Source organism: Aphanothece sacrum FPU1 (assembly GCF_003864295.1).
Lineage (GTDB): Bacteria > Cyanobacteriota > Cyanobacteriia > Cyanobacteriales > Microcystaceae > Aphanothece_B > Aphanothece_B sacrum.
On the sequence record NZ_BDQK01000005.1, the window covers coordinates 226,879 to 314,946 of the forward strand.

General features: G+C 36.1%; 90 protein-coding genes, 1 other RNA gene and 4 pseudogenes (1 of these 95 only partly in view). 43 read left to right on the forward strand and 52 right to left on the reverse strand.

From position 1 onward, the window contains the following. Together AsFPU1_RS07135 and AsFPU1_RS07140 are read left to right on the forward strand one after the other, a co-directional pair. Positions 1-1,810, forward strand: the 3' portion of a protein-coding gene (locus AsFPU1_RS07135; RefSeq protein ID WP_124971925.1) for an ABC transporter ATP-binding protein. The gene continues 41 nt to the left of window position 1, outside the view; 1,810 of the gene's 1,851 nt are visible here — the last part of the coding sequence; its start codon lies beyond the left edge, outside the window; it ends in the stop codon at positions 1,808-1,810. Positions 1,811-2,040: 230 nt separating this feature from the next. Then, positions 2,041-2,913: an aspartoacylase gene (locus tag AsFPU1_RS07140; protein ID WP_124971923.1), complete on the forward strand. Its 873-nt coding sequence runs from the start codon at positions 2,041-2,043 to the stop codon at positions 2,911-2,913. Positions 2,914-2,922: 9 nt separating this feature from the next. Here the strand turns inward: AsFPU1_RS07140 and AsFPU1_RS07145 are convergent, their stop codons facing one another. Next, positions 2,923-4,302, reverse strand: a complete 1,380-nt coding sequence (locus AsFPU1_RS07145; protein ID WP_124971921.1) for an AAA-like domain-containing protein — start codon at positions 4,300-4,302, stop codon at positions 2,923-2,925. A 238-nt stretch (positions 4,303-4,540) separates the two neighbouring features. Here AsFPU1_RS07145 and AsFPU1_RS23000 point away from each other — a divergent pair, with 238 nt between their 5' ends. Further along, the gene (locus AsFPU1_RS23000; RefSeq protein WP_172957442.1) at positions 4,541-4,708 is read left to right on the forward strand and encodes a hypothetical protein; all 168 of its coding nucleotides are present in this window, start codon (positions 4,541-4,543) and stop codon (positions 4,706-4,708) included. A gap of 134 nt (positions 4,709-4,842) precedes the next feature. On the opposite strand, the gene AsFPU1_RS07150 is transcribed toward AsFPU1_RS23000, so the two are convergent. The 5 genes from AsFPU1_RS07150 to AsFPU1_RS07170 all read right to left on the reverse strand — a co-directional run bounded on the left by AsFPU1_RS07150 (position 4,843) and on the right by AsFPU1_RS07170 (position 8,023). After that, positions 4,843-5,460, reverse strand: a complete 618-nt coding sequence (locus AsFPU1_RS07150; protein WP_124971918.1) for a histidine phosphatase family protein — start codon at positions 5,458-5,460, stop codon at positions 4,843-4,845. Between the two features lie 297 nt (positions 5,461-5,757). Further along, complete coding sequence (locus AsFPU1_RS07155) at positions 5,758-6,552, reverse strand: YdcF family protein (protein ID WP_124971916.1); 795 nt, start codon at positions 6,550-6,552, stop codon at positions 5,758-5,760. A gap of 217 nt (positions 6,553-6,769) precedes the next feature. Next, positions 6,770-7,546: a class II glutamine amidotransferase gene (locus AsFPU1_RS07160; RefSeq protein WP_124971914.1), complete on the reverse strand. Its 777-nt coding sequence runs from the start codon at positions 7,544-7,546 to the stop codon at positions 6,770-6,772. A gap of 47 nt (positions 7,547-7,593) precedes the next feature. Further along, on the reverse strand, positions 7,594-7,815 hold the full coding sequence (locus AsFPU1_RS07165; RefSeq protein WP_124971912.1) for a hypothetical protein: 222 nt from the start codon (positions 7,813-7,815) through the stop codon (positions 7,594-7,596). Continuing rightward, complete coding sequence (locus AsFPU1_RS07170) at positions 7,802-8,023, reverse strand: RloB domain-containing protein (protein WP_124971910.1); 222 nt, start codon at positions 8,021-8,023, stop codon at positions 7,802-7,804. The genes AsFPU1_RS07165 and AsFPU1_RS07170 overlap by 14 nt, the downstream gene beginning before the upstream one ends. Before the next feature lie 309 nt (positions 8,024-8,332). Here AsFPU1_RS07170 and AsFPU1_RS07175 point away from each other — a divergent pair, with 309 nt between their 5' ends. Further along, on the forward strand, positions 8,333-8,932 hold the full coding sequence (locus AsFPU1_RS07175) for a PEP-CTERM sorting domain-containing protein (RefSeq protein WP_124971908.1): 600 nt from the start codon (positions 8,333-8,335) through the stop codon (positions 8,930-8,932). 111 nt (positions 8,933-9,043) lie between these two features. Here AsFPU1_RS07175 and fba read toward each other — a convergent pair whose 3' ends face one another. After that, the gene (gene fba / locus AsFPU1_RS07180; RefSeq protein WP_124971906.1) at positions 9,044-10,123 is read right to left on the reverse strand and encodes a class II fructose-bisphosphate aldolase; all 1,080 of its coding nucleotides are present in this window, start codon (positions 10,121-10,123) and stop codon (positions 9,044-9,046) included. Between the two features lie 361 nt (positions 10,124-10,484). Here fba and leuB point away from each other — a divergent pair, with 361 nt between their 5' ends. Next, positions 10,485-11,585 (forward strand): 3-isopropylmalate dehydrogenase, encoded by a 1,101-nt coding sequence (gene leuB, locus AsFPU1_RS07185; protein ID WP_124971904.1) that lies wholly within the window; start codon positions 10,485-10,487, stop codon positions 11,583-11,585. An 82-nt stretch (positions 11,586-11,667) separates the two neighbouring features. After that, positions 11,668-11,925 carry a hypothetical protein gene (locus AsFPU1_RS07190; RefSeq protein WP_124971902.1) on the forward strand — a complete coding sequence of 86 codons (258 nt, stop codon included), beginning with the start codon at positions 11,668-11,670 and terminating at the stop codon, positions 11,923-11,925. Positions 11,926-12,103: 178 nt separating this feature from the next. Here the strand turns inward: AsFPU1_RS07190 and AsFPU1_RS07195 are convergent. The 3 genes and pseudogenes from AsFPU1_RS07195 to petN all read right to left on the reverse strand — a co-directional run. Then, positions 12,104-12,409 (reverse strand): annotated as a pseudogene (locus AsFPU1_RS07195) (helix-turn-helix domain-containing protein); the annotation flags it as partial. 668 nt (positions 12,410-13,077) lie between these two features. Further along, complete coding sequence (locus tag AsFPU1_RS22530) at positions 13,078-13,221, reverse strand: hypothetical protein (protein WP_172957441.1); 144 nt, start codon at positions 13,219-13,221, stop codon at positions 13,078-13,080. Positions 13,222-13,224: 3 nt separating this feature from the next. After that, the gene (gene petN, locus AsFPU1_RS07200; RefSeq protein WP_008277373.1) at positions 13,225-13,314 is read right to left on the reverse strand and encodes a cytochrome b6-f complex subunit PetN; all 90 of its coding nucleotides are present in this window, start codon (positions 13,312-13,314) and stop codon (positions 13,225-13,227) included. 503 nt (positions 13,315-13,817) lie between these two features. Here petN and AsFPU1_RS07210 point away from each other — a divergent pair. After that, the gene (locus tag AsFPU1_RS07210) at positions 13,818-14,078 is read left to right on the forward strand and encodes a MoaD/ThiS family protein (RefSeq protein WP_124973614.1); all 261 of its coding nucleotides are present in this window, start codon (positions 13,818-13,820) and stop codon (positions 14,076-14,078) included. A gap of 94 nt (positions 14,079-14,172) precedes the next feature. Here the strand turns inward: AsFPU1_RS07210 and AsFPU1_RS07215 are convergent, their stop codons facing one another. From AsFPU1_RS07215 to AsFPU1_RS07235, 5 genes are all read right to left on the reverse strand, one after another. Then, entirely contained in the window at positions 14,173-15,699 is a 1,527-nt protein-coding gene (locus tag AsFPU1_RS07215; protein ID WP_124973433.1) for a SagB/ThcOx family dehydrogenase, read from the reverse strand. A 231-nt stretch (positions 15,700-15,930) separates the two neighbouring features. Continuing rightward, positions 15,931-16,755: a mechanosensitive ion channel family protein gene (locus tag AsFPU1_RS07220; protein WP_124973435.1), complete on the reverse strand. Its 825-nt coding sequence runs from the start codon at positions 16,753-16,755 to the stop codon at positions 15,931-15,933. A gap of 133 nt (positions 16,756-16,888) precedes the next feature. After that, positions 16,889-17,821 carry a PhzF family phenazine biosynthesis protein gene (locus AsFPU1_RS07225; RefSeq protein ID WP_124973437.1) on the reverse strand — a complete coding sequence of 311 codons (933 nt, stop codon included), beginning with the start codon at positions 17,819-17,821 and terminating at the stop codon, positions 16,889-16,891. Positions 17,822-17,827: 6 nt separating this feature from the next. Next, positions 17,828-18,385: a Uma2 family endonuclease gene (locus AsFPU1_RS07230; protein WP_124973439.1), complete on the reverse strand. Its 558-nt coding sequence runs from the start codon at positions 18,383-18,385 to the stop codon at positions 17,828-17,830. 23 nt (positions 18,386-18,408) lie between these two features. Then, a complete protein-coding gene (locus tag AsFPU1_RS07235) occupies positions 18,409-20,982 on the reverse strand; it encodes a M1 family metallopeptidase (RefSeq protein ID WP_124973441.1) in 2,574 nt (857 codons plus the stop codon). Positions 20,983-21,139: 157 nt separating this feature from the next. Between AsFPU1_RS07235 and AsFPU1_RS07240 the strand changes: the two genes are divergently transcribed. Further along, on the forward strand, positions 21,140-21,388 hold the full coding sequence (locus AsFPU1_RS07240) for a hypothetical protein (RefSeq protein WP_124973443.1): 249 nt from the start codon (positions 21,140-21,142) through the stop codon (positions 21,386-21,388). Here AsFPU1_RS07240 and AsFPU1_RS07245 read toward each other — a convergent pair. Then, positions 21,340-22,485 carry an IS4 family transposase gene (locus tag AsFPU1_RS07245; protein ID WP_124969650.1) on the reverse strand — a complete coding sequence of 382 codons (1,146 nt, stop codon included), beginning with the start codon at positions 22,483-22,485 and terminating at the stop codon, positions 21,340-21,342. The genes AsFPU1_RS07240 and AsFPU1_RS07245 overlap by 49 nt on opposite strands. Positions 22,486-22,613: 128 nt before the next feature. After that, a pseudogene (locus AsFPU1_RS07250) lies at positions 22,614-22,721 on the reverse strand (SHOCT domain-containing protein); the annotation flags it as partial. Positions 22,722-22,859: 138 nt separating this feature from the next. Between AsFPU1_RS07250 and AsFPU1_RS07255 the strand changes: the two are divergent. Both AsFPU1_RS07255 and AsFPU1_RS07260 read left to right on the forward strand, forming a co-directional pair. Continuing rightward, the gene (locus AsFPU1_RS07255; protein ID WP_124973445.1) at positions 22,860-23,321 is read left to right on the forward strand and encodes a CBS domain-containing protein; all 462 of its coding nucleotides are present in this window, start codon (positions 22,860-22,862) and stop codon (positions 23,319-23,321) included. 66 nt (positions 23,322-23,387) lie between these two features. After that, on the forward strand, positions 23,388-24,179 hold the full coding sequence (locus tag AsFPU1_RS07260; RefSeq protein ID WP_124973616.1) for a tetratricopeptide repeat protein: 792 nt from the start codon (positions 23,388-23,390) through the stop codon (positions 24,177-24,179). Positions 24,180-24,293: 114 nt separating this feature from the next. On the opposite strand, the gene AsFPU1_RS07265 is transcribed toward AsFPU1_RS07260, so the two are convergent. Then, complete coding sequence (locus tag AsFPU1_RS07265; RefSeq protein ID WP_124973618.1) at positions 24,294-25,235, reverse strand: FTR1 family iron permease; 942 nt, start codon at positions 25,233-25,235, stop codon at positions 24,294-24,296. A gap of 31 nt (positions 25,236-25,266) precedes the next feature. Beyond that, on the reverse strand, positions 25,267-25,701 hold the full coding sequence (locus tag AsFPU1_RS07270; RefSeq protein ID WP_124973447.1) for a ferritin-like domain-containing protein: 435 nt from the start codon (positions 25,699-25,701) through the stop codon (positions 25,267-25,269). A gap of 634 nt (positions 25,702-26,335) precedes the next feature. Between AsFPU1_RS07270 and AsFPU1_RS07275 the strand changes: the two genes are divergently transcribed. Further along, a complete protein-coding gene (locus AsFPU1_RS07275; RefSeq protein ID WP_124973449.1) occupies positions 26,336-27,154 on the forward strand; it encodes a carbon-nitrogen hydrolase family protein in 819 nt (272 codons plus the stop codon). An 18-nt stretch (positions 27,155-27,172) separates the two neighbouring features. On the opposite strand, the gene AsFPU1_RS07280 is transcribed toward AsFPU1_RS07275, so the two are convergent. Continuing rightward, positions 27,173-27,661: a crossover junction endodeoxyribonuclease RuvC gene (locus AsFPU1_RS07280; protein ID WP_124973451.1), complete on the reverse strand. Its 489-nt coding sequence runs from the start codon at positions 27,659-27,661 to the stop codon at positions 27,173-27,175. Between the two features lie 32 nt (positions 27,662-27,693). Here AsFPU1_RS07280 and AsFPU1_RS07285 point away from each other — a divergent pair, with 32 nt between their 5' ends. After that, complete coding sequence (locus AsFPU1_RS07285) at positions 27,694-28,242, forward strand: hypothetical protein (RefSeq protein WP_227873458.1); 549 nt, start codon at positions 27,694-27,696, stop codon at positions 28,240-28,242. A gap of 146 nt (positions 28,243-28,388) precedes the next feature. Then, a complete protein-coding gene (locus AsFPU1_RS07290; RefSeq protein WP_125061070.1) occupies positions 28,389-29,204 on the forward strand; it encodes a PEP-CTERM sorting domain-containing protein in 816 nt (271 codons plus the stop codon). Positions 29,205-29,266: 62 nt separating this feature from the next. Here the strand turns inward: AsFPU1_RS07290 and AsFPU1_RS07295 are convergent, their stop codons facing one another. Then, entirely contained in the window at positions 29,267-30,151 is an 885-nt protein-coding gene (locus tag AsFPU1_RS07295; protein ID WP_124973460.1) for a DUF4351 domain-containing protein, read from the reverse strand. An 80-nt stretch (positions 30,152-30,231) separates the two neighbouring features. On the opposite strand from AsFPU1_RS07295, the gene AsFPU1_RS07300 reads away from it, so the two are divergent. Then, complete coding sequence (locus AsFPU1_RS07300) at positions 30,232-31,119, forward strand: shikimate dehydrogenase (RefSeq protein ID WP_124973462.1); 888 nt, start codon at positions 30,232-30,234, stop codon at positions 31,117-31,119. Continuing rightward, entirely contained in the window at positions 31,109-31,594 is a 486-nt protein-coding gene (locus AsFPU1_RS07305; protein WP_227873448.1) for a molybdenum cofactor biosynthesis protein MoaE, read from the forward strand. The genes AsFPU1_RS07300 and AsFPU1_RS07305 overlap by 11 nt, the downstream gene beginning before the upstream one ends. A gap of 141 nt (positions 31,595-31,735) precedes the next feature. Here the strand turns inward: AsFPU1_RS07305 and AsFPU1_RS07310 are convergent. The 4 genes and pseudogenes from AsFPU1_RS07310 to AsFPU1_RS07325 form a co-directional block, all read right to left on the reverse strand. Continuing rightward, a pseudogene (locus tag AsFPU1_RS07310) lies at positions 31,736-32,006 on the reverse strand (HigA family addiction module antitoxin); the annotation flags it as partial. 48 nt (positions 32,007-32,054) lie between these two features. Continuing rightward, the gene (locus AsFPU1_RS07315; RefSeq protein ID WP_124973465.1) at positions 32,055-32,339 is read right to left on the reverse strand and encodes a DUF2470 domain-containing protein; all 285 of its coding nucleotides are present in this window, start codon (positions 32,337-32,339) and stop codon (positions 32,055-32,057) included. An 8-nt stretch (positions 32,340-32,347) separates the two neighbouring features. Then, complete coding sequence (locus AsFPU1_RS07320; RefSeq protein WP_124973467.1) at positions 32,348-33,118, reverse strand: cobalt-precorrin-6A reductase; 771 nt, start codon at positions 33,116-33,118, stop codon at positions 32,348-32,350. Positions 33,119-33,137: 19 nt separating this feature from the next. Further along, positions 33,138-33,335: a hypothetical protein gene (locus AsFPU1_RS07325; protein ID WP_124973469.1), complete on the reverse strand. Its 198-nt coding sequence runs from the start codon at positions 33,333-33,335 to the stop codon at positions 33,138-33,140. Positions 33,336-33,514: 179 nt separating this feature from the next. Between AsFPU1_RS07325 and AsFPU1_RS07330 the strand changes: the two genes are divergently transcribed. Beyond that, positions 33,515-34,654 (forward strand): AZOBR_p60025 family cell surface glycopolymer formation protein, encoded by a 1,140-nt coding sequence (locus tag AsFPU1_RS07330; RefSeq protein ID WP_124973471.1) that lies wholly within the window; start codon positions 33,515-33,517, stop codon positions 34,652-34,654. 30 nt (positions 34,655-34,684) lie between these two features. Next, a complete protein-coding gene (locus AsFPU1_RS07335) occupies positions 34,685-35,089 on the forward strand; it encodes a Uma2 family endonuclease (protein WP_368665963.1) in 405 nt (134 codons plus the stop codon). 390 nt (positions 35,090-35,479) lie between these two features. On the opposite strand, the gene AsFPU1_RS07340 is transcribed toward AsFPU1_RS07335, so the two are convergent. Genes AsFPU1_RS07340 through AsFPU1_RS07350 form a run of 3 tightly spaced genes read right to left on the reverse strand, consistent with a single transcriptional unit; the run spans position 35,480 to position 38,658 of the window. Then, positions 35,480-36,697, reverse strand: coding sequence for a glycosyltransferase family 4 protein (locus AsFPU1_RS07340; protein ID WP_172957476.1), 1,218 nt, complete (start codon positions 36,695-36,697; stop codon positions 35,480-35,482). Between the two features lie 24 nt (positions 36,698-36,721). Beyond that, entirely contained in the window at positions 36,722-37,684 is a 963-nt protein-coding gene (locus AsFPU1_RS07345) for a GDP-mannose 4,6-dehydratase (protein WP_124973473.1), read from the reverse strand. Between the two features lie 35 nt (positions 37,685-37,719). After that, positions 37,720-38,658: a glycosyltransferase family 2 protein gene (locus AsFPU1_RS07350; RefSeq protein ID WP_124973475.1), complete on the reverse strand. Its 939-nt coding sequence runs from the start codon at positions 38,656-38,658 to the stop codon at positions 37,720-37,722. A gap of 235 nt (positions 38,659-38,893) precedes the next feature. Between AsFPU1_RS07350 and ssrS the strand changes: the two genes are divergently transcribed. The 3 genes from ssrS (at position 38,894) to AsFPU1_RS07365 (ending at position 41,761) form a co-directional block, all read left to right on the forward strand. Beyond that, positions 38,894-39,077: non-coding RNA, 6S RNA (ssrS, locus tag AsFPU1_RS07355), on the forward strand. Between the two features lie 102 nt (positions 39,078-39,179). Next, the gene (locus tag AsFPU1_RS07360) at positions 39,180-40,463 is read left to right on the forward strand and encodes a M16 family metallopeptidase (protein ID WP_438357508.1); all 1,284 of its coding nucleotides are present in this window, start codon (positions 39,180-39,182) and stop codon (positions 40,461-40,463) included. Between the two features lie 20 nt (positions 40,464-40,483). Further along, complete coding sequence (locus AsFPU1_RS07365) at positions 40,484-41,761, forward strand: M16 family metallopeptidase (protein WP_124973477.1); 1,278 nt, start codon at positions 40,484-40,486, stop codon at positions 41,759-41,761. Between the two features lie 502 nt (positions 41,762-42,263). On the opposite strand, the gene AsFPU1_RS07375 is transcribed toward AsFPU1_RS07365, so the two are convergent. From AsFPU1_RS07375 to AsFPU1_RS07395, 5 genes are all read right to left on the reverse strand, one after another. Beyond that, complete coding sequence (locus AsFPU1_RS07375) at positions 42,264-42,890, reverse strand: Uma2 family endonuclease (RefSeq protein ID WP_124973479.1); 627 nt, start codon at positions 42,888-42,890, stop codon at positions 42,264-42,266. Between the two features lie 55 nt (positions 42,891-42,945). Then, positions 42,946-43,416 (reverse strand): DUF29 domain-containing protein, encoded by a 471-nt coding sequence (locus tag AsFPU1_RS07380; protein ID WP_124973481.1) that lies wholly within the window; start codon positions 43,414-43,416, stop codon positions 42,946-42,948. Positions 43,417-43,477: 61 nt separating this feature from the next. Next, the gene (locus AsFPU1_RS07385; protein ID WP_124973483.1) at positions 43,478-44,140 is read right to left on the reverse strand and encodes a class I SAM-dependent methyltransferase; all 663 of its coding nucleotides are present in this window, start codon (positions 44,138-44,140) and stop codon (positions 43,478-43,480) included. 24 nt (positions 44,141-44,164) lie between these two features. After that, positions 44,165-44,383 (reverse strand): sulfur carrier protein ThiS, encoded by a 219-nt coding sequence (thiS, locus tag AsFPU1_RS07390; protein ID WP_124973485.1) that lies wholly within the window; start codon positions 44,381-44,383, stop codon positions 44,165-44,167. 3 nt (positions 44,384-44,386) lie between these two features. Next, on the reverse strand, positions 44,387-45,415 hold the full coding sequence (locus tag AsFPU1_RS07395; RefSeq protein ID WP_124973487.1) for a thiamine phosphate synthase: 1,029 nt from the start codon (positions 45,413-45,415) through the stop codon (positions 44,387-44,389). A gap of 271 nt (positions 45,416-45,686) precedes the next feature. On the opposite strand from AsFPU1_RS07395, the gene AsFPU1_RS07400 reads away from it, so the two are divergent. Then, on the forward strand, positions 45,687-48,212 hold the full coding sequence (locus tag AsFPU1_RS07400; RefSeq protein WP_124973489.1) for an O-antigen ligase family protein: 2,526 nt from the start codon (positions 45,687-45,689) through the stop codon (positions 48,210-48,212). Positions 48,213-48,441: 229 nt separating this feature from the next. On the opposite strand, the gene AsFPU1_RS07405 is transcribed toward AsFPU1_RS07400, so the two are convergent. Further along, positions 48,442-50,997, reverse strand: coding sequence for a DNA gyrase/topoisomerase IV subunit A (locus tag AsFPU1_RS07405; protein ID WP_124973491.1), 2,556 nt, complete (start codon positions 50,995-50,997; stop codon positions 48,442-48,444). Positions 50,998-51,108: 111 nt separating this feature from the next. On the opposite strand from AsFPU1_RS07405, the gene AsFPU1_RS07410 reads away from it, so the two are divergent. Further along, positions 51,109-51,516, forward strand: a complete 408-nt coding sequence (locus AsFPU1_RS07410; protein WP_124973493.1) for a response regulator — start codon at positions 51,109-51,111, stop codon at positions 51,514-51,516. A gap of 104 nt (positions 51,517-51,620) precedes the next feature. Here the strand turns inward: AsFPU1_RS07410 and AsFPU1_RS07415 are convergent, their stop codons facing one another. Beyond that, a complete protein-coding gene (locus AsFPU1_RS07415; protein ID WP_124973495.1) occupies positions 51,621-52,565 on the reverse strand; it encodes a tetratricopeptide repeat protein in 945 nt (314 codons plus the stop codon). Between the two features lie 232 nt (positions 52,566-52,797). Here AsFPU1_RS07415 and AsFPU1_RS07420 point away from each other — a divergent pair, with 232 nt between their 5' ends. Next, complete coding sequence (locus AsFPU1_RS07420) at positions 52,798-53,397, forward strand: Crp/Fnr family transcriptional regulator (RefSeq protein WP_124973497.1); 600 nt, start codon at positions 52,798-52,800, stop codon at positions 53,395-53,397. Here the strand turns inward: AsFPU1_RS07420 and AsFPU1_RS07425 are convergent. Beyond that, positions 53,332-53,802, reverse strand: a complete 471-nt coding sequence (locus AsFPU1_RS07425) for an AI-2E family transporter (protein WP_124973499.1) — start codon at positions 53,800-53,802, stop codon at positions 53,332-53,334. The two genes, AsFPU1_RS07420 and AsFPU1_RS07425, sit on opposite strands and share 66 nt — an antisense overlap. A gap of 26 nt (positions 53,803-53,828) precedes the next feature. Here AsFPU1_RS07425 and AsFPU1_RS07430 point away from each other — a divergent pair, with 26 nt between their 5' ends. Together AsFPU1_RS07430 and AsFPU1_RS07435 are read left to right on the forward strand one after the other, a co-directional pair. Next, a complete protein-coding gene (locus tag AsFPU1_RS07430) occupies positions 53,829-55,025 on the forward strand; it encodes a DNA double-strand break repair nuclease NurA (protein WP_124973501.1) in 1,197 nt (398 codons plus the stop codon). Between the two features lie 333 nt (positions 55,026-55,358). After that, on the forward strand, positions 55,359-55,538 hold the full coding sequence (locus AsFPU1_RS07435; RefSeq protein WP_124973503.1) for a type II toxin-antitoxin system HicB family antitoxin: 180 nt from the start codon (positions 55,359-55,361) through the stop codon (positions 55,536-55,538). A gap of 19 nt (positions 55,539-55,557) precedes the next feature. On the opposite strand, the gene AsFPU1_RS07440 is transcribed toward AsFPU1_RS07435, so the two are convergent. Beyond that, positions 55,558-56,553 carry a glycosyltransferase family 2 protein gene (locus tag AsFPU1_RS07440; RefSeq protein ID WP_124973624.1) on the reverse strand — a complete coding sequence of 332 codons (996 nt, stop codon included), beginning with the start codon at positions 56,551-56,553 and terminating at the stop codon, positions 55,558-55,560. 205 nt (positions 56,554-56,758) lie between these two features. Between AsFPU1_RS07440 and AsFPU1_RS07445 the strand changes: the two genes are divergently transcribed. Next, the gene (locus AsFPU1_RS07445; RefSeq protein WP_124973505.1) at positions 56,759-59,476 is read left to right on the forward strand and encodes a CBS domain-containing protein; all 2,718 of its coding nucleotides are present in this window, start codon (positions 56,759-56,761) and stop codon (positions 59,474-59,476) included. A gap of 176 nt (positions 59,477-59,652) precedes the next feature. Further along, a complete protein-coding gene (locus AsFPU1_RS07450) occupies positions 59,653-60,798 on the forward strand; it encodes an IS4 family transposase (protein WP_124969650.1) in 1,146 nt (381 codons plus the stop codon). Here AsFPU1_RS07450 and AsFPU1_RS07455 read toward each other — a convergent pair. Then, positions 60,793-61,170, reverse strand: coding sequence for a helix-turn-helix domain-containing protein (locus AsFPU1_RS07455; RefSeq protein WP_124973507.1), 378 nt, complete (start codon positions 61,168-61,170; stop codon positions 60,793-60,795). The genes AsFPU1_RS07450 and AsFPU1_RS07455 overlap by 6 nt on opposite strands. Before the next feature lie 52 nt (positions 61,171-61,222). Between AsFPU1_RS07455 and AsFPU1_RS07460 the strand changes: the two genes are divergently transcribed. The 4 genes from AsFPU1_RS07460 to AsFPU1_RS07475 all read left to right on the forward strand — a co-directional run bounded on the left by AsFPU1_RS07460 (position 61,223) and on the right by AsFPU1_RS07475 (position 63,797). Next, positions 61,223-62,506: a TldD/PmbA family protein gene (locus tag AsFPU1_RS07460; RefSeq protein ID WP_124973509.1), complete on the forward strand. Its 1,284-nt coding sequence runs from the start codon at positions 61,223-61,225 to the stop codon at positions 62,504-62,506. Positions 62,507-62,628: 122 nt separating this feature from the next. Further along, positions 62,629-62,922, forward strand: a complete 294-nt coding sequence (locus AsFPU1_RS07465) for a 4a-hydroxytetrahydrobiopterin dehydratase (protein ID WP_124973511.1) — start codon at positions 62,629-62,631, stop codon at positions 62,920-62,922. 403 nt (positions 62,923-63,325) lie between these two features. Beyond that, positions 63,326-63,556, forward strand: coding sequence for a hypothetical protein (locus tag AsFPU1_RS07470; RefSeq protein ID WP_124973513.1), 231 nt, complete (start codon positions 63,326-63,328; stop codon positions 63,554-63,556). Continuing rightward, positions 63,540-63,797 (forward strand): type II toxin-antitoxin system RelE family toxin, encoded by a 258-nt coding sequence (locus tag AsFPU1_RS07475; RefSeq protein WP_124973515.1) that lies wholly within the window; start codon positions 63,540-63,542, stop codon positions 63,795-63,797. The genes AsFPU1_RS07470 and AsFPU1_RS07475 overlap by 17 nt, the downstream gene beginning before the upstream one ends. A 36-nt stretch (positions 63,798-63,833) precedes the next feature. On the opposite strand, the gene AsFPU1_RS07480 is transcribed toward AsFPU1_RS07475, so the two are convergent. Further along, the gene (locus AsFPU1_RS07480) at positions 63,834-65,468 is read right to left on the reverse strand and encodes an alpha-D-glucose phosphate-specific phosphoglucomutase (RefSeq protein ID WP_124973517.1); all 1,635 of its coding nucleotides are present in this window, start codon (positions 65,466-65,468) and stop codon (positions 63,834-63,836) included. A gap of 118 nt (positions 65,469-65,586) precedes the next feature. Continuing rightward, positions 65,587-66,381 carry a Uma2 family endonuclease gene (locus AsFPU1_RS07485; RefSeq protein WP_124973519.1) on the reverse strand — a complete coding sequence of 265 codons (795 nt, stop codon included), beginning with the start codon at positions 66,379-66,381 and terminating at the stop codon, positions 65,587-65,589. A 107-nt stretch (positions 66,382-66,488) separates the two neighbouring features. On the opposite strand from AsFPU1_RS07485, the gene ald reads away from it, so the two are divergent. Beyond that, positions 66,489-67,571 (forward strand): alanine dehydrogenase, encoded by a 1,083-nt coding sequence (gene ald, locus AsFPU1_RS07490; protein WP_124973521.1) that lies wholly within the window; start codon positions 66,489-66,491, stop codon positions 67,569-67,571. 265 nt (positions 67,572-67,836) lie between these two features. On the opposite strand, the gene AsFPU1_RS07495 is transcribed toward ald, so the two are convergent. The 3 genes from AsFPU1_RS07495 to AsFPU1_RS07505 form a co-directional block, all read right to left on the reverse strand. Continuing rightward, positions 67,837-68,373, reverse strand: coding sequence for a LabA-like NYN domain-containing protein (locus AsFPU1_RS07495; protein WP_124973524.1), 537 nt, complete (start codon positions 68,371-68,373; stop codon positions 67,837-67,839). A 124-nt stretch (positions 68,374-68,497) separates the two neighbouring features. Then, the gene (locus AsFPU1_RS07500; RefSeq protein ID WP_124973525.1) at positions 68,498-69,322 is read right to left on the reverse strand and encodes a sulfurtransferase; all 825 of its coding nucleotides are present in this window, start codon (positions 69,320-69,322) and stop codon (positions 68,498-68,500) included. Positions 69,323-69,377: 55 nt separating this feature from the next. Beyond that, positions 69,378-69,812, reverse strand: coding sequence for an ATP-binding protein (locus AsFPU1_RS07505; RefSeq protein ID WP_124973526.1), 435 nt, complete (start codon positions 69,810-69,812; stop codon positions 69,378-69,380). 146 nt (positions 69,813-69,958) lie between these two features. Between AsFPU1_RS07505 and AsFPU1_RS07510 the strand changes: the two genes are divergently transcribed. Further along, a complete protein-coding gene (locus AsFPU1_RS07510; protein ID WP_124973528.1) occupies positions 69,959-71,104 on the forward strand; it encodes a PP2C family protein-serine/threonine phosphatase in 1,146 nt (381 codons plus the stop codon). On the opposite strand, the gene AsFPU1_RS07515 is transcribed toward AsFPU1_RS07510, so the two are convergent. Further along, positions 71,101-71,421, reverse strand: a complete 321-nt coding sequence (locus tag AsFPU1_RS07515; RefSeq protein WP_124973530.1) for an STAS domain-containing protein — start codon at positions 71,419-71,421, stop codon at positions 71,101-71,103. The genes AsFPU1_RS07510 and AsFPU1_RS07515 overlap by 4 nt on opposite strands. Before the next feature lie 38 nt (positions 71,422-71,459). Continuing rightward, on the reverse strand, positions 71,460-73,358 hold the full coding sequence (gene ftsH, locus AsFPU1_RS07520; protein WP_227873449.1) for an ATP-dependent zinc metalloprotease FtsH: 1,899 nt from the start codon (positions 73,356-73,358) through the stop codon (positions 71,460-71,462). Positions 73,359-73,625: 267 nt separating this feature from the next. Between ftsH and AsFPU1_RS23310 the strand changes: the two genes are divergently transcribed. Further along, on the forward strand, positions 73,626-73,754 hold the full coding sequence (locus tag AsFPU1_RS23310) for a hypothetical protein (protein WP_265415799.1): 129 nt from the start codon (positions 73,626-73,628) through the stop codon (positions 73,752-73,754). A gap of 94 nt (positions 73,755-73,848) precedes the next feature. After that, positions 73,849-74,034 (forward strand): annotated as a pseudogene (locus AsFPU1_RS07525) (sodium-dependent bicarbonate transport family permease); the annotation flags it as partial. Positions 74,035-74,061: 27 nt separating this feature from the next. On the opposite strand, the gene moaC reads toward AsFPU1_RS07525, so the two are convergent. Both moaC and AsFPU1_RS07535 read right to left on the reverse strand, forming a co-directional pair. Then, positions 74,062-74,553, reverse strand: coding sequence for a cyclic pyranopterin monophosphate synthase MoaC (gene moaC / locus AsFPU1_RS07530; RefSeq protein WP_124973534.1), 492 nt, complete (start codon positions 74,551-74,553; stop codon positions 74,062-74,064). A gap of 85 nt (positions 74,554-74,638) precedes the next feature. Next, entirely contained in the window at positions 74,639-75,388 is a 750-nt protein-coding gene (locus AsFPU1_RS07535) for a lipoyl protein ligase domain-containing protein (RefSeq protein ID WP_227873450.1), read from the reverse strand. A 580-nt stretch (positions 75,389-75,968) separates the two neighbouring features. Here AsFPU1_RS07535 and AsFPU1_RS07540 point away from each other — a divergent pair. Continuing rightward, positions 75,969-76,937: a DUF262 domain-containing protein gene (locus tag AsFPU1_RS07540; RefSeq protein ID WP_124973536.1), complete on the forward strand. Its 969-nt coding sequence runs from the start codon at positions 75,969-75,971 to the stop codon at positions 76,935-76,937. 3 nt (positions 76,938-76,940) lie between these two features. Here the strand turns inward: AsFPU1_RS07540 and AsFPU1_RS07545 are convergent, their stop codons facing one another. Beyond that, the gene (locus tag AsFPU1_RS07545; protein ID WP_124973538.1) at positions 76,941-77,255 is read right to left on the reverse strand and encodes a hypothetical protein; all 315 of its coding nucleotides are present in this window, start codon (positions 77,253-77,255) and stop codon (positions 76,941-76,943) included. Between the two features lie 139 nt (positions 77,256-77,394). Between AsFPU1_RS07545 and bioB the strand changes: the two genes are divergently transcribed. The 5 genes from bioB to AsFPU1_RS07570 all read left to right on the forward strand — a co-directional run bounded on the left by bioB (position 77,395) and on the right by AsFPU1_RS07570 (position 81,556). Next, the gene (gene bioB / locus AsFPU1_RS07550) at positions 77,395-78,468 is read left to right on the forward strand and encodes a biotin synthase BioB (protein WP_124973540.1); all 1,074 of its coding nucleotides are present in this window, start codon (positions 77,395-77,397) and stop codon (positions 78,466-78,468) included. After that, positions 78,452-79,102: a biotin transporter BioY gene (locus tag AsFPU1_RS07555; RefSeq protein ID WP_124973542.1), complete on the forward strand. Its 651-nt coding sequence runs from the start codon at positions 78,452-78,454 to the stop codon at positions 79,100-79,102. The genes bioB and AsFPU1_RS07555 overlap by 17 nt, the downstream gene beginning before the upstream one ends. 61 nt (positions 79,103-79,163) lie before the next feature. Next, positions 79,164-79,631 carry a signal peptidase II gene (gene lspA, locus AsFPU1_RS07560; protein WP_124973544.1) on the forward strand — a complete coding sequence of 156 codons (468 nt, stop codon included), beginning with the start codon at positions 79,164-79,166 and terminating at the stop codon, positions 79,629-79,631. A gap of 85 nt (positions 79,632-79,716) precedes the next feature. Beyond that, positions 79,717-80,895 (forward strand): NAD(P)/FAD-dependent oxidoreductase, encoded by a 1,179-nt coding sequence (locus AsFPU1_RS07565; RefSeq protein WP_124973546.1) that lies wholly within the window; start codon positions 79,717-79,719, stop codon positions 80,893-80,895. Positions 80,896-81,031: 136 nt separating this feature from the next. Next, complete coding sequence (locus AsFPU1_RS07570; protein WP_125061071.1) at positions 81,032-81,556, forward strand: hypothetical protein; 525 nt, start codon at positions 81,032-81,034, stop codon at positions 81,554-81,556. Here the strand turns inward: AsFPU1_RS07570 and AsFPU1_RS07575 are convergent. Next, on the reverse strand, positions 81,530-81,907 hold the full coding sequence (locus AsFPU1_RS07575) for a ribosomal maturation YjgA family protein (protein ID WP_227873451.1): 378 nt from the start codon (positions 81,905-81,907) through the stop codon (positions 81,530-81,532). The genes AsFPU1_RS07570 and AsFPU1_RS07575 overlap by 27 nt on opposite strands. A gap of 149 nt (positions 81,908-82,056) precedes the next feature. Continuing rightward, positions 82,057-83,112 (reverse strand): photosystem II D2 protein (photosystem q(a) protein), encoded by a 1,056-nt coding sequence (gene psbD, locus AsFPU1_RS07580; RefSeq protein WP_124973550.1) that lies wholly within the window; start codon positions 83,110-83,112, stop codon positions 82,057-82,059. A 269-nt stretch (positions 83,113-83,381) separates the two neighbouring features. On the opposite strand from psbD, the gene AsFPU1_RS07585 reads away from it, so the two are divergent. Further along, positions 83,382-83,657 carry a UPF0367 protein family gene (locus AsFPU1_RS07585; RefSeq protein ID WP_124973552.1) on the forward strand — a complete coding sequence of 92 codons (276 nt, stop codon included), beginning with the start codon at positions 83,382-83,384 and terminating at the stop codon, positions 83,655-83,657. 359 nt (positions 83,658-84,016) lie between these two features. On the opposite strand, the gene AsFPU1_RS07590 is transcribed toward AsFPU1_RS07585, so the two are convergent. Together AsFPU1_RS07590 and AsFPU1_RS07595 are read right to left on the reverse strand one after the other, a co-directional pair. Continuing rightward, positions 84,017-85,210, reverse strand: a complete 1,194-nt coding sequence (locus AsFPU1_RS07590; RefSeq protein ID WP_124973554.1) for an FtsW/RodA/SpoVE family cell cycle protein — start codon at positions 85,208-85,210, stop codon at positions 84,017-84,019. Positions 85,211-85,607: 397 nt separating this feature from the next. After that, on the reverse strand, positions 85,608-86,966 hold the full coding sequence (locus tag AsFPU1_RS07595) for a 1-acyl-sn-glycerol-3-phosphate acyltransferase (protein WP_124973556.1): 1,359 nt from the start codon (positions 86,964-86,966) through the stop codon (positions 85,608-85,610). Between the two features lie 118 nt (positions 86,967-87,084). On the opposite strand from AsFPU1_RS07595, the gene AsFPU1_RS07600 reads away from it, so the two are divergent. Further along, positions 87,085-88,068: CobW family GTP-binding protein (locus AsFPU1_RS07600; protein ID WP_148096903.1), on the forward strand; the 984-nt coding region annotated here is incomplete at its 3' end.

Consider the following 88,068-nt stretch of genomic DNA (forward strand, 5'->3'; position numbering starts at 1 on the left):
GTTTCCCGTAGAAGGAAAATCTGATTCTATTGTAGCAGTTGATGGCATTAGTTTTCAACTAGAAAGAGGGCAAATATTGGGGATTGTGGGAGAGTCTGGCTCAGGAAAATCAGTCACTTCTTTAGCTATTATGGGGTTAATTCAAGCTCCTGGCAAGATTACCAATGGAGCGATTAATTTTCAAACTCTTAAGGAACAAAAAGATTTAACTAAATTAGAGATAAAACACTGGAAAAATTACCGAGGCAAAGAAATTGCCATGATTTTTCAAGAGCCAATGAGTTCTTTTAATCCCGTTTATACCATTGGTTATCAACTGATGGAAGCTATTCAACTTCATGAACCTAATATTACACCAATCCTGGCCAAAGATCGAGCAGTTTATCGGCTTCAGCAAGTGAAAGTTTTAGCAAGTGATCAACAATTAGAAGATAAATATTTAACGGAATGTATCGAGCAGCCAAAAAAATCTAAAAATTCTATTACAGAACAGATAAAAGAGTATATTCAAGAACAAAAAGAGGCTTTTTTAAAGCGATATCCTCATGAACTTTCCGGAGGACAATTACAACGGGTAATGATTGCCATGGCCATTTCTTGTAACCCCAAAATTTTACTAGCTGATGAACCGACAACTGCTCTGGATGTAACTGTTCAAAAAGGTATTTTAAGCTTATTACGGAATCTTTGTAAAGAAGAAAATGTGTCAATGATTTTTATCTCTCATGATTTAGGGGTAATTAATGAAATTGCTGATTCTGTGACAGTTATGTATAAAGGAAAGATTGTAGAACAAGGGAATAAAGAACAGATTTTACACGCTCCTCAACACCCTTATACTAAAGGTTTATTAGCTTGTCGTCCCCGGTTACATCCTCAACTCGAAAAATTGCCAACAGTGGGAGATTTTCTGGAGCAAAGTACACCGATTCAATATAGAATTATTTCTCTCGAAGAAGAACAAATACGTACTCAGACAATATTACAACAACCAGATTCTTTACTATCTGTTAAAAACCTAACAGTTGAATTTTATAAATCAGGAGTTTTTGGAGTTAAGACTAATAATTTTAAGGCAGTTAATGATATTAGTTTTGATGTCTATCCGGGAGAAACATTAGGATTAGTTGGAGAATCAGGATGTGGTAAATCAACTTTAGCGAGAACGATTTTACGTTTAATTACTGCGACCAAAGGAGAAATTAATTTTAATGGAGATAATATTGCGAAACTTTCGAGCGGTAATCAAAAGTTAAGAGGTTTACGTCGAGAAATGCAAATAGTTTTCCAAAATCCTTATAATTCTCTTAATCCTCGGTTAAGTATTGGTCAAGCTATTATGGAACCTATGATAATTCATAAAACAGGAGGAAATGATAGTAAAAGAAAAGAAAGAGTCTCCTATCTTTTAGAAAGAGTGGGATTAAATCCCGATAATTTTAATCGTTATCCTCACGAATTTTCTGGAGGACAAAGACAAAGAGTTTGTATTGCTAGAGCATTATCTCTTAATCCTCGTTTTATAATTTGTGATGAGTCTGTTTCAGCTTTAGATGTATCTGTGCAAGCTCAAGTTTTGAATTTGTTAAAAGATTTACAACAAGAATTTAAGTTAACTTATATCTTTATTTCTCATGATTTAAGTGTAGTAAGATTTATGAGCGATCGCATTATGGTAATGAATAAAGGACAAATAGAAGAAATAAATTCTGCTGATAAAATTATTAATAATCCTCAGAAAGAATACACCAAAAAATTAATTGATTCTATTCCTCACTTCCCAGAAAATTTATCTTGGTTAAATAGGTAAGTTGTCTAAGTTCAAAATCGATCATTGGAAAATACCTAAAATCTAATATATTATTTTTATCTATTGTTAGATAAAATTGCTCATTGAATTTATTAGAGAATATCTTTATAATGATAGCATCTTTATTTTACTATTAGCTCAATCTCTCCCGTTTAATTAATTGACCCAACAGTGGATAATTATCCATTGTCAATTATCCATTATCCATTGTTAATTATCCATTATCTATTATGTCTAAGCAACAAATTAAAAAAGTCGCTATTGTTGGGGGAACTCATGGAAATGAATTAACCGGAATTTATCTGATTAAAAAGTTTACAAAAATTCCGAATTTTATTCAACGTTCTAACTTCGATACCTTAACTTTATTAGGTAATTTAAAAGCCATCAAATTAGTAACAAGATATGTAGATATCGACTTAAATCGTTGTTTTAGATCTCAAGATTTACAAAATCCAAACCTAAATAATTATGAACAAATAAGAGCCAAAGAAATTGCTCAAAAAATTCATCAAGAACAGGTTGATTTTATCATTGACTTACATAGTACGACTTCTGATATGGGCTTAACCATAATTTTAAACAGTAATCATCCTTTTCTATTAAAATTAGCCACTCATTTAACCTTAATAAATCCCTTAGTTAAAGTCTTACAATATGCTGCTATTCCTCAAAATCCTCCTTATTTAAGAAATCTTTGTCCTCTAGGATTAGCTATTGAAGTAGGAGCAATTCCTCAAGGGGTACTTAAAGCAGAATTATTTCATCAAACTGAAATTTTAATTAGCAATATTTTAGATTATATAGAACTTTATAATCGTCAAAAAATACCTAATACACCTAATAATTGTACAGTTTATAGACAAATTGGTATTATGGACTATCCTAGAGATAATTATGAAGAAATACAAGCTATGATTGCTCCTGAAGTGATAGACTATGAACCCCTCCATCCAGGTTCTCCAATGTTCCTACATTTTGATGGAAAAATCAGTGTTTATGAAGGAGATTCTATTATCTATCCTGTTTTTATTGGAGAAGCTGCCTATATTGAGAAAAAAATTGCTATGTCTTTAACCCTCAAACATCAAGTTAACTATTAAAGTAAATTGTTAATTACTAAGATTATCCTGAAAATAACGATGATATAATTCACAACTAGGTTGAGCTTCATCTCCTACTAAAATGATTAATCCCATACTCTCCAATTTATAAGCAATAGAAGGTTCTAATTGTATTCCTATCTCAGTTTTAACCACTTGTTTCATGCCTTCTGCTAACTCAGGAGAAGATTGTAAATTATTCCAATGACGACGTAAATGATCCCCATAAATTCCTCCTTGAGTTGGGGCTTTTTCTAATAATTCATTGTGGTAAATATTATTGGCACAAAAAGCATCTAATGCTAGACGAACCAAATAAGGATGTCCCCCCACCATCTCAATTAAATCTTGAGCAAATTGTTGTTTTTCTTGATCTTCTGACCAATCTAATCCATAATATTTAGCTAAAGTTAATACTTGTTCTAAATTAAATCCAGGTAACTTAACTTGTCGCCCTACATTAAAAGGAGATTGATTAGCATCTAACTTAATATAAACTTCTGTAGAATTAGCAATTACTAATCGTAAATTTTGCCAAATCTCTAAATTATTAGCTTCTTCATGCCAATAACGCAACATGGGTAAAAAATCTTTAGCAATATCAGGATGTTCAAACACTCGATCTAGATTATCTAATCCTAAAGCCAAAGGACAATTAATTTTTTCTAATAAATAACCTTGAAAATAAGTTTTACAACTGACTAAACTCCCAAATAATTCCTCATCCCAATAATCGTCAAGTTCAGGTTTAAACCCTAATTCTCGACTCACATTAGCAGAAAACCATCGTAAAAATTTATCTAAACTTGAGAACATCGCCCCTTCGACTGCCCGCAGATTTAGGTAAACTTTGCGATATTCAGCCGTCTCAGCTTGTGCTAAAATTGTATTTAATAAAGAAGTTTTGCCCATTTTTTCCGGGGCTTTAATGCGAATTAGGGCTCCAGATTTGAGAATTTCTTGACAACAATCAGACTCAATGGGAGGACGAGGAATATAAACAGGTGTATCCCATTTAATATTAGTATTTTGAGGATTAATCGGGGCAATATTGGGAAAAGTGGGAACATTTGTCTCTTGTTTCCATTGAGAATATTTGATATCCTTAAGCCATTCTCGTAGAATTTGGAATTTACCCGGCCCTTTGCTGTGGGGATCTAATTCAGGACAACCATTACATTGATTGCTAGAAAAGCAACTGTAAAGTTCTGTCATTTGCTTTTTATAAGTTTCATGACTTGCTGCTTCTGCGATTTCCCAAACTTCTGTATCCGGTTTACGCCAATTTTCATACGCAAAACGTACTAAAAAGATCTCTCTTAGTCGTCCCCGTAAATTTTGTTCGTTTGCCACTTCTTTTAAGAATTGATCCCAGCCTTTTGGTTTCATAGCGATCGCGTTATTAGATGATTCAGATCAAGGTGTTTCAGGATTAGCCTTGATAGCGGTTATTCAATCATTCTACTATTTTCTACTTTTTTCCATGTAGGAATCATCTTCGACCTTCTCGAAATCTGGAAATTTTGGGACTGACATCCCTAAATAATAGGTCTATTCTAAAGGTAGAGGGCAATAGCCCTAACCCTATAGTTAAAACCCTTGTGGTGTGAGTTAAGGAGATAACCTCATGATGAAACCTATGAAACGTCAACTAGCTTTAACAATAGTCCTTGCACTCTTCGTAATTTTCAGCGCGGAAGTTGCAGCAGTCGCCTCTAATAATAGTAACTCCGTTTCAGTGATCGCCAAAAATAACGAGTGTCCTAAAGGAGATCGTGACGATTGTAAAAAATAGACACTCTCTAGCTCTTTTCTTCCAGAAAAATTACTCATTTGTAAGCTGGGAAATTTCCTGGCTTTTCCTATAGTCACTTCCTCAGATTATATCAGTAAATCAACGTAATTAACCTAAAATAGTTTTTGATTTATCTACTTAAGATGGGAAGTATCCCCGTTTAATTCCATTTGCCAATTATTTTCATATCTGACTAATTTAACTAAACTGCATAAGGAAGTATTAACGGTCGGGTTTCCCTTAATTAATTCTTGAGTTATGGCTAATACTGATACTGAATGACCCACTAATAAGATATCCTCAGAATAATTAGTAATTAATTGTTTAATTGTTGTCCCTATGCGAGACATCATCCTTGTTTCTGTTTCGGGATAATTGGGGATAAGATATGAGGAATAATTCCAGTTAATACGAGGATAGTCTAATTCTAAAAGTTCTCTGGGATGGATTTGCGGATGTTCACTCATCCACTCTCGATTATGCCATTCTCCTAATCCTGATTCTAATTTAATATCAAGATTAAGGGTTTCTGCAATTTGATGTGCGGTTTGAATTGTTCGTAAAAAAGGTGAGGCAAAAATATGATTTATCTTTTCAAATTGTAACCGTTTTGCTAATTGTTTTGCTTGTATTATTCCATCCTCTGATAAAGGGGGATCATAACGACGTTTTGCTGTATTAAACCATTCAGGATTAACAAAATCTAAACGGTTTCCATGACGGGCAATCCAGACATTTTGATTATAACACATAAGTAATTTTAATAAAATAGCGACTCATCTTTGTATTTGATGTGCTTTGTTAAAGAGATCTAAAATTTTGTTAATAAAAGTTTCACCATCAAGTAGTTCTGTTTTTTCCTATGCTAAATTAATAATTAATGACAGACCTTATGTCTAATCCTATAAAGACTAAGTCCGCCTGTGCGGACAGCCATTCTAGGTTGCGTAGGCAACCTTTATTTGTATAGCTTAACTCTGAGCGAGTTAAGGTCTATCATTTGTAATAATTTAGCATAACTTGTCTGGTATAACCTTTTATTACTTTAATTATAACCAACCTTGTAACCGATAGATAATAATTCCTAAATATTCTTTTAAAGCTTGAGTTGTTTTAGCTAGACGACTTGCTTCGGGTAATAAATTAAAAATAACTGCACCAAAACTAATATTAGTTCCTCTTAAATCTGCTTCGCTAATTAAAAAGTCTGTAGGGGCAGGAATAACGTTAATTCCTTGTTTTTTAAAGATAGCTAAAGAACGAGGCATATGTAAAGCTGATGTCACTAATAATACCTCATTTATGTGTTTTTCTTCTAAAATCTTATTGACATTAATTGCATTTTCATAAGTATTTAATGATTCTGATTCTTGAATAACTGCTGTTTGAGGAACTCCCATTAATTGTAATAATTGAGTCATGTCTTTTGCTTCTGGTTCTTGTCCCCCTAACCAATCAATTCTTCCCCCTGATGCAATAATTAAAGGTGCTTTTTTATCTTGATATAATTTAGCTGCATAAATCACGCGATCGCCTTGTTCATTAACATCTACCATAGGACGAGGAAAAGTGGCTGATTTAGTCGCACCTCCTAAGATAATAATTGCTTCAGCTTGGGGAATTTCTTCTTTGTTTAAATATTGCCATTCTAGAGATTTAACTAATTCATTACTCACCCAACCATTACTAGATATTAGGATAATAATTAAAGCTAAAGCGAGGGGTATTTGTAGTTTAGATGACTTTCGCCATGCTAAAAATAAAGTAACGATAAGTAACACAGTTACTAAACCTAATGGATAGAAAAATAGAGGAATTAGTTTAGATAAAAATAAGAAACTCATTTTATACAATTAATCTAAAATTAGTGGTTCTACCAGACAAGTTATGCTAAATCATTACCAATAATAAACCTTAACTCGCTCAGAGTTAAGCTATACAAACAAAGGTTGCCTACGCAACCTATAATTCAGTCCGCTTTCGTGGACTTCGTTTTTATAGGATAAGGCTTTAGCCTTTTATTAATTGTTAGTTTAGCATAGTTTGTCCGGTAGAACCAAATTAATGCTCAATAGTAATAGGTAAACCATCTTGAAAAGCAATTAATTGATTAGGTTGTAAAGCTGTCCAGATTTCATTATCAGTTAAAGGAGTTGTCGCTATTATTGCTACGCGATCGCTTTCACGAGTTAACGCTTTAAAATCCACTGTAACATCTTGATCAATTAAATGAGCCGCCCCAAAAGGAGCTTGTCTTATAATATAATGTAAGTTAGTGGAACAATGGGCAAAAAATGACTCACCATCAGAGAGTAAATAGTTAAAAATTCCATGATTAGCTAAAGATAAAGTAATTTTATTGAGAGTATAATAAAGTTTTTTTAATGGGGGTTTATCATGAGGGAATTCTTGACGTAATTGATCTAAAATAAAACAAAATGCTTGTTCACTATCAGTAGTGCCTACAGCTTGATAAAATTGATAATTATTAGGTTCAAAAGTCAGTAAATCTCCATTATGAGCAAATACCCAATATCTGCCCCAAAGTTCCCGTCGAAAAGGATGACAATTTTCTAACTTAATTTCTCCTTTGGTTGCTTTACGAATATGAGCAATAACATGGGTAGAATGGATAGGATAACGTTTTACTAATTCAGCAATAGGGGAAACAGTAGAAGGTTTTGCATCTAAAAATAATCGACAACCTTTACCTTCAAAAAAAGCAATTCCCCAACCATCTTGATGTTCATCTGTTTTTCCTCCTCGTTCACAAAATCCTTCAAAAGAGAAACAAATATCAGTCGGGATATTACAATTCATTCCTAATAGTTGACACATATTAATATTAGATAGTTTAGGTTTATTTTGTCTTAAGATTTAGACTGTTAATTAAAATTCTTCTCGTTGATCAATGTTTCAATCAATAGATAAAATTGGGTTGACGGATTTTTGAGATTATCTTCTATATTACCATTATCAATATGAAATTGCTCTAAACGTTTAGCATTATTAATAGCAGTATTCATTTTATCTGATATCTTATTAAAGATTTCATCTGCTTTATCATAATTAAATATAGGTTTATTGAGATTTTTAATGATGAGCATACTTAACAACACCTAATAGATCACTATTTTTACTAGGTTGAACTTTAATATCAAGGGTTGAAAGTTTTAATTCTTTTTTAAAGGCTTCAAAATAATTATACTCAGTTTCTTCTCCTTCCACAACAATCAAAATAGATTTTCTAGGATTACGAAACCTTGAATCTTTTCTTTTTAATGATTCAGTAGATCTTGGATTTCTCTTAGGCATAATTAAAACTGAAATTCACCGATAAAAGGAATTGCACCATATCTTCCTTGTAAATAAACCTTTTGTAAGGATTCATTTTTTAAATCAAATTCTATTAATTTATCTGAGTTTTTGAGATGACGTAAAGTTGTGATAGAAAAAATTTCCAAACCCTATATATAGTCACGCGGTTTAAATGCACAACAGCTTATAAGGCTTTTACCCTTTTTGTCAAAGCCCTAGTAAATAACATAACATGGCACTAATAAGAGAAAGTGTGCTTAAATTTTAATTAGTATTATTTTCTAATCTATTTCACTAGGAGTAATCATGAAACGTTTTTTGACTCAACTTGCAGCTACATCTGCGGCTACCATTACGTTGTCAATGGCGATCGCACAACAAGCTCAAGCCATCACCTTTAATTTTAACTGGCAAGGGAGCGGTGGTTATTCAGCAACTGGTATGTTCGGCTATGATGAAACTACAGCCCCAACTATTATTTCTGAAAATGGTCCTGGAACGACTAACGACCTAGATTTCTTGATGGTTTCTTTCTTCGGTCCCGGCAACACCCCTATCGTCTCACCCTTTGCTACATATAATACCGTTGTTAATGGGGTGTCTCAATCTCGTTTTTTCAACTTCAACTTTAATACTGTTACTAAAACATTCTTTGGTCCTTTTGATGTAGGAGGAGGTACGGGTGTAATTGGAGAACAATTCCTACAAGGAACAGTTGGTACTCTCTTAGAATTAAAGCAAGATGTCAATCAAAATCCTGCAAACCCTCCAACTATCTTATCTCGAAATTCTGGGTCTATTACAGTTACTCAAAAAACCCCTGAACCTACTTCTATTTTAGGCTTATTAGCCTTGGGAGGATTGGTTGCTGGTTCTACTATCAATAAGAAACAGAAAGCCAAATAAACAAAGGCCGACTTAAGATATCAATAATCGATAAAAAATGGGTAACTTAATATAAGTTACCCAAATCATTCAATCATAAACCATGATTGAATTTCTAATCCTAGTGCAGAACTATACAGCAACAGTGGTTTTAGTTCCAGCAGTCAATTCACCTTTAGCATACTTATTAGCATAATCTTCAAGAGACATTTGCTTGATTTTGCTGGCATTTCCGGCAGTCCAGAACTGTGTATAACGCTCAAAACAAACTTGCTTCATGTAAGTAATAGAAGGTTTCATGAAGTGACGGGGGTCAAAGTTAGAAGGATCTTTAGCAGCAGCTTCACGAATAGCAGCAGTGATCGCCAAACGGTTATCGGTGTCAATATTGACCTTACGAACCCCACTCTTAATACCTTTTTGAATTTCTTCAACAGGTACACCGTAGGTTTCAGGAATCTTACCACCGTATTCATTGATCATATCAATCCATTCCTGAGGAACAGAAGAAGAACCGTGCATTACCAGGTGAGTATTAGGCAAAAGAGCGTGAATTTCTTGGATACGACTAATGGCTAAAACATCGCCAGTAGGTTTTTTGGTGAATTTATAAGCACCATGACTGGTACCGATGGCAACTGCAAGGGCATCAACTTGAGTCTTAGTTACAAATTCTACCGCTTCTTGAGGATCAGTTAATAATTGATCATGGGAAAGCGCGCCTTCAAAACCATGGCCATCCTCAGCTTCACCTTTACCAGTTTCGAGGGAACCTAAACAACCGAGTTCACCTTCAACACTAGCACCCACAGAGTGAGCAACTTTTACCACTTCAGCAGTAACGTTAACGTTGTATTCAAAGCTGGCAGGGGTTTTAGCATCTGCTTCTAAGGAACCATCCATCATCACACTGGTAAAACCGTTGCGGATAGCACTGTAGCAGGTTGCAGGACTGTTACCATGATCTTGGTGCATGGCAATGGGAATATGAGGATAGCTTTCTGCTGCGGCTAAAATTAAATGACGGAGGAAGTTTTCCCCTGCATATTTACGGGCACCGCGAGAAGCTTGTAAGATAACGGGGCTGTCGGTTTCGTCAGCAGCCTGCATAATCGACAGGATTTGCTCTAAATTATTGACATTGAATGCAGGAATACCATAACCGTTTTCTGCCGCGTGATCTAAAAGCAGCCGCATAGGTACGAGCGCCATATATGTCCTCCTAATCTATATCTTTTATTTTGTCAGTGAGTCGTCAAGAAAATTAATTCTCTTATTTGTTAATCTTAAGATAGTTTTCAGTATTTGACTCACTTGATTTAAAACTTTTTTAGATACATATTTTGGTTGATTTGTCAAGTCGATTTTAAAGACATTTCGGTGCAATTTAGTGCTTGTGTGCTTTGATTGTTTGAGCTTTCTCGTTGAACCTCCACTACCGTGCATACGAGTTGATTCCCATATAGACTCAATATAAAGCCGCCCTAAAACGGCGGGGTTTTAAACCCAAATTTTCGATAAAATATACATACTCTAAAAACGCCCCCAGGAATAACCCCCTGGGATTTATCATATGATCAAAAAGAACGTTAAGGGAAAATACTGCGTAACCCTTCTTCCTGGTGATGGCATTGGCCCTGAAATCTTGGCAGTAACAGTAGATGTACTCAAAGTCATTGGTAAACAATTTGACATCCCATTCGACTTTCAAGAAGCCCTTATCGGTGGGGCCGCTATTGATGCTACAGGAGAACCTCTACCCGCAGAAACTCTCCAACTTTGTCGTAATAGTGATGCTGTTTTGTTAGCAGCTATTGGGGGTTATAAATGGGATGAATTACCCCGTCATCAACGCCCTGAAACCGGACTGTTAGCCATTCGCGCTGGCTTAAATCTGTTTGCTAATTTACGTCCAGCGACGATTTTACCTCAATTAATTGATGCTTCTAGTTTAAAACGAGAAGTGGTTGAGGGTGTTGATATTATGGTCGTCCGAGAATTGACTGGGGGCATTTATTTTGGCCAACCTAAAGGCATTTTTACCACTGAAACCGGAGAAAAACGGGGAGTCAATACTATGGCTTATACAGAGTCGGAAATTGACCGTATTGCTAAGGTTGCTTTTGAAACTGCCCAAAAACGCCAAGGAAAACTCTGTTCAGTTGATAAGGCTAATGTCTTAGATGTTTCTCAATTATGGCGCGATCGCGTGACTTTAATGGGGCAAAAATACCCAGATGTAGAACTATCTCATATGTATGTGGATAATGCGGCCATGCAGTTAGTGCGGGCCCCTAAACAATTTGATACTATCGTCACGGGCAATTTATTCGGGGATATTCTCTCGGATGCGGCCGCCATGTTAACCGGAAGTATTGGTATGTTACCTTCTGCTAGTTTAGGCTTAGAAAAACCGGGTCTATTTGAACCTGTTCATGGTTCGGCCCCAGATATTGCAGGCCTTGATAAAGCTAACCCTTTGGCGCAAATTCTCAGTGCGGCTATGATGTTACGCTATGGTTTAGAACAACCCCAAGCCGCAGATAAAATTGAACAAGGGGTTTTAGAGGTGTTAGCCCAAGGTTATCGCACGGGGGATATTATGTCTTCTGGGATGAAAGCATTAGGTTGTCGCGCTATGGGAGATGTGTTATTGAAGGTTTTGGAATCTTAACTAGGGATTTATTCGTCTTTTGATAGAGACCGATTTGATTGGGATAAACTACAATCAAGTGAAAGTGTGGGGAGACACAGCAGTGGCATTTGCATCTCAAGGAAGACAAACCAGAAACCCAGCAATTGAACCGATTATCCTCGATCCATTGCTATTACGGGCGGCGCAAAAAATTTATCGTACTTATTGCGCCTTCCATCCTCATCGGGGTCATCGTCCCTATGGTATCGCTATTCATACTAAAAGTCATCGAGGACAACTTATTTTTCGGGAAAATCCTGTATTATTGCCAGGGGAATGTTTTGTTTCTATTAAACAATTAGAAACTCAGCTTTATTGATGAGAATGACCAAAGAGTAATACATAACATATTACATCCGTAACACGAAAAGCGATCGCACAAAAGCAGTAAATAAATATTAGTAAAGAGGAGACGGGGGGCAATAATTGGACTCTACTACGGCCAAGACTCAGGTAAACAAAACTAAATAGTCGTCCCAATTATTACCCCCACGTGCATAAAAACGTTTTCCTCTTTCATTATAACCATAGCCATAATCTTCTCTATTATCCATGCCCGCCTCATCTATATAAACTCTTTGCTCAGGTTTATATCTAGCTATTTCTTCAGAGAATTTCTGTCTAGCGAAGTCTCCTGTTTCTTTAAGACGCTTCAGCCATAAATCTATGGTATTACGACTAATGTTGAATAGTTCGCTTGCTTCACTCTTTTTGAGTCCATCAAGCTCGGTGCTTTCGCACTCGCGCAGCGAGACCGCATTAATGACTTTCTGGCGCAGGTCATAACTGTAGGGTTTAGCCATAGAGAAGAAAAGTTTAAGGGTCTTTCTCTATTCTATGTCCTAATCGCCCTGGCGATTGCTATACATGGAGAGGAGAAGAAGTCAAGCCAGAAATGTTATTTAAACCGGAAACAAAAACCCAGAATTAAAGTAAAAAATAAATACTGGAAATAAGCACCCCTGGAAGAACCCCCAGGGGTTTAAAACTGAAGAGGTAATGTATTTAAAGGAAAAAACCACCCTATTTTTAGGGTGGTGGAGGTCAACTGATACATCTGAGGAGGAAATCAAGATGTAATGAAAACTGTAAAGATTTTTCTGACTAAATAACTGACAAAACAATTATTTTGGCTATTAAATGTTATAATTAAAAAGACTTGGAATTAAACGTTATTTTCGATTGTTGTAGTTCTAACGAGAAAAGGATTAGAAAAGTTTCTAGCCGATAAATAATTAAAAAATAGTCCACTTACTATTAGGAAAGCAAGAATTACGACGCTTTGGAAAATAAATTGATTAACTTTCATGATTGTTTTCTGCGTGACTCGTATCCCTCTACACCTATTAGAATAACCCCAAACACCAGAGGAAAACTTCATCCATGTTGGTGTTTAAGTATCACCTAAGCGGGTGAATTATCCTCAGGAGAGATCAGGGAGAAAGACGCTTTGTCTCCTCCCTAACGGCTATTATCGTCTCATTTTTTTATCTCGGTCTTGACGACGGCGATCGCGCCATTCTACAGTTGTTAGGTAAAGGATACCCCCACTGACCAAGACTAGGAGGACGACAGCAGATACAAACAGAACATCGAGGATAGATATTGTTTCCACTGTTTAGAAACCGTTACGACCCCAAACGACCATGGCAATAGACCAAGTAAATAAGGCTAATACGCTAACCCAACCGAGAGCCAAAATATCCATAGCTATGTGTGTCTCTTAAAAATCTGAGTCTTCAAAACTACAGCAACTATGATACTTCTATTTGTGATGTTGTGGATCAATTGGGAGCAGATGTGTCAAATTTAGAACGGTTAGAATCAGTTAAAGCTGGGGTTTTAGGGGCAATTACCTTTATTATTCCCTATTTTCTTACCCTCAGACTCCATGATGTCCTTTGGGAATATACCCCCATCCCCCCACTCACTCTGGGATTAAAATTAGCGATCGCCCTCATCAGTGGGTTTTTATTTGGGGTCACTTACCGCTATATTATTCGCAATGAGACCAATTCTCATCTTAAAGATGGAGCAGTTTTTGCCTTTGGATTAATTCGGGGATTAGTACCTTTAGAAATGTCACCCCAGGTTCTAGACAGTTTAGGAGAAATCAGTATCTTAGGTATAGAAAGTATTCTCTGTTTTGCCATAGTTCGGTTTAGTATTGATTTTGCTTTACATCGCCATTGGATTAAACCATTTCTTCTTATGTCTCAACCTGACCTAACCATTACTCTTAAATTATTTGCTGCTTATCAAGAAGCTTACGGAATATCCCAAATTAGTCGTAATTTTCCCTCACAAACAACTGTTAAAGCTGTTTTAGAGACTTTAATTGAGGAACATCCTGAATTAGAAAAATGGCGTGAGGTTACTCGGTTTGGGGTGAATTTTCAATTTGTTGAGGCTGATATATTACTTCAGGATGGGGATGAGGTGGTATTTATTCCTCCTGTCAGTGGAGGTTAAATAATTGATAATTGATAATTGATAATTGATAATTACCTCTCCCTAGAAATATTGAACAGTTAGTTAATCATGGGGAATTCACGATCACAAAATTCTAACGATTTCCCCATCGAGGTCTGCCCAAAGTAGTAATATAAAGGACAGCTTCATCTTGGGGAATTCCTAATACTTCATTGACTTGATCATCAAAAAATCCTCCAATACCACTGACTCCTAAATTGAGACGAATAGCTGCTAAATTGAGTCTTTGTCCTAAATGTCCTGCATCCATATGTAAATAACGATAAACGCGATCGCCATATTTAGCAACGGCTTTTTCTAAGTCTGCTGTATGAAAAATTAACACTCCTGCATCTCGTCCTAATTCTTGTCCTAAACAAAGATAATGTAGTTCTTGACGAAAATTTTTAAAGCGAATTTGTCGTAATTCTTGAGCTTTTGGGGCATAATAATAACAGCCTTCTTCTAATCCATTTACTCCCGATACGGCCATAAATGTTTGAATTAAACTTAAATCAAAATAATCGGGATGAGAATTTAATCCTTGTTCCTTATAATCTTGGGGTTGATAAGTAAAATTTAACAAAAGATTGAGTTCTTCTAAGGTTAAATTTTCTCCTGTATAAGCCCTAGTTGAACGTCGTTTTAAAATGGTACTTTCCAGGTCTAATAATTGTTGTCCCCAGTTAATAGGTGAGGTTTGAGTAGCTACTTTTAAGCAAAAGGGAAAATTATACTTATCTTCTAAAGAAAAATCTGAATTATTTTGCGATAAACTTGATAATTCTGATTGTCTAATTTCTGTTGCTTGATGAAAATAATTTAATAATTTACCATCAGCAAGAGAGGGATAATCTGTATGAATATCTGAGGGTAAAGCAGTTTGATGAGACAGAGTGGGAAAAGAGTCTAATTGATCAATTAAAGGAATAACGGCGATCGCCCCTTCTTGTTCAGGATCGAGGTATAATAGATCATTGAGGGCTTGATCTTGAAATCCCCCGATTAAATAGGCTTGATAGTCAGTCATGGCACTTGCTAAGTCAATATTCCCCAATAAATGCCCTGTATCTAGGAAAATACGCCGATAAGCCCGATCTTCATATCGCCAAGCGGAACGGTAAAAAATAGCGGTTGTCACCATAGCTAAAGAGGCAATATCTAAAGCTTTATCGGAGAAACAAGCCGATTGTAGGGATGTCCAGACATCATTGTCCCAAAAATGTAGCAAACAATGAGTTTGAGCCTGATAATGATATAATCCAGGGGGTAATAGAGGAGTTCCTTTAGAGATAAGATAGACTTCAGCCGGATAGAGTCCGCCAGCAGAAGGGGCTGCCCGCAAATAAAGAGGCTCGCCCATTGTAGCTATTTTAGCAGTTAAACCGTAACTACAAGCCAAAAAACGCGATAATCTTAACCATTGTTTGGCTGTGGGATCGGTGGGGGATTTATCGGATAAATAGGGCGTAAGATCGTAAGAATTGCCGATTTTATAGGTTTTAAAAGGGATAGGTTGTTGTGACCAGTCTAGACCCTTATTTTTAGTGGCAATGGTTTGAGGATCATATTTAGTACGTTCATGATAATGAGTAGCGATCGAGGTTTGCAGATTAGGCATAAAAATGATTCAATTATTGCTGTGATATTAAGGAGGAGGAATCGGCAGAATCTAATGACCTATTTTAGCTGAAACAGTCCAGTATGAAACTATTTAAATTGATGTTGGGTTTCGTGCCTCAACCCAACCTACAAGAGTAGGGATCACGCTTAATGATCCTTATTTTAATTATAAAGCCTGCCGCAGCAGGCTTTATTTATCTAGTCCCTATTTTTTGGGGGATATAATGATTTAAACAGCAGAAGTTTGACGAATGACATAATGCTGTTCTGGGGCCGGATAACCTACCTGTCCAAAGGTTTCCTGAATAGTTTTATTAGTCTCAAAATAGACTTGCCAATAATGATCATTATGGCAGTAGGGACGAACCGCTAAAACAGGACCAGCTAGATTAAATTCTAAGATGTCCACTTCAGGACTAGGATTTTGCACCACATTAGGAATTTGGCTTAATCTTTCTTTGAGAAAATTAATCGCTTCGCTAGGATTAACACTATGATTTAATTGGGCAAGCAGTTCAACACGACGACAAGGATTCGTAGAAAAGTTTTGAATGTTATCTGAGAAAATTTTGTTATTACCAATAATGGTTCTAACATTATCCATTGTATTAATGGAGGTCACAAATAAGCTAATTTCTTCAACAGTTCCGATGACACCTCCAGCTGAAATAAAATCACCCACACTAAAAGGACGCAAGATGACAAGAAATACACCGGCCGCAAAGTTAGCCAATAATCCTCCCCAAGCTGCCCCAATGGCAATACCGGCCGCCGCTAATAACGCCGCAAAAGAGGTGGTCTCAATGCCAAAATAACCAAGAATAGCGACAATTAGCACTATTTTCAGGGCTATTCCTAAAAAACTTGACAGATAAGCGATTAGGGTCGGTTCAATGCTTTGTCTTTTCAGGATTCGAGACAATAATCGAATACCTGTAGTAATTAACCACTGACCCACTATCCATAACAGAACGGCCCCAATGAGTTTGAGTCCAAACCCTGCCAGTTGACTTTTGATGGTTTCTAGGAAAACGTTAACTTGTACTGTATTCATTTGATGTACTACCCGTAATATTCGGTAAAGTATTTTTACTTAATACCATAAAAGGATCATTGACGAATTTCAATGAAGCTTTGAGGCTAAATTAACAATTATTTACTTTATTTACCGATAATTTTAGACAATCTTAGTTATTGTGACTTGAATCAGGAATTTGTATACTTCCCTCACTGACTAATACTGACTGTCCCCCAACTCGAATTTCTGTGATGTTTCCTGCCTGTTTTTGGGTCGTTATTTCTAAAATAGAGGGTCTTCCCATCTCAAACCCTTGTTCTACTCGCCAATGTAACTTTCCGTCGTTTAAACTGTCTCGTCTGGCTAAATATCCCCCCAAAGCGGTTGCGGCTGAACCTGTGGCGGGATCTTCCATAATTCCCATTGACGGGGCAAACATCCGCGATCGCAGATGAGATCCGGGTCTTTCTGGGTCGAAACAAAAGACATAGATACAATTTGCCCAATTATTGCCTAAAATTTGTTGCCAGCGATCGCGGTTAAACTGTATCCGTCTTAATGTTTGTCGGTTGTCTAGTCCAATAAACAAAAAAGGAAGGCCACAAGAGACAATTTGAGGAGAATAGTCATCTTTTCGCAAGTCTTGGGGATCTAAGCCTAAAATTGAGGCTAATTCCCTAATTGATGGGGTTTCATCGCTGAATTCTGGGAGTTTAGCGGCTGTCAATTCGGTATAAAGGGGTTTTCCCTGTTGACTCCGAATAGTTACAGGAACGGGCCCGACTCCTTCCTCAAAAATAACAATTATTTCGGGTTCATTGAGAAGAATTTCACCAATTAAACCTAAAATATAAGCGGTTCCTACTGTGGGATGACCAGCAAAAGGTAATTCGGTTGTGGGGGTAAAAATTCGTAATTGTCGAGTTCCTCCGGGGGTTTGGGGAGGTAAAACAAAGACGGTTTCTGAGTAGTTAAATTCTGCAGCTATTTGCTGCATTTGTTGCGTTTTTAATCCGGTTGCATGGGGTAAAACGGCTAAAGGGTTGCCACCAAAAATGCGATCGGTAAATACATCGGCGGTATAAAATTGATACTTTTTCATCGATTATTACATAGAGAAAATATCACTAATATTAATTTTTATGTCAGGAAAAGCCAACGGAAAGATAGTTGTTCCTAATAACCATTCAGTTGTTTGTTCATAGTTATTTGAGGAAGGGAAACGGTAAGTAATGAGTTTTCTCCCCTTAACATCAACAACCCAGTATTCGGGAATGTTTTCTTGAGCATAAATTTTTTTCTTCACTGAAGTGTCATAATCTAAGGTAGATTTTGATACTTCTACTAACAAAAGAATATTGTCAGCATAAGGGTGATGTTCCAGATATTTGGATCTCGGAAGTTCAACAACTGCAATATCTGGTTCAGGTTCAGAGTTAGATAGAGTAACTGGTTTATTTTCTCGTACATAGGCACGTTTTTGTGTAAGTTGTTCGAGTTTTTTTGTGAGATTTTCTGCAAAATAAGTGTGTTCTGTTCCTTCTGGAGACATTTCTAAAATTAATCCCTCAATGAGTTCCACACGGCGATCTACTAAAAGTCCGGTTTCTATCATTTTATGATAGTTTTCCAGAGAAAATTGGGCAATAGGTAGGGTTGTTTTCATGGTTAATAAATACGACGCTTTTGTTAACTATTTTTTGCTTCTAAATTAGCTAAACGACTCTTAAGTTCTTGGTTCTCTTCTTTGAGTTTATCTAATTCTTCTCTTAATTCTTTTAGTCCTTGATCTGATCCTAATTTTTTCTGCACTTTCTTAACAGCTTCTTCGGCGGCCCGTCGTACCCTTCCATCGGGAGTTCTGTCAGCTAAACTTTGTAAAATACGAATAGCTTTTGGGGTTTCCATTTGTCCCAATGCACTCGTAATAGCAACTTGAGTTAAGAAAAAAGTTTCTTGAGAAATTCCCTCTAATATGTCAATAATTTCTTGTAATTTATTAGAAGTTTGTCCAGTAGAAACAGTTCCTAATGCTCGAATTGCTGCTAACCTTAATGGTTGAGGGATTCCTAGTTTAGTATACTTGGCAATGATATCAACAGCATTATCAGAGGTTTTTAGTTGACTTAATCCACCAATTGCACCTGCTCTTACTACTTCATTCCAGCCAGATTTTGTAGTTAATACTTGGTTTAATAATTCAATTACTTCTTCTTCTTTTTCTTTTAAGGTTCCTGATAAGATACTCCCTAAACTTCGGGCGGTTTGTGCTTCTACATAATAACTAGCATCTCCTTGTTCTAAGTGAGATTTTAAGGTTTGATAACTAACCAAGGTTTTGATTTCTTGTAAGCTTTCTATAACGGCACGACGCACTCTTGCATTTTCATCATTTAATCCTTTAATTAAAGCTTCTCCTGCTTGATCTAATTTGACTTTTCCTAGTTGTTTTGCTGCTTCAAATCTGACCCCCCAAAAGGGATCTTTTGTCAAGCTTTCTTCTAAAGATTTTATCGCTTCTAAATTTCCTTTTTTTGCTAAAGCAGTCGCAGCATAAATTCGAGAAACTGGATCAGGATCATGTTTAAGTTGGGCTTTTAATTCAGCAATAGGATACTCTAATTCAACGGTTTTGAGAAAATAATTATTAACGTCAAAACTGATAAAATCCGGTTTATTTTCTAAGGGAAAATAAAAGCTTTGTTGTGGTTCATTGAGACGAATAGTTAAAGTTTTGATTGCTTTATTATCATCAATATAGCCAAACCCAATAGGAATTTTTAGATCAAATAATTCTTTGTTCTCATTGTTTTTGTCCTTGATTTGTGTTTGAGTAACAGTAAGTTTTGCCAGGGTATTATCTGCATCCCAACTATAGGTTACTTTATAGTCAGGATGTCCACCTCGGAACACATATTGATCAAATAGATATAATAAATTATATCCAGTTGATTGTTCAATAGCCCTTAATAAATCAATAGTTTCGACAGTTTTATGGGCATTTTCATTGACAAAAGTATGAATAGCTTGGTCAAATAATTCTTCTCCTAAAATGCCCCGTATCATGTGATAAACACAGGCCCCTTTTTCGTATAAATGTCTGTCATATAATTCAATTGCTTCTCGATAAATATGGGTGACAATGGGACGACGATAACGGGATGAATCTTCATCTAAATAACTTCTAGCTTCTTTTAATAAATAATAAGCAGCATCATCTTTTCCATATTCTTGTTCTGTCCATAAGACCTCAGAATAAGAAGCCATTCCTTCTTTAATCCAAGCGTGTGACCAATGTTTAATAACAACTAAATCACCAAACCATTGATGGGCTAATTCATGAGCGACTAAACTTTCTGTCCATTGATTATCAATGGCTGCTCTTTCATCTAATAAACAGCGATCTGTTAATAGGGTAGTAGAGGTATTTTCCATCCCTCCAAAAATGAAGTCATCTACACATACTTGAGCATATTTAGGATAGGCATAAAGATAACCAAATTTAGCTGAGAAAAACTCAATCATACGAGGTGTTTTCCCCATACTTATTCTGCCTTGTTCTTCTCGTCCTTTTTCTACATAATAGGTAACATCAATGTCTTGATATTTGTCTTTGATTTCACTAAATTCTCCTACTGCTAAGGTCATTAAATAGGTAGGATGGATTTGTTTTTGTAACCAATGATAAATTATCTTGTCTCCGATGATTTCTGTGGCGATTAACTCTCCATTAGAAATGGCCGTAAAATTATTAGGAACTGTTACTCTAATTTCTGAGGTTGCTAGTTGTCCAGGATAATCAAAACAAGGAAACCAAAAGCGAGAATCTTCGTCTTCTCCTTGCGTCCAAACTTGTGTAGGTTTGTTGGGATAATATTCGTCTGATCCGACAAAATATATACCCCTTTGAGGTTGGTTGACTTGATAATTAATAGTTATTTTAATCGGTTCTTCTTGTGTCGGTTGTAGAAGATGAATAGTTAACTGTTCTCGGTTATAATTGAAAGGCTGACTAATATTATTAATTAATACAGACTGAATATCTAAATCTACAGCATCGAGGGTTAATTGATTGATTCCACTGCGAACAGGAGTTAAGGTAATTGTACAGGTTCCTTGAAAGCTTTTGTGCGGAATATTTAAAGATAAATCTAGAAAAATATGATTAACTTGTCCAGGACGATCTGGGTTATAGTGAGGGGTAGCTCCAGGTAATTCAAATTTACGGTTATTGTTTTCACTGTCTAAATTTTTAATACTCATATTTTTCCAGGATGAATAGGTTTCTCGATTGAGTCTTCTTCCATTGTATCATTAAAATGGCTGAAGCCCTTACTACCGAACAAATATATATGTTGTTTGCTGTTATGATATGATGAAGTGACTATCTCAATAGTTAAATTTATCATTATTAATCATCATGAATCAACCCGATATCAATATAACTCAAAAAGTTCAAGAGTTATCCTTAGAATCTTTACAAAATAATGATCCTACAGGATGGTTTGACAGACTTTATGGAGAAGCAAACGGTGATACAACTCAAGTCCCTTGGGCTAGAATGACTGCTCATCCTTGTTTACAAAATTGGTTAGAAACCTGGCGTGGGGACATAAAAATCTATAAGCTAGACTTAATCAGGGATATAGCCCGTCGTCCTCGTCGATAATAGGCGCGTTTTTCGGGGCTTAATTGCATTAATGCCTGGGCTTCAACGGTAAATAAATCACAAGAGTCAACCCAATCTTTTCCATGAAGACCGATATAAAAGTTACTGTGTCTCCGTCGCATTTTCTTGTTTTTTCTGACTCTCCCCACATATTTTGCCAATCCTTTCTCTTTAATAATTTTTCCAGAAAATGTTGCCATTGAATAAGCTAGAGTAATCAATATAATTAAGGAAGTAAGGCGATGTCCTGTTAATTTCGTTCTTTCTAAATCATAACCACCTTTCTTAAAATCCCGAAACATTTCCTCAATACAAAATCTCTTTTTATAAGCGTCAATCGTCTCATCAATACTGGTTAAATTTGTGATAATAAACCAAGCTTCTTTTGTCTCTATTCCTCTATACTTCTTTTTCCATTTCGCCACTATATTACTGCCTATAAATCCTTTTGTTTTCGTAACTTTAACTCCTTGATAAAATAAAGACATTCCTGAAGATAATCCTAAATCTTTTAGTCGCGTCCACATTTCCTTTTCTACTTCAATATAGTTGCTTTTCTTCAATCTGAGTGCATAATAAACTCTTTTTTGTCCATGTAACCATTTTGCTAGTTCAACTGAGCAGAATTCTCTATCCCCTAAGACAACTATTTTATATTCTTTTAGAAAGAGTAATATTCGGGCTAATATACTTTTCTGTGTGTCAAAGTTACTATTACCGATGTGATCTAGCAACTCAAAATATAAGGGAATTCCTCTATTATCAATTACCAGACTTACCATCAAAATATTAATCAACCCCCATTGGGTTCTATCTATGGCAATATGTAAGACATCTCCTGTACTAAATGATTGCTTTAACCACTGTTTTATGATAGGTATCCATACTCCTTCAATTGTCAAACAAGGAATCTCGAAAAACCGTTTTAACTTTTTTCTCTTACTTTCAAATAAAATGGGACTGGGAAAATAACTAGCTAACTCATAAAACCTAATTTTCCTATATACTTGCACTAATTCTATCATGATTAACAGTATTAAATATTCCGATTTTTTCAGATACTTTGTTAAATGGTTGTTATAAATTTCTGGTAACATTTTGGGTTTAGACGGCGATCGCTAAAAAAAGAACATTTTCTTTTTACCATGTTTTGCTCTTTTCGTCATCTGGTAAGGCTTTCAGGGTTTCATGTCCCCACGCCAGGTGATTGTGACATAATTTAGCCTTAAATAGAATCTAATATTTTGCGACGTTTTTCTTCAAATTCTTCGGCAGTAATAATTCCCTGATCATAAAGTTTTTTAAGTTCCAACAAGGTGGCAGCTTTATCTTTCGATCCCACATTCCGCTTTTATGTAATTGTTTTTGATACCTGAATGTAACAATCTGATAACTTATGGAAAATTTTGTACCTTAGATTGTTTACAATAGGAGCTTAGTCCCTAATAACTTCAGTCTTATCAGGTGAGGCATGACCAAAACGGTTGCAGATGTAATGACCCCCAATCCGATTACGGTGACTCCCCAAACTCCCCTACCCGAAGCTATCCGAATTTTGGCGGAAAAGCGTATTAGTGGGTTGCCTGTGGTCGATGATTCAGGAAAATTGGTAGGCGTAATCTCAGAAACGGATTTAATGTGGCAAGAAAGCGGGGTCGAACCTCCTCCCTACATTATGATCCTTGATAGTGTGATTTATTTGCAAAATCCGGCTCGCCATGAAAAGGAAATTCATAAGGCTTTAGGTCAAACTGTTGGAGAAGTAATGAGTGATCATCCTATCAGTATTAAATCCTCTCAATCTCTTAAAGAAGCGGCTCATTTGTTACATGAAAAGAAAATTCGCCGTCTTCCTGTAATTGATGAAACTAATGGCCAAGTGATTGGCATTCTTACTCAAGGAGATATTATTCGTACAATGGCTCAAAGTTAATTAGAGAAAGGATTAATCTTTTAATTTTTGAACAAATTAGACTCAAGTTTAAAGGGTGGGGAAAAAATGACAGCCATGATAAAAAATGTCTCTAATAATGTCATTGATAATTATATTGAGCGTGTCACAGAATTAAGTCAATCGAGTCAGCATATTCCAACTACTGAAGAATTAGAAACTATCGCGGCTGAATTAGGTATTGACCCCCAAGAAATTCAGGCGGCGCAAAAACAATCTCATGATCATTTTATTCGCGCTCAAGGTTATATGCGCCTTAAACATTGGGATGATGCGATCGCAGAACTTCAAGAAGCAGTAGTTTTTAATCCCTCTAATTTAGATATGTTATTAGGGTTAGCAATGGCTCATTTAGGGCGTTGGGACATCAAACATAGTAAAGAGGATGAAAATAATATTCGCCTGAGAATTCGTCAGTGTCTGGCAATTAAACCTGACTGTGAAGACGCTCTTAATTTACTATCTCGGTTGTCTAATGCTGTTCAATGGCGTAATCGCATTTTAGCAGGAGTTGCAGTTGTTTTTGGTGGGGTAATTATTGGGGTAGGTGGCTTTTTTTTCTTCAATGATGGTTTACCTAATCCCTTTCAAAAACAGTCTAAGCTTGAGCTTTTAGAACAGAGAATGACTGCTGAAATTGCTACGTTACGACAACAACAACAAGCCTTTTCTCAACAGATTCTAGCTAATCAAACAAATAATGAGCAGCTTAATCAAAGGAATTTAGATGAGTTACAAAGTCGCTTTAATAAACTAGAAACACAACTGCAAGAACTAGAGAAAAAAGTTCAGCAAATAGAACAATCTTCTAATCAAAATTCCCCTTTACCTCCTAACTAAATTATAGCATTGTCCCGACTGATCGAGGGAGTTGCATATTAATGTTTAGTCATAGTTTCAAGAATTATGGTTCTACTGTTTGTATAGCTTAACTATGAACGAGTTAAAGTCTATTTAATTCACTTTTTCTAAGGATTTATTGATGTTTGGTTTCTCTTTTGAAGAATCAGATAAACTTTGCCAGTAAAGATTACCGATAATGCCTAAAAACAATAAATAGACGATAATTTGTCCTAAATATAGGGTTTGTCTATAACCAAATAAGGCTTTTAAAATTACTCCTGGAAATTGTTTATCGGGTAAAATTTGAGAACCATCCCAAATTAATGAACCTAATAAACAAGAATTACCAGGTATAATACACCAACTAGCAAAACTTGAGTCAATTTGAGATAGCAATAACACAGCACTATCCATATGTTTTAACACACTGAGAACTAATCCTCCAACGATTAATAAGAGAAAGATTCCCATAACTTTAAAAAAGAGACGAATGTTAATTTTTACCCCTAATTTAAACAAGAAAAAACCTAAAATTGCCGCCGTTATTAATCCAGTAATTGCCCCTAAACTAGGAATAATTAAACCTGCTTGAAACTTAGTAATAATAAACAAAATCGTTTCAAAACCTTCTCGTAAAACCGCGATAAAAACCAGTAAAAAAACTCCTTTACCCGCCCCTATTTTTTCGGTTAATGCCGCTTTAACCTCCCCTTCTACCTCCGATTTTAAGGACTTGCCTTGTTGTGTCATCCAAATCAACATCCAACTGAGCATTCCAACAGCTATTAACCCAAATAGACTGGCTAAAATTTGCTTAATGACGGGGGTATAGATACTTTGATAACTATCTACTCCTTGCAGAATTCCTGCTAAAAGAAAGCCCAACATTACACTAGCAACAATTCCCCCACCAATACCTTGATATACCCAGGAATTAAGTTGAGTTTGTCCAACTTTTTTTAAACAAGCCAGAACGATTCCCACTACTAAAGCAGCTTCAAATCCTTCTCTTAGAGTGACAACAAAGGTAGGCAAAGCGGCACTTAAATCCATCACATCAATAACGATAATTAGTTATTGACTATTATACATAATCTCGCAGCATTTTTTTTAGTTCAATATTATGAACTTCTTCTTGGCCAATCATCCCACGAGCAAATTCTTCAATGTAGATACTTGCATCTTGTACCGCTTCTAATAATTCTTTATACAAGTCTAAGGCTTTCTTTTCATGATTAAGACTTTCGGTTAGAATGGTGTGTAAACTATGCTCATAAGTTTCTTCCATTGGGGCAATTTTTAAGCTAGGATGACCTTCTAATCCGGTTAGAATTTCTCCTGCTTGTTGAGCGTGAAGTAAGGATTCATTAGCTTGTTGTTGAAAAAACTGCACAATGGGGATACGATGGGGCCCTGTTACCATCAAACTATAGTGAGTATAGCGAACAACTCCAGCTAGTTCATACTCCATAATTGTATTGAGGAGTTCTGTAGTTTTGTCACGATCAAGTTCTTTCATTGTTTATACCTGAGTGCAGAGAAGGATTCACTCTAATAACAACACTTTTTAGTTAGTCTTGTCAAGACAATTTATTTAATTGTCAAGAGATTATTATTCTATTCTAAAGCCATTTTAGATATTATTTCTTGGACAAGCTTGGTTTGCTTAATTAAATTTTCTCCTAAGCCGCTAAATGATTAGGTTTGACATTTTTTATTAAATAAAGATTAAGGTTCTCAAACAATTAAATGGTCGTTTTAATTACAGTTAATAACTAACAGTTATGTTAATGACGATGTACTTTAATATATATTTTATTGGCAATTGCCATTTAACTAATTTAGGAACTAGAATTATAGCATCGGATTTTGATCCAGGTTTTGCTATTAAACATATTTTAAAAGATTTGTAACTAGTACGAAAAAATAACAGGGGAAACCTTCCCAGGAACAGAATTAGCAAAAAAGTTTTTTGAAAGGGTTGCTAAGATGGATAATGGAGTTAATCATTCTTCTTGCATTTTAGCTCAAATTATGATTAACACTAACCGGATACTATTCTTTAATCATTCTTGAGTCTGCACTATATAAAGGGACAGGAGAAGGTTAAAATAATAGTCTATGACTCATCCATAAGAGTGCTAAAATAACAGATGAAATCTTATCTCGCTGCTGCCATTCAAATGACGAGTAAGCCTAACCTAGAAAAAAATTTGGCTGAGGCTGAAGAATTGATCGAACTTGCTGTGCGTCGGGGGGCGGAATTAGTCGGATTACCGGAAAACTTCGCTTTTTTGGGCAAAGAAGCAGATAAATTAGCACAAGCTCAAGATATCTCTCTCAAAGCTGAAAAATTTCTCAAAACAATGGCGCAACGCTTCCAGATTACCATTTTAGGAGGTGGCTTTCCCGTCCCCGTAGAGGCTGATCCCACAAAAGCTTACAATACCGCCATCTTAGTCGCTCCCACTGGGACAGAATTGACTCGTTACCAAAAAGTACATTTGTTTGATGTAGATGTTCCTGATGGCAATACTTATCGAGAGTCTAGCACGGTGATGGCTGGACAGAGTTTACCGAGTATTTATCCATCTGAGCAATTGGGCAATTTAGGGCTGTCTATTTGCTATGACGTGCGTTTTCCTGAATTATATCGTCATTTATCCCATCAAGGGGCGGATGTGTTATTTATTCCGGCAGCATTTACAGCTTTTACAGGCAAAGATCACTGGCAAGTTTTGTTACAAGCTAGGGCGATAGAGAACACCTGTTACGTTATTGCGCCCGCGCAAACGGGCAATCACTACGAAAGACGTTATACTCATGGCCATGCGGTTATTATTGACCCTTGGGGCATGATTTTAGCTGATGCAGGGGAAAAACCAGGCATGGCGATCGCAGAAATTAACCCTACTCGTCTTAAACAAGTGCGTCAACAAATGCCATCTTTGCAACATCGGGTATTTGTTTAAAGTTTGTTTTTTGGCCTATCAAATATTATTTGTTAGGCCACATAAACCGGCATAAGCAATAGCGATCGCATCTACACTATCATCAATAGGTAAATTCTCTAAATTAAACAAATTTCCCACCATTTGGGCTACTTCTTGTTTAGTAGCGCGTCCATGGCCTAGATGACATTTCCAACTAGCTTGATGTAAAAATATTGGCTCAATTTTTGCCTCTCGATAACAGACTAAATTAATTACGCCTAATGCTTGCAATACTCCTCCTGCTGCTTTAATTGTTCGGTTAAAAAATGGCATTTCAATAGCAATTCCATTAGGGTCAAATTCTTGTACTAAATATTGTAAATCTCTCTCAATTTCTGTTAATCTCTTGCAAGTAGATAACTTTTTTGAGGTTTCAATGGTTCCATAATCAATAATTAAGGGAGTTTCTGAGGCGTTTTCTTGTAATATTGCCCAGCCAACAATTGCTAATCCTGGATCAATTCCTAACCAAATTTTATCAGACATTGTACGATTGTCAATAGGGAATTATGAATCAAATATTTTTAGGCAAATATTTAACCTTACAAGATTTTTGTACTTGTAATCAAACTTATCACAAATATGCCGATAAAATTGATCCTTTTCCTAAAGATAAAGATACCATAAGGGCCTTAGAACAATTAAATAATATCATTATTGATCCAATTATTGACTATTTTAGTATGGAGAGATTTAAGTTAACCTATGGGTTTTGTTCTCCTGATCTTAAACGATACTTAAATCAAAAAGATCCGGTAACAGGGATTAAAAATGGTCGGATTGACCCTTCAAGGGATCAACATATGAGCCATGAAGTTAATTCTAAAGGTAATTATTATTGTAACAGATTAGGTGCGGCTTGTGACTTTTTAATTATTAATTTTAATAGTGATGAGTTAGTGGACTGGATTTTAAATAACAAATTACCTTTTGATTCTCTTTATTTTTACGGTAAAGATAGACCGATTCATATTAGTTATGGGCCACAAAATAAACGAGATATTTGGACATTTACCCCAACGGGACAACCTACTAAAAAAGGTATTAGTCATTGGTTACATAATTGAATAATTATTAAAAATGCTCTCCCGTATCTGTAGTGATAAGTAAACAATTTTAAAAAGTTCAAAATTCGATTAAAGTTTCTAGCGGATTTGTATTATTATTGTTGTAGACTTGCCTGCAAGTTCGTACTAATCTTTCTTTTGTGATCATGAAAAAAACTCTAATTAGTATCTTATCTTTTATTGCTAGTCTGGGAATAGTAAGTTCTGCTCAAGCTTTTTCTCTTTATGATGAAGTTTCAGAAGGAGATTTATCTAATGTTGGTGCAACTCCAACTCAACTGGGTTCTTTAACATTAGGAAACAATCTACTAAGAGCAACCTTTAATAGAGGAATTAATACAGATCCAGACTACTTTAGTTTTACTATTCCTCAAGGACAAATACTAACAGAAATTAAACTAAATTCTTGGAATACATCTCCTTTCTTTGAAGATATTGCTTTTATCGGTATAGAAGAAGGCTTAAGTTTTGATTTTGTGTTTTCTAATACTAATAATGCTAATCCTGCAGCAGGTCTTTTGGGTTGGTCCCATCTACGAAGTACACAAATAGGGACTGATAAAATTTTAACAGAAATGGCACTTTCTAATCTAGATCCCATCAGTTCAGGGTTAGCAATAGTGGTTAATGAAGAAGCAGATAATAACCCCTATACTCCTGAACAAATCGCTCAATTTCCCTCTGGGGTTACAGAAGATTTATTAAAGGCAAATCTACGGAGTGCAGGAACCATAGGAACTACAGGAAGCACTGTAGGATGGTTTCCGGGAGCAACGGGATTTAAGTTACCTTTAGGGCCTGGTAATTATTCCATATGGTTAAGACAAGGAAGTGACATCAGAATTAGTGTAGAATTAGATTTCAATACCCAAAAAGTCTCCGAACCTAGAAGTGTTTTAGGTCTTACTTTAGTATTAGGATTAGGATTAGTCACTGTAATCAGTAAAAGAAAATTTAATTAATTATCAAGTTTAATACTTTTGTTAAGAAGCAAAGTATTGCTTCTTAACGGATTTTTTAACCTTTACTTATCACTTAACCAAGTTATTAAATCTCTTTCTGAATCAAAGTCTAATAACGCTTCTCCTAGTGTTTCTAATTCAGCAAAAGATAGCTGATAAATTTGCTCAGAAAAAATAGAATTAATCTGACCAATCCGACGATTTAGTTGGCGAATAATTAAAGAAACTTCTGCTTGTTTTCCTTGTTCGAGTCCTTGTTCGAGTCCTTGTTCGAGTCCCTGTTCGAGTCCCTGTTCGAGTCCCTGTTCGAGTCCTTTTTGAATGATTTCTTGATAAATAACAGATTCTTGCATCATATCCTCTCGCAAAAATTGATGAATTATATTCTGTTTAAAGCGCAAACCGGCTAAGATTTGGCTACAACTGGCAACTTCTTGTCTAAGTTCAGTTACTTCTATTTTAGCAATTTCATCAGCAACTTGTTTCAATAAATTAGCCGGATTTTCTGTCGCAGTTAATGTGGCTAAAGGAAGTAACGCTGTTTCCTGGAGAAACAAGTCTGGAGACTGTTCCCACATCCTCATAACTTGATATTGATGATGGGTAGACTCTAAGACAAACCGATTCTCAAAAGCTGCCTGATTTTGAGTAGGTTTTAACCAAATTAACACTTGAGTAATTGGTAAACGATACTGCCAATATAATCTTACCCAATAATTTAGCATCCGTAAAGGCATAGGAGTTTCTTGCGAAATTTTAACCTGAAATTCTAAATGAAGAATTCTTTCTTGAGTGCGTAAAAAAGTAACAGAATCAGCCCTAATTGGATCAATATTTAACTCAGTTTTAAGGACAGTTACTTCTGATAGTTTTTCCCCTAAAATCCAACTCGCAAAATAGTTCGGGTATTTTTCTGATAAATATTTACATAAATTATCATATGCCATATAAACTAGAGAAAATTTGCTGTAACCTGATTATATCAGATTACAATAAACAATAACCTCTCAATCATAAATCCTACCCTATGCAGACAATTACTGGAAAAACAAAACTACTCGGTATTATAGGTGATCCCGTTGAACATTCTCTATCTCCCGTAATGCAAAATGCAGCAATTAATCAATTAGGAGTAGACTATATTTACATTCCTTTTCCTGTCAAAAACCAAGATTTAGATACTGCTTTAGCGGGATTTGCTACTATTGGAGTCAAAGGATTTAATGTTACTATTCCCCATAAACAAGCCATCTTACCCCTTCTTTCAGAAATCACTCCTACCGCTAAAATGGTAGGCGCAGTTAACACTGTTTGGCATACAGAAACCGGGTGGAAAGGAACAAATACAGATGTTGAAGGTTTTGTAACTCCCCTTAAATCTTTAGAGCGAAATTGGCAACAAATTACCCCAATTATATTAGGAAATGGGGGCGCATCTAGGGCGGTTATTATTGGATTATCTGATGAATTAGGATGCCCTAATATTAGAGTTGTAGGGCGTAATCAAGAGAAGTTAGAGCAATTTAAACAAAGTTGGTTAAATACTAACCTTAAAGCCTCTATAAATGTCCACTCTTGGGATGAATTATCGGGGTTGGTATCTCAAACAGAGTTATTAGTTAATACTACTCCTATGGGAATGTATCCTAACACTAATTACTCAGCTATTGACAGTAGTTTGATTAAACAGTTATCAGAGAATACTATTGTTTATGACCTTATTTATACACCTAATCCTACACAATTTCTCAAAGAAGCACAACAACAAGGAAACCTGATTATTGATGGCTTAGATATGTTAGTATATCAGGGGGCTGCTGCCTTAAAAATATGGTTAGAGCAACCTGTTCCTATTGATATCATGAAACAATCATTACGCAATTATTTGGGATCAAATGAATCAAATGAATCTTAGTCTTACTCCCCTTTCTCCTCTAGTTCAAACCCATCCTAATGATAGTTTTAGAATCAGTTTTGCTCCTCTATCTTTAGATGAAGTTTATCAATTAGCAGATGAAGGGGCCAATGGTGCTATTGTTTTAATGAGTGGAACCGTACGACAAGAAACAGACGGTAAACCTGTTCGTTATTTAGAGTATCAAGCTTATGAACCTATGGCCTTAGTAATTTTTCGTCAAATTGCTGTTAATATTCGTCAAGAATGGAGTGATACAAATCGGGTGGTTATTCATCATCGTATTGGACAATTACAAATAGGAGAAATTAGCGTTTTAGTAGCAGTTGGATGTCCCCATCGGGCCGAAGCTTTTGCCGCTTGTCGTTATGCTATTGATACTTTAAAACATAATGCACCCATTTGGAAAAAAGAATATTGGGCCGATGGTTCAAGTAACTGGGTGAGTATCGGTTTATGTGAACAAGAAACTTAATTTATTTATCCTCCACATCATAAACAAAAATTCCTAAAATAAAATTTTCTGAAAATTTATTATTGTTGTGTCCTAAATCTTTTCTGATATTTAAAATCATTTTTTCAAATATTGAAATAAGTTGTATTCCTGATTCTTGAGTTCCATCTTTCTAGCTAAATAATCTCGATAATAATGTTCTCTATTATTCCAAAAATTAGCTGGAACCCCTAAGACCTTTTCTAACTGTAATGATGTTTCTTGTGTAATAGCTGCCTTCCCTTTAATAATTTCGTTGATTTTTTTTAGGCCGACCCATACGTTCTGCTAGTTCTACTTGAGTCATTCCTCTTTCTTCTAAAATATCTTTGATAGTTTCACCAGGAGGAGAAACATAGTCATGTGTATAGCTATTTTCAGTGACACTATTCATGAGTATTGTCCACACCATCTAGAGTAGGTACAGAAGCTATTTATCTAATTAATTTTTAGAACTTCTCGCTTTTTTGATCATATCAATTAAGGTATGATGAGCATCTTCTGCATCTTTTAATGGATGATCAAAACTTACTCGAATAGGAATTATTTCGTCTTTAACTTTGGCTGATAAATTCATACCATCAGGATCAATCGATAACATTTCCGCTATTTCTGTATCTGGAGTATTTCCGTATACTTTCGCATACAAAATAATGGCATCACTATGATCTTGATTCATGTGTTTACAAATGCGCTCGCTAATAGCAGGAGTAATTGGTTCAGACATATTTTTACCTAACAATATTGTTCACAGAATTTAATTATATCAGATAGTTGTTCCGTTTGTTGAGGATAAATTAACTTGGGTCTGTTAATGATAATTAAAGGAATGCCTAATTCAGTAGCAACTGTACTTTTAATGTCTTCTCCTCCTAGTTCTCCTGATGCTTTAGTAATCACTAGATTAATGTCCCATTGTTGCCATAAAGCTTTCTCTAATTCTGCTATAATGGGGGGACGTAACGCAATTAAGCGATCGCTGCTAAATCCAGCTTTTAATCCTATCTCTAATGAGGAAATTTTAGGCAGAATACGTGCATACAAAATAGACCTATTTTGCCATGTTTTAAATAAATGTAAAGGGTTACATCCCACAGTCAATAATACTCGTTTTTCTGCTAAATAATCACCATTAATTAAGGTATCAAAACTATCCAGTTGAATGACCTGACTATTAATAGGTAAACAAGGTCTTTCATAACGTAAATAAGGAATACAATATTCTTGAGAAAAGTTGATGACTTGTTGGGAAATATTAACCGCGTAAGGATGAGAAGCATCTATAATAGCGGTAATATTTTTTTGATGACATAATTTTCTCATTCCTTGCCTATCTAATTGTCCAACTTCTATCATCAAATTAGGAGCAATAGGATAAAGCTTTTTAGCACTAGCAGTTGTGACAGTGACAACAGAGCAAAACTCATGAAACGCAATTGTCTCAGCAATGGTTACACTGTCGCTTGTTCCGCCAATTAACCAAATTTTACCATGATTAGAGTTCATGTGATCAGTAATTTATCAATTAATCTCGTCCCTTTAACGCTTTTTGAAAGTTTTTACGATAAGATGGATTAATTATTAACAAAGCTGGCCACAAGAGGGCTAAGGCAAGTTTAGGGAGTAACTGACGACTAAAATTAGTGTAATTATAGCCTTTAATAAATAGCCAAATTCCCCCAACATAAACCAATAGCACAATCACAGGTATTAACTTTATCATCTTAATTCTTTTATACTTATCAGGATCAAGGTTCTCTTACAAGTTTAGCAATTAATTTGTCAAAATTCAGCAATAAAAAATTATATTTGTGAGAATCATAAATTTATGTAAAAGACCCGCCCCTACGGATTTTGTGTAATTAAATTTTTCTACCTACTTAATTGTCTAATTATCATTATATGAAACGCTTATCACTTAAATTGTCTCCTGAACTGATTAATATTATAATTGCTTTTATTGTTGTTACTATTATTACTATTTATTTTTACTTTGTCAAGTTCGATGGTAATATTACAGGATTTTTTCGCATCGGCTCTATTTTACAACTTTCTCCTTATCTTAACCCCAATAATACCATTATTTATCAAGGAGAAATTGGCTATGATGGACAACAATTTTTAAGCCTTGCTTTTGATCCCTTTTTACAAAATCCTGAAACCATTAACAGCCTTGATCATCCAATTTATCGTTATCGTCGTATTTTATATCCTCTGATTAGCTATTTATTTAGTTTTGGTAATCAGGCACTTATCCCTTATGTTATGGTAGGTGTAAATTATTTATCAATTATTATTATTGTTTGGATTATTAGTCTTTATTTTAAATCAGATAAAACTTTTCAATGGCAATCTCTGTTAACTTTGTGTATTCCTGGGGTTTGGATGGTATTATCTTTAGGAACTGCTGATTTATTAAGTAGTTTATTTTTAATTCTTGCTTTTTATGGTTATCGTTGGGATAAACCTATTGTAACAGGGGTTGCTATTTCTTTAGCTTGTTTAACTAGAGAAACTCTAATATTAATGGGTTTAGCTCTTATTTTAGCTAGTATTTGGCAACGAAAACATAAATATATAAAACCTTTATTGTTTAGCTTACTTCCCCCTTTATTATGGACTGGTTATATTAATCTTTTAAATTTACCTGGCAAAATTAGAGTTAAAGATAATTTTGGTTATCCATTTGTGGGTATTTTTAATAAATTCATATCTCTTATTACTGGTGGAATTAACGCAAAAAATATATTTGAAGCTTATATGTTTATCCTATTATTGACTATTTTAATTTCTATTTTTTTTATTGTTAAAAATCGCTGTAATTATAATCTTATTTATAAACTAAGTGGTATTTTTTATAGTGCTATGTTTATCTTTAGTAGTATGACAATTTTGGGTTACTATTTAGATTATTCACGGGTTTTTATGGATGTTTACTTTATATTATTACTAACTTATAATGAAAATCATATTCCTTGGAAAACGGGACTAATTTCTACATCAGCATTAGGTAATTTAGCATTTCTAGTCTTACATTCCTAATCAAATTATCATAAAAATGAGGTTATTAACATGACATCAATCGTTAAACAATGCTATTACACTCCAGAGGAATATTTAACTCAAGAAGAACTTTCTGATTTCAGAAATGAATATATTGACGGAGAAATTATACCCATGACTGGTGGTACACAGAATCATAATGAAATAGCAGGAAATTTTTATACTTCTTTAAAAGTAGCTTTACGAGGACAGAATTATAAAGTTTATATAACAGATTTACGATTATGGATTCCCAATTATCGAGTTTATACTTATCCTGATATTATGGTCATTAAAGGTCAACCTATATTAGTCGAAAATCGTCAAGATAACGTCACAAATCCTACTTTAATTATTGAAATTTTATCTAAAAGTACCAAAAATTATGACCAAGGTGATAAATTTGATTACTATTCTTCTCTTTCTACTTTTTAAGAATATATATTAGTTGATCAATATGGCTATCAGGTTAAACATTATACCAAAAGAGATGACAAAAAATGGCTGTTAACTACTTATCAATGTAAAGATGATACATTAACTTTAATATCTTGTGAGTTTGAGATCAAACTAAATCAAATTTATGAAGTAATTATCTTTAATTAATTTAACTTTCTGTAGGGTTTAAATAAAAGGAACTGCATTAAACCTTTTTTTTACTGCTATAATGGAAAGGTATTATAACTCATAATTCATAATTCATAATTCATAATTCATAATTCATAATTCATAATTCATAATTCATAATTCATAATTCATAATTCATAATTCATAATTCATAATTCATAATTCATAATTCATAATTCATAATTCATAATTCATAATTCATAATTTATTTTCTGATAATAATTGGTTATACTGATTACCTAAATATTCCCAGGTATAGTTCTCTTTGATAAATTGTCGTCCATTTTTTGAAAGTTCTTCTCGTAATTGTTGATCTTCAAATAAACGACTAATTGCCTTTATATACTCGTCTATTGTATTCGCTCGTAATGCTCGTAAAGGTTCGTTTTTTCCATCGGTTTCCATTCCTTCTAAACCACGATCACTAGCTACTACAGGAACGCCTGCTGCCATGGCTTCCAGGGTTTTAAACTTCATACCAAACCCTGTCCTTAAAGGAATAACAGCTACCGTGGCCTGATGTAAATAGTCTACCACAGAAGGGACTCTACCTGTTACTGTAATCCCAGGAAGTTTAGCTAATTCTTGAACTTCTGGAGAGGGTTTAGAACCGACTAAGGTTAAGGTAGTATCAGAATATTTTTCTTGAAGTAAAGGTAATACTTTTTGACTAAAAAAAACTGCCCCATCAATATTAACAAAATAGTCTAATCCTCCGACAAAAATTAAATTATGACCACCAGGGTCATGGGAACGATAAGGAAAAGTTTCTAGGTCTACTCCATTAGCAATTAAAGTAATATTTGCTTGAGGTGCAAATTCTCTCATTTGTTGTTCATCTTCGTCTGTTGTTACCACAACATGGGAAAATTTAGAGATAGTTCTTTGTTCATATCGTCGTAATAAAGGAAGATATAAACGATCCCTAAATTCACTATCTGATGTGTCTGTTTCTAACTGATTTAAACAAGTTTTATAAACAGAACTATGAATATTAATAACTGTTTTTATCTTTTGTTTCCATTGGGGACGAATATAAATTTCATTAACACTATGTTCACAAGTAATTATATCAAACTTTTTATTGACAACAGCTTCATCTATCCATTGTTGAATTTCAGGTAAATAAAGATAGCGCACATTAGGGGGAGTTCCTTCAATAAAAAATTGACTAAACCGCTTTATTTTTTCTAAAATCTTTGTCTTTTCTTCAGTAGGACGGGGAAAAATAATTAAGTCTGTTACATAATTTTTGAGTTGTTCAATTTCTGCCTCTGTCACGTCTTCTGAACGTAGAGTGATTAAGGTAATTTGATGATTTTCTGTAATCTTTTTGAGCAAATTAAACGTTCTTCCTTGTGTTCCTCCACGACTAGGAGGATAGGGAAATGTGGCACAAATCATTAAAATATTCATATATCAGTTATTAATTATTAATTATCAATTATTTAACTTATCTTCTACCATCATTTTAACCACATCTGGCATTTTATATTGTGCTTTCCAACCCAATTCTTCTTCAGCTTTAGTGGGGTTTCCTCGACTAATAGCTAAATCTGTGGGACGAAATAAACTTTGATCAGTAATGACATAATTTTGCCAATTTAATCCTAAACACTCAAAAGTTTTAACGACAAATTCCTCTAAAGAATAACTTTGTCCTGTAGCGATGACATAATCATCTGGTTGGTCTTGTTGTAACATTAAATACATGGCTTTAACATATTCTGGGGCCCATCCCCAATCTCGCGCAATAGAAACATTTCCTAAGTGTAATTGTTGATGGTTGCCTTGGGCAATATTACAAGCAGCAGCAACAATTTTTTGCGTCACAAACCGTTGGGGACGTAAAGGAGATTCATGATTAAATAAGATACCTGAACAAGCAAAAATACCGTAAGCTTCTCGATAGTTTGCTACCTCCCAAAAAGCCGCAGATTTAGCCACAGCATAGGGACTACGGGGACGAAAAGGGGTTAATTCATCAGCCGCTTGATCTCCTATATCTCCAAAACATTCACTAGAACCTGCATTATAAAATTTAATTGGTGCGCCTGTAAAGCGGATTGCTTCTAAAAGATTTAAGGTTCCTGTGGCAATACTTTCTAAGGTTTCTACTGGTAATTCAAAGGATAATCCGACAGAACTTTGACCCGCTAAATTATAAACTTCATCTGGTTTAATTTTGTTTAAAACTTGTAAAACACTACGAAAATCATTGAGGGACATAGATTCTAATTTGACTTTATCTTTAATCCCTAATTGTTGTAAATTTCGAAAAGATGACATTTGGGCATCTCTTGATGTGCCACAAACAATATATTCTTTTTCCAGTAAATATTGAGCTAAATAAGTTCCATCTTGACCAGATATTCCACAAATTAAGGCTGTTTTTTGTTTCATTATACATCTCCCTTAGCCAATTAATTGTTAATTATTCACTGTGGATTGTTTCCTGAAGTTATCATCATTTTAATGGCTTCTTGTAGATAGCCAATTTGACCATAAGCATAGACAAGATTATCAAAACTTAAAGCGGGATTATTGATATATTTTAGGGACTTATAAAGACCCCTAACTAATCTTTCTCCTCCTCTGCCTAATTGTTCAATTCCGGTTCGTCCAGCAATTTCTTCTCGATAACATTCACTAACCCCTTGCCACCAACTACGACGCAAAAACCAGTCAGCTTTGAGTCTTTCTGGGGCAACATTATGAGCAACTAAAGCATCAGGAAGATAGGCTACTTCCCATCCTTTATTCAAGGCCAATTCTGTCGTATATAATTCTTCATTAGACAACAGTTTTTTTCCCACTCTTCCTAAGTTAGCATCAAAGCCACCAATTTGTTCTAAAAATGAGCGACGCATTGAATAATTTAATCCTCTAGGTGTTAACTGGGGATTATTAATATAAACTATTTTATCCCCTAAATCATAAGCCCCTAAACCCCCCGCTAAATCAGCAGAAATCCAATTTGGAGTGGGAATATTTTTAGGCCATATAAGAGTCACTTTACCACCAGCGATTGCTAATTTTTCATTGAGTTGGTAAGCTTCAATTAACACACTTAACCATTGAGGAGTGGCGATCGCATCATCATCGAGATAAGCTATAATAGGAGCAGTTGTTTCTTTAGCCCCCCGATTACGAGCCACAGACAACCCTAAAATTGGCTCATAAACGTATCTGAGACGGGGATGGGATAGACGAGACTCCACAATCTCTTTTGTGCGGTCTGTGGAGGCATTATCTACCACTAAGACCTCATAATCTTCTAAGGTTTGGTTTAAAAGGCTATCAATGGCATCCCCTAAGTAGGAATCACGATTATAGGTACAAATAATGGCAGCAATGGGGACAGGTTTATCTAACATATTAGTGAGAATGGGAAAATAGGGACTATGGGGACAGGTTTATCTAATATATTAGTGAAAATTAGAAAATAGGGACTATGGGGACAGGTTTATCTAATATATTAGTGAGAATTAGAAAATAGGGACTATGGGGACAGGTTTATCTAATATATTAGTGAGAATTAGAAAATATTGTCAAAAACCCGCCCCTACGATAGGTTGCTAAAATCCTCAATAAAGGTTTATAATTCTTGAAGGGAAACTGCTGCGTTGGTGACTGCCAATAAAGTTTTTTGATCTATGCTTTGAGTTTATAGGGAGCTAACCTATTTTTGTGGTAGTAAACCAAGCTTGTACTTGGAAACAGAAACAAAAAAAGTCGGCACCCACCTGGTTCACCCAGGTCATAAACTGAGGTAAAACGGCGCGGCAGTTTTTCCTATTTTTGGTAAATGTTAGGGTTTCTAGATATAAAAGTCTTGAGTTCACCACAAAATGTCATAGATAACCTAGAATTAAACAAACCCTAACCTAATTGACAACTGGTGCAACTAATAGCCCCATCAAATCTTCTCAAATGCCCTAATTTTCCAGGGAATATAATCAAGTTATCCCAAGGATTAACAGTAATTCATCATTATATCCCTGTTACCTCGGTGGTAGTGGTTGATGTTTGGGTAAAAGCAGGGACAATGGCCGAACCCAAGAATTGGCAGGGTATGGCTCACTTTTTAGAGCATATGATCTTTAAGGGAACCAAGAATATTTTGCCAGGGGTATTTGATCAAGTGGTGGAACATAATGGGGGGGTCACAAATGCAGCGACAAGTCATGATTATGCTCATTTTTTCTTGACTACAGCTTCGCCCTATTTAGCCGATACTTTGCCCTATTTGGCGGAAATTCTTCTACAAGCGGAAATTGCCGAGGATGAGTTTATTCGGGAAAGGGATGTGGTACTAGAAGAAATAAGGTCTTGTTATGATGATCCTGATTGGTTAGGGTTTCAAACTCTCTGTGAAAGTTTATATCAACACCATCCTTACGGAAAGTCAATTTTAGGTGATGAATCTCGATTAAGACAATATTCGCCCCATCAGATGCGCTGTTTTCATCGTACCCATTATCAACCTCAGAACATGACTGTGGTGATTGTGGGCAATGTACAACAAGATAAAGCCCTCTCCTTAGTTGAGACGGAATTTAAGGATTTTAATGTTCCCTCGGAATGTCCCCCCACAGGTTGGAAAGCAGAACCCCCTTTACAGGAAGTACGGCGCAATAAAATGTACTTACAAAGATTAGAACAAGGAAGGTTATTAATGGGATGGGTGGGGCCAGGAATTGATAAGTTAGAAGATGGGTTAGGATTAGACTTAATCTCGGTGATTTTAGGCGCGGGAAGGACTTCTCGGTTAGTTCGGGAGTTACGGGAAGAAAAGCACTTGGTTTGGCATATAGAAAGCAGTTTTTCTTTACAAAAAGACTCTAGTTTGTTTACAATTGGGGCTTGGTTAGATGTGCCTTATTTAGAAAAAGTAGAAGATTTAATTTGCGATCGCCTAGTTCAATTACAAGTAGAACTTATAAGCGAAGCAGAATTAAATCGGGCTAAACGACTATTATGTCATGATTATATCTTTTCGACGGAAACTCCTGGTCAATTAGCGGGTTTATATGGTTATTATGAGACTATTGCTTCGGCTGAACTTTCTTTATCTTATCCCCTAATTATTGAAAAATTGTCCCCCCAAGACTTACAACGCATTGCCTGTGAATATTTGTCTCCTGAACGGTATGCTATTACAGTAATGCAGCCTTGTTAATTCAGCTAAATTGAGTAAAAATGCACAAAGTCAAAGGAACGGGCCAAACTCCAGGGATTCATCATTTAATTTTAGATAATGGTATAACAGTAATTGTGAGGGAAAATCCCTCGGCTGATGTGATTGCCGGGCGTTTTTTTCTGAAAAATAGTGGATCTATCTGGGAAACACGAGAAAAAGCGGGATTATCTAATTTATTAGCTACTGTTATTACTAAAGGAACACAAAGATTATCCTCTGTAGAAATTGCTGAAGCGGTAGAATCAATTGGGGCTAGTTTAGGGGCTGATGCTGCCTCAGATTATTTGGTGATGAGTCTTAAGACGGTTTCGGCTGATTTTCACCCCATGCTGGAATTAATGGCGGAAATTATGCGATCGCCTTCTTTTCCTGAAGCGGAAATTACTTTAGAAAAGCGTCTCATTGCCCAAAATATTCGTTCTCAACAAGAACAACCCTTTAATGTGGCTTTTAATCAATTACGGGAAGCCATGTATCCGAATCATCCTTATGGGGTATCGGTGTTGGGAACCCCCGAAAGCCTATCGAAATTGAGGCAAGAAGACCTACAAAAGTATCATCAGACCCATTTTAGACCTGATAATCTGATTGTGAGTTTATCGGGGCGTATTACCGTTGATGAAGGGATGAGATTAATTGATAAAACTTTCGGAGATTGGCAAGTTCCTTCTGAGAGTGTAAATAGTCCTATTTTTCCGATTTTAACGCCTTGTCCGTCTCAAAATTTGATTTTTCAAGAGACGCAACAATCGATTGTGATGTTAGGATATTTGACGGTTGGGGTCAAGAGTCCTGATTATGCGGCCCTTAAATTATTGAGTACTTATTTAGGTAATGGGTTATCTAGTCGTTTGTTTGTAGAATTACGGGAAAAACGGGGATTAGCTTATGATGTTTCGGCGGTTTATCCGACTCGTTTAGAAACCTCTCAATTTGTGGTTTATATTGGCACTGCGCCCCAAAATACTACTATTGCTTTAGAAGGTTTACAAGGGGAAACAGAGCGGTTATCTGAGTGTTTATTGACCCCTGAAGAATTACAAACAGCTAAGAATAAATTATTGGGACAATATGCGTTAGGGAAACAAACTAATTCAGAAGTTGCTCAATTATATGGTTGGTATGAGACGTTAGGATTAGGGATAGAATTTGATCAGGATTTTCAGGAAAAAATTAATCAAGTTACTCCAGAAAAGGCGCAACAAGTGGCTAAGGATTATTTACTTTCTCCCTATTTATCGGTGGTTGGGCCGGAATCTGCGTTAGCCCAGATATAATGGTTATTGTCAACGATTTGTTGGGTTTCGTTCCTCAACCCAACCTACAAGATCAGCGATCGCACTGGTCTAGGTAATTAACCAGTTCATCTGACTGGTAATTTCAATCCCAGATTTTTGGGTAATAATATATCGCTTTCCTAAACCATCAATTTTACCCTCTAAACGTTTTTCGACACCATCAATTTTACCCTCTAGACGTTTCTCTACACCGTCAATTTTCTCCTCTAGACGTTTAACATCACTATCAATCTTTTCCTCTAAACGTTTTTCGACACCATCAATTTTGTCATCCAGACGTTGAATATCACCCTCAACCTTAGTTAATTTAACCTTAATATCGGTGACATCTTTCTGAATGTTATTTAGATTCTGATTAATTTGACTTAAAATTTACTTAAGTTCAACTTCCACAGTGATTGACATAACCTGATACTCCTATTAATTGAAATGTAATGAAATTTACATTAGTTAAAGTATAACATTTCTCCCTTGTATTTCATTAAAGTAATTTCCTATTAATAACATTTTTAAGAGCGAGTAAAAAAACATCCATATTGCCATCTTTCATTGTTTCATCAAAAGACGCTTTTAAATATTCTGCTGCATAGTCATTATTAGAAAGTCTTTGAAAAAGATAAACCTTTAAGCTTTCCCGACGATAAACCCACAATTCAGGAATTTTAAGTAATTGATATGCTCCTATATCAGTAATTGAAGTAAAATCAACTTCTATTGCTAAATCAGGAGGAGGATCAACAGTTAAATCAATCTTATCTTTTCCTAAGATAGCTTGTCTATTTTCAATATAAAAACAGGTATCCGGTTCTAAACCTGCTTGATTAGGGATTTTTAAAGTAATTGGATCAAAACACTGCCAATCTTTTCCTTTTCGACGTAAGATAATTTTAACTAAGTCGCTTAGAGTATCAACACGATTTCCATGACTTGGTAAAGGGGACATAAGCCTAATTTCTTGGGTTTTGGCATTAAAATATAGTTTAGGATAGGTTTTATCTTGACGTAAACTAAGTAATCGTTCATAATCTTCCCACTGCTGATGAAGGAAAATAACCTGATTACCAGTATCTAATATTAATGTATTTTCGCTGACAGTAATTAGCATCATAAGTATGTAATGATCTTCATCTTTCTAGATTAATTATAAACCTTATTCTTTGGATTTACTTAAATTTTTCAGGCAACCAATCTTTATTTAATAGTTGTTCTAGAGAATAAGGAGAGTTTGATGGAAAAATATTAATAGATAGACCAGTTTTTTGAGTAACAATAAAAACAGCCTCTTGATAAATGTCTTCTTGATTTTCTAATAAATATTTTTTAAGATTTGTGGTTAATGCTCGATTTAGTTGAATTCTAAAAGTTGCTATTTCTCCTTGCCAGTGTCTATAATTATACTCATATTCTTCTGTCCAATATTGAAGTAATAAAAGATGAATTATGATCTGTCTTAACAAACTTTCAACTTTATTTTTATCTCGTTTACCCAAATCTTCTAACTCCTCAATTAAATTCTCAATATCTAATTCATTTAGACGATTTTCCTTTAAAAGTTTAACCATTTCGGTTAACCAAAGATGTTCATCTTGTTCATAGAGAGCTTTTAATTGAGTTTGTATAGAATAGGTTTTCATGTTTTTTGATACAGAAACAATTTTAGTCCCATTGATAATATTTTAAAGAAAACAGAAAATTCTAACTTTTAATAGCTAAAGTTAATCCATCAGCAAGGGGCAATAAACTAAGGGTTATTCTCGGATCTTTATGGAGTTTTTTATTCAAATCTCGTATCTTTTGGGTGCGATTATCTTGTACAGTTGAATCGGCAACTTTTCCACTCCATAATACATTATCTATGGCAATTAATCCGCCCTGTCGCACTAACAAAAGTGCTTTTTCATAATAATTATCATAGTTGCTTTTATCGGCATCAATAAAAGCAAAATCAAAGCTATTTGTTTGTCCCTCAGCAATGAGTTTATCTAATGTTTCTAAAGCAGGCGCAATTCGCAGATCAATTTTATGAGAAACTCCTGCTTTTTCCCAATAACGACGAGCGATCGCGGTATATTCTTCATCAACATCACAGGCGATAATTTGACCATATTGAGGCAATGCTAAAGCCACAACTAAGGCACTATATCCTGTAAAAACACCTATTTCTAAGGTCTTTTTTGCTCCCATTAATTGTATCAAAAATGCCATAAATTGTCCTTGTTCTGGCGCAATTTGCATCATTCCCATAGGATGTTGTGCTGTTTCTTGACGCAGTTGTTTAAGAATATCAGCTTCCCGAAGGGAGACACTTTGAAAGTATTGATAAAGATTGGGAGAAAGTCCAAGGGTTTGATTAGCCATAATTTCAGTTCATTAATTAATAATTTATCCACCACCTACAATTGTGACAATTTCTAAGCGATCGCCTGTTTTTAATAAGGTGGTTTCCCAATATTGTCGATGGAGAATTTCTCCATTATATTCTACCGCAATTAAGCGAGGATTTAAGCCTATTTGTTGTAGCATTTGGGTTAAGTTAGTATTGGGACTACAAGTAACTGGTTTTCCATTCACTTGTAGGGTAATTTCAGAGGTAGTATTCATCAGTTAACCCTTAAGTTGAGAGAGAAGTTTTTTGGTGATTATAGTTGGGTTTTCTGCTTCCATAATAGCACGAACAACCGCTATTTGCTTGGCTCCAGCATTGATCACTTCATTAATATTAATTGTATCAATTCCACCAATAGCAAACCAGGTAATTTTAGCAGTGTTTGTTGCATAGTTGACATAGGTTAATCCGGCGGCTTTTTTACCTGCTTTAGTTGGAGTAGAATAAACTGGGCCAACTCCAATATAATCTGCTCCTTCTGTTATTGCTTTGGCCATTTCTTGCTCATTAGTTGTTGATCTTCCAATAATTCTATTAGGTCCAATAATTTGTCTAGCTAAGGCAATGGGGATATCTTGTTGTCCTAGATGTACACCATCAGCATTAACTGCTAAAGCTATATCTACTCGATCATTCATAATAAATAATGCTTCGTATTTATGACATAGTTGACAAAGTATTTTAGCAGTTTCTAGTTTAATTATATCATCTGTATTTTTATCTCTATATTGGACTAAGTTCAAACCTCCTTGTAAAGCTTTTTCAACAATTGAAAAGAGATTATCATGAGGAGATGTTACTAAATATAAGGGAGATTCTTTTAGTTTTTGTAATCGATAAGATTGTAATAGATTACTTTCTAAAGTATAAACTTGATAACGAATTTGTTTAAATGTTAGTCCCATTTGTGGATGATAGAGTTTACCATATTCTTCTAAAACTCTTAATGCTTCTTGAATGCGACATAAATTAGCTTGTAAAAGTTGATCAATACTGTTTCTTTTTTCTTCTTGGGGATGGGATAATTCTGTTCCAGGATCATTCGGTGTATCTCTAGCTAATCTTAAATCTGATGTATGCCAATGAGCAATTTCTTGACGCATTTGTTTACATTCTTCTGCTAATTGACTATTTTCTAAGCCAAAGCGACACCATTCTTCTATTATTCTTAATCCTTCTCTTGCCCGATCTAGATTTGCATCTAAAATTCTCGGAATTGATAAACTATTATGATTAGTCTCGTTCATGGTGATTTGATAATTAATCTCCTTCTATTGTTAATCGTTTTGTCTCGATAAAATCTGAAAATATAATTAATTAAATTAAATTTATTCATGGTTTGATAGTATATTAATATAAGGGCTTATATTCTAATAATATTTTAACTGTCTTATGACTCAGACCCAAAAAAGAGGTTTCAATCCTTCTCTTTCAAGGGGATAGAAATAAAAATATTCCTTGCTTCAAGCTACTGACTTGTTTGCGGTAGTAACTGATAACTGATAACTGATAACTGAAATGACATCTGTATCCCATTCTGAATCTACACCATCAGCCGGACGTTTATTAGCCATTCTCATTGCCTGTTTTTACGCTTTATTTACCTTACTTCCTGATAGCCATAGTTTAATGGTTAAATGGTCATGGGTTTTTATTTGGCAAGTTGGTTTACTTTGTCCGGTAATTTTATTATTAGTCATATTCGCTCAAACAAAACGGCTGAAAAAATTAGGATTGGGATTAGATTGGGGAATGGGATTAATTATAATCGGAATAATTATCTCTAGTCTATTTGCTGAATTTTCTTCTCAAGCGCGATGGTATGGATGGGTAAGTTTCTGTTTTGTCGCTGCTTTATATATCTTAAAAAATTGGATTAATTCTCAAAAAGGATGGAACAAATTACTGATCTTTCAAGGATATCTTAATCTAGGATTTATTGTTATTAGTCTGATACTTTGGACAACTCAAACTTTATTACCTGAACTCTCTAGACTAAACACATTTAAACGACTTGGCGTTAATTTAACATTTGATTTCTCGAATATTGAATTACGAAATTGGGCCCCCATAGGCCATCAAAATTATGTAGCAGGTTATCTGTTATTAGCTTTACCTTTATTAGTAGGATTAGCTATTAAATATACTGGAAAACAAAGAATAATATGGATTATCGGCATAGTTTTAGGATTATTAGATCTTTATACTACCAGTTCTAGAGGAGGATGGTTAGGATTATTTGCTTTATTTGTAGTCGGGTTTATTATTTTAATATGGCATAAAACAACTGCTCGTTTATGGTTAGGAATTGGAGGAATAGGAGGATTATTATTATTACTAATAATAGCCTTAGTTAATAACCGAATCCGTACTTTATGGATGGCAGTATTTCAAGGAAAAGGAGGAGGCGAATTTGCTTATCGTCTGATTAATACAGCCATTGGTTGGAGTATGGGAAGTAGTCATCCTTTAACTGGAATTGGATTAGGAGGAGTTCCTCTTTTATATCAAAAATATCGTCCTATTTGGGCCGGAAGAGAGTCAGAATTAGCTTATCAATTACATAGCACTCCAGTTCAATTATGGGCAGAAATGGGAATTTTTGGTATTGTTCCTATTCTACTAATAACTATTTTATTAAGTTATTATAGTTGGCAATGGTTATCCAAGAATAAAGACTTAGAAACACCTAAAAATACTATTTTTTTCTGGAGTATATGGGGTGCTTTATTTGCTTATTTGGTAATGAGTTCAACTGATTATCAACTGGATAATATCTCAATCAGTGGAACCTTAGTTATTTATTTAGCTTATCTAAATTTTGTCTTAACTGATAAACAAGAACATCATTTTTCTTTTTTTAAAATACCTGCTTATGGAGTTTTATATAGTAGTTTAGGCATAGTTTTAGTGATGATAATATGGTTAATTCCCATTCATCGGGCCTGGCAACTTTCCTCTCAATCATTTACTGCATTAAATCAACAAAAATTAGAATTATTTGTTAAATGGTTAGGTCGATCTCATGAATTAGTTCCTTGGGAACCTTATTATCCTTATCAGTTAGGCTGGAATTTAGGCAATATTGGTTTACAAGTCCCCTCTCCTCAACAGCGTCAATTATTAATTAATGATAGTGTTAAATGGTTAGAAAAAGGAATCAAAGTTTCCCCTTATAATGAATTTGGCTATACTAATTTAGGCTGGTTAAAATTACAATTACAAGGTAATTTTTTGGCCGCGACAAAAGCATTTTCACAGTCAGTTAAATTAGTTCCTGCTAAACGAGGAATTATGTACGGTTTAGGATTAAGTTTATTAGCACAAAATAAACCTCAATTAGCCTTAGATTCTTTTATTTTAGAATGTTTAAGAGATCCTTTATTTATGACAAGTCCTTTATGGCGATCGCCTAATTTACAATTAATTTATCCTCAAGTATTACAAGGAATGATAAGTCGGTATACTGAGTTATTAGAAAAGTATTCTGAAGCAGGAGAATTTAATACACTATTACATCAAAGTCGAGGGGGAATTTATTGGTGGGAAGGGAACTTTAAAGCAGCAGAAAAAGACCTAAAAAACTATGGAACAATACTAAGTAAAGCTTTATTATCCCTGTCTCAAAATCAACCAATACCGGATAATATTGGTCAACCTGCATCTGATGTCATTGAAGCGTGGAAGAACCCATCAAAACGAAATGATTTACTACAAAAAGCTTGGATTTTAGGGACACAAACCGAATTTTCTGCCGAACTTCAACAAGAACTAATAAAAACAATGGAGAAATCAGAGAATTTTTATGAATGGGTAAAAGATAATGCACCTATGCTTAAATATCGTCGTGAACGGACTGGTTTTGGAGTGGTCAGTCGTCATCTTGACGGTTCAATTCCATCTGATTTTTGGTTAGTAGTTGATAATTTGCCTATGAATACCTGGTTTAGTGATATGCTTCCTTCTCCTGTACAAAATCCTGAATTAGACTTAGTATTACAACCGTTTAGAGATATATTATTAAAGCAACTTGAGTCACTATAGCGTTTCTTGGACTCATGAGGTACACTTTAATTTATTCCGGCGTTCCGGCGTTCTCAAAAACTAGAAAACTCTGTACCTCACGAGTATGAGAATTGCTATATTATTAATTGGGCATGGCAATATGAAGATTTTGGTTTGATTTTAAAGATAATGATGCCATGCCCCTACAATGGGTTAAAGAATTTTATAGAGCATATAGACTATAACTTTTATTAGTTTATATCCTGTTTTAGCTAAATATCTTAATAATAATTTCCTCATTTTTAAGTTTAACTAATTTATCTCCTGTGCCATCTTTTCCCCATAATTTAACTGAATCAATAGGGATTTTAAACTGTCGGTTATGATTCGTTAACAAGAGAATTTCCCCTCCTTTTTCAACTGTCATCAGGCCAGCTAAACTATCAGTTTTACTGGTAAATTGCATAGCTTGAGTTCCCACATCTCCTAATTTAGTTAATCTTAGACTAGATGAGGGCAATTGTTTACCATAACCCAGTTGAGAAACTAATAATAAATTTTGGGTTTTATTAATAGTGAGACAACTGACTAAACTTTCTCCATAACGCAATTTTACCCCTTGATTTCCTTGGGCATTTCTGCCCATAATGGGGATAGATTCATCTGTTACCCCAAATCGTAATATACGTCCCCCAGATGTAGCAATAACAGCTTCTTCGCCTTCTTGGGTGGGACAAACATAATTGAGATAATCCCCTTCTTTCAGCTTAATTAATACAAATCCTCGATTGGTGAGATCTTTTAATTCGGAAATAGCAAGTCGTTTTATTCGTCCTTGTTGAGTTAATAATAGTAAATCTTGAGTTGAAGTATCCGGGAACGGGAAAAAATGAGCGACAATATTATTAGCATCCCTTTGAGCCGCTTTTGATAGTAAACTCAGTAAAGAAATGGATTGAATTTCTCTGGGGGGAATCTCTGATACCGAAATAGGATAAGCTTTAGCTGAGTCAGTAATACTAATAAAATAGTCTTGTTGAGTGATCGCTTGACGATAAGTGATAATCTCTGGATTAGGATCAGAATTAGGGGAACACCAAGTAACTTCACCCTGATGGGTAATTTCGAGAATGGCTTCGTCTGGAGGCGTTTGAGGAGTAAATAGCTTAAAATTTTGAGTGGGGCTTGGTTCCGCTTTTACCTCAGCAACTTCAGTCTTTTTATTGGATACTTCAGGAGTAATAGATTTTTTAGAAGATACCTCAGAAACTTCAGTCTTTTTGCTAGATACTTCAGAAGATTCAGATTTTTTTTTTGCAGTTGGTGTGATAATACGAGTACGACGTTTATCTCCAAATTTACGTTTAAGCGAGCGCAATTCTTTCTTTAAGGTATTCAGCAATTCTTGACGATTATTAAGCAAGGTTTCTAACTCTTGAATACGAGTTTGTAACACTTCATAATCTGCCTCTAATTTTTGTCGTTCTAACCCAGTTAAACGACGCATCGGCATGGCTAAAATAGCATTCGCTTGGGAATCACTAATCTTTAAATCTGTTTCTAATCTAACTTTAGCGGTGGTTCCATCAGTCGCATGACGTAAAATATCAATCATCCTATCGAGATTATTTAAAGCAATTAATAACCCTTCTAACAGATGTAATCGACTTTGACACTCTTGTAATTCATAACTATATTGACGAGTGAGAGTTTGTTCCCGAAAACTTAAAAATTCCTCTAATAATTGACGTAGGGATAACTGACGGGGTTGATTATCCACCAAAGCCAACATAATCGCCCCAAAATTACTTTGTAGGGCTGTTTGTTTGTACAAAGAATTAAGAACCGTATTTGTTTTAGCATCCCGTTTTAATTCAATTACCACCCGCATTCCCGTGCGATCGCTTTCATCTCGAAGATCAGCGATACCCTCTAACCGTCCCTGATTGACTAAATCAGCTATTTTTTCAATCCAAGCCGATTTATTAACCTGATAGGGCAATTCTGTGACAATAATCGCCGTGCGTTCCTTGCGTCGGTGAACCCCTACATCGAGAGTTTCAATGCGAGTGACTCCTCGTACCGGAATCAGACCTTTTCCCTGACGATAGGTTTCTTGAATACCTTCTGTTTCAAGAATTTGGCCCCCTGTAGGAAAATCCGGCCCAGGAATCAAACGCCATAACTTTTCATCAGATAATTGAGGATTATCGATCAAAGCAACTAACCCATCAACCACCTCACCCAAATTATGGGGAGGAATATTTGTGGCCATTCCTACCGCAATTCCAGTACAACCATTGAGTAATAAAAAAGGAAGTTGGGCCGGAAGAACAACTGGTTCTTGTTGAGAATTATCAAAATTATTAGTAAAATCAACAATTGCTTCACTAATATCACTCAACATGCCCTGATCACCAATAGGGGACAAGCGAGTCTCTGTATAACGCATGGCAGCCGGAGGATCATTATCAATTGACCCAAAATTGCCATGGCCCCCTAATAGGGGATAGCGACTGGAAAAGTCTTGCACCATCCGCACTAAAGCATCGTATACGGACTGATCGCCATGGGGATGATATTTCCCTAAAACATCACCAACGACCCGGGCCGATTTACGAAAAGGACGATCAGGAGTTAATCCTAGTTCGTGCATAGCATAGAGAATACGACGATGAACAGGTTTAAGTCCATCGCGGACATCAGGAAGAGCGCGCCCGACGATCACACTCATGGCATACTCTAGATAGGAACGCTGCATTTCCGTATGCAGTGCCGTGGGGATAATTTGACCAGTCGCTAAGAGTTTTAGCTGTCTTGCCATGAGTTTTTCTTTCCTATTAAATCAATCTTGATGGGAACTTAACTCCCTTTGTACAAAAATATCCCCGGAAAATCCCGTTAATTTATTACGAGGATAACTCCCTTGAGTCTTATGACAACCGTTCTGATTGTAGAAGATGATCCTATCAATTTGCGTGTATTCTCTAAAATTCTCACTAAACGGGGAGGTTTAGAGGTCAAAGGAACTGAAGATGTGGAAGAGGTGATGAGAATCGCCCAAGCAGGAGAAGTTGACATTATTCTAATGGATGTTTCTCTTTCCCGTAGTGTTTATCAAGGGGAAGCAGTAGACGGGATTAAAATTACCCAATTTCTCAAAGCTGATCCTAAAACCGCTAAGTTACCTGTTATTTTAGTTACTGCCCATGCTATGGAAGGTGATCGGGAAAATTTTTTAGCACAAAGCGGGGCTGACGGTTATATTTCTAAACCTGTGGTAGACCATCAACAGTTTGTGGCTCAAATTTTGGAGACTGTGGCTAATCATCGGCTTTCGTAGGTTGGGTTGAGGTACGAAACCCAACACAAAGGTTTTGTTGGGTTTCACTATGTTTCAAACTAACCTAAATTATTCAGAACCGATAAAGGTTTTGTTGGGTTTCACTATCGTTCAACCCAACCTACATTATTCAAAACCGATACAGGATTGATTTGAGTTGAAGATTTTGGTTCGAGACTCTCAAGAACTGCTTTCATTTGTGGATTCGTAAAGAATTTTTGCGTATCTTCTAATAACTTTTTACCCCATAAATTATCCGCTAAAAATTTAATATCTCCATAACGACTATCCGATTTAAGAGCAGTTTCTCCTATTTTGAGAGCTTCTTCTTTTTTCCCTTGGGAATAAAGAGCAACCGCAACAGCTAATTGGGGTTCTGGTTGTTCCGCATCAAGTTTAATAGCAGCTTGCCAGTTATCAATTGCTTCTTTAATATTACCTTGTTCATATTGAATTAAGCCAATATTATTGATGGCAGGCCAAAAGTTTTTTTCTTGAGCGACAGCTTTATTATAGACCGCGATCGCTTCTGTCATTTTGCCTAATTTCAGATAAGAATTGCCTAGATCAAATAAAGCGGCTGGAGTATTAGGCTTTAGCTTTAACCCTTCTTCTAATTGAGTAACGGCTGTTTGATATTCCCCTTTTTGGAAATAAGCATTCCCCAAAGTAAATTTAATACCCGCTTCTTTAGGTGCTAGAGATAAGGCTTTTTGTAACGCTTCAATTCCTGCGTCTACTTGTTGTTGCTGTAGGTATAAAGTTCCTAAAATAAACCAGGGTTGATAATCATTAGCCGCTAACTGACTAGCTAATTTAGCCAGGGATAACGCCCGCTCATATTGTTGAAATCGTGTCAGGTAAATGGCTTCTTCTGCCCATTCTAACCCTTGTTTTTGTAATTGCTCCCTATTTAATGGGGGTGTGTAGGGCAGAAGTGCTTGCCCCATTACTGGCGCACCTAGTTGGCACAACCCAGTACATATTATTAACGAAAATAACCAAGAATTACGTTTAGGCACTGTCTTCTCTCTAAGCTGTCTCAAAATTATTAGTCAGTTGAATTTATCGTATTGTAGACTGTCTGACTGCGATTTTGATTCTTGGCGTAGGGGCATTCCACAATGTTAATGATTGTAGGATGGGTTACGCTGTGCTAACCCATCCTACTACAAGAGTTCAAAGATATTTTAATCTATTGATTACCTGAAGTTTACCTTCATGTTTTACACTATCTGTCAATGTAGTGCTGTTTTACAGCAGGAAGACTAGATAAGCGAGATGTTGTTAACCGATCACCTGACTCACCCTCTGTCCTCCCGTGAATCCACAGAGGAAGGGCGATTACACTTTTATGAGCGAGGTGAGGAAATTCCTTTAGTTTCTGAGGGAGTTTGGCAAGTTTATCGCGGGGTGGCTCAACTGAGTCAACTGTCTCATCAAGGGGAAGAAATTTTATTAGGTTGGGCCCAAACTTCTACCTTTTTTGGCTTATGGTTGACTCATTTGGAGTCTTATCAAGCAAAAGCTTTATCTGATATATATCTTAAATGGTATCCTTTGACTGACATTAATGATTCCTCTGTTTTGGCTCAAATGATGTTAAATCAATTGGTAAGACGTATGAGACAAACTGAAGCTTTATTAGCGATCGCGGGTTTAAAACGGGTTGAAGAAAGATTACAAGAATTACTTAATTTACTGAAACAAGAAATGGGAGAAACACATCTTCAAGGTACTCGTTTATCCGTTCGTTTAACTCATCAAAATTTGGCCAGTGCTATCGGTACTACAAGGGTGACAGTTACCCGCTTATTAGGAGAATTTCAACGTCAAGGACGGGTTAATTTTGATAGTGAACGACATCTTATTATTAATTGATAATTGATAATTGATAATTGATAATTGTGAAAGTGGAATAAGCTGTTGTGCATTTAAACCGCTTTCTCTCAAAATTACCTCAATATGATCTTTAAATTCAGTTAATTTTAATTCATAACTAGGCAAAGTTTCTGATAATTGAGACAAAGAAACTCCCAAAAAAGTAATGAAAATTAATCCTGCAACCAATACTCCTAAAATAACTAGAACCAACGCTAAACCTTGAGGAATTCGTTTACTGTTTAGCCAGCGCAACAGAGGAGCAATGCCAATAGCAATCATTAAACCCAAGAAAAAAGAATTTAAAATTGAAGATGCTGCCCTCATTCCCGCTACAATAATAACAACACAAGCAACACCAATTAATAAAGGAAGAATACTAGATAATTGTTTTTTTTCCGTCATAAAAATATCATTGATTGATTTTAATTATGTTAGATATCGCCAAACTCGCCGGAAAAATCCCTGGAATTAGTCAACATTTTAAAGCACAAGTGACCGCCAGCTATGAAAAATTAGAACAATCTCAAATTATTTTGCAAGAAATCCAAGCCAAACAGCAAGAATTAATCGAAAAACACGAAACTTGGCGCGATCACTTGATATTTTCTGTGGCCATTCCCGTCGAACCCCTAAACACTTGTATAACTATTAATGCTCCTCCTTATAGTCATAGTGTTTTTGCAACTGATGGCTCTCAAATTGCCCCCTCTCACCACGAAATTGCCTACTGTTATTTAATTAATGTGGGGCGAATTATGTTGCATTATGGGCAAAATTTACACCCATTGCTTGATAGTTTACCGGAAGTTTATTATCGACCCGAAGATCTTTATATTTCTAAACAATGGGGCATTCGTACAGAAGAATGGATGGGGTATCGACGCACGGTTTTAGAAGCAGAAGTCTTAGCAGAAATGGCCTGTTGTTGGGTTCAACCACCTGGGGCCCATTATGACCCTAATTTGGCGATGGTGGATGGTTCTCTGATTTATTGGTTTCTCGATGGTTTACACTATGAAGCCCGCGATCGCATTTTACCTCCCATTCTGTCAGCTTGGGAACAGTTACAAGAAGCGCGTATCCCCTTCATGGGTTATGTAAGTGCCTCTCGTAGCACTGAAGCAGTTAATTTTTTACGGTTATATACTTGTCCGTTTGATAACCCTAATTGTGGTAGTTATTGTTTAGATTTAGAAGAAAAACAAGCCCCTTGTCAAGTCATTGAACCTCTAAGAGATACGACAGTTTGGGGACAATTATTACAACCCGGACAACGGGGACCATTATGGCGAAGTTCTTTACGTATTTTAGATTTATATGGAGAAGAACAACATATTTATTTTTGTTATGTTAATGTGGGAACAGAAATTGCTCGCATAGAAATTCCGGCTTGGGTGGCTCAAGATTCGACCTTATTAGAGCAAGCATTAGGTATTATGTTAGGGCAAGTTAGTAAAGGATATGGTTATCCTGTGGCGTTAGCTGAAGCTCATAATCAGGCAGTAATTCGAGGAGGTGATCGGGTTCGTTTTTTTGCTTTACTCGAACAACAAATGATTCGAGTTGGGTTACAAAATGTGGGAACTTCTTATAAAGAAGCTAGAAAAAGAGGCAGTATTGCTTAGGGATGTGCAAATGTAATACCCGCTTAGCAATTATTCCCCCCTTTTTAAGGGCAGGGCTGATTCATTTTCCCTCGTACTGACACCTTAAAAGGTGCAGCTACACGGGCAAAGCCCGCCTGCGCGGGCTGAATTATTTATTAATATTTAATATTAGATGAAAAAGCCTGCCTTCGCAGGCTTCGTGCGTATAGCCCCAGCCTTTAGGCTGAGGTAATTTAAAACAATGAAACAGCCCTGCTTTTTAAGGGGGGTTAGGGGGGATCAATTATTAATTTATTTAACCCAAGTCCCTTGATAGAATAGGAAAACTTATCAAAAGATAGTCAAAAAACTATGGAAAAAATACCTAAATTACACATTGAAAAATTACCTGAAGGATTATATTTAGCTACTTCTGATGATTTACCTGGCTTAGTTGTTCAGGGAAGAACAATTACCGAAACATTAGAAATTGCCAGGGATATTGTGAGCAAATTAATAGAGGCAAAAAAAGAACGTAATCAAGGTGATTGATTAAAAGTAATTTCAGTTATCAATTATCTTTGATGTCCGATTTTAAAGAAGATATGGGAATACGATTAGGACTTAATCCATAAAGTTCTCGGACTAAATAAAGGGGACGTTGTTTAACTTCTTGATAAACTCGACCTAAATATTCGCCAATAATTCCTAAACTAATTAATTGGACACCTCCTAAAAATAAAATTGTCACCATTAAAGAAGCATAACCAGGAACATCAATTCCTAAAATTAAGGTTCGCAAAATTAAAAATGAGCCATAAATAAACGCGAGTAAAGATAAAATCAACCCAAGATAACTCCAAACTTTTAAAGGAACTAAACTAAAAGAAGTTATACCATCCAGGGCAAAATTCCATAGTTTCCAGTAATTCCATTTTGTTATTCCTTTATAACGAGGAGAACGATCATAAAGAATTTCAGTTTGTTTAAATCCTACCCAAGCAAACAATCCTTTCATAAAACGATTGCGTTCTGGCATTTGTTTTAAGGCCGTTACAACCCGTTGATCTAATAAGCGAAAATCTCCCGTATCTCTAGGAATAGGAATGGGACTAATACCGCTAATTAGACGATAAAAAACATCAGCCGTTAACTGTTTTAACCAGGTTTCCCCTTGACGCGATCGCCGTTTACAATAAACAATATCATAGCCTTCACGCCATTTAGCAATTAATTCTCCAATTAATTCTGGGGGATCTTGTAAATCAGCATCAATAGGAATTATCGCTTTTCCTTGAGCATAATCAAGACCTGCACTTAAGGCAATTTCTTTGCCAAAATTACGGGATAAACTAATAACTTTAATAGACGAATATCGCAAATGATAGTTCATCAAACTCATCAGAGTATTATCTCGACTTCCATCATCAACACAAATAATTTCATAAGTTAAATTTAATTCGTTTAAGACAGATAAAATTCGGTTAAATAGGGTATCAATATTAGGAGATTCATTATAAACAGGAACAATAATAGATAGTTCGATTCTTTCTGGAGTGGAATTCATCATCAAAATTAAAACAGTAACAGATTATTTAAAAATTAAATCTTAATTGTTAATTGCTTGGTCAATTTATGAATTGATTCTACAAAAATGAGATTTAAAAGTTAAGACGCATAGTTACAGGGTTGAGTTTCCACTGTTAATTGTTAATGCTCAATTAGAAGAATTATAATACACAAAGAAGCGACTTATAGTAGACATTTCTCTTATGGATTTAATTTTATGTCATCAAACGGCAGATTTCGACGTATTAGGGGCAGCAGTAGGACTTTCTCTCCTTAAAGTGGGGAGTCGTATTGTCTTAACGGGTGGGGCCCATCCAACAGTTCGAGATTTTTTAGCCTTACATCGGGATGAAATTGCTTTAATTGAATTAAGAAGTGTTAACCCTAAAAAAATTCGTAGTTTAATTGTAGTAGATAATCAACAACGCGATCGCTTAGGAAAAGCGGCTGATTGGTTTAATTTACCCCATATTAACACCATTGAATTATACGATCATCATCTTAATAGTATTTCAGATATTCCTGCGACTTGGACTCAAATTGAATTTGTGGGGGCTACTACTACTTTAATTGTGGAAAAAATGCAGAGAGAAAATATTCAGCCTAACCCCATTGAAGCAACTATCATGGCGTTAGGAATTCATGTAGATACTGGTTCTCTGACTTTTCCTCAGTCCACTTCACGAGACGCTTATGGGTTAGCTTGGTTAATGGAAATGGGGGCTAATGTTAAAACCATTGCTGAATATTGTGATCCTGGTTTTTCTCCTCAATTACAAGAGTTATTAGCAGAATCTTTAGACAAATTAGAAACGATAACTATTAGAGGTTATACTTTTGCCTGGGTTCTTCTTAATACAGAAAATTTTGTCCCTGGATTATCTAATTTAACAGAAAGATTGCTGGAATTAACAGAAAAAAATGCTTTATTATTAGCTCATTCTTATTCTAAAAGACATCATAATAATCCTGAACATAATGGACGTTTAACGGTGATCGGAAGAACTAGAATTGATGGAACTAATCTCAATCAATTATTCCAATCTTATGGAGGAGGAGGTCATGCTCAAGCAGCTTCTCTTATGTTACGAGATGGGTCACCAGACCTTATTTTAAAACAATTAGTTACCGAATTTATTGCCCAAATTCCTCACCCCTTAACCGCAAGAGATTTAATGTCTTCTCCTGTGCGAACAATTCGTCCTGAAACCACCATAGAACAAGCACAACGAGTCTTATTTCGTTATGGACATTCTGGGTTATCAGTGGTTGATGAAAATGATTGTTTAGTGGGAATTATTTCTCGTAGAGATTTAGATTTAGCTTTACATCATGGGTTTAGTCATGCTCCCGTTAAAGGTTATATGACTCGACAGTTAAAAACTATTACTCCTGATACTTTGTTACCTGATATTGAGTCAATTATGGTGACATATGATGTGGGAAGATTACCCGTTGTTGAAGCAGATAAGTTATTAGGAATTGTCACTCGCACAGATGTTTTAAGACAAATTCATCAGGAACGAGGCGATAAAAAAGATGAAAATGGTAAGAGAATTCCTGTAATTTCTTGTTTGTTACCTGCTATCCGCGATCGCTTAGCTGCCCCAATTTGGAAATTATTACAGTTAGCCGCAACGGAAGCTCAAAAACGAGGTTGGCATTTATATGTTGTAGGAGGGGCAGTCAGAGATTTACTATTAACAGAAACTCAGGATATTTTGTTGGTTCAAGATATTGATTTAGTAGTAGATGGATTTCATAACTCTGTTGAGGTGGGAGCCGGAGTAGAATTAGCTTTAATTATTCAAAAAATGTTCCCTAATGCCCGTTTATCAGTGCATGGAGAGTTCCAAACTGCTGCTTTATTGTGGCATAAAGATCCAGAATTAGGGTCATTATGGATTGATATTGCTACCTCTAGAACAGAATTTTATCCCTATCCTGCCGCTAATCCAGAAGTAGAAGCTAGTTCCATTCGTCAGGATTTGTATCGTAGAGATTTTACAATTAATGCCTTAGCAGTGAGGTTAACTCCCCCCAGAGAAGGGGAATTATTAGACTTTTTTGGAGGAATGATCGACTTGCGATCGCGTCAAATTCGGGTACTTCATGCCAATAGTTTTATTGAAGATCCAACTCGTATTTATCGGGCTGTTCGTTTTGCTGTTCGTTTGAATTTTGAACTTGAACCTCAAACAGAAGATTATATTCGTTATGCTATTGACAGTGGTATTTATGAACGATTACGATTAGAAAATCATCCGACTCCAGCTTTAACAACTCGCTTAAAAGCTGAGTTAAAATATATTTTAGATTCTCATTATTGGCAACCAGCCCTTAAGTTATTGGCTCATTTAGATGCGTTGCATTGTTTACATTCTGAGATTGTGTTAGATGAGTCATCATGGTGGCAAATTCGCTGTATTTCTCGCTGGTTACAATATCTTGACCCTTATAATCAGTTAGAACATTGGTTAATTAGATTAGAAATATTAATTGCTCAATTAAATGAAGAAGAAAGAACAAAAATTGCTCATAATCTAAACTTACCTAAAGAAAGTATTGAAAGACTCAAGCTCATCACAAAAATTGAATCAGAGGTCAAGGATAAATTACTTAATTGTGATCGTCTAAGTCATATTTTTAGGGTATTACATCCCTATAAATTCTCAAATTTAATCTTAGTGGGAGTGCGTTCTCCTAAAAAAATTCGTCGTCTGATTTGGCAATATTTAACTAAGTGGTCAAAAATTCAAGCACCTTTAACGGGGGATGATCTTAAAGCAATGGGATATAAACCAGGGCCCAAGTATAAACAAGTTTTAGATCAATTATTAACTAAAACCTTGGACGGGGATATTAAAACTAGAGAAGAAGCAGAAGTATTCGTCAAGCAAATGATGATTGAACAAGGTTAATCAAAGGGTCAATTTCTAGCCAAAGCGTTGCCCCACAAGGTTTAGGATGGTCAGGATCATAGACAAGTCGCTGGCGTGGGGACATGAAACCCTGAAAGCCTTACCAGATGACGAAAAGAGCAAAACATGGTAAAAAGAAAATGTTCTTTTTTTAGCGATCGCCGTCTAAACCCAAAATGTTACCAGAAATTTATAACAACCATTTAACAAAGTATCTGAAAAAATCGGAATATTTAATACTGTTAATCATGATAGAATTAGTGCAAGTATATAGGAAAATTAGGTTTTATGAGTTAGCTAGTTATTTTCCCAGTCCCATTTTATTTGAAAGTAAGAGAAAAAAGTTAAAACGGTTTTTCGAGATTCCTTGTTTGACAATTGAAGGAGTATGGATACCTATCATAAAACAGTGGTTAAAGCAATCATTTAGTACAGGAGATGTCTTACATATTGCCATAGATAGAACCCAATGGGGGTTGATTAATATTTTGATGGTAAGTCTGGTAATTGATAATAGAGGAATTCCCTTATATTTTGAGTTGCTAGATCACATCGGTAATAGTAACTTTGACACACAGAAAAGTATATTAGCCCGAATATTACTCTTTCTAAAAGAATATAAAATAGTTGTCTTAGGGGATAGAGAATTCTGCTCAGTTGAACTAGCAAAATGGTTACATGGACAAAAAAGAGTTTATTATGCACTCAGATTGAAGAAAAGCAACTATATTGAAGTAGAAAAGGAAATGTGGACGCGACTAAAAGATTTAGGATTATCTTCAGGAATGTCTTTATTTTATCAAGGAGTTAAAGTTACGAAAACAAAAGGATTTATAGGCAGTAATATAGTGGCGAAATGGAAAAAGAAGTATAGAGGAATAGAGACAAAAGAAGCTTGGTTTATTATCACAAATTTAACCAGTATTGATGAGACGATTGACGCTTATAAAAAGAGATTTTGTATTGAGGAAATGTTTCGGGATTTTAAGAAAGGTGGTTATGATTTAGAAAGAACGAAATTAACAGGACATCGCCTTACTTCCTTAATTATATTGATTACTCTAGCTTATTCAATGGCAACATTTTCTGGAAAAATTATTAAAGAGAAAGGATTGGCAAAATATGTGGGGAGAGTCAGAAAAAACAAGAAAATGCGACGGAGACACAGTAACTTTTATATCGGTCTTCATGGAAAAGATTGGGTTGACTCTTGTGATTTATTTACCGTTGAAGCCCAGGCATTAATGCAATTAAGCCCCGAAAAACGCGCCTATTATCGACGAGGACGACGGGCTATATCCCTGATTAAGTCTAGCTTATAGATTTTTATGTCCCCACGCCAGGACAAGTCGGCATATTCCCTCTAAAATATCAACTTGATGACAATAATTGACTTTTTTGCCTTGTCTCACACAAATTACAGGCTCCTTAATCAGTTTTTTGCGGTTTTCTCGAATCTTATGTTGACTGACATGAATATATGTTTTGCTTTGTTGAGGACGTTTGCGCCAGGTTCCCTGTGGCCCCCTTGTTCCGGGAATAATTTGGGGCATATCATGTTTATCTAGGGGAATTTGCCAAAATCTGCCCTCTTTTAAAGCTCCTTTGATTCTACCCGCGTAGAGCAGTTGTTGCACCCGTTGACGAGAAATTCCTAAAAGATGTGCTGCTTTTGCGATACTTACATACTTCATTATATAATTACCCTAGCGCTATAGTTATTTCTAATTATAAACACCAATCAAGATGACTATCAACCCAGAAAAACTCATTGAATTAGCATTAACAGCAGGGGCCTTGACGGCAGAAGTCTATCAATCTCGTTCTTTATCCCATCCCGTATTTTTTGAAGCCAACCGCTTAAAACAATTAGAAAGTTCCCAGTCAGAGGGAACTGCCTTACGGTTATGGAGAGAAGGTTGTCCAGGGTTAGCGGTGGCTTATGGAGACGTAGAAGAAACTGCGTTAGTCGAAAGAGCGATCGCCCTATCTCAATTGAACCCTCCCGAAACCATAGAATTAAGTGAATCTCGTACCGCTATTTATCCCAATGTAGGGGAAATTATCCCCGTTGAAACCTTAGTAGAAACAGGAAAAAATGCGATCGCCAAACTGCGAGAGTTTTACCCCGATATTCTCTGTAGTGGGGAGTTTAGCTGTGAAGTAGATACCACCCTATTAATTAATTCTCAAGGACTTCATTGTCAATATGAAGATACCTCAATCAATTATTATTTGGGAGTAGAATGGGTCAGAGGAGAGGATTTTTTAGCCATTTATGAGGGAGAATATAGCCGTAACCAAATTAATCTGGATCGGGTCATTAAAGATATTTTAAAAAGGTTAGAATGGGCCCAAAATAATGTTACTCCCCCAACCGGACGGATTCCCATTTTATTAACTCCTAATGCTACAGCCATGTTATGGGGAACTGTCTCAGAAGCAATCAACGCTAAACGAGTCTTAGAACAATCATCTCCTTGGAGTGACAAGTTAGGACAAATGGTGGTTTCCCAGATATTAACCCTGTCACAACAACCCGATTATAAACCTTATCGCTGTCCCTTTGATGATGAAGGAACCCCCACTCAAACCCTATCTTTAATTACTCAAGGCCGACTTGAACAATTTTACAGCGATCGCACGACTGCCCGCACTTTAGGTACTCAGAGTACAGGAAATGGGTTTAGACCAGGGTTAGGACGTTATCCTACTCCTAGTTTGATTAATGTGATCCTAGAGTCGGGAACAACATCTTTAGACAACTTGATCAGCCGATTAGATGAAGGAATTATCGTCGATCAAATGTTAGGAGACGGTAGTGATATTTCGGGAGACTTTTCGATTAATGTGGATCTTGGATATCGGATTGAAAAAGGTCAAATTACAGGTCGAGTTAAAGATACGATGATAGCAGGAAATGTTTATACAGCCCTTAAACAAGTGATTGCTTTAGGGAATGATTGTCAATGGACGGGTTCTTGTTACACACCTTCGTTAATTGTAGACGGCTTATCTGTAGTAGGTTAAACATGAACATCAAAGGGACAATTCTGATACTTTGTTTAATTTTATTGCTTCTAAGTACAGGGCGAATTCTTGCTTCACCGACTTATCCAAACATACTATCAAACATCAATCAAGAGGTAATTATGAGTGATCTTAAGCCCCTATCTTCCCAAGAATTACAGACTGTTTTAAGACAATTAGACGGATGGACACAAAAAGACGGAAAATTGCACCGTCAATTTGAGTTTAAGTCATTTGTTGAAGCTTTTGGATTTATGTCTAGTGTCGCTTTAGTAGCTGAATCTATGGGCCATCATCCTGAATGGTTTAATGTCTATAATCGTGTCATCATTGATTTAACAACTCATGATGCAGGTGGGATTACAAATAAAGATGTAGAGTTAGCTAAAAAAGCGGGAGAATTAGCCCGACGTTAATGGATTTCCCACGACTGCGCTAAGTAGGTGGTCATAATTGAAATCACGGCGTTGCTGAATCAGGGTATGAAACAACCATTCTTTGCGTCTTTGCACGGCAGTCGCTCTACTTGGGGAGACCCCAAGACCGCGCTGCCTTGTCTTTGCGCGAAATAAAAATCATACCATCAATCAGCAATGCCAAAATCACAATAGAAAAGTTAGTAGTGATGGCTTTAGCCATTATTATATAAAGCTTTTAAGCCCTAAAGGGAACTTACTACAAACATTCGTTTATTTATGATCATCTACTTATAGGCTTATTCGTGAGATTGTTATATTAAAGATTAGAAAGAGACCATTGCGCTGTTATTGTCTAATTGATAGGATAGTATGGAGATTTATCATGGGTTAAGACATAATAATGCAAATCAAAGATCTGACAGAACAACAGCTAAAAAACTTAATTCGCAACACCGTAGATGAAACCCTAGATCAGTATTTTGGCGACCAAGATGAGGGAAAAGAGGTCCAAGAAGCGATCATGAAAAATCTACTAGAAATACAGGGAAAACGCACCGCAGGAAGGGCGACAATTCCTGCAGAGGAAGTCTATAAAAAATACGGAATAACGAAAAATGAGTTATTCTCTTAGTTTTGAACCAGAGTCAATAACTGATTTAGATAATCTAACTCAGTCAGTGCGAGTACGGATTCTCAACAAAATTGAGTGGTTAAGGAGCAATTCTGCACAGATTTCTCATCTTCCTCTAACAGCCAACTGGTCGGGTTTTTATAAACTAAGAGTAGGGAATTATCGAGTGATTTATGAGTTTGATCTAGATCTTCAGATAGTCATTATTATTAGAGTAGGTCATCGCAGTGAAATTTATTAAGTGTAGGGTGGGCATTACCCACCCTAATTACTGATTTTATGTAATCACAGTTGGTTTATCCCGTCCCGTAAACTTCTTAATATGAGCAATTTCTTCTGCTAATTGAATTAAGGGAGATAAAGCTTCTTGAGTCTCTACATGATGTTTACTAGCATCCGGTTCATAACTTTCCACATAAAGCCGTAAAGTTGCCCCTTTTGTTCCCGTTCCCGATAACCGGAAAATAATCCGAGAACCATCAGTAAACCCGATACGAATACCTTGTTTTTGACTGACACTGCCATCTATGGGATCAGTATAAGAAAAGTCATCACTATAAGCCACTTCATAATTACCGTAGGACTTTCCTGGCATATTTTGAAGCTGCGATCGCAAGAGTTCCATTAATTCATTAGCGGGGTCAGATGGCACTTCTTCATAATCATGACGAGAATAAAAATTACGTCCATATTCTTGCCAATGATCCCGTACAATTTCTTCAACAGATGTACCTTTAACAGCTAAAATATTGAGCCAAAAAACCACAGCCCATAGACCATCTTTTTCTCGTATATGATTTGAACCAGTACCGAAACTTTCCTCACCACAAAGAGTGGCTTTCCCTGCATCTAATAAATTGCCAAAAAACTTCCAACCTGTAGGAGTTTCATAACAATCTATACCTAGTTTAGCCGCTACTCGATCCGGTGCTTCACTGGTAGGCATAGAACGGGCCACACCTGCTAAACCATCTTTATAACCAGGAACTAAAGTGGCATTCGCTGTCAAAACAGCTAAACTATCACTAGGAGTCACAAAGAAATTACGTCCCAAAATCATATTGCGATCGCCGTCTCCATCAGAAGCCGCCCCAAAGTCTGGTGCATTGTCTCCAAACATGACTTCCACTAAATCATGAGCATAGACCAAATTGGGATCAGGATGGCCACCGCCAAAATCCTCTAAAGGTGTGCCATTTTGTACCGTTCCCACAGGGGCCCCTAAATATTTCTCAAACAAAGCATGAGCATAAGGGCCCGTTACCGCATGGAGAGAGTCCATACACATTCTAAACTTACCAGAAGACAAAAGATCCTTAATTTTGTCAAAATCGAATAAAGTCTGCATTAATTCCACATAAGGAACCACAGAGTCCATAACTTCCACTTCCATAGTTCCCATTTTAAAAGAACCAGGACGATCTAAATTAATATCAGCAGCTTCGAGAATTTTATACTCTGTAATAGCTTTAGTACGGTTATAAATAGCATCTGTCACCTTTTCTGGAGCAGGGCCACCATTACTAACATTGTATTTAACCCCAAAGTCTCCGTTTGGCCCACCAGGGTTATGACTGGCAGATAAAATAATACCACCCAAGGCATTATATTGACGAATAACACAAGAAGCCGCAGGAGTGGAAAAAATACCGCCACAACCGACTAAAATGCATCCAATACCATTAGCTGCCGCCATTTTCAGGATAATTTGAATCGCTTCGCGGTTATAATAACGACCATCACCCCCCAGGACTAGAGTTGCACCTTCGCATCCGTCGAGACTGTCGAAGATAGACTGAACAAAATTTTCTAAATAATGGGGTTGTTGAAACGCTGGTACAGATTTTCGGAGTCCAGAGGTTCCTGGTTTTTGATCACTAAAAGGAGTTGTTTTTATAGTACAGATAGTCATGGAACAGTACCTAATTCTGTGGCACAACAGAAGAATATAGCCTCAGTCTATCAGGTTAGGAGTTAGGGATATTGATGGAATCAAAGATTAGACCAAGAGGGCAAAGACAAAAGAAACATTAAGAAAATTCATCGGGGTTAACGCCAAGCCTTCTAAGTCTTTGAGCCAGTCGTTGTGCTTTTTGTTCGGCTTCTTCTTTAGCCTGACGTTCTTGTTGAGCGATCAGACGTTGTTGATCAGCGATCAGACGTTGTTGATGAGCGATCGCCTCTGCATTCATCGCTCTTTCATTAGCCGTCAGATAACGATTTCCCAATATATCATACCAATAAAGCCATTCCCGAACCCAAGCAATATGTTCTCCGGGTTCATAACCGATCGCTAATCCAATTTCTGGCAACCAAACTCGATTATTTTCAGCCTGTACAAGTTCATATTTCCCTGATATTAATTTATAAACTTCCAATCTTTGTCTATTTTTAAATCTTCCTCTTCTGCCACTAAAGGGATTGTAAATTGCGTAATAAAGAATCCCTAAAGCCTGATAATCTGCTAATTTGTTCTCATATTCGTTATTATATTTCTCGGAAATTACTTCTAGGGACAAAATAGGCATAATATTCTGTTCTTCCCACAATACATAGCTCAATCTACCTCTTTCCCCTGTATCATGTTTTACCCCGACTGCTAAAAAGCCATCAGGAACTATCGCAGGTTCGTCAGGATTGTAATAAACTCCCATATCTACACCGAAATACCAATCATCACGATTTGCCCAAATTGAAGCTAATAAGCTCAGTAATAGATTAGGAATGTCGTTTTGTAACTGATTATCCACTGGAGTTTCGTCAGAAGATGGCAATTCTTCGGCGGTGGGAAGAAGACGATTTTTGTTATAAGCGAGATTAACCATAGCTTGTTTAAGCGAGGTATTTAAGTTACCCTGATTCTAGCAGGTTGCCCACGCCAGGCGATCTCCTTATATTAATCGTTGTTAAATCAGGATATTAAAGGAATTACATGAATATTGGTCTTCCTAAAGAAATTAAAGATCAAGAATTTCGGGTTGGTTTGACTCCTAGTAGTGTTCGGGTACTCACCGCTCAAGGTCATCAAGTATGGGTTGAAATGAACGCGGGAGTGGGTGCGGGTTTTCCTGATACTGACTATGAACAAGCAGGAGCCAAAATAGTCTCAACTGCTGCTCAAGCTTGGAACCAAGATTTAGTTGTCAAAGTTAAAGAACCTCTACCCCAAGAATATCCCCTCATCTGCACAACTAAAATTCTCTTTACTTATCTTCATCTAGCTGCCGAACGCTCTCTTACTGAAGCTCTTTTAGCATCTCGAATAACTGCGATCGCTTACGAAACGGTAGAACTCCCTGACGGTAAACTTCCCTTACTCACCCCCATGAGTATTATTGCTGGACGCTTATCTGTCCAATTTGGGGCGAGATATTTAGAAAAACAACAAGGAGGACGGGGTGTCTTATTGGGGGGCATTCCAGGGGTTTTATCGGGTCGTGTGGCCATTTTAGGCGGGGGTGTTGTGGGAACCGAAGCAGCACGCATGGCCATCGGTATGGGAGCGCAGGTGCAAATTCTAGATATTAATGTAGATCGCTTAGCCTATTTAGAAACCCTGTTTGGCTCTAGAGTTGAACTACTTTATAGTGACTCGGCCCATATTGAGAAAGTCGTCCCGGCAGCCGATTTATTAATTGGGGCGGTGTTAGTAACGGGAAAACGGGCCCCTACCTTGGTATCACGGCAATTAGTGGCTCAAATGGCTCCTGGTTCGGTTATTGTGGATGTAGCGGTAGATCAGGGCGGCTGTATTGAGACATTACGCACGACTTCTCATACTAATCCTACTTACATCGAAGAAGGTGTCGTTCATTTTGGGGTTCCTAATATGCCAGGGGCCGTCCCTTGGACAGCTACACAAGCTTTAAATCATAGTACCTTACCCTATATTATTAAATTGGCTAATTACGGACTTGATGCGTTAGAAAAAGATCCCGCTTTAGGTAAAGGTTTAAATATCGCTCAAGGTCGTTTGGTTTATCGAGCAGTTCAAGAGGTATTTCCTGATTTATAGCACCACCTAAATAACAGGGGGCGTAGGGGCGGGTTTTTAAGACAATTTCTCGATTCTCACAAGTAGGCTAGATCAACCCGACCCTACAAAATTTTAGGTTCATAAATAATTATTAGTAAGTGATACATTTTTCACTCTATTGGGCATAATAACATTATACTATTACGCTTCATTCTATTATGCCCTAGACCAAGGGTTTAACACTGTTAAACCCTTGGTCTAGGGCATAATTGGAATTTCTGCTTATTCAACCCCAATTAGTCAGTCAGGCATCATTTTTCTCAATACTATTACGAATATCATTAAGATCAATATAACGATCAGTTGCATTTCTCAATTCTCTGGCGATCATTCCTTCTGTGGAAACCACCGTAATATGAGTATTTTTTGAACGTAATAACTCGATCGCTCGTTCAAAGTCCCCATCACCACTAAAAAGAATTACCCGATCATATTGATCCACTGTATTAAACATATCAACTACAATTTCAATATCTAAATTAGCTTTTTGAGAATAGCGACCTGATGTATCATCATAATATTCTTTAAGAATTTTGGTTCTTACGGTATAACCTAAGCTAATTAGAGCATCCCGAAAACCTCGTTGATCTTGAGAATCTTTTAATCCCGTATACCAAAAAGCATTAATTAAATTGACATAAGGATCATTAGTAAAATATTCTAAAACTCTCCTGGGATCAAAAAACCAACCATTTTTTTGTTGAGCATAAAACATATTATTTCCATCAACAAATATAGAAAGACGATCTTTCTGACACACACAATTATGGGCAGCATCCATGAAATTAATACCTAAGTATAAATAGAAATAAGAAGTAGATTATTAGATTAATAGTCTAGTTTAGCAATTTTACTTAATCAAAATTTTACCTTAAAAGTTTTCTTCTTTAGTCAAGCATAACAATTTAAGTTAGATAGGAACACCAATCACTCCAACCCCCTGCATATAGTTTAGCCCCTTCAATCCCCACTAAGGCTAAGGAGAACAGATTTACGCAAGCTGTCACTCCAGACCCACAATAAACAATTATTTCTGAAGCTTGACTATAATCTTCCCAGAGGGCTTGTTGTAAGTCTAGGGGTAAGAGATAACCTTGTTCGTTAGTAACTTGTTTCCAAGGGGCGTTAATCGCCCCGTCAATATGGCCAGCAATCGGATCAATGGGTTCTTGTTCACCCCGATAGCGATCGCCGTCACGAGCATCAATTAAAACGGTTGAGGGGGAGTTTTGACAGGCCTTTACCTCTTCAATATCCATAATCCAATCTTGACGAGGTTGAGGCACAAATTTTCCTAACTTAGCCTGCGGTATTTGGTCACTGAGGGGATAACCAAGGCTATCCCAAGCAGGCCAACCCCCATCAAGTAAAGCTACGTGATCGTGTCCCAAATAACGTAATAACCACCACAGACGGGCGGCAAAAGCAAAGCGCATATCATCGTAAACTACTACTAAGGTTTCTCCGGCGATAATCCCCATAGAGGCTAATTTATCAGCTAAAGAGGAGATATCAGGTAAAGGATGTCTTCCCCCATGTTGGGAGACACTGGAGGATAAATCCCGATCTAAATGCAAATAATAAGATCCCTCAATATGACTTTTTAGATAACTATGTTCTCCCCAGTTAGGTTCCCCTAAGCGAAAACGACAATCTACAATAACGAGTTGAGTATTAGTAAGTTGGCCAGCAAGCCACTCACAAGAGACAATATCAGGGATTTGAGACATTTTAAATATTACCCATTATTAACTTACCGAGCAATTGATAATTATTTATTGTTCATTATGTATTGTTGGCCGATAGATCTTTAATAATCAGCAAACAATTACGATTATCATCAGTGCGACAATAACTTAAGTAGGCTGCTATTTTTTGTAAGATAAGAAGGCCTTGACCATGACCGGCAAAGCGATTATCTTGGCTTCCATTGGCTTCAAGAAAGCCTTCGAGATCGAAGGGAGACCCAAAATCCCAGATTCGGATTTCTAAACTGTCTGACTTCAAGCAAATCTCTATTTCAATGGAAATTTCCTGAGAAAGATTTTTGTGAGCGTGACGAACAGCATTGGTAAAGCCTTCAGCTAAAGCTAACTGACACTGTAACCAATCCTTTTTAGGAATCCAGGGTTGATTGATCCCGTCAAAGTAACACAAAACTTGGTCTAATGCTTTTAGGTCACTTTCTACTTTGAACGATATCTGTTTGAGGACACTCAATGATTCAACGCCTCTTCAATCGGGGTCTTAGACTCTAGGTTTCTACTATTTTAACCTATTTTCTACAACTTCTCTCGAAGCACTATAAGGTTAAGATTTACTCAGACTTGTTATTCGGACGTTTCTTGACATACTAACCACAGATTATGGTTCAAATTCTGCTGATTGATGATGATCGTACCATTCGGATGTTATTAGAGCGTACCTTAAAGCGCAGTGGCTATGATGTCATCTGTGCTAGTAAGGGGGAGGAGGGCTTAAATAAAGCGAGGGAATTACAACCTGCTTTAATTATCTGCGATTGGGTCATGCCTGGAATCAGTGGCTTAGAAGTTTGTCGTCAAGTTAAAAGTATCCCAGAATTAGCTACTACTTTTTTTGTTTTATTAACCTCTTTAGGATCAGTGGAAGATCGGGTTAATGGTTTAGATGCGGGGGCCGATGATTTTTTATGTAAACCCATTGAAATGAATGAGTTAATTGCTAGAGTCAGAGCGGGGTTACGACTTCATCAATTAAGTCAAGATTTAAAAGAACAAAAGCAACTTTTAGAAACTGAATTAGCTGAAGCGGCTGATTATGTTAGCTCTATTTTACCGGAACCTGTAACGGATGAATTTGTTAAAATTGAGTCCCGTTTTATCCCATCAAGTCAACTGGGTGGCGATGGATTTGATTATTTTTGGTTAGATGAATATCACTTAGTGGTTTATTTATTGGATGTATCAGGACATGGACTTAGAGCAGCTTTACCTTCTATTTCTGTAATTAATTTACTTCGTTCTAGGGGTTTAAATAGAGTTGATTATTATCGTCCTAGTGAAGTTTTAAGAGGTCTTAATGAAGCTTTTCAAATGAGCGATCGCAATGACAAATATTTTACTATTTGGTACGGTGTTTATAATCGTCAAACTCAGGTTCTTCTTTATTCTAGTGCTGGTCATCCTCCGGCTATTTTATTAACAAAAAATGTAGACAATATTTTGACTGTCAATTATCTTAAAACCCCTGGATTTCCTATCGGGATGTTTCCTGATACTACTTATATTAATGCTGAGTTATCTCTTAATTGTTTGTCGAGACTTTATATCTTTAGTGATGGCATTTATGAGATTGAAAAAGCCGATGGAACTGTCTTAGGACTCCCTGACTTCATTGGAATTCTTAAAGATTATCAACAAGAAAATCAAGGAAATTTAGAAAAACTTTTACTTTCCCTAAGTTCCCACCATCAAAAAGCTCAATTTGATGATGATTTATCGATTATTCAAATTGATTTTTCTGCTTCTTAACTATTAATAATTTTCTGTTCTAATTCTTCTCGATTGGGAAAGATTTCAAAGATTTTATCCATACTAGTTAAATCAAATAACATCCGAATTTGTTCATTAATGGAACAAAGGAATAGTTTAGAACCTGCCGCTTTAACGGTCTTTAAGCATAACACTAATGTCCCTAATCCAGAACTATCCATAAAGGTGACATTCTTAAAATCAATGACAACGATTTCCGCATTTTCCACAACTCGTGTAATTTCTTGGCGGAATTGAATGGCTTTTGTCCCATCAAAAATTCCCGAAGGTTGAACAACTTTTAGGTTTGATTTCATAAACGACACAATTAGGTTAATTTTAGGGGAAATTTAGCTTAACTTTTAATTAGGTTAAGAGAAACAGGTAAAACGGGATCACAAGATTCACTGAATTTTTCTACCAGTTGACGGAACTCCTCTCCTTCAATGGTTTCTTGATCAATTAAAATATCCACTAGACGATCAATAGCTGCACGGTTTTCCTGAATAATTGTTTGGGCTTTATCATGACAATACTCAACGATAGATCGTACCTGATGATCGATTGCTGCGGCAAGTTCTTGAGAACACTCTGGTTTTTGACTGCCGTCATATCCCGAATATCCGTTACTATTGTCGTTCTCTAGGGCCAATAATCCTAGTTCTGACATACCAAAACGAGTTACCATTTGTCGGGCTAAACTTGTGACTTTTTCAATATCATTACCGGCCCCGGTTGTCACTTCATCTTGACCAAAAATCAATTCTTCGGCGGCCCTTCCTCCCAATAATCCGGCAATTCTGGCTAATAATTGGTTACGACTATCTAACCCATATTCCTCATCTGGGACAAACCAAGTTAACCCCATGGCCTTTCCTCTGGGAATTAAGGTAACTTTATCCACCGGATAATGACCCGCACATAGGGTTCCTACTAAAGCATGACCAATCTCATGATAAGCAATCAGTCGCTTACTTTTACTATCCACTAGAGGAGTTCCTTCCATTCCGGCCACCACCCGATCAATAGCATCGTTAATTTCCAGGGTGGTAATGGCTTCTTTGCGTCTTCGGGCCGTAAAAATCGCTGCTTCGTTGAGAAGGTTGGCTAAATCTGCCCCCGTAAACCCAGGAGTCCGACGGGCTATCGCTTCTAAGGAGACATCCTCGGCCACTTTTTTATTGCGGGAGTGGACTTCCAATATTCCGTGTCTGCCTTTGAGATCAGGATAGTCTACTATTACTTGTCGGTCAAATCGTCCGGGTCGTAATAAAGCCATATCGAGGACATCGGGGCGGTTGGTAGCCGCAATGACAATAATGCCCGTATTTCCCTCAAATCCGTCCATTTCTGTTAATAATTGGTTGAGGGTTTGTTCTCGTTCGTCGTTTCCTCCCCCATAACCGACTCCTCGTTGTCGCCCAACTGCGTCAATTTCATCGATAAAAATCAGACAAGGGGCGTTTTCTTTGGCTTTTTTGAATAAATCTCTGACACGAGATGCCCCAACCCCGACGAACATTTCCACAAATTCTGAACCAGAAATGCTAAAAAAGGGAACTCCTGCTTCTCCGGCGATCGCTTTAGCTAAGAGAGTTTTTCCGGTTCCGGGGGGCCCCACTAATAGGACTCCTTTGGGAATTTTAGCCCCGATGGCGGTAAATTTTTCTGGTTGTTTAAGAAATGTAACGACTTCTTGTAATTCTTCTTTAGCTTCGTCAATACCTGCCACTTCTCCAAAGGTAATACCTGTTTTGGCTTCCATTTGGAAACGGGCCCGAGATTTACCAAAGTTCATGGCTTGGCCTGAAGCGTTGGCGGAACGTCGGATAATGGCTATGACAAAGGATAGTAACATCAATAAGATAAAAACATTGATAATTAGCCCAATGGCGGCAGAATGATCGGCAGAAGGGCGAAAATCAAATTGAACGTTGTTATTTCTTAATTTAGCAATCAGTTCCGGGTTATTTTTGAAGATAGGAACGATTTGGGGGGAGTCCTTCTGGCCTTGATTTTTGAAAGTGACTTTAGCAATTTTTTGTCTGGGGTCAATTTCAACTTGAGAGACTTTCCCTGCTTGAATTTTTTGTAATAGCTGACTGTAGTCTAGGGTTTCTTTTTGGGTTTGTCCCCAAGCAGGGGTAATTATGAGTAAGGATTGAAGCAGCATCCAACTGGTGACTAACTGACCCCATTTTTGTCGTGTTTTTTTGGGGTAACGGGGTTGAATAGTAGATTGGTTGATGTTCATGCTTGGTTTCATTTTTGTCAATTGATTTGGCCCTAATATCAGCCTAGATCAGTTTCTCATCACTACATGGCGAGAAAAATAATGTCACTCTTTTTCTATTATGAACGATCAAGTTAAAGTCAGGGTTAGATCCTCAGAAGATTTTCTCCCCTACTATTAATACAAATAAACTTAGACTTCTATCCACTACAGTCATCGTTAGTACTATACTTCTGTGGGCAGAAATATCAGTAGATGGAAAAGTTTGGATTTAATAGCGATCGCTAAATGACAAAAGGTCAAAAAATCGAAGATTATTCAATTCTCTTTAAAGGTGGCTATGAACTCTCAAAAAGTGGTATTAACACTCAAATTGCTTTAACTTTATTAGCCGCCATTGTTATGGCATCTAAGTAACTGGACAAAAATAAACGTTACGGTGAAGTGAGCAGGGGAGCGCCGGAGCGCCGGAGCGCCGGAGAGGGGTTACAACCTAGTTACATTTCTTAACATAGTATTGTTTATTTATGTCCGACTACTTATCGTCTCTGTTTATACCTTTTTTATTCTGAAAATAAAGTTAGATAATTACAATGCGGCTGCAATGGCAGCCGCTTATGGTTCCATTAGTGCTGTAACCTTTATTACTGCTAGTTCTTTTTTGGAAAAACTCCATATTGCTTATGGGGGTATTCTAACCCATTTAGTAGACGGTTAATGAAGGTTATATTATCTGATAATCTCCTGATTTTCCTCCCGTTTTACTGATTAAACGAATGTTTTCAATCTGTAGAGATTTTTCTAAAGCTTTAGCCATATCATAAAGGGTTAAAGCTGCCACAGAAACCGCAGTTAAAGCTTCCATTTCTACTCCTGTTTCTGCTTTAGTAATAACGGTTGCTTGAATTTGATACCCTGGTAAATTTTCATCAGGGGTTAATGTTACTTCGATTTTATGAAGAGGTAAAGGATGACACAAAGGAATCAAATTAGCTGTCTGTTTTGCTGCCATTATTCCCGCTAATTTCGCTGTTCCTAATACATCACCTTTGGGGTTATTTCCTGCTTCTATCGCTTTAAAAGTTGCTGGTAACATTCTAACTTGTCCGGCGGCAATTGCTTGACGATGGGTTGCTATTTTTGAAGAGACATCAACCATTTGTGCCTCTCCTTGAGCATTAATATGAGATAATTTAGATTTAGAGTTATTAGACATTTTATTTATTAGCTATTAGATTGTAGGTTGGGTTGAGGAACGAAACCCAACAAAACCGAATTTTAACAGCCTTATAATTTATCAGTCAAAAGAAAGATTGATATTTAAGAATTTCTTTCCATTCTTCATCAGATAAAGGTTGTGTTATCAATTCTATCTCAAAATGTTGCTTTGCTGCTTCAGTTAGAACATCAATAATTTGTTCAATTGAATAATTATCAGATAATTGCTCCATCAATGTTAAATTCCAAGGAGCAGGTTGATTAAATATCATTTCAAACAATAATTTATTAGTTGACAAAATCATCGAACCATGTTGAAGAATTGAACATTTTCCCCGTCTTTGTGCGCTACCTATTAATTTACTGCCATCACTTGTTACTAAATCTGCGACTGTTGCCGTATTAAAACAACTAGAATTATGAATATATCCCCTTTTTGTTAATCCATATTCTAAGGGAATACCTAGAGAGTTCCAACCCTGTATTAAAAAGGTACAAATATCTTGATAAACATCCAAAGTTTTACGATAATTAAGAGGTATAATAACACTATAAGTTAAATCATCTTGATGTAAAACTGCTCTTCCTCCTGTGGGACGACGCACTAAATCTAAAGGTTGTTCTTGCCAAATTAAATGATGCCAAAAATCAGGATATTTTTTTTGTAGATGACCTAAAGATAGAGTTGGTTTTGACCAAGTATAAAAGCGTAAAATAGGAGTATGATTTTCTTTTTCTTGTTGTTGAAATAGCCAGTTATCTATAGACATTTGTATGATACCTGATGCTTCTATTGGTGGGATAAAACGCCAAGTTGATGAAAACTTAGTCATGTTTTTTATAAAAATTTCTTGACTTGTTAATTAAGTACAAATAAGTGGGTATCCTAAGTTTGAGAATGTCATCAAGGTTGATGACTATATCAGACAATGTAGAATAAATCAAGGAGATTTCACCATGACTCAACACACAGAAGTTAAACCCCTAGTTGATAAGCTGATGTTAGCTGGACTTGGAAGCGGATGTTTACTATTTGCGATAGGTACTCTTACTAAGATACCCCCCTTTATCTGTGTTTGGTTTTCTGGCGAGTACAGGTGCAGGAAGTGTCAGTAGATGGAAAAGTTTGGATTTAATAGCGATCGCTAAATGACAAAAGGTCAAAAAATCGAAGATCACTCAATACACATAAACCAATCAAAGAATAAATGATAAGAAAAAATTATCAATTTTTATCTCAAAAAAAGATATCATTAAAAGTCTCTCAATTATCAGAAAAAATGCTAAGATTTAAGAGATAAATTAAAATCAAAAAAATAAAATAGACATAGTAATAATCTCAACCAAATTGGGAATACTATCAGTAAGGACATCAAACCTGATTATCAAAGAAACATCTCACAAGGAAATAATATGACAGCAATCAAAATTGATGGTGCAGGATATCCCATTAAAGACATTTTTAGCGATCAGTTTTCTTTTAATATTCCTAATTATCAACGTCCCTATGCTTGGACAACAGAAGAAACAGAAAGATTGTTAGATGATCTTCTTGATGCAATGGAAGATGATAAAATTGATATTAGTGAAGTTTCTCCTTATTTTTTGGGTAATATTGTTTTAATCAAACCAATTGATAAACCAGAATCAGAAGTAGTTGATGGACAGCAAAGATTAACAACTCTTACTATTCTTTTTGCTGTTTTAAGAAAATTTCTTCCGACATATCAGCATTCTCTCAATGAGTTCATTTGTCAACCAGAAAATTTATTAACGGGTAATTCTGCACGTCCTCGGTTATACTTAAGAAAACGTGATTGCCAATTTTTTGAAAAACAGATACAAACATCAGAGGAACTCGAAAATGTAGATACTATGACAGTAAAGAATCTTTCTGATCCTGAAAAAAATATTATCGACAATACCCGAATTTTATTACAACGAATTGCTCAAGAATTACCCGAAGAATCTCAAAAAATACGTCTTACACAATTTTTGTTACAGCGATGTTATTTAGTCGCTGTTTCTACCCCTGATTTTGACTCTGCTTATCGTATTTTTTCAGTTCTTAATGATCGCGGTTTAGATTTATCGATTACTGATATTTTAAAAGCCGATATCATTGGAAAAATTTCAAAGCAAAAATTTTCTAGTCCTGAAGAATCTCAAAAAACTGAAAATAAATATACCCAAAAATGGGAAGATTTAGAAGAAGACCTCGGAAGAGATGCTTTTAAAGAACTTTTTTCTCATATTCGCATGATTTATCGTAAGAGTAAGTTAAGTAGAAAAGTGATTGAGGAATTTCGTGAATATGTTTTAACTGAAGTTAATAATCCTTGTAATTTCATTAACTTATTTTTAAAGTCCTGCAATAGATGATTTTTATGGACTTGGAATCGCCCTAATTAAAAGTGTCATTAAACTGGTTAATACAGCAACAACAATCGGAATAATTAAAGATTTAGCACCTTTTAAATCAGCAATATCTGTTGTTAAACTCTTTTGTTCTAACTCAATCTTGTCAACATTTTTATTAATAATTGTTAATTGTTTATCAAGACTTTCTACTTTTTCTTCTAAACGAGCTTGCCCAACTTCCAAATTATTAAGACGCGCATCTATCTTGTCAAGCTTATTATTGATTTGTCCTAAAACTTGACTAAGATCAGTTGTTACTTGTATCGGTGTATTAGACATTATTTATATAGGTTGAATTTCGATAACCTTCTATAGTCATTGTATCTTGATTCTTAAAGATTTCTTACTGTCAACTCTACTTAAAATCCCTAAGATGATACAATGCACATGATTCTAAACAGTATCAGGTAAGACTATCGTGGTTCAACTGTCCGTCTCACCCCCCCAAACTCAAGAAACCGCCCCATTAAAGGACTGGTTACAATCAATCGTACAAAGAATTATAAATGGCGATCGCCTCAACAAAACCGAAGCCTTAAACCTGACCCAAATAGAAGGCAAGGACAACATTTTATTATTATGTGAAGCCGCCGATCAAATTCGTCAAGCCTGTTGCGGTAACGTTGTCGATTTATGTAGCATTATCAACGTTAAATCGGGTAATTGCTCCGAAAATTGCCGTTTTTGTTCCCAATCCGTTCATCATCAAGGTGAAGATTCTCCTATCTATGGCCTAAAATCTTCAGAAGAAATTCTTGCTCAAGCGATCGCAGCAGAAGCAGCCGGGGCCAAACGCTTCTGTTTAGTCAGTCAAGGACGAGGACCAAAATATAGTAGCCCAAAATCAGGGGAATTTGAGCAAATATTAGAAACAGTGCGGCAAATTACGACCCAAACCAATATTAAACCCTGTTGCGCCCTCGGAGAAGTGACTCCCGAACAGGCCAAAGCTTTAAAAGATGCAGGTGTTACCCGTTATAATCATAATTTAGAAGCCTCCGAGAACTTCTACTCAGACATTGTTACCACTCACAGTTGGCGCGATCGCGTTGAAACCATCAAAAACCTCAAATCTGCTGGAATTCAAGCCTGTACGGGCGGAATTATGGGCATGGGAGAAACATGGGAAGATAGGGTGGATCTGGCTTTATCCTTACGGGAATTAGGCGTAGAATCAGTTCCTATTAACCTATTGAACCCCAGACAAGGCACTCCTTTAGGGCATCTTCCTAAATTAGATGTATTTGACGCATTAAAGGCGATCGCCATTTTCCGTTTTATCTTGCCTGAGCAAATTTTACGGTATGCGGGGGGTAGAGAGGCAGTTATGGGAGAATTACAAAGCCTTGGCTTAAAAGCGGGAATTAATGCTATGCTGATTGGACATTACCTCACCACTCTCGGACAACCGCCAGAACAAGATCACGCTATGCTTGAATCTTTAGGACTGCAAGGGGGTGAAGCTCCAATTCCAGGTGAATACAAAACGTAATCGTAAAAACCAAAAATCTCTTATTAACCCTAAAAAATCAGCATCAACGGTGTCTTTTGCCAATGAATTTCTCTGGGCGATAATAGGCTTATTGTTGACTGTTTTCAGCACATTTGTTGAAGCCTTTATCACTAATTTACCTTGGTTTTGGTCAGAACAAGGGATTAATTATCACTCCCTTGGGGTAACTTTCCAAGTGGGCGCAGTGTTATTAACAGGTTGTATGGGGGGAAAAAATGCCGGGTTACTTTCCCAATTTGCCTATGTTTTCTTAGGGTTATTTTGGTTACCTGTTTTTGCTCATGGTGGGGGATTCAATTATTGGCAAGAACCGAGTTTTGGCTATGTTTTAGGCTTTATTCCAGGGGCTGGTTTGTGTGGTTGGATGGCTTTTCGTACAAGGACAAAAATAGAATCTTTAGGGGTGAGTGCGATCGCGGGATTGCTAGTAATTCATATCTGTGGCTTAATTTATTTAGTGGGTATGTCTTATCTGAATCCTAATATTCTCTCTCACAATAGTCTTTTAGAGATGATAAAAAATTATTCTGTTAATCCTTTACCGGGACAGTTTGTTATTGTTTGTATGGTAGCTTTCATGGCTTTTATTCTCCGTCAAGTGTTATTTTATTAAGTAATCCGTTTAAGATGAAAAAATCAGCCCTAAATAACTATTCCGATATTGGGGAAGACTTATGAAAAGAAATCCTTTTTTTTGGCTAGTTGGTATCACGGGACTGGTTCTCGATCAAATTACTAAATATTGGGTAGTAAAATCTTTTGCTAACCTGGGAGATACTTTTCCTTTGTGGCCAGAGGTTTTTCACTTTACTTATGTTATCAATACTGGGGCTGCCTTTAGTTTTTTTAGCGGGGGGGCCGGTTGGTTACGTTGGCTTTCTTTAGGGGTAAGTTTAGGATTAATGGGTTTAGCTTGGTGGGGGGGTAAAATGAATTTACTTGAACAATTAGGCTATGGATTTATTTTAGCAGGTGCTTCGGGCAATGGAATTGATCGGTTTTTATTTGGTTATGTTGTAGATTTTCTAGATTTTCGTTTGATTCATTTTCCTGTTTTTAATTTGGCTGATCTTTGTATCAATATTGGTATTTTATTCTTAATAATAGCAAGTTTTTCTCCTCAATATTCAAGAAAATCATAGGTAAAATTAATGTAGGGTGGGCAATGCCCACCCTACTGCTGTCCCATAGTGCTATTATTAATAAAGCACAATAGGAGCAAAAAAAATGACAAATTATGATTGGATTGTTATTGGGAGTGGAATTACAGGTTCAGCTTTAAGCTATGAATTAATCAAAAAAGGATTAAGTGTATTATTATTAGAAAAAGACCCTAAACCCGACAATGCAACCTCTTATAGTTATGGTGGTTTAGCTTATGCGTCAGGAACGGATAAATTATCCCGTCAACTGTGTCAAGAAGGTATAGAACTTCATCGTCATCTATCCCAAGAATTAGAAGCAGACACAGAATTTCGTGAGGTAGATTTATGTTTAACTATTGCCTCAAAAAATGACCCCAAAACTATTGCTAAAAATTATGATAAATTTGTTATCAAACCTGAAATTTTAACGGTTAAGGAAGCTTGTGAATTAGAACCTCTATTAAATCCTGATGCGATTTCTGGTGTCCTAAAATTACCTAATGGTCATATTAACCCATCAAAAACAAATCAGGCCTATCAGCAAGCATTTCTCAGATTAGGAGGGGACATAAAATTTGAATGTGTGAATACATTTATTCAACAAGAAAATGAAATTCAAGGAGTTGTTACTTCTCAAAATCAATATTATGCTAAAAATACAGTGATTTGTGCAGGTGGATTGAGTTGTTTGTTATTAAAAGAACTGGGAATTAATCTTAATCTTTACTTTACTCATGCTCAATTAATTATGACACCACCTGTTGATTTTAAATTAAGTACAATGGTAATGCCAGGTGATTTACAACGGTTAAATTTAGAAGAAAAAGCTACTAATACTGATATGATTACATCCTGGAATAACCAGAGTTCTGAATTAATTGCTGATGTAATAGACCCAGGTATAATTCAATTTCTTAATGGGAGTTTATGTTTAGGACAAATTAGTCAAATTATTACCAATCCTCACACTAAAAGTAATTCAATAGAAAGTGAAAATAGAATTAGACAAGAAGTCTGTAAAATCATACCAGCGTTAGAAAATATATCTGGAACTTGGCATAATTGTTTAGTCGCTTTTACCCCAAATGCTGATTTTTTAGTGGGACAAATTAACGAATTAATGGGACTTTATGTCTTTTCAGGTTTCACCCATACCTTTGTAATTGCTCCCCCATTAGCTAGACATTTTGTAAGTTGGGTAACAGGAGAAACTAACATATCTGCGTTAGGAATTAATGAACATATTTTGCATATTAAGTAATATAAAGTTTTGATAAGCTTTGAAAATTACTAATTGTTACTAATTATTCTTGATTGCATTAACTCTTGAAATCTCTTAACAAATTTCTATGCTAGTTTTAGGGAGTGCCAAACGTAATTTGTTAAGGTGAAACGTCATGGAATTTTTGCACAAATTAGGAATAACAACTATTACAACTACCTTAAGTTTAACGGTTATTAATGGCTTTATCCCGTCTCCAGTGCAAGCAATAAGCCTCATTAATTTTGATGCTACTTTAAATACTGGCGTAAATACTGGCCAAAAGTTTAACGGTTCTTTCACTTATGATGAAACTCAAGTTAATTCCTCTGGACTTTCTACATTATTTCCAAATAATGGTCTTTTAAGTGCGAATTTCTCCTATATTGGTACAAATTATACAGAAGTTAATGATAGTAATTTCTCAAATGGGCCAACTGCTACTTTTGTCAATGGAGATTTTACAGCATTTGAATTTCTTGTAGATGGAGTTTTTCTAATTGATACAGATACTTTTAACGACTTAGTAACTAATGATACGGGAACTGTTGTTTATTCTAGTCCGAAAGTTGTTACTGTTCCTGAAAAAACGGTTAACCCTTTGTTACTGATGAGTTTTCTCGGACTAGGAGGGCTAATTAAAAAGAGTTCCTCTGTTTAAATTGGCAATCTTTCGTAACCATAACCAACCCAAAGAACAACCTATCAAATAATGGGGAAAATCCCACCAGGAGAAGGTTGTTCCTAAGAGTAATTTACCGATTAAATAAGAACGAACTAATTCTAAGATGGGAGGATGCCAAAGTTGTAATATTTCCAAAATGCAGGTAATGATGAATACATAAATAGGAATTAATTTGAGATATTTTTGGTTTTTAAAAAAATAAAAAGCAAATAAACACCAAAAAATCTCATACCAAATTCCAGCAGAATAATTATTAACCCATTCCTGTGCTAATCCTTGATAAAATTTAGAAAATAAGCCCAAGGGAATGACAATTAAGATTGACACAGAGATTAAAAACTCTTTTTGTTTCCAAAAAATCATTGAAGTCTGCCCAAAATTATTAATAAAAAAGCCCCATTAATACATGGGGCTAAGTCAAAAGCTTGGAAAAATCAACTAAAAAGAGTGAATTATGAACCCTTCTTAGGCAATAATTAGAGAGCGTTACCGCGAGGTAGAACTTCTTCAGGGAAGATAAAGTTTTGATGGGGTTGGTCTTGAGGAGCCATCCAAGCTCGTAGACCTTCGTTCAACAGAATATTTTTGGTGTAGAATGTCTCAAATTCAGGGTCTTCAGCAGCCCGTAATTCTTGAGAAACAAAGTCATAAGCCCGTAGGTTTAAAGCTAAGCCTACAATACCAATGGAACTCATCCACAGACCCGTTACAGGGACAAATAACATGAAGAAGTGTAACCAACGTTTGTTGGAGAAAGCAATACCGAAAATCTGTGACCAGAAACGGTTAGCTGTCACCATTGAGTAGGTTTCTTCTGCTTGGGTGGGTTCAAACGCGCGGAAAGTGTTCGCTTGATCACTGTCTTCAAACAGGGTATTTTCTACTGTAGCACCATGAATAGCACATAGTAGCGCACCACCGAGAACACCCGCTACTCCCATCATGTGGAAGGGGTTGAGTGTCCAGTTGTGGAAACCTTGTAAAAAGAGGATGAAACGGAAAATTCCTGCTACTCCGAAACTAGGAGCAAAGAACCAGCTAGATTGTCCCAAGGGGTACATCAGAAATACACTGACAAAAACCGCAATAGGAGCAGAAAAAGCGATGGCGTTGTAAGGACGAATACCCACTAGACGGGAAATTTCAAACTGACGTAGCATAAAGCCAATCAGAGCGAAAGCACCGTGAAGGGCGGTAAATGTCCATAAACCACCGATTTGACACCAACGGGTAAATACACCTTGAGCTTCAGGGCCCCAAAGGAATAAGATGGAGTGTCCGAAGGCGTTGGCTGGGGAAGATACCGCAACGGTCAGGAAGTTACAACCTTCGAGGTAAGAACTAGCCAATCCGTGAGTGTACCAAGAGCTAACAAAGGTAGTTCCGGTTAACCAGCCACCTAAAGCCAAATAGGCACAGGGGAATAGCAGTAAACCAGACCAACCAACGAATACAAAACGATCGCGCTTAAGCCAGTCATCGAGGATATCAAACCATCCTCTTTCTGGGGCGCGTCCGACTGCAATGGTCATCGCGCAAATCTCCGAATAATTATAAGGACAGGGTTTAAGAGTTCTCTAACTTGAGCTAAAATATTCCAACTTCAGATTATGAAGTAGAACATTAGACCAAATGTGAGAATTCTTTACGTTTCTTAACTTATACTATCTTAATGTAAACTGTCAGAGTTTTCCACCCCAATTCTTAATAAATTCTAAAGATTGACTGAAAGCGGTTAACTGTAGGGGATTTGGGGAATTCTGACCGATAATCAAAATAGAGCCATTTACTTGTAGGATTCATGATTAGCATTGATTTAACGTTGAAGTATACCCCTATTCCTATTTCCGTCCAACGTAAAGAAACTGAGGATGCAGAAGCCTTGTATCAACGCATTATAGGGGTCATGGGTTCTCCCACACCCCAACTGGTAGAATTGACTTGTGAGAAGCAACTTGAGAAAAAAGTGGCTGTGATGAGTGATCAAATTAGTGCGGTGATTTTGTCTCAGAAAGATGGGTCGACAGCCGCAGGAAGAGTTCCAGGGTTCTTTGCTTTGGCAGACTCGGAAAAGTAATACCAATTCTGGAAAATCCGACTACAGATGCTTATGGTGTAGGGGTCAACGGCCGTTGACCCCGATAAAGATGTGTAAGTAGGTGGTCATAATTAAAGTCACAATAGAAAAGGGTTCTCCCGTACCTGTGGTGATAAGTAAAAGCTTATAATTTGTAGGGTGGGTTAGACGCGGCTATGATTTTGATGAAAAACCCATAACTTTTAAGGCGCGTCGTAACCCACCATCTTAAGTGTTGTAGCTGATTATACATTTTATACCAAGATGTCGGGAAAGCCCAGAAAAGTTCGTAGTGATGGCTTTAGCCACTAAGAAGGAGAGGTTTTAAACCCAATTAATTATCAATTATCCATTGTCAATTATCCATTGATTGCTGGTTTTTTTAATGGCACTACATTAGCTTCATTACTTTCTCTAGCGACTCGAATTAATAAGGCAGCTAATATTAAACTAGCTAGGGTAGAACTGCCCCCATAACTAAATAAAGGAAAAGGTAAACCTGTTGTCGGTAAAGCCCCTGTAGCTACCCCAATATTTAATAAAGATTGTCCTACCATAACCACCATAACACCAACAGCTATTAATCGTTTAATTCTATGAGTACAATTCATAGCAACTCGCAGGGCAAAAGTTGCATAAGTGAGTAATAATAACAACAAAGCTAGACTACCAACAAAGCCAAATTCTTCAGCGAAAACTGAGAAAATAAAATCAGTATATTGAATAGGTAAATAAAAGAGTTTTTGTTGAGACATCCCATATCCTACTCCAAAAGTTTGCCCTGAACCTACGGCCATCAAACTTTGTACTAATTGATAACCATTCCCTAAAGGATCGGCCCAAGGGTCAAGAAAAGCCGTGATCCTTTTGCGTTGATATTCTCGTAAACTAATACTAAGAACGGCGATTAAAGTTCCTCCTAAAGCGGTTGAAGTTAAATACATTCCAGGGAGTCCTGATGCTAAAGCAATAAGCCAAAGAGTGATACCACATAAAGCAGTGGTACTTAAATTAGGTTGTAATAAAATTCCGGCTAAGATTAGACCAAAAATGCCTATCCATTGTAATCGCGTGGCCCAAGAAATTCGATCCCATTGTCCAAAAATTCGCGCACCTTGGAGTACCAGAAAAGGTTTCATTAATTCTGATGGTTGAATCAAAATAGGCCCTAATTTAATCCAACGAGTTGCACCGTAAACTTCATGGCCTAAACCTGGGACTAAAGTGGAGAGAATTAATCCTAATATTAAAAAAATACACCAAGGAGCGAGATTAACCAAATATTGTAAAGGTAATCGTACGATAAAATTAAAGCCAATTAAACCGACCCAAGTCCAAATTCCTTGTCGAATAACATAATACCATCCATTTCCTGTTTCAGCTTGAGCGACTGCATAAGAAGCCGAAAATAAGGCAATGAAACCGATAGATAGCCATAGCAAAGTAAGCCAACGTAAAAAGCGCGCTTCTGCTGACCAATGTTGAACATCAGGATCGAAAATGGGAACTAGGTACTGAAGTTTGCTAGGTTTTGAACTTTTAAATTTATCCATAGGATACTATTAAGTGTGATCACCTTTAATATTTAGGCTAAAATGTACAACTTAAAGGCAATAACAGACATCTAGACTCTCATCTATCAAGAAAAGTTCCACTAACTATGGTTCTACAGAACCTAGTATGTAAAACTATAGCCATACAAAATAAGGTTAGGACACATAGACTTGGGTGAAAGGGAACGCCGGAACAGAAAAATGTCCTCATATTAATGCGTAGGGCGATATTAAAAATTATGAGCTTAAACCCTAAAGGGTTAAGCTATAAAAACAAAACCCGCCTACGCGGGTTTAATTTAGCCTGCCTTGAGGAGGCTTCGTTCCTATAGTATCAGACATAAGGTCTGTCTATAAACGTTAATTTAACATAACTTGTTCGGTAGAATCCTAACTATTAACTATCTCGAATAATCAGACTTTCTAAAGATATTTGTAAATCCTGAGTTAAATTAGCAACAGCTTGGCGACGACTTGTTTTATAATCATCAAATCGTTCAGAAATAGAAAGGGGATTTCCTATTGTTATTTGCACTGTTTGTTGACCAAATTGGGGACGAAAGAAAGCATTTCCTCCTTCAATTCTAGTCACTAAATCCCACAAAAGCAAGGTAGTTTCAGCGAACCTTTCTACCGTAGGTTTATCTTTAACATAATATCCGGTTACTGAGACAAAAGATTCCACAATTCGCATATGCCACATTCGTAAACTTGCTTCTTCTGCTAAGCGATCGCCTAATCCTTTTTCAACGGCTGATAATTGATCTATTTGTTTAAAATCTTCCCGATAAATATAGTCCCATCCCGCTTGTTCTAAACGACGACAACGATCAATAACCGTGCCTTTAGGTTGAAGATTAAAATAGTTTTCTGCTACTTGTAAGGCAATATTTAATAAATTTGGCAATCTTTCTGATAACTCTTGTTTACTTGTATCTGGGATAGTTTGATGATAGAATTGACGATAAAAATTTTCCATTATTGTCAATAAATGTTCTCCTAAATGATAAAGTCGATCATAGATATTTTTTTGTTCTATTTCCTGAGTTTTAATTGTTGAAATTCCACTATCAATTTCTAATTCTGTCAGAAGTTGTTGAATTTCGTTCCAAGGGGGAGTAACATAATGATATTGAATGCCAATAGGGACAATAAAAACGGTTTCATTACGATTAGCTTTTCGTAAATCTTCGACACACCAAAAGCCTAATTGAGCTAGTCCAGGTTCCAGGGGACTAACAATTTCATTATGTCCATTAGTTGCCCCTTCTGGTGCAGCGGCCAGAGGAAATTTACTATTAAGAAAAATATCTCTTGCTGAACGTAATCCTACAAGATCAAGTTTACCTCGTTGAATGGAAGTTCCTCCCAGGCGAGAATAGAGCCATCCTATCGTAGAACCCGCCCACAAAGGAATACCTCGATCATACATAAAATGAGCATGAATTGGATACTTTAGAGGGATATTTTTTGTTTGTGTAAAGTTAGGAAGAAGCTTCCATAAAAGATATCCCATACAATAAGGATCATTGACATTAGGATGACGAAAAGCCATTAAAAAGCGAATTTTTTCTTGCTGAAAATATTGATAAAGATTAGCTAAGATTTCTAGATTATCAGCTTGAATTTGGGTAATATTTGTTTGCCAATTTAACCAAAAAGGTAACAGCGTTTGACACCCTTTTAATACCCAAGGATTTAAGGAAGGGACAATAAATTCTAAGGGAGGTTGAGCGCGAGTTAACAATTTAGTCATTATTTCTCCACATTTCTTGATGTCTCAATAGACGTTTGTGTATTTTTTTAGTCATAATAGAAGATAAGGGGGGAATTTTCCCTCAGTCTATTCTTTAAGTATTGTAAACCGAAAGATTATGCAAACACTGGATCAACAGCCTGGAACACCTGAAGCGATGGACTTACAGAAACACGGTTTACCCGTAACCATTATTACAGGGTTTCTCGGTAGTGGCAAGACAACCCTACTGAATCATATCCTAACCAACCAACAAGGAATAAAAACGGCGGTTCTCGTCAATGAATTTGGAGAAATTGGCATTGATAATGAACTGATTGTCACCACTGATGATAACATGGTGGAGTTAAATAATGGTTGCATTTGTTGTACCATTAATGAAGATTTAGTGCAAGCTGTTTACAAGGTTCTCGAACGTGGTGATAAGATAGATTATTTAGTAGTTGAAACCACAGGATTAGCTGATCCTTTGCCAGTTGCGCTTACTTTCTTGGGAACTGAATTAAGAGATATGACACGGTTAGATTCCATTATTACGATGGTAGACTGTGCTAATTTTAGTCTTGATTTATTCAATTCTCAAGCTGCTCATAGTCAAATTGCTTATGGTGATATTATCATTCTTAATAAGACTGATTTGGTGGATGAAGCAGATGTTGATGCTTTAGAAATTCGCATTCGAGATATTAAGGAAGGATCGAGAATTATCCGCACTCAAAAATCTCAAGTTCCTTTACCTTTAATTCTTAGTGTTGGTTTATTTGAGTCAGATCAATATTTTAAAGTTGAAGAAGAAACAAAACACGATCATCATGAACATGAACATCATCATCACGATCATGAACATCATCACCACGAACATGAACATGAACATCATGACCATTCTAATCACTTAGAAAATGATGGTTTTACTTCTCTTTCTTTTGAGAGTGATAAACCTTTTTCTATTCGTAAGTTTCAGTATTTTCTAGACAATCAATTGCCAGCAAATGTATTTCGTGCTAAAGGAATTTTATGGTTTGATGAAAGTCCTAAACGTCATATATTTCACTTGAGTGGAAAACGATTTACCTTAGAAGATGATGAATGGAAATGGAAGCTG

What these genes read in the sequence shown, in the direction of transcription:
- AsFPU1_RS07175 (WP_124971908.1), top strand. Translation starts at nt 8,333, where the DNA reads ATGAAACGTTTTTTGACTCAACTTGCAGCTACATCTGCGGCTACCATT.
- AsFPU1_RS07460 (WP_124973509.1), top strand. Translation starts at nt 61,223, where the DNA reads ATGACTATCAACCCAGAAAAACTCATTGAATTAGCATTAACAGCAGGG.
- AsFPU1_RS07265 (WP_124973618.1), bottom strand. Translation starts at nt 25,235, where the DNA reads ATGGATTTAAGTGCCGCTTTGCCTACCTTTGTTGTCACTCTAAGAGAA.
- AsFPU1_RS07500 (WP_124973525.1), bottom strand. Translation starts at nt 69,322, where the DNA reads ATGTCTCAAATCCCTGATATTGTCTCTTGTGAGTGGCTTGCTGGCCAA.
- AsFPU1_RS07225 (WP_124973437.1), bottom strand. Translation starts at nt 17,821, where the DNA reads ATGAAAAAGTATCAATTTTATACCGCCGATGTATTTACCGATCGCATT.
- AsFPU1_RS07475 (WP_124973515.1), top strand. Translation starts at nt 63,540, where the DNA reads ATGAGTTATTCTCTTAGTTTTGAACCAGAGTCAATAACTGATTTAGAT.
- AsFPU1_RS07305 (WP_227873448.1), top strand. Translation starts at nt 31,109, where the DNA reads ATGAATCTTAGTCTTACTCCCCTTTCTCCTCTAGTTCAAACCCATCCT.
- AsFPU1_RS07495 (WP_124973524.1), bottom strand. Translation starts at nt 68,373, where the DNA reads ATGGATGCTGCCCATAATTGTGTGTGTCAGAAAGATCGTCTTTCTATA.
- AsFPU1_RS07160 (WP_124971914.1), bottom strand. Translation starts at nt 7,546, where the DNA reads ATGTGTCAACTATTAGGAATGAATTGTAATATCCCGACTGATATTTGT.
- AsFPU1_RS07590 (WP_124973554.1), bottom strand. Translation starts at nt 85,210, where the DNA reads ATGGATAAATTTAAAAGTTCAAAACCTAGCAAACTTCAGTACCTAGTT.
- AsFPU1_RS07350 (WP_124973475.1), bottom strand. Translation starts at nt 38,658, where the DNA reads ATGTTAGATAAACCTGTCCCCATTGCTGCCATTATTTGTACCTATAAT.
- ftsH (WP_227873449.1), bottom strand. Translation starts at nt 73,358, where the DNA reads ATGAACATCAACCAATCTACTATTCAACCCCGTTACCCCAAAAAAACA.
- leuB (WP_124971904.1), top strand. Translation starts at nt 10,485, where the DNA reads ATGATCAAAAAGAACGTTAAGGGAAAATACTGCGTAACCCTTCTTCCT.
- AsFPU1_RS07340 (WP_172957476.1), bottom strand. Translation starts at nt 36,697, where the DNA reads ATGAATATTTTAATGATTTGTGCCACATTTCCCTATCCTCCTAGTCGT.
- AsFPU1_RS07425 (WP_124973499.1), bottom strand. Translation starts at nt 53,802, where the DNA reads ATGACGGAAAAAAAACAATTATCTAGTATTCTTCCTTTATTAATTGGT.
- moaC (WP_124973534.1), bottom strand. Translation starts at nt 74,553, where the DNA reads ATGTCTAATAACTCTAAATCTAAATTATCTCATATTAATGCTCAAGGA.
- ald (WP_124973521.1), top strand. Translation starts at nt 66,489, where the DNA reads ATGAATATTGGTCTTCCTAAAGAAATTAAAGATCAAGAATTTCGGGTT.
- AsFPU1_RS07510 (WP_124973528.1), top strand. Translation starts at nt 69,959, where the DNA reads ATGGTTCAAATTCTGCTGATTGATGATGATCGTACCATTCGGATGTTA.
- AsFPU1_RS07455 (WP_124973507.1), bottom strand. Translation starts at nt 61,170, where the DNA reads ATGAAGTATGTAAGTATCGCAAAAGCAGCACATCTTTTAGGAATTTCT.
- AsFPU1_RS07485 (WP_124973519.1), bottom strand. Translation starts at nt 66,381, where the DNA reads ATGGTTAATCTCGCTTATAACAAAAATCGTCTTCTTCCCACCGCCGAA.
- petN (WP_008277373.1), bottom strand. Translation starts at nt 13,314, where the DNA reads ATGGATATTTTGGCTCTCGGTTGGGTTAGCGTATTAGCCTTATTTACT.
- AsFPU1_RS07470 (WP_124973513.1), top strand. Translation starts at nt 63,326, where the DNA reads ATGCAAATCAAAGATCTGACAGAACAACAGCTAAAAAACTTAATTCGC.
- AsFPU1_RS07235 (WP_124973441.1), bottom strand. Translation starts at nt 20,982, where the DNA reads ATGAGTATTAAAAATTTAGACAGTGAAAACAATAACCGTAAATTTGAA.
- thiS (WP_124973485.1), bottom strand. Translation starts at nt 44,383, where the DNA reads ATGAATACTACCTCTGAAATTACCCTACAAGTGAATGGAAAACCAGTT.
- AsFPU1_RS07420 (WP_124973497.1), top strand. Translation starts at nt 52,798, where the DNA reads ATGTTGTTAACCGATCACCTGACTCACCCTCTGTCCTCCCGTGAATCC.
- AsFPU1_RS07535 (WP_227873450.1), bottom strand. Translation starts at nt 75,388, where the DNA reads ATGACTAAGTTTTCATCAACTTGGCGTTTTATCCCACCAATAGAAGCA.
- AsFPU1_RS07570 (WP_125061071.1), top strand. Translation starts at nt 81,032, where the DNA reads ATGGAATTTTTGCACAAATTAGGAATAACAACTATTACAACTACCTTA.
- AsFPU1_RS07400 (WP_124973489.1), top strand. Translation starts at nt 45,687, where the DNA reads ATGACATCTGTATCCCATTCTGAATCTACACCATCAGCCGGACGTTTA.
- AsFPU1_RS07240 (WP_124973443.1), top strand. Translation starts at nt 21,140, where the DNA reads ATGAATCAACCCGATATCAATATAACTCAAAAAGTTCAAGAGTTATCC.
- AsFPU1_RS07595 (WP_124973556.1), bottom strand. Translation starts at nt 86,966, where the DNA reads ATGACTAAATTGTTAACTCGCGCTCAACCTCCCTTAGAATTTATTGTC.
- AsFPU1_RS07295 (WP_124973460.1), bottom strand. Translation starts at nt 30,151, where the DNA reads ATGGCATATGATAATTTATGTAAATATTTATCAGAAAAATACCCGAAC.
- AsFPU1_RS07565 (WP_124973546.1), top strand. Translation starts at nt 79,717, where the DNA reads ATGACAAATTATGATTGGATTGTTATTGGGAGTGGAATTACAGGTTCA.
- AsFPU1_RS07260 (WP_124973616.1), top strand. Translation starts at nt 23,388, where the DNA reads ATGACAGCCATGATAAAAAATGTCTCTAATAATGTCATTGATAATTAT.
- AsFPU1_RS07435 (WP_124973503.1), top strand. Translation starts at nt 55,359, where the DNA reads ATGGAAAAAATACCTAAATTACACATTGAAAAATTACCTGAAGGATTA.
- AsFPU1_RS07280 (WP_124973451.1), bottom strand. Translation starts at nt 27,661, where the DNA reads ATGTCTGATAAAATTTGGTTAGGAATTGATCCAGGATTAGCAATTGTT.
- AsFPU1_RS07165 (WP_124971912.1), bottom strand. Translation starts at nt 7,815, where the DNA reads ATGCTCATCATTAAAAATCTCAATAAACCTATATTTAATTATGATAAA.
- AsFPU1_RS07155 (WP_124971916.1), bottom strand. Translation starts at nt 6,552, where the DNA reads ATGAGTTTCTTATTTTTATCTAAACTAATTCCTCTATTTTTCTATCCA.
- AsFPU1_RS07210 (WP_124973614.1), top strand. Translation starts at nt 13,818, where the DNA reads ATGTCTCAACCTGACCTAACCATTACTCTTAAATTATTTGCTGCTTAT.
- AsFPU1_RS07345 (WP_124973473.1), bottom strand. Translation starts at nt 37,684, where the DNA reads ATGAAACAAAAAACAGCCTTAATTTGTGGAATATCTGGTCAAGATGGA.
- AsFPU1_RS23310 (WP_265415799.1), top strand. Translation starts at nt 73,626, where the DNA reads ATGACAAAAGGTCAAAAAATCGAAGATTATTCAATTCTCTTTAAAGGT.
- AsFPU1_RS07325 (WP_124973469.1), bottom strand. Translation starts at nt 33,335, where the DNA reads ATGATAAAGTTAATACCTGTGATTGTGCTATTGGTTTATGTTGGGGGA.
- AsFPU1_RS07290 (WP_125061070.1), top strand. Translation starts at nt 28,389, where the DNA reads ATGAAAAAAACTCTAATTAGTATCTTATCTTTTATTGCTAGTCTGGGA.
- AsFPU1_RS07145 (WP_124971921.1), bottom strand. Translation starts at nt 4,302, where the DNA reads ATGAAACCAAAAGGCTGGGATCAATTCTTAAAAGAAGTGGCAAACGAA.
- lspA (WP_124973544.1), top strand. Translation starts at nt 79,164, where the DNA reads ATGAAAAGAAATCCTTTTTTTTGGCTAGTTGGTATCACGGGACTGGTT.
- AsFPU1_RS07515 (WP_124973530.1), bottom strand. Translation starts at nt 71,421, where the DNA reads ATGAAATCAAACCTAAAAGTTGTTCAACCTTCGGGAATTTTTGATGGG.
- AsFPU1_RS07140 (WP_124971923.1), top strand. Translation starts at nt 2,041, where the DNA reads ATGTCTAAGCAACAAATTAAAAAAGTCGCTATTGTTGGGGGAACTCAT.
- AsFPU1_RS07230 (WP_124973439.1), bottom strand. Translation starts at nt 18,385, where the DNA reads ATGAAAACAACCCTACCTATTGCCCAATTTTCTCTGGAAAACTATCAT.
- AsFPU1_RS07365 (WP_124973477.1), top strand. Translation starts at nt 40,484, where the DNA reads ATGCACAAAGTCAAAGGAACGGGCCAAACTCCAGGGATTCATCATTTA.
- AsFPU1_RS07335 (WP_368665963.1), top strand. Translation starts at nt 34,685, where the DNA reads ATGACATCAATCGTTAAACAATGCTATTACACTCCAGAGGAATATTTA.
- fba (WP_124971906.1), bottom strand. Translation starts at nt 10,123, where the DNA reads ATGGCGCTCGTACCTATGCGGCTGCTTTTAGATCACGCGGCAGAAAAC.
- AsFPU1_RS07375 (WP_124973479.1), bottom strand. Translation starts at nt 42,890, where the DNA reads ATGATGCTAATTACTGTCAGCGAAAATACATTAATATTAGATACTGGT.
- AsFPU1_RS07410 (WP_124973493.1), top strand. Translation starts at nt 51,109, where the DNA reads ATGACAACCGTTCTGATTGTAGAAGATGATCCTATCAATTTGCGTGTA.
- AsFPU1_RS07440 (WP_124973624.1), bottom strand. Translation starts at nt 56,553, where the DNA reads ATGAATTCCACTCCAGAAAGAATCGAACTATCTATTATTGTTCCTGTT.
- AsFPU1_RS07275 (WP_124973449.1), top strand. Translation starts at nt 26,336, where the DNA reads ATGAAATCTTATCTCGCTGCTGCCATTCAAATGACGAGTAAGCCTAAC.
- AsFPU1_RS07430 (WP_124973501.1), top strand. Translation starts at nt 53,829, where the DNA reads ATGTTAGATATCGCCAAACTCGCCGGAAAAATCCCTGGAATTAGTCAA.
- AsFPU1_RS07320 (WP_124973467.1), bottom strand. Translation starts at nt 33,118, where the DNA reads ATGAACTCTAATCATGGTAAAATTTGGTTAATTGGCGGAACAAGCGAC.
- AsFPU1_RS07465 (WP_124973511.1), top strand. Translation starts at nt 62,629, where the DNA reads ATGAGTGATCTTAAGCCCCTATCTTCCCAAGAATTACAGACTGTTTTA.
- psbD (WP_124973550.1), bottom strand. Translation starts at nt 83,112, where the DNA reads ATGACCATTGCAGTCGGACGCGCCCCAGAAAGAGGATGGTTTGATATC.
- AsFPU1_RS07545 (WP_124973538.1), bottom strand. Translation starts at nt 77,255, where the DNA reads ATGTCTAATACACCGATACAAGTAACAACTGATCTTAGTCAAGTTTTA.
- AsFPU1_RS07395 (WP_124973487.1), bottom strand. Translation starts at nt 45,415, where the DNA reads ATGAACGAGACTAATCATAATAGTTTATCAATTCCGAGAATTTTAGAT.
- AsFPU1_RS07585 (WP_124973552.1), top strand. Translation starts at nt 83,382, where the DNA reads ATGATTAGCATTGATTTAACGTTGAAGTATACCCCTATTCCTATTTCC.
- AsFPU1_RS07255 (WP_124973445.1), top strand. Translation starts at nt 22,860, where the DNA reads ATGACCAAAACGGTTGCAGATGTAATGACCCCCAATCCGATTACGGTG.
- AsFPU1_RS07330 (WP_124973471.1), top strand. Translation starts at nt 33,515, where the DNA reads ATGAAACGCTTATCACTTAAATTGTCTCCTGAACTGATTAATATTATA.
- AsFPU1_RS07270 (WP_124973447.1), bottom strand. Translation starts at nt 25,701, where the DNA reads ATGAAAGAACTTGATCGTGACAAAACTACAGAACTCCTCAATACAATT.
- AsFPU1_RS07215 (WP_124973433.1), bottom strand. Translation starts at nt 15,699, where the DNA reads ATGCCTAATCTGCAAACCTCGATCGCTACTCATTATCATGAACGTACT.
- AsFPU1_RS07380 (WP_124973481.1), bottom strand. Translation starts at nt 43,416, where the DNA reads ATGAAAACCTATTCTATACAAACTCAATTAAAAGCTCTCTATGAACAA.
- AsFPU1_RS07385 (WP_124973483.1), bottom strand. Translation starts at nt 44,140, where the DNA reads ATGGCTAATCAAACCCTTGGACTTTCTCCCAATCTTTATCAATACTTT.
- AsFPU1_RS07245 (WP_124969650.1), bottom strand. Translation starts at nt 22,485, where the DNA reads ATGTTACCAGAAATTTATAACAACCATTTAACAAAGTATCTGAAAAAA.
- AsFPU1_RS07445 (WP_124973505.1), top strand. Translation starts at nt 56,759, where the DNA reads ATGGATTTAATTTTATGTCATCAAACGGCAGATTTCGACGTATTAGGG.
- AsFPU1_RS07170 (WP_124971910.1), bottom strand. Translation starts at nt 8,023, where the DNA reads ATGCCTAAGAGAAATCCAAGATCTACTGAATCATTAAAAAGAAAAGAT.
- AsFPU1_RS07540 (WP_124973536.1), top strand. Translation starts at nt 75,969, where the DNA reads ATGACAGCAATCAAAATTGATGGTGCAGGATATCCCATTAAAGACATT.
- AsFPU1_RS07405 (WP_124973491.1), bottom strand. Translation starts at nt 50,997, where the DNA reads ATGGCAAGACAGCTAAAACTCTTAGCGACTGGTCAAATTATCCCCACG.
- AsFPU1_RS07450 (WP_124969650.1), top strand. Translation starts at nt 59,653, where the DNA reads ATGTTACCAGAAATTTATAACAACCATTTAACAAAGTATCTGAAAAAA.
- AsFPU1_RS23000 (WP_172957442.1), top strand. Translation starts at nt 4,541, where the DNA reads ATGATGAAACCTATGAAACGTCAACTAGCTTTAACAATAGTCCTTGCA.
- AsFPU1_RS07315 (WP_124973465.1), bottom strand. Translation starts at nt 32,339, where the DNA reads ATGTCTGAACCAATTACTCCTGCTATTAGCGAGCGCATTTGTAAACAC.
- AsFPU1_RS07150 (WP_124971918.1), bottom strand. Translation starts at nt 5,460, where the DNA reads ATGTGTTATAATCAAAATGTCTGGATTGCCCGTCATGGAAACCGTTTA.
- AsFPU1_RS07220 (WP_124973435.1), bottom strand. Translation starts at nt 16,755, where the DNA reads ATGAATACAGTACAAGTTAACGTTTTCCTAGAAACCATCAAAAGTCAA.
- AsFPU1_RS07480 (WP_124973517.1), bottom strand. Translation starts at nt 65,468, where the DNA reads ATGACTATCTGTACTATAAAAACAACTCCTTTTAGTGATCAAAAACCA.
- AsFPU1_RS07300 (WP_124973462.1), top strand. Translation starts at nt 30,232, where the DNA reads ATGCAGACAATTACTGGAAAAACAAAACTACTCGGTATTATAGGTGAT.